Below are 115,343 nucleotides of genomic sequence, written 5' to 3'. Positions count from 1 at the left end.
CGCTCGGTCATCCGGATCACCGCGCAGAGCGCCCAGCTGGCCGGGTTCGCGGCGGGCGGGCTGCTGCTGGCCGCCGTGTCGCCGCGCACCGTCCTCGCGCTCACAGCCGCGGCGCTGTGCTGCTCGGCGCTGCTGCTCCGGTTCGGCACCCGCCACCGCCCCGCGCGCCGGGTGGCGGGTGGAGAGGGCGGGGCGCTGCTCGGGGAGTCGCTGCGCGGCGTCCGGCAGCTGTTCGCCGACCGCCGGGTCCGGGCGCTGCTGCTGCTGTCCTGGGTTCCGTCGATGTTCGTCGTGATGCCGGAGGCGCTGCTGACGCCGTACGCGGACGCCCAGGGCCTCGGCCCGGCCGGGCTGGGGCTGCTGATGTGCGGGATGCCGGTCGGCGCGGTGGTGAGCGAGGTGCTGGCGGGGACCCTGCTGGGGCCGCGCGGGCGGGCCCGGCTGACGCTGCCGGTGGGCGCGCTCGCGGCGCTGCCCGCCGTCGGGTACGCGTGGGATCCCTCGTTCGGCTGGGCGCTGACCCTCCAGGTGGTGACGGGCTTCGGGATCGCGTACAGCCTCGGCCTCGACCAGTGGTTCCTGGCGGCGGTGCCGGAGGAGCTGCGCGGCCGGGCGATGACCGTGCTGACGGCCGGGCTGATGACCGCGCAGGGCCTGGGGATGGCGGTGTCGGGGGCGGTCGCGGAGTTCGTGCCGGTGCATGCCGTGGCGGCGCTGGCGGGCGGCGTCGGCGCGCTGTGCTCGCTCCTGGCGGCGCTGGAGGTGCGGCGTACGGTACGCGGGAGCGGGCAGGGCCCCGGTTCGAGGGGTGAGACCGGGCTGACCGCGATATGACCGGCCGGTAGGGTCGGTACCGTGCCGAAGCCGCTCAGCCTTCCGTTCGACCCCATCGCCCGCGCCGACGAGCGCTGGAAGCAGCGATGGGGGTCCGTGCCGTCGATGGCCGCGATCACCTCGATCATGCGGGCCCAGCAGATCCTGCTCGGCCAGGTCGACGCGGTGGTCAAGCCCTACGGGCTGACCTTCGCGCGCTATGAGGCGCTGGTGCTGCTCACCTTCTCCAAATCCGGTGAGCTGCCCATGTCCAAGATCGGCGAGCGGCTGATGGTGCACCCGACCTCGGTCACCAACACGGTGGACCGCCTGGTCAAGTCGGGTCTGGTCGCCAAGCGCCCCAATCCGGCCGACGGCCGCGGCACGCTGGCCACCATCACCGACCAGGGCCGCGAGGTGGTCGAGTCGGCCACCCGCGATCTGATGGCGATGGACTTCGGGCTCGGGGTGTACGACGCGGAGGAGTGCGGGGAGATCTTCCGGATGCTGCGCCCGCTGCGGATCGCCGCGGAGGACTTCGAGGAGCCCGGGGAAGAGGGCGCGTAACCGTCCGGGGGCGGCGAAGATCGCCCCGGAACGGGCGGTTACGCTCAACCGCATGAAACGAAGCGTCCTGACCCGCTACCGGACCATGGCCTACATCACCGGTGTGCTGCTGATCCTGCTGACGCTCGGCGTGGTCGCCAAGTATCTGCTGGACGTGGACGGCGCGGCCGGGTTCACCAGCGTCGTCGGCATCGCGCACGGCTGGCTGTACGTCCTCTACCTGGTCTTCGCCTTCGACATGGGCTCCAAGGCGAAGTGGCCGTTCGGCAAGCTGGCCTGGGTGCTGCTCGCGGGCACCATCCCGACCGCGGCGTTCTTCGTCGAGCGCAAGGTCTCCCGCGAGCTGGAGCCGCTCGTCAGCGGCGCCGAGCCGCAGACCGCGAAGGCCTGAACCGCTCTGACCTGCTGCAACGGGCCGATCGCTCACCCGGTCGGCCCGTCCGCTGCCGTCAGCCATCGACAATTACTTGGACGTCCTAGTAAATTTGACACATGGACGCCGAAGGCATTGAGGCAGGCCGCCGTCGCTGGCAGGCCCGGTACGACGCGGCGCGCAAGCGCGACGCGGACTTCACGACCCTGTCCGGGGATCCGGTCGAGCCGGTCTACGGCCCGGCGCCGGGTGACACGGTCGAGGGATTCGAGCGCATCGGCTGGCCCGGGGAGTTTCCGTACACCCGGGGCCTCTACGCCACCGGCTACCGCGGCCGCGCCTGGACCATCCGCCAGTTCGCGGGCTTCGGCAACGCCGAGCAGACCAACGAGCGCTACAAGATGATCCTCAAGGCGGGCGGCGGCGGGCTGTCGGTCGCCTTCGACATGCCGACGCTCATGGGCCGCGACTCCGACGATCCGCGCTCGCTCGGCGAGGTCGGCCACTGCGGCGTCGCCATCGACTCCGCGGCCGACATGGAGGTCCTGTTCAAGGACATCCCGCTCGGTGACGTCACCACCTCGATGACGATCAGCGGCCCGGCCGTCCCCGTCTTCTGCATGTACCTGGTCGCCGCCGAGCGCCAGGGCGTGGACCCCGCGGTGCTCAACGGCACGCTGCAGACCGACATCTTCAAGGAGTACATCGCGCAGAAGGAGTGGCTGTTCCCGCCCGAGCCCCATCTGCGGCTGATCGGCGACCTGATGGAGCACTGCGCCAGCGGCATCCCCGCCTACAAGCCGCTCTCGGTCTCCGGCTACCACATCCGCGAGGCGGGGGCGACGGCCGCGCAGGAGCTGGCGTACACCCTCGCCGACGGCTTCGGCTACGTCGAACTGGGCCTGTCCCGCGGGCTGGACGTCAACACCTTCGCGCCGGGCCTGTCCTTCTTCTTCGACGCCCACGTCGACTTCTTCGAGGAGATCGCCAAGTTCCGGGCGGCCCGCCGCATCTGGGCCCGCTGGATGCGCGACGTCTACGGGGCGACGTCCGAGAAGGCGCAGTGGCTGCGTTTCCACACCCAGACCGCCGGGGTCTCGCTCACTGCCCAGCAGCCGTACAACAACGTCGTACGGACCGCCGTGGAGGCGCTGTCCGCCGTGCTCGGCGGCACCAACTCGCTGCACACCAACGCCCTGGACGAGACCCTGGCGCTGCCCAGTGAGCAGGCCGCCGAGATCGCCCTGCGCACCCAGCAGGTGCTGATGGAGGAGACCGGCATCCTCAACGTGGCCGACCCGCTGGGCGGTTCCTGGTACGTCGAGGCGCTCACCGACCGGATCGAGGCCGACGCCGAGAAGATCTTCGAGCAGATCAAGGAGCGCGGCCGCCGGGCCGTCCCCGACGGGCAGCACCCCATCGGGCCGATCACCTCCGGCATCCTGCGCGGCATCGAGGACGGCTGGTTCACCGGTGAGATCGCCGAGTCCGCCTTCACCTACCAGCGGGCGCTGGAGAAGGGGGACAAGAAGGTCGTCGGCGTCAACTGCCACCACGGCTCGGTCACCGGCGACCTGGAGATCCTGCGGGTCAGCCACGAGGTCGAGCGCGAGCAGGTACGGGTCCTGGGGGCCCGTAAGGCCGGGCGGGACGAGGCCGGGGTCGCCGAGGGACTGAAGGCGCTGATGGCCGCCGCCCGGGACGGCTCCAACATGATCGAGCCGATGCTGGAGGCGGTGCGCGCCGAGGCCACGCTCGGCGAGATCTGTGACGCGCTGCGCGAGGAGTGGGGGGTCTACACCGAGCCCGCCGGGTTCTGACCGCCCTCGCCGCTTTCCGGTCCGCTCCCCGGTGGTGTGCCACCGGGGAGCGCCGCCGCGGTCAGTCCGTGCAGCAGCAGCGTCGAGAAACGCTGGGCCCACTCGGCGTCCACCGGCTCCGCGCTGACCAGCAGCCGGTGCACCACCGATCCCGCGATCACGTCGAATATCAGATCCGCGTTGCGGGCCGCCGTGCCCGGATCCTCCTCACGCGGCAGTTCGCCGCGCAGCTGCGCGCGCTCCCGGCCGATCAGCACCAGCCGCTTCTGCCGGTCGACGATCGCGGACCGGACCCGGGCGCCCAGCACTTCGTCGTGGGTGGCCTCGGCGATCACGGCCATCAGCGCCGTCTTGGTCTCGGGCAGCTCCAGCAGCTCGGCGAAGCGCACCACCACGTTCTCGATGTCCGCCCGCAGGCTGCCGCAGTCGGCCGACAGCAGATGCTCGTCGAAGACCGCCGCGACCGCGTCCACGACCAGCTCGTTCTTGCCCGCCCAGCGGCGGTAGAGGGTCGTCTTGGCGACTCCGGCGCGGGCCGCGACGTCGCCCATCGTGAGCTTTCCCCAGCCCAGCTCGACCAGGGCGGCGCGCGTCGCGCCGAGGATGGCACGGTCGGCCTCCACGCTGCGGGGGCGCCCTGTGCGCCGCTTGAGCGGGCTCATGGCGCACGACCCTACTCGCAGGTAGACGCCGGTGTCCCGGCCGGTTACGCTACGGCTCGTAGCGTAAGACAGGCCTGTCCGCCGGATCGGCCGACGCGCTTTTCCATTCACCGCGTCGAGAGGGGAGGATAGGACCATGCAGCCACGGAACATGTCCATGAGTGGAGTGGTCGACCTCGCCGCGGTGAAGGCGGCCGGGGAAGCGAAGCAGAAGGCGGAGAAGGCGCGGGCCGACGCCGCCCGCACGGGCGCGCCCGCGCCCACGCGCCTGGTCTTCGACGTCGACGAGGCGGATTTTCAGCAGGAGGTCCTGCAGCGCTCCACCGAAGTACCGGTCGTCATCGACTTCTGGGCTGAGTGGTGCGAGCCGTGCAAGCAGCTCGGACCGATCCTGGAGCGACTGGCCGGGGAGTACGCGGGGAAGTTCGTCCTCGCGAAGATCGACGTCGATGCCAACCAGATGCTCTTCCAGCAGTTCGGCGTGCAGGGGATCCCCGCGGTGTTCGCGGTGGTCGCCGGGCAGCCGGTGCCGCTGTTCCAGGGCGCGGCGCCGGAGGCGCAGATCCGCCAGGTGCTGGACCAGCTGATCCAGGCCGCGGAGCAGCAGTTCGGCATCGTGGGCGCGCCGGCCGAGGCGCCGGGCGCGGAGGACGCGGAGCAGGAGGCCCCGGTCCCCGCGGGCCCGTACGACAGCGCGCTGGCCGCGGCCCATGAGGCCCTGGACGCGGGCGACCTCGGCGGTGCCGTCCGCGCGTACCAGAACGTGCTGAACGACGACCCGGCCAACGCGGAGGCGAAGCTCGGTCTGGCCCAGGCCCAGTTGCTGGAGCGGGTGCAGGGGCTGGACGCGCAGCAGGTGCGCAAGGAGGCCGCCGACAGCCCGGCGGATCCGTCGGCGCAGATCGCGGCGGCCGACCTGGACCTGGTGGGCGGTCATGTGGAGGACGCCTTCGGCCGCTTGGTCGACACGGTGCGGCGCACGGTGGGTGAGGACCGCGAGGCGGCGCGGCTCCATCTGCTCGGCCTCTTCGAGGTGATCGGCGGTGACGATCCCCGAGTGGTCACAGCTCGTAGCGCGTTGGCGCGCGTCCTGTTCTGACTTCCCGGCTCTCAAACGGAACAGCGGCCGCGCTTTACCAAAACTTGGTAAACGCGGCTGCTGTTACTGCTAGTAAGTGAGCGCCCGGGCTTTGTCCGTTCTTGGCGTCAAATCTCCCGCTCTTTCCGGCCGTCGGGCGACGACCCTGCGTGCCCGGTCTCGACCGACCTGCCGCAGATCGGTTATCCGTCCGTTACTCGCTAGTAACGAACCCCTTGTGCCCCGGCCGTGAATGGACCACGATCAGCCAAGCTCGGTCCATCCTCATCGAAGCCCGGCAACCGGTCGGCGCGGTGCTGCGGGTGGGTCCCCACCGAGCAGGCCGGCGGCAGTGGCGCCGGCCGTGGACAGGGGGGTCTCTGCCCAACGGGCAGGGCCTGTCCAGGAGGTTGCGCGAGAAGCGTGGCCAGTGGTTGTCGCTCGGGGGTGATCGCCGGTGTTTCGGCGGGTGCAGTTCGCGCCTGTGAGACGTGGGCGCTCTCCTTCCCGAGGACGTAGCACTTCTCCCATCCCAGTTCGGGGCCGCGGCCCTGGCCGGAGATGTACGTCCGAGAAGGAGGAAAGTCATGGAGTCCCTGGCTCGTGGCGGGACAAGATGGAAGCGGTTCGCCGTTGTCATGGTCCCGAGCGTTGCTGCCACAGCCGCGATCGGCGTCGCCCTGTCACAGGGTGCGCTCGCGGCCTCGTTCAACGTGTCCGGCCAGCAATTCAAGGTCGCGGTCGACCGGCTCGACGGCACGGGCTTCGCGCAGTACGGCGCCATAGACACCCAGCACGGCGGGAAGAACATCCCCGTCGCGGTGTCGGCGTTCAAGAGCGCCAAGCTCAAGGGCCTGTGCCAGTCGGTGGTCGTCCCGGTCCCGGTCTTCGGCGATGTGTCGCTGAAGCTGTCGGCCGGTAACGGCAGCAAGACGGTCGAGGCGAAAAACCTCTTCATCGACCTCGACCAGCTGGACGCCGACGCGACGTTCCGCGGCATCGACATCGGCGTGGCGGCGGGCGACGCGAACAAGGGTCCGGGAATCAACAAGGGCGACAAGGCCCTTCCCGGCTCGTTCGCTCAGCAAGCCGATTCGGCGACGCTGACCGGTGTGAAGCAGACCGCCTGGGCGACCAGCGCGGGCACGTTCAAGCTCTCCGGACTTTCGATGAAGGTCAGCAAGGGCAAGAACGAGTGCTTCTGAAGCGCTGAGCTGGAAGGGTGGGGGGCCGCGGCGCTGCCCCTCACCCGGCAACGCCCAGCAGCGCTTGAGGCGCCACGCAGTTCAGTACCGCAGTAGAACACTTGCGATCGCCTAGATCGCCAGCCCCAGGGAGCTGTTTTCAATGAGTGCCGAGTCGCCGGGGGCGCGTGACCGTACCAGCCATTGGCGGGAGACCTTCAGGGCATGGCGCTGGCAGCGCCCGTTCTGGGCGGGGCTGCTCACCACCCTGGCCGGGCTGCCGATCATGTACTTCCCGTACAACGACCTGAACGCGGGCGGGTTCACGATCAACCTGTCCACCACCGCCGGATCCGCCTCGCTCATCATCGGCGTACTGCTGGTGCTGCTGGGCATGACCATGTGGTTCCAGCCCATGGTGCGGGTCTTCGCGGGGGTCGCCTCGATCCTGCTCGGCCTGGTGTCGCTGCCCGTGTCCAACATCGGCGGCTTCCTGATCGGATTCCTGCTCGCCCTCTTCGGTGGGGGCATGGGCGTCGCCTGGGCACCGGGCGAGGCCCCCGCGGCACAGCCGGCCGAGGGCCCGGGAACCGCGCCCAAGGACGGCGCTGACGATGGCGGTGTGCCGGAGCCGGCCGGGGCCGGACCCGCACCGGACCAGGAAGCCACGAATGGGAGGCACCGTGCGGGGTGAAGAGGAGCAGGCCGCGGACGGAAGTCCGCGCCGGGCCAGAACCGGACCGCGGCATGCGGCGCCGAGGAAGTCGATGCTCACTCGCCTTCAGGTGCCCGCCGGGAAAGCGATAGCGCTGGCCGCCATGCCGACGGCCGTGCTGATGGGCATGGGGCTGACCCCGCAGCTGGCGTCGGCGACGACCCGGGCCGAGGACCGCTACAAGGCCGGGCCGTGTGTCTCCCAGCCGGATGAGGCCGACAAGGGCGACGCCCAGGGCGAGAAGGACGCGTCCGACGGCACGGACAAGGGCGGCAAGGACGGCAAGGGCCAGGACGGCAAGGACTCGGGTTCCAAGGACTCGCGTTCCAAGGACCGGGACGGTACGTCCGGTTCCGGCTCCAAGGCCCCGTCCGACGCGTCCGGCTCGTCCGGAGGCGGGGACGCCGCGCCATCGAAGCCGACCCCCACCCCGAGCCCGTCCGGCACGTCGGGTTCCGGGGACGACAAGGAGTCCGGGGAGCCCAGCGCCTCGCCGAGCCCGTCGGAGTCCGAGACCAAGAACCCGCTGGACCCGCTGGGTCTCGGGGACAAGCTGCACGACATCTTCACCCCGGACGAGGCCGACAAGGCCAAGGCCGACGAGGGCGGCGCGTCGGCCGAGCCGAGCGCCTCGCCCAGCCCGTCGGCCTCCTCCACCTCGCCCAGCCCCTCCCCGTCCACCGGCAAGACGGCCGACAACCCGGTCAAGGACACGGTGGACAAGGTCGGCGAAGGCGCCAAGGACACCGTCGACAAGGCGAAGAAGGCGGCCGAGGACGCCAAGGACAAGGCCGACAAGGCCGTGCCGAAGCCCTCCGCGTCGGCGAGCGGCGACGGCGCGGACGGCGGCAAGGAGGGCTACCCCTGCCCCGAGTTCGACGCCGACGCGTACAAGAACGCCGACGACGAGCCGACCGCGAGCCCGCTGCCCGACGACCCCTGGACCCTCCGGAGCACCCTGCTCACCCTGCACGGCCTGGACTACCAGGGCATCGTCGAGGTCCGGACGCACAACGGCCAGTCGAAGAAGGTCCTCAAGTTCACCGCCGACGGCGTGGACATCAAGGACCTGCACCAGCTGGTCAAGGGCCCGGCCGGGACCACCACCAACGTGGCGGCCCGCGAGGGGTCCACCTCGACCTTCCGCAACGGCACGGTCACGATGTACACCGAGGAGCTGAAGGGCAACCTCCTGGGCATCATCCCGATCACCTTCAGCCCGAAGAGCCCGCCGCCGGTGAACATCCCCGAGGTGTTCTTCACCGACGTGACGGTCACCCAGGCCGGTCAGTTCGGCGGCGAACTGACCATCCCGGGAATGCACGTGTACAACACCGGGGAATAACCCCCGGAAAACCACATACCTGTTCGGGAGCCGCAAGGCCCTCCTCGGAGGGCGCCGCCCGCGGGCACCGGGTTCACCGCCCGGCGCCCGCGGGCGCGTTTGTCCGTGCCGGGCCCTATCATTACCTTGAGTGTTCGCATGGACGCGCACCATGCCGCTTGGCGCGCGCCGGGGGGAAACGGGGGCAGCGGTGGAGAGCCGTATTTCGGTCGACGGCCCGGAGCCGGACGAAAGCCTGGAGCAGCTTGCCGAGTGGCTGCGCGGCGAGCCCGAACTGGCGGGCCGGGTCAAGCCGAAGGCGGCACCGCCGCGCGATGGCGAGATGGGGGCGGCCGCGGAGCTGCTCGTGGTGTCGCTGGGCGCGGGCGGCGCCCTCTCCGTCCTCGCGTCCTCGCTGCGGGCCTGGCTGGCCCAGCCGCGCCGCTCCGGCATCAAGGTCACGGTTCACCGCCCGGACGGGCAGCGGCTGGAGATCGACGCCCGGCACGTGACCAAGGAGTCCGTCGAGGAGATTCTCCGGCAGGCGTTGCGCGCAGAAGAGGAATAGCCATGCGGTTGCCCGATTCCGAGCGTTCGCGGGCGGTCCTGATCGGCACAAGTCGCTATTCCGATCCGAAGCTTCCGGACCTTCCCGTGGTGCGCGACACCATCGAGGATCTGGCCGAGGCCCTCACCGATCCCGCGTACGGGGCCGTCCCGGACCGCCATTGCACCGTGCTGCTGGACAGCGGGGACGTTCAGCGCGTGGGCCGTTCCTTACGGGCGACGGCGGCCGAGGCGGAGGATCTGCTGCTGGTCTACTACGTCGGCCATGGCCTGATCGCCCCCAGGCGGCAGGACTTGTACCTGTCACTGGCCGACAGCGAATGGGCGGAGCCCGAATTCGGCTCCCTGGAATACCGCAAACTGCGCGATGTCGTCCTGGACAGCCGCGCCACCTCCAAGGTCATCATCCTCGACTGCTGCTTCTCCGGGCGCGCGCTGAGCGGCACGATGGCCGGGCCGGAGGCGGCCGTGATGGGGCAGGTCGACGTGGCGGGCACGTATGTGATGGCGTCCTCCCAGGGCAACGAGGTCTCCCTGATCCAGGACGGCGAGAAGAACACGGCGTTCACCGGCCGGCTGATCCGGCTGCTGCGGGACGGCGTGGCCGGCGGGCCCGAACTGCTCAGCATCGACGAGGTCTACCGGCGGCTCCAGACCACCATGACCGCGGAGGGCCTGCCCGCGCCCCTGCAGCGCGGCTCGCGGAACGCCGCCCTGCTCGCCCTCGCCCGCAACCGCGCCCACCGGCTCCCCGGCCACCCTGCCCGGCACGAGGCCGCCGTGGCGCTGTGCGAGGCGGGGAAGTACGCGGAGGCGGCGGAGGCGTTCGGCGCCCTCCTGGACGAGCAGGAGAGCCTGCTGGGCGCCGACCACGCGGCGGCGCTGCGCACCCGTCAGTGGCTCGCGCACACGCGCGGCGGGGCCGGTGCGCCCGGGGAGGCGGCGGACCGGCTGCGGGAGATCCACGGCCAACAGGCCCGGCTGCTGGGCCCCGACCACCCGGACGCCCTGCGCAGCCGCCAGTTCCTCGCCGTCAACCTGGGCGAGTCGGGGCGGCGCCCGGAGGCGATACGGATGCTGCGGCTGCTGCTGCTCGACCGGCGGCGCGTCCTGGGCGACGACGATGTGGCGACGCTGCGCACCCGCCATGTGCTGGCCCACAACCTGGCCCGGACGGGCGAGCGCGACGAGGCGGCGGCACTGCTGCGCGAGCTGGTCGCCGACCGGGAGCGGGTGCTGGGCCCGGACCATCCGCACACGCTGCGGGCCCGGCGGGATCTGTCCGTACTCCAGGCTGTGGGGTGAGGGATGTTCGAGCACTTCACCGACCGGGCACGGCGGGCAGTGGTGCTGGCCCAGGAAGAGGCCAGGGAGCACAACCACCACCACATCGGCACGGAGCATGTGCTGCTCGGCCTGATCCGCGAGGAGCAGAGCCCCGGCGCCGAGTTCCTGCGAAGCTTCGGGGTGCCGGTGGCCGGGGTGCGCGAGCAGGTGGAGTCCACTCTCACCAGGGGCACGACCCCCCTGAGTGGGCACATCCCCTTCACGCCCGCAGCCAGGCAGGCGCTGAAGGACGCGCAGCTGGAATCCCTTCAGCTCGGCACGACCGACATCACCCCGGAGCACCTTCTGCTCGGCTTGATGGATGAGAAGGGCGGCATCGCCACCCGGGTCCTGGGGCCCTACGGCATCGGCCGGGCGGCCATGCGGGAGCGGGTCCGTGAGCGTGCCGCCGGGGGGCCCGCTCCCACCGCGAGCGAGTTCTTCGCGCGGTTCACCGACCGGGCGCGCCGGGCCCTCATGGAGGGCCAGGAGGCCGCGCGGAAGCTCCACCACAACCATCTGGGGACCGAGCACATCCTGCTGGGCCTGTTCCCGGCGGAGGGCGTGGCCGCGACCGCTCTGCACACCCTCGGCATCACACAGGACGCGGTCCGGGAGCGGCTGGTCAGGAGTGCCGGTTTCGGCACGAAGCCGCCGACCGGGTCCATCCCCTTCACGCCCCGGGCCAAGATGGCGCTGGAGATGGCGCTCAAGGACGCTCTGACGCTCGGCCACAACTACATCGGCACGGAGCATCTGCTGCTGGGCCTGATGCGCGAGGGCGAGGGGACCGGGGGGAAGTTGCTGCGCGGGTTCGCCACCCAGCAGCAGGTGCGGGACGAGATCATCCGCATCCTCACCGCACCGGCCCCGGAGCCGCCGCCCGTGGTCGTCGGGCGTGAGCGGGAGATCGAGCGCGTCATGCAGATCCTGATGCGCAAGTCCCGTCACCACGCCTTGCTGGTGGGGGAGCCGGGCACCGGGCGCACGTCGATCGTCTCGGGGCTGGCCCAGCGCATCGCCCAGGGCGACGTACCGGCGGGCCTGGCCGAGGTGCGGCTGCGTGCCGTCGACATCGCGACGGCCGCCCAGGAGACGGTGGAGGACCCGGACCGCACGGTGCTGTTCCTGGACGATGTCCGGGCGGGTGACGCCGACGCGCTGCGCGCGCTCGCGCGGAAGGGGCCGCGGATCATCGCCGTCACCGACCCCGCGGCCTACGGCGAACTCCGGGACATCGGCGCGTACTTCCAGACGGTCCCGGTGGGCGAGCCCACCCATGACGAGGCCGTCGGCATCCTGAAGCTGCTGCGCCGCGAGTACGAGGCCCACCACCGGGTCACCATCACCGACGACGCCCTCGACGCCGCCGTCGCCTTGTCCGCGCGGCACATCACCGACCGCGTGCTGCCGGGGAAGGCGGTGGAGGTCCTGGACGAGGCGGGGGCCAGGGTGCGGATCACGGACGGGGCCGCGCAGACCGTGGACGCGCGGCACATTGCGGAGCTGTTCGCGGACCGTACCGCGGGCGAGCCGTCCGTCGACGACCGGTACATCTGGGCCATGAGCTGAGCGGCCGGGCCCCCGAAGGGAGCCCGGCCGCTCGATCAGAGGCGCGTGGTTACCGGCTCTCGCCGCCCAGGTGGTGCACCCGGACCATGTTGGTGGTGCCGGGGACGCCGGGGGGCGAGCCCGCCGTCATGATCATGATGTCGCCCGCGGAGTAGCGGCCCAGCTTGGACAGCTCGGCGTCCACGAGGTCCACCATCGCGTCGGTGTGCTCCACGTACGGCACCACGTAGGACTCCACGCCCCAGCTCAGCGTCAGCTGGTTGCGGGTGTCCGGCTCGGTGGTGAAGGCCACGATCGGCTGCTGGGCGCGGTAGCGGGAGAGCCGCCGCGCGGTGTCGCCGGACTGGGTGAAGGCGACCAGCGACTTCGCGCCCAGGAAGTCGGCGATCTCGCACGCCGCGCGGGCCACCGAACCGCCCTGGGTGCGCGGCTTCTTGCCGGGCACCAGCGGCTGCAGGCCACGCGAGAGCAGCTCCTCCTCGGCGGCCTGGACGATGCGGGACATCACCTTGACCGTCTCGATCGGGTACGAGCCGACCGAGGACTCGGCGGAGAGCATGACCGCGTCCGCGCCGTCCAGGATCGCGTTGGCGACGTCGGACGCCTCGGCGCGGGTGGGCCGGGAGTTGGTGATCATCGACTCCATCATCTGGGTCGCCACGATCACCGGCTTGGCGTTCCGGCGGCACAGCTCGATCAGCCGCTTCTGCACCATCGGGACCTTCTCCAGCGGGTATTCCACCGCCAGGTCGCCGCGGGCCACCATGACGCCGTCGAACGCCGCGACGACGTCCGCCATGTTGGCGACCGCCTGCGGCTTCTCGACCTTGGCGATCACCGGCACCCGGCGGCCGACCTCGTCCATGATCCGGTGCACATCGCGGACGTCGGCCGCGTCCCGGACGAAGGACAGCGCGACCATGTCGCAGCCCATCGTCAGCGCGAACCGCAGGTCCTCGATGTCCTTCTCGGACAGCGCGGGCACATTGACCGCCGCGCCCGGCAGGTTGATCCCCTTGTGGTCGGAGATCACCCCGCCCTCGATGACGATCGTCCGCACCCGGGGGCCCTCGACCGCGGTGACCCGCAGCTCGACGTTGCCATCGTTGATCAGGATCTGGTCGCCCTTGGAGACGTCGCCCGGCAGCCCCTTGTAGGTGGTGCCGCAGATCGTGCGGTCGCCCTCGACGTCCTCGGTGGTGATGATGAACTCGTCCCCGCGGACCAGCTCGACGGGTCCGTCCGCGAAGGTCTCCAGCCGGATCTTGGGGCCCTGGAGGTCGGCGAGGACGCCGACCGCGCGCCCCGTCTCCTCGGACGCCTTGCGAACGCGGTGGTAGCGCTCTTCGTGCTCCGGGTGGCTTCCGTGGCTCATGTTGAAGCGGGCCACGTTCATACCGGCCTCGATCAGCGACTTGAGCTGGTCGTAGGAGTCGACGGCGGGGCCCAGTGTGCAGACGATTTTGGAACGGCGCATGAGGCTGATCCTATCGGTTTGTTTCGGAGCGGAATATTTCAGAGCGAGTCGAAGCCGATCCGAAGGCTAGTCGCTGGCCAGATCGAACGTCTGGCTCGCGATCTCCAGCTCCTCGTCGGTCGGCACCACCGCCACCGCGACCCGGCTGGTCCCGGCGGAGATCAGCCGCGCCGCGGAGCCGCGCACCGCGTTGCGCACCGCGTCCACCTCGATGCCGAACGCGGGCAGGTCGCGCAGCGCGGCCTCCCGCACCGCCGGGGAGTTCTCGCCCACGCCGGCCGTGAACGCGATCGCGTCCAGCCGCCCCAGCACCGCGGTGTACGCGCCCACGTACTTCCGCAGCCGGTGGATGTAGATGTCGAACGCGAGCTGCGCGGCCGGATCGCCCTCGCCCATGCGGCGGCCGATCTCGCGCATGTCGTTGTCCCCGCACAGCCCGAGCAGCCCGCTGCGCTTGTTGAGCAGGGTGTCGATCTCGTCGATCGACATCCCGCCCACCCGGGACAGATGGAAGATCGCCGCCGGGTCCAGGTCGCCCGCGCGGGTGCCCATGACCAGGCCCTCCAGCGGGGTCAGTCCCATGGAGGTGTCCACGCACACCCCGCCGCGCACGGCGGAGGCGCTGGCGCCGTTGCCCAGGTGCAGCACGATCGTGTTCAGCTCGGCGACGTCCTTGCCCAGCAGCTTCGCCGTCGCCCGGGACACGTACGCGTGCGAGGTGCCGTGGAAGCCGTACCGCCGCACCCCGAACCGGACGGCGGTGTCGGTGTCGATCGCGTACCGGGCCGCCGACTCCGGCATCGTGGAGTGGAACGCGGTGTCGAAGACCGCGACCTGCGGCAGGTCCGGGCGCAGCGCCCGGGCCACCTTGATGCCGGTGACGTTCGCCGGGTTGTGCAGCGGGGCCAGCGGGACCAGCTTCTCGATCTCCTCGACCACCTCGTCGGTGATCAGGGTGGGTTCGGTGAACCGGGTGCCGCCGTGCACCACGCGGTGGCCGATCGCGGCCAGCTCGGGCGAGTCCAGGCCCAGGCCCTGCTCCGTCAGCTCCTCGGCGACCTGCTTGAGCGCGGCCGTGTGGTCGGCGACGGGACCGTTCCCGATCCGCTCCACCAGACCGGAGGAGAGCCGGGCACCGTCCGCCATGTCCAGCAGCTGGTACTTGACGGACGAGGAGCCGGAGTTGAGGACGAGGACGCGGGAGCCGTTCACGCGGTCTGCACTTTCTGTGTCGGGTCGGCCGGGACGGCCGGAGGGGTCTGGGACTGGGCCTGGACGGACGTGATAGCGACGGTGTTCACGATGTCGGAGACCAGGGCCCCGCGGGACAGGTCGTTCACCGGCTTGCGCAAGCCCTGCAGCACCGGGCCGACCGCGACGGCGCCCGCCGAGCGCTGCACGGCCTTGTAGGTGTTGTTGCCGGTGTTGAGGTCAGGGAAGATCAGCACGGTGGCCTTGCCCGCCACCTCGGAGTCCGGCAGCTTGGTCGCCGCGACCGCCGCGTCCACCGCGGCGTCGTACTGGATCGGGCCCTCCACCAGCAGATCCGGGCGCCGCTCGCGCACCAGCTCGGTCGCCTTGCGCACCTTGTCGACGTCGGCGCCGGAGCCGGAGGTGCCGGTGGAGTACGACAGCATCGCGATCCGCGGCTCCACCCCGAACCGGGCGGCCGTGGTCGCCGACTGGATGGCGATGTCGGCCAGCTGCTCGGCGTCCGGGTCCGGGTTGACCGCGCAGTCGCCGTAGACCAGCACCCGGTCGGCCAGGCACATGAAGAAGACGGACGAGACGATCTGCGCGCCCGGCGCGGTCTTGATGATCTCGAAGGCGGGCCGGATGGTGGCGGCGGTGGAGTGCACCGCGCCCGACACCATGCCGTCGGCCAGGCCTTCCTGGACCATCAGGGTGCCGAAGTACGAGACCTCGGCGACCACGTCGTACGCCAGCTCGTAGCTGACGCCCTTGTGGGCGCGCAGCTTCGCGTAGCTCTCCGCGAAGCGCTCCCGCAGCGGCGAGGTCTGCGGGTCGACGATCTGCGCCTCGGCGAGCTGGATGCCCAGCTCTGCGGCGCGCTTGCGGATCGTCTCCTCGTCGCCCAGCAGCGTGAGGTCGCACACATCGCGGCGCAGCAGGACGTCGGCGGCGCGCAGCACCCGCTCCTCGGTGCCCTCGGGCAGCACCACCCGGCGGCGGCCGGACCGGGACCGCTCGATCAGCTCGTGCTCGAACATCATCGGGGTGACCCGGCCGGAGCGGGCCACCGCGATGCGGTCGGTCAGCTCGGCGGTGTCCACATGGCGCTCGAAGAGGCCGAGGGCGGTCTCGGCCTTGCGCGGCGCGCCCGCGTTCAGCTTGCCCTCGATGGCGAACAGCTCGGCCGCGGTCGGGAAGGAGCCGCCCGCCACCGCCGCCACCGGGGTGCCGGGGGCCAGCCGGGACGCCAGCGCCAGGATGTCGGGACCGGGCCGCTCGTCCAGGGTGAGCAGCACCCCGGCGATCGCCGGGGCGCCCGCGCTGTGCGCGGCGAGGGAGCCGACGATGAGGTCCGCGCGGTCGCCGGGCGTGACCACGAGACAGCCCTCGGTGAGCGCGGGCAGGAAGTTGGGCAGCATCGCGCCGCCGAAGACGAAGTTCCGCACGTCCCGGGAGAGTCCGGCGTGATCGCCGAGCAGGACGTCGGCGCCGAGGGTGCGCACGATCTGCGAGACGGTGGGCGCCGACAGCGCCCCGTCCTCGGGCAGGACGTAGCCGGGCACCGGGAGCCGGGCGGCCAGCCGCTCGGCGATCTCCGCGCGGTCGTCCGGCGCGGCCCGGTTGACGACGACGGCGACGACGTCGCAGCCCTGTGCCTCGTACGCGCGGTAGGCGTTGTGGGCCTCGGCGTTGACGGCCTCCACGCTCTGGTCCTGGCCGCCGACGACCGTGATCACCGAGGCGCCGAACTCGTTGGCGAGCCGGGCGTTCAGCCCCAGCTCGTCCGGGAGGCTGGTGCCGGCGTAGTCGCTGCCCAGGACGAGGACGTACTCGTACGCGCGGGCCACCTCGTGGAAGCGGCCGACCAGCCGCGACACCAGCTCGTCGGAGCCCTGCTCGGCCTGGAGGGCGGCCGCCTCCTCGTAGCTCATGCCGCTCGCCGAGGCGGGCGGCTGGCTGAGCCGGTAGCGGGCCCGCAGCAGGTCGAAGAGGCGGTCGGGGTCGTCGTGCACCAAGGGGCGGAAGACGCCGACCCGGTCGACATGGCGGGTCAGCAGCTCCATGACCCCCAGCTCGACGACCTGGCGGCCGTCACCCCGCTCGATCCCGGTCACGTACACGCTGCGCGTCACGCGTGCTCTCCGTTTCCTCGGTGTTTTCCTTACATGCATCCTTCGGACACAAATTGGCCGGTTTAGGTGGCCCAGTCCTCTTGACAATACCTGCGGCCGTGGTTAGGACGCTCAGCAGCATGGGGGACACAGCACTACCCCGCCCATGAAACAATCGGACTGGCTCACATCTACCCGTAGGGAGCAGGAGACACAGCACGATGCGCATCGGAGTTCTCACCGCGGGCGGCGACTGCCCCGGCCTCAACGCTGTGATCCGGTCGGTCGTGCACCGTGCGGTCGCCGGCCACGGGGACGAGGTGATCGGCTTCGAAGACGGCTTCAAGGGACTCCTCGACGGCCGTCACCGCAAGCTCGACCTCGACGACGTGAGCGGCATCCTGGCCCGCGGCGGCACCATCCTCGGCTCCTCCCGGCTGGAGCGCGCCCGGCTGCGCGAGGCCTGTGAGACCTCCAAGGACCACGCCCGGGACTACGGCATAGACGTGCTGATCCCGATCGGCGGCGAGGGCACCCTGACCGCCGCCCGCATGCTGTCGGACGCGGGGCTGCCCATCGTCGGCGTCCCCAAGACCATCGACAACGACATCTCCTCCACCGACCGCACCTTCGGCTTCGACACCGCCGTCGGCGTCGCCACCGAGGCCATGGACCGCCTCAAGACCACCGCCGAATCGCATCAGCGGGTCATGGTCGTCGAGGTCATGGGGCGGCACGCGGGCTGGATCGCCCTGGAGTCCGGCATGGCGGGCGGTGCCCACGGCATCTGCCTCCCGGAGCGGCCCTTCGAGGTCGACGGGCTGGTCAAGATGGTCGAGGAGCGCTTCGCGCGGGGCAAGAAGTTCGCCGTCATCTGCGTCGCCGAGGGCGCGCACCCCGCCGAGGGTGCGATGGACTACCAGAAGGGCGAGATCGACCAGTACGGGCACGAGCGGTTCGCCGGTATCGGCAACCGGCTCGCGGCCGAGCTGGAGCGGCGGCTCGGCAAGGAGGCCCGCCCGGTCATCCTCGGCCACGTGCAGCGCGGCGGCACGCCCACCGCGTACGACCGCGTGCTCGCCACCCGCTTCGGCTGGCACGCCGTCGAGGCCGCCCACCGCGGCGACTTCGGCATGATGACGGCGCTGCGCGGCACCGACATCACCATGGTGCCGATCGCCGAGGCGGTCACCGAGCTCAAGACCGTCCCGGACCACCGCATGGACGAGGCCGAATCCGTCTTCTGAGCCACACCTTGTACGGTCCCCGCCCGGCCCGGGGGGACGGAGTCGATCAGGGGGTGAGTGGAGTTACCGGCGGATGGGCGGGTTAACGGACCGTGCGTGGCAGCGCTACGCGATCCTCTTCGTACTGATCACGGCACTGGTCACCGGTGCCGTGATCGCGATCGGCGGCAACGGCGGCGGCCATCTCACCGCCAACCGGGACCAGTTACGGAAGGCCTGCGACGGCGCCCTGCCGTACGGCGACCTCGAACGGCTGGTGCGCGACGCCCGCCCCGGTGAGCTGGAACAGCACGGCACCATGCTCGCCCCCGGCCAGGAAAGCCGCTCCCTGCTCGACTGCTCGCTGTCCTGGGGCGGCGGCAACGAGGTCACCGTCCACGCCGAGGCGCTGGTCTCGGACGTACCCCAGGGCATGGAGACCCGCCAGATCGTCGGCCCCGGGGGCACCTTCACAGCGCCCGGCACCACCGGCCGGTACGGCGCGCGCGGCGCCTGGCTGGTCGCCGACTGCCTCGGCGGGCTGGACGGCCAGGTCCGCCCGACGACCGATCTGTACGTCACGGCCAAGGTCACCGACGGAAGCGCAGCGGAAGCGGGCGGGGCCGACGCCACGACCGCGCTCACCGGCTTCCGTACCGCCGTCCACGTCGCCAACGCCATCACCAGGGCCCAGCGCTGCGGCGGACCCCCGCTGGACCCGCCCGCCCAGGTCGTGGCCACGGCCCCGGGCCAGGGTAAGGGCAAGGGCCAAGGCGAGGGCGGCCTGACCGGCGCCGCCGCGCGGCGCTGCGACTGGATCAGCCCGTCCTCGGTCCCGGGGCTCAGGCCCGGGGCGTGGGCCACGCGCGGCGACGCCCAGGACTCGACCTCCCTGAGCGCCTGCACCGGCGACTGGGACCCGGACGCCCGGCTCAACGCGGGCGTGGCGCCGCAGGAGTGGCAGATCACCGGGGTCGAGGCGGCCAGCTGGACGGGCATCCTGGGCCGGTCCGCGTACGACTCGTACGCACGCGAGGGCCATGTGCCCGGCTGGGGCGCGGACGAGGAGAACCGGCTCGTGGACGACGCCGGGCCCGACGACGCGGGCACGGACGACGGCGCGGACGACGCGGGCACGGACGACGGCGCGGACGCGGGGGACCGGGTGGACCGTGTCCCCGCCTACCTCACCCGCCCCCAACTCGCCCTGTGGGCCCGGTCGGTGTGCGGCGGCCGGGTCACCTACCACCGCGTCTCCGTCCTGCCCCGGCTCCGCATACCCGACGGCGAGACCGTCCCGCTCGGCCCCGAGCGGCGCGCCGCGCTCTCCGAGACCGCGCACACCCTGCTGTCCCGCTATCTGGGCGCCGAGGAGGGCTGGCCGAAGACGGCGGGCTGCCGCGATACCAAGGTGCTCGGGGAGGTGGAGGAGTGGCACTGACCACCGGGCCCCGGTCGCTGCTCACCCGGCGGCAGGTGCGGGGCATCACGGCGGCCGCCCTCGCGCTGGCCCTCCTCACCGGCGCGATGGTCTGGTTCGCGGGCAGCGGCGACCGGGCGCTGGACGAGGCGTGCGGCGGGGCGCTCGCGGCGGACGAGGTCCGTGCGGTGCTCGGCGACAGCGGCGTGGAGGTGACCAGCAGCACCGAGGGCACCTTCGGCGGCGACGGCGGCACCTCGCTGGCGGTGCGCTGCGAGGTGACCGCCGAGGACAAGGGCCGCGTCGACGTCACCATCTCCGGGGCGCCGCGACCCCGCGCCGAGTACGGGACCGGCGAGCCGTACACCGCCCTACCCGCCCACGACACCCTCCCCGTCCCCCTGGGCCACGGCTGGTCCGGCCTCCTCGCCACCGACAACGCCCGCCAGGGCGACCCCGGCGACGGCAAGGCGACGGCGGCCGTGCTGCTCGACTGCGCGCGGGGCGGCCGCAGTCTGCTGATCACCGTCCGGACCGCGCTCGGCGGCGCCACCCTGGACGACCCCGCCACCCGGCCCTCCTTCGTCCGCACCGCCACTGCCACCGCTCGGCGGGCCGACGACCGCTGGGACTGCGGCGCCCGGCTGGGCAGGCCGGTCCGCAGCGTCGGCCTGCCGGTGAACAAGGACGAGTACGAGCCGCTGCTCGGCGCCACCGGCACCTGCGCGACCGTCCCCACCGCCGCCCGCTCCGCCGTCTCCACGGCCCGCGAGACCGCCCGGGCCCGCGCCCCGCGCGAGATCTGCGCCCTCGGCGCCCGCGACGGCTCGCCCCGCTACCGGCTGGACGCGTACTACGGGCCGTACGCGGAGGACGCCCGCGCCCAGTACACCCGCAACGACGGCGAGGGCGTCACCCCCGCCGAGAAGCCCTCCGGGCGGCTCGGCCGGAGCGCCTACTGGGCCGGGGCGGACTGCCCGCACGGCGCTCCGCGCGCCCTGTACCTGATCCGCGCCGACGACGCCGACGGCGACGCCCGCGCCCGCCCCGACCTCGGCTACGAACGCGCGGCGCTGAAGGCGTTCGCGGCCCGTTCGACCGAAGACCACGGCTGCGCGGCGCCCGTCACCCCTTGACCGCGCCGCCGAGCGTGAAGCCGCCGCCCAGCCGCCGGGAGATGAGCACGTACAGCAGCACCACGGGGGTGGAGTAGAGGATCGAGAACGCGGCCAGCTGCCCGTAGACGATCTGCCCGTGGTTGCCGAAGAAGGTGAAGATGGAGACCGACGCCGGGAGTTGCTCCGGGGAGAGCAGCAGCATGAAGGGGACGAAGAAGTTGCCCCACATCATGATGAAGCTGTAGATCGTCACGACCGTGATGCCCGGGCCCATCAGCGGCAGGATGACCCGCGTCAGGCTCTGCGCCCAGGACGCGCCGTCCGTCCAGGCCGCCTCCTCCAGGATGACCGGCACACCGTCCATGAAGTTCTTCATCAGCCAGATCGCGAAGGGCAGTTGGGAGGCGGCGAGGAAGAGCACGGTGCCGGACATGGTGTCGATCAGATCGACCTGTACGAAGAGCCCGTAGACCGGGACCATGATCGCGGTGATCGGCAGACACGTCGTGAACAGCACGGTCATCAGATACGGGCGCACCAGCCCCGACCGGAACCGCGACAGCGGATACGCGGCGAGCGCCGCGCACGCGACCGTCAGCGCGGTGGCGCTGCCGCACAGCACCAGGCTGTTGAGCATCGGTGTGAACGTGATCTCGTCCGTCCACACCGCCGAGAAGTTGTCCAGCGTCGGGGTGCCGGGCGCCGAGACCCGTAACGTCGCGTGGCTGTCGACCGAGGCGAGCACCAGCCAGGCCAGCGGGAGGACGAAGGCCGCCGCGACGGCCAGCAGCGCGGCGTCGGCCGCCAGCCGGCGGCGCAGCCGCGGCGACCGGAGGCGAGGGGAGCGCAGCCGGGGCGACCGGAGCCCGGGCGACCGGAGGGGACGGGACCGTGGGCGGGCGGAGAGCACGGACAACCTCGGACCTCCTCGCGCGCTGGCGAGCATCGCAGTCGATCAGCGTCCCGTCCATGAAACCGTCCGCCCGGCCGGAAGGGGAAGACGGCGGTGCCGCGCAAAACGGCACCGCCCTCCTACTGTGCCGCCGCTGCCGGGCGGCCGGGAAGCGACGACGGCACGTCCACCGGCTGGTCGTTGCGGATCTGGTCGAACAGCCGCCTCGCCTGCGCGGTGTCCCACTGCACGGCGCTGCCCTTGGAGGTCTTGAGGTTGGTGTTGGACACCGGGACGTTGAGCTGCTTGCCCGTGCCCGAGGTGACGCCCTTCATCGCCTGGAACAGGGACATGAGGGTCTGGAGGTTCATCTTCTTGTCCACGATGAGGGTGTCAAGCCCCGCGCTGACGGTCGGGAAGGCCGCGAAGGGATTGGCCAGAACGCCCGGGGTGGCGGCCTTCTTGGCGAGGGCGGCCAGGAACTTCTGCTGGTTCTGGGTGCGCCCCAGGTCGCCGTTGGCCTCCTGCTTGCGCTGCCGGACGAAGGAGAGCGCCTTGCCGCCGTCGAGGGTCTGGCAGCCCTTCTTCAGGTCCAGGCCCGACTTCTCGTCCTTGATGTCGCGGTCCACGCACATCCGTACGCCGCCGACCGCGTTGACGATGTCCACGAAGCCGCCGAAGCCGATCTCCGCGTAGTGGTTGATGTGCAGTCCGGTGTTGCGCTCGATGGTCTGTACGAGCAGATCGGGGCCGCCCCGCGAATAGGCAGCGTTGAGCTTGTTCTGCTCCTCGCCGTAGCGCTTGCCGGTCTCGGGGCGGATGTACGTCGGCACTCTCACCCACGAGTCGCGCGGGAGGCTCATCATCGTGGTGCCGTGGGCGCCGGTGTGCAGCACCATCATCGAGTCGGTGCGGCCGCCCTCGGCCGAGCCGGTGCTCAGGCTCTGCTTGGCCGAGGCGGACAGGCCCGCCCGGCTGTCGGAGCCCACGATCAGGTAGTTGGTGCCCTTGCCGAGCGGCGGGCGGTTGGGGGCCTTGTCGAGGTCGACCTGCCGGTTCATCCGGGTGTCGGCCCAGATGTAGGTGCTGCCCGTGGCGACCAGCAGCGCCGAGACCATGACGATCGCCAGGCGGGTGAGGCGGCGGCGCCGGCTGAGCGGCTCCTTGGGGGCGCGGCGCCGTACGACGGGAGGCTCGTCCTCCTTGTCCCTGAACTCGTCCCTGTACTCGTTTCTGGACTCGTCCCTGAACTGGTCCCTGAACAGGGGCCGCTGGGCCTCGTCCCCGTACCGGCCCCGCTGGGCGGGGATGTCCGCGCGCGTCGCCGCGTATCCCGGTCCGGCACCGCCCGGGGGCGGTGGCGGGGGCGGCGGCGGAGCGGGAGAGGGCGGCACGACGGGGATCGACTCGGTCTGTGCGTTGGCCGTCTCCCGGGCGGACGCCCCCGCCTCCCCGGCCTGCCGGGTCGGCTGCTGCCGGAGGTACGCCGCCGTCCCCTGCCGCTGCTGCTCGCCCTCTGCCCACCCTTCCCGCCTGTCGCTCATGAGGGCAGCCTCCCTTCGGATGGAAACGTGCGTATGCCTGCTGCTGACTACTGGTACGGCTGCGGCGGCTCGTTGTCTCGATGCGAGGCGCGGGTGTGATGTCAGGCTCTCTGGTACGCGGCCGGGTCGCCAATCGTCTGCCCGGCCGTCCCGGAGCGCTGGATGCGGTGCCACTTCAGCCGGGCGCCGAGCAGCAGGGCCACCACGGACTGGATGACCACCAGATACATCAGCTGCCGGTAGGCGAACAGCTGGAAGGGCAGCGACCACAGGGTCCGCATCCGCTCCCCGTCCAGCCGCAGCGCGTATCCGGCGCACACCGTCTGGATGCCGAGGTACGCGAGCCACACCCCGGCCGACTCCGTCGGGTCCTGGAAGAGGATCCCGTACACCGCGAACAGGTCGATCACGGGCGCGAGCAGCGGCAACACGACCTGGAAGAGCGCGAGATAGGTCAGCCCGCGGCGGCCGAAGCGCCCTTCCGGGCCCAGCGAGAAGACGGCACGGCGGTGCTTCCACATGGCCTGCAGCGTGCCGTAACCCCAGCGGTAGCGCTGCCGCCAGAGCTGGCGCAGCGAGGTGGGGACCTCGGTCCAGGCGACGGCCGTCTCCTCGTACACCACGCGCCAGCCCGCCCGCCACAGCGACATCGTGAGGTCGGTGTCCTCGGCGAGGGTGTCCTCGCTGACCCCGCCGACGGCCATCAGCGCCTCCCGCCGGAAGGCGCCGATGGCGCCGGGCACGGTCGGCATGCACTCCAGCACCTCGAACATCCGGCGGTCGAGGTTGAAGCCGAAGACGTACTCCAGGTGCTGCCATCGGCCCAGCAGGCTGCGCCGGTTGCCGACCTTGGTGTTCCCGCTCACCGCGCCGACGTCGGGCTGTGCGAGCGGCTGGATGAGCTGGCGGATGGCGTCCGGTTCGAAGACGGTGTCGGCGTCGACCATGACGATGATGTCGTGCTTGGCGTGCGCCAGCCCGGAGTTGAGCGCGGTCGGCTTGCCCGAGTTGGGCTGACGTATCACCAGCACCCGGGAGTCGTTGCTCGCGGCGGCGATCTTGGCCGTCCGGTCCGTCGACCCGTCGTCGATCACGATGACCTGGAGCTTCTGGTGGGTGGAGGCGAGCAGCGACCGGATGGTGCCCTCGATGCCGGCCTCCTCGTTGTACGCGGGGACGAGCACCGTCACCGGGTCGTTCACCACCCGGGGCGGCGCTCCGTCGGTCCCGTAGCGGGTGAGCCGCCGGACATGGGCGCGGGCGAACACGACGAGCAGCACCAGCCGCAGCACCCCCAGCGCGCCCGCGATGCCCAGCACCCCCGTCATGATGGTCACGAAGGCGCGGCCGACGGCCGCGAGCGAGATCAGGGCGGTGCCCTGCCAGCGCTCCATGGTGGAGGACCGGGTCTCCACCGGCGGCACCCCGAGCCCGCCCGTCACCGTGGTGAACCTCTGCACCCGGGGGTTCTTCAGCAGCTTCTCGGTCTGCCGGTACGCGGTGTCCGTCTGCGGGAACTGCCGGACCACCCCCTGCGACGGCCGCTTCGACGCCTTGTCGGCGGCGACCAGCGCGTAGCCCTGCGCGGCGACGCGCCGCGCCGCCTGCCACTCGACGCCGCACAGCGTCTCCACGTCGGTGGTCAGCGGCATCCGCATCAGCCGCGGCTCGGCCCCCACGGTGCCCGCGAGCGCCGACTCGGTCAGCGACAGCTCCATCGTGGAGCGGACGGGGGACGATGTGCCCATGTCGGCGCCGGTGTAGGTGTTGGAGCCGATCTCATGGCCCTCGGCTCTGATCCGCCGCACCAGCTCCGGATGCTCGGCCGCCTTGGCGCCGGAGAGGAAGAACGTCGCCCGTGCCTTGTGCCTGCGCAGCAGATCGAGGATGCGCGGTGTCCACTCGGGGTCGGGCCCGCCGTCGTAGGTGAGCGCCACCGTTCCGGCGGGCATGCTCACCGTCTTCACCTGCCCGTTGTTGATCTGCACCACCGGGCCGCCGCCGACGATGTCCTTCGGCACGGGGCTGGTGCAGGCGGGCCGCGTCTTCGCGGCGTCCACCTCGTGGGTGGTCCAGCCCTGGAACATCAGCAGGCCGAACATGACGGGGAGGATCAGCGAGAGCAGCAGCCAGTGCGCGCGCGGGTCACGGGACCGCTTGTGTCGGCCTCCTCGGATCGGGTGGCTCATCGGCTGGATCGTCCCCCAGGGTTCTGGGTCGCATGAGCCACGGTCACCGTGGCACGTCTTCGGTCGAGGGTCGGCGAATGCCGTCGCCGCGAGGGGCGGCCCCGCGCGGCTCAGACGTTCTCACCGTAGTGAGGGCGGCTCAGCGGCCCGCCCCAACCGGCGGCAACGGATAAGAATCCGCCGACGCCGCCCTCGGGGGCCGCCCGATCACGTATCGTCTGTCGGCGGCCCTGCCACACGCCCCGTTCAGCGGCGGAGGGTGTTCTCCTCCCGCATGTGCGACAGCTTCTGGGGGTTGCGCACCGCGTAGAGCCCGGTGATCAGGCCGTCGTCGATGCGCACCGCCATGACCGTGTCGATCGTGCCGTCCTGTCCTTCCTCATGGAGGATCAGCGCCGGGTGGCCGTTGACGTGCGCGGGCAGCAGCGACCCCATGGCGGCGATCCGGCCCAGCCCGGCGGCCAGCAGACGGCCCACCTTGTCGGCCCCCACGACGGGCCGGAGGACGGCCTGCTTGATGCCGCCGCCATCGCCCAGGAAGACGACATCCGGCGCGAGGATGTCGAGCAGGCTCTGCAGATCGCCCGTCTCGGCCGCCCGCTGGAACGCGTCGAGCGCGTCGCGGCTCTCGGCCGGGGACACGGCCCCGCGCGGACGGCGCGCCGCCACGTGCGCCCGTGCCCGGTGGGCGATCTGGCGGACGGCGGCCGGGCTCTTGTCGACGGCGTCGGCGATCTCCTCGTACCCGAGGTCGAACACCTCGCGCAGCACGAACACCGCCCGCTCGGTCGGCGCCAGCGTCTCCAGCACCAGCAGCATCGCCATCGACACGCTTTCGGCCAGCTCGATGTCCTCCGCCACGTCCGGGGCGGTCAGCAGCGGCTCGGGCAGCCAGGGGCCGACGTAGGACTCCTTGCGGCGGCCGAGCGTACGCAGCCGGCTCAGCGCCTGGCGCGTGGCGATCCGGACCAGATACGCGCGCTGGTCCCGTACCGCGCCGAGGTCGACCCCCGCCCACCGCAGCCAGGTCTCCTGCAGCACGTCCTCCGCGTCGGCGGCCGAGCCGAGCATTTCGTAGGCGACGGTGAACAGCAGATTGCGATGGGCGACGAACGCCTCGGTTGCGGGGTCCGTTGTGTTTCTGCTCTCCACCGGCTGCTCCTGCCTGCTCGCTCTCGACAATGCCACGCCCACAGGACGCCGGTCGCCGCGGTTCTGTGACACCTCCGAGCGGTGGCGCACGTCACATGGCCGGAGGTGTCACAGGGAGCGGGCCGTCGGCATCTCGTGTTCGTCCAGCGCCACACCCCGAGAGAAGCACGCGAGAGGACGAACCCATGGACGCCCGGTTCAACCTGTTCGAGAACGAGATCTCCGCCAAGTTCGCCAAGCGGTTCGCCAACGCCGCACTGGTGATCCACCAGTCGCCGCTGCCGAAGTCCACACAGGAGCTGGTGTCGCTGCGCGCCAGCCAGATCAACGGCTGCGGCTGGTGCGTCGACATGCACACCAAGGAGGCCGCGGCCGCCGGGGAGACCGCGGTCCGGCTGGGCCTGGTCGCCGTCTGGCGCGAGGCCACCGTGTTCACCGAGGCCGAGCAGGCCGCGCTGGCCCTCGCCGAAGAGGGCACCCGGCTCGCCGACGCTCAGCTCGGCGTGTCCGACGAGACGTGGGCCCAGGTGCGCAAGCACTACGACGACGACCAGATCGCGGCGCTGGTCTCGCTGGTCGCCCTGATCAACGCGGCCAACCGGCTCGCCGTGATCGTGCACCAGCGGGGAGGCTCGTACGAGCCCGGCATGTTCGCCGCCGCGGTCAACTGACCGCTACGACCCCGGCCCGGCCCCGGGACCACCAGCCCCGGGCCGGGCCCCCACTCCTCGTATCACTTCCGCCAGAACAGGTGGTGCGTCACCCCACTCGGGCTGGGCACGACGTCGCGGTGGAACCGGTCGAGCAGCTCGTCGGGGGACTCCCAGAGCCGTTCCCCGGCCTTCAGCTCCACCGGTGCGACCACCACGTGCAGGGTGTCGACGAGGTCGGCGTCGAGGAACTGCCGGATGGTACTCACCCCGCCGCCGAGCCGCACGTCCTTGCCCTGCGCCGCCTCCCGCGCCTGAGCGAGGACCGAGGCCGGATCGCCGCCGACGAAGTGGAACGTGGTGTCGGAGAGCGTGAACGAGGGACGCGGGTGGTGCGTCATGACGAACACCGGCGTGTGGAACGGGGGCTCGTCGCCCCACCAGCCCTGCCAGTCGTGGTCCTGCCAGGGCCCGCGCTGCGGCCCGAACTTGTTGCGGCCCATGATCTCGGCGCCGATGTTGCGGGCGTAGTCCCGCGTGAAGTAGTCGTCCAGCCCGCGGCTTCCGCCGGAATCGGTGCGCATGGGCCAGCTCGCCGTGGCCCCGGCCCAGGCCATCAGCTCCCCGGGATCGGCGTCGCCGAACGGTCTCTCCAGGCTCTGGTGCTCACCGGCACCGAATCCGTCCCGCGAGACGGCGAAGTTCTGGACTCTCAGCAGCTGCGTCATGGGGCGCTCCTCCTGTGGGGGTGTCGACGAGGGGTTGGACCGCCCGGCCCGAACAAACTCATCGCCGATCCCACGCCTTTTTGGATGTCACAGCGCCACGACGCGCTCGACGGCGGCCGCGACCAGAGCGTCCCGCTCCGCTTCCGAGAACACGTCCGGCAGTGTGAGCTGCTCGACGATCAGCCAGTTGAGCGCCAGATACAGCAGCCGGACCGCCGTGGCGTCACCGGGCAGGCCGGATTCCTCGTGATAGGCCACGTTGGCCTCCATGTCGGCGCGGACGCGCTCGGTCAGCACCGCGCGCAGCGCGGGCCGCCGGGTCGCCTCCAGGCGGAGTTCCAGGAGCGCCAGATAGCCGGTGCGGAAGGCGCTGATCCGGCCGACCAGCTCGCGCATCAGCGCCGCGTACCCCTCCCGGTCCCGGGTGCTCGCCTGCTGCCGGGCGATGGTCGCCTCGTCGGGATGGAGCCGTTCGTAGACCCGGGCACCGGCCTGGGTGAGCAGGTCGTCGCGGTTGGCGAAGTAGTTGGAGGCCGTCCCGGCGGGCACCGCGGCCTCGGTGTCCACCGCCCGGAAGGTCAGCCCCCGCGCGCCCTCCGCGGCCAGCACCTCGATGGCGGCATCGACGAGGGCCGCCCTTCGCTCGTCGTTCCTGCGCACCATTGACACCACTCCAGCTGTAGTACTACGTTCACACCACCTCGATCAGAGTACTACGACTGGAGTGATTAGGTGCGAGAGCTCGTCTACTACGTCGCCGTCAGCATCGACGGCTACATCGCCGGACCCGGCGGGGAGTTCGACTTCTACCCGGCGGGCGACGAGGCGCAGACCGCCGCCTACATGGGGGCGATGAACAAGCGCTACCCCGAGACCGTCCCCACCGCCATGCGCCCCGCCTGCGGCCTCACCGATGCGCCGAACCAGCACTTCGACACCGTCCTGATGGGCCTCGGCGCCTACCGCCCCGCACTGGACGCGGGCATCACCAGCCCGTACGCACACCTGCGCCAGTACGTCGTCTCCACCACCCTCGGCCCCAGCCCCGACCCGGACATGACGGTGATCGACGCCGACCCGCTCGCCCTGGTCCGCGACCTCAAGCGGAAGGAGGGCCAGGACATCTGGCTGTGCGGCGGCGGCCGACTCGCGGGGACGCTGCTGCCCGAGATCGACCAGTTGATCGTCAAGAGCTATCCGGTGGTCGCCGGATCCGGAATCCCCGCCTTCCACGGCGCGTTCGACCCCACTGTCTTCCGGGTGACCGACCGCGAGTCGTTCGATGGCGGCGTGATGGTCACGTGGTTCACCCGGCGCCGCTGACCCGGACACCACGACGCCCCTCCGCTTCCCGTCGTCGAACGGGAAGCGGAGGGGCGCTTCGTGCGGGCCGGGCGGCGCCGGGGTTACGCGTAGACGGTGACCCAGGAGCTGCACGATTCCCAGTCGCCCTTGACCAGGCAGATCTTCATGGAGTGCGCGGTGCCCTCGCCGAGATTGCCGGTGGCCCAGGGGCTCCAGTAGGGCGAGCCGTGGCCGCGTGTCGAGGCGATGCGGCCGGTTTCGAGACGGGCCTCGATGCCCATGCCGTCGGCGGAGCCGTCGTAGGCGATGATGGCGTCGCCCGGGTCCTCCTTGCCGTCCCCGTTGGCGTCCCCACCGGGGTCCTGGCTCCAGATCGCCGACCCGGAGTAGACGCCGTCGACGGAGATGTCCAACTGCCGGTACGGGCTCTGGGCGACCTGCGATCTGAGGGTGAAGGACACCTTGGGCTTCGCTTCGCTGGCCTGCGCGGTGGCCTGAGTGGCCGCGACGGCCCCCAATGCGAGCGTGCCGGCGACGCCGACCTTGACGATCTTTCGAATCATATGTTCCCCCATGTGTCTCGAAATGCTCCTGAGTCTCAGGCAGCGCCATCCTTCACCGGGCGCTCACCTGCAACAAGCGCGATTCCGGCCGCCGGTGACGGAGGTATAGGCCATTCCGCCGCCGACTGTGGAGGGCCTATGAGGGAGCTGTCACCAGATGTCGGGGGTCGGTATCGCCTGGTTGAAGTCACCCGCCCGTAGCGCCTCGGTGGGGATCGACCAGTGCATCCAGCCGCCGTCGCCGCCGATCCACCACTCGTCCTGGCCGGACAGCTGGAGCAGGTGGTGGTAGAGGTTCGGGTCTTCGTGGTTCGGCAGCATCGGTGAGCTTCCGGTGGGGAATTGCGGTCGGCCGAAGGCGATGTCCTCCGACGAGTCCAGCGTGCCCGGCCGCTGCGACCACTCGGTCAACAGGCCCTCCAGATGCATGGCGGGCATGGCCCGGGCCATGTCGTCGAACCCGGGGCCCAGGTCGAGGCCGTCCCAGGCGGGATCGTAGGAGTCGGGGAAGGCGAAACCGGGCGCCGCCGCCCACGGGACCGGGTCGAAGACGCTCGACCGGGCGGGTGGCTCCGCCTCGACGGCGTACGCGGAGCGAGCCGCGATCACCCGACCCAGCTGCGGGTCGAGGCAGCCGTACGTGATCGAAAGCTCCATGGCTGCCGGGTCGGCGTGCTCGGAGTCGCTGTCGAGGGAGAAGAAGTTGAGCAGGCCCGTCCCGGCGGGGACGATGCCGTCGAGCCAGGGGGCCAGGGCGTCGGTGTCGAGGACGGCGAGCAGGCTCAGCGGAAAGCCGTCGCAGGTCGGCCATTCCGTGCCCGGTTCGAGCATGGCCCGCCCACCGAAGCGGCTGTGCCCGGCCGCCTCGCGGCCCGGCCCGGCTTCGGTGAGGGCGAAGCCCGGACGGGCGAGGCGGACGAAGCGGTCCGCGAGATCCGCGCCGAGGCGTTCGGCGCAGAAGTCGCGCAGGGCGGTGAGCGTGGCGTTCGGTTCCATGCCGGGGATTCAAGCAGCCGCCTGTGACATGACGGAGGGGAACGTTCCGGAGGGTACGGCCCGTTGGCCCTGGGCCCGTACGCCGCCGCTGTCCTGGGAGCATCGTGCCCGAAACCACGCCCGCCGCCTCCGCCGTTCTCCCCGTACTCCCGGCCCTGAGCGCGCAGGCCGAGCGACTGATCGAGCTGGGGGTGCACGAGATCGCCGGGCTGCCCGCCGCCGAGCTTCGCGCCTTCGCGGCGGCCGCCGAGGCCCCCGCGGGCGGTGACGGTGCCCTGCTCACCGTTCACCCGGACCGCGCCCCCGCCTCGGCCGTCGCGCCGTTGCTCCACCGCGACGGCACACCGGGTTTCGTCGTCACCGACATGCCCGACGTCGACCTGTTCACCCCGCTCGACACGGTCGCCGTACCCGACGCCCCGCTCTACCTCGTCACCGGCCTGGACCGCGGCGACCACATGGCCAACTGGAGCCCGAACGAGGCACTGCCTGCCCTCACCGAGGAGCACCGCACGCCGCTGCTGCTCACCGAGGGCATCCACTGGGTGCTCCAGCAGCCCGCCGTCCTGGAGCGCAACCGCTGCTTCATGACCATCGGCTCCCGGCTGCGCAAGGCCAACGGCGCCCTGGACGCCCGCACCCCGGCCATCTGGATCAGCAACGGCACCGGCCGGGACGGCCGCGAGCGCCGCAACGCCTCCAAGGTCGGCTGGTGCTGGGTGGGCAACCGGCACACCTGGCTGGGCTTCGCCTCGGCGACGAAGCGCCGGGGTGGGTGAGCACAGGTGACCGTGGGCGGCCCGACGCCGAACGGGGCCTGGTGCTGCACGCGCCAGGCCCCGTGGGGCGGGGACGGATCAACCGGCGGGAGCCTTAGGTGTTGCCGCCTCGGTTGAGCCAGGCCCGGACGGATCCGCCGTCGTAGACGACGACGTAGTCGGACCTTCCGTCGCCGCTGATGTCGCGGAACGCCACCTCGTCACCGGGGAATCCGGTCTCCTTGACGAAGTTGCGGTGCTCGGTGAAGCCACCGTGACCCCGGCCGCCCTCGTTGATGTAGGCGTGGACGGCCCCGCGCCTGCCGACCATGAGGTAGTCGGCCCTGCCGTCACCGTCGACATCCGCTAGGCGCAGCCGGTCACGGGAGCCGTAGGGGACGCCAGGAGCCCAGTTACGGTGCTCCTTCCAGTGGTAGCCACCGTCCTTCGCCTTCAGGTTGTAGTAAGCGTGGACGGAGCCGTCCTTGCCGACCCTCAGGTAGTCGGCGCGACCGTCACCGTTGACGTCGGCGAACCGGACGGCCTCCTGGGGAACATTGGTGAGCTTGAAGGGAATCCTGTAGTCCCACTGGATTACTCCGTTTTTCGGGCCTTTGTTCAGCCAAAGCTCCACGTTTTGCTTCTTCGTGCTCCGGGGAGGCACCACGACGACGTCATCGCGGCCGTCACCGTTGAAATCGGCGAAGTGGTAATTCCATCCTTTACGGCTGCCGACGGTATCGAAGCTGGGGTCCGTCTCTTCCCAACGCGGTTTGCCGGGCTGGCTCTTGCGGTTGAGAGCGACACGCAACTTGCCGCGGTGGGACATGCGCACGTAGTCGTCGCGGCCGTCACCGTCGAAGTCCATGAGGTCGGTGCGGCCCGAGGGATAGTCCATGCCGGGGGCGACGACACCCAGCGCCCGCCAGCCCGGTCCCGCCTTGCTCTGGTCCTCATCCGGGTCGTCCGGATCGCATTTGGTGGCCGGCTTCTGCGGGTCGGGCTTCTTGATCCAGCCTCGGTCCGCAGCTTCCACGATGCCGCTGTGGAAGTCGTAGCCGAGTTTCGCGTAGCCGTGGTCGTTGGGGTGGGCGTCGTCCTGGAGGCCGTCGCCGACCTTGACGTCATTGGTGTCCACCAGCACCACGTGCTTGCCGTCCGCACGGAGGTCGGAGACGATGCCGGGCAGCTTGGCGTTGAACGCGTCGATGCGGGGCTGCAGACCGGCTTTCCCGGTCGGGATGACCTTCGCGACCACGACCACCGCTTTCGGTGAGTCCTCCAGCGCGTCTGTGATCAGTTTCTTCATGCGCTGGGGCGCCGTCGAGAGTTCGTACTCCTGGTTGACGTCGTTGGTCCCGGCATGCAGGGTGATCACGTTCGGCTGGTACCGGGGTACGTAGCACTTGGCGTGCCCCGCGATCTCATCGATGCGCTTACCCGGATGGCCCTCATTGTCCCGGTCGGACAACTTTCCCGCGCGCACTGAGCCGACGAAGTTGACCTGTTGCCTACCGGCCGGGTCTTCGAGAGCGTCGTAGAGCTCGTCGCGGTAGCCGGTTCCGTCGGAACTTTCCTTGCCATAGGTGATCGAGTCGCCCAGCGGCATCAAACGGACGCTCTGATCCGTTCCCTCCTCGGATACCCGTACCTTGTCAGGGCCCGTGTTGGGCGCCCCCCGGCAGTCGAAGGAGCCCTTGGAGCGGTCGTTCGTCGCCTCCAAGGTCCGGCGCAGGCAGGTGCCCAGTGCCTGCTGCCCGAACGCGTTGGGGTGCGCCGCCTCCTGCGCCTCGCCCTGAGTCCAGGGGAACCAGTCCATCAGCCCCGGAATCCACCGCACCCATTCGGCCGCGGTCGCGTCGGGCGGGTTGTCGAGGGTGTCGTCCTCGCCGGCCTGCTTCGCGCCCCGCTCGCACAGTTGGTGACCGGCGAACGCGGACTCGGTGTTGAGGAAGATGGCGTCGCGCGACTGGGCGACGGAGGAGAGGCCCCTGTTCAGGCCAGGCACGACGTCGTGGTGGAGCCAGTCCACGTCCTCGTCGAGCAGCGGGCAGCCGCCGACCAACTCCCGCTGCCACCCCGCGTTCTCATAGCGCATTTTCAGCGCCGAGGGCACGGGGTTGGGGTACCCCTGAATGACGATCTTCGTGCCGTCCTGGCCGGCGCCCGACAGAGTCTCCCGGATCTCCTTGACCGTGGTGTCCACCGCGTCCCGCACATCGCCGAGCTTGCGCTCGATTTCCTCGCGGCCGTTGTCACTGCACGGGAGGTTGCCCTCGTAGCCGGCGACACAGTCCTTGGCGATCTTGGAGAAGCCCAGGTCGTTCCCGCCGATGGAGAGCACGACATACTTGAGCCGGTACCGGCCGGCCAGCTCGGCCAGCTGCTCCACTTGTGGCTTCTCGCCCTTGAAGGTCCGGGAGGTCACATCTTCGGTGGTGGCGCCGGAACAGGCGATGTTGAAGCGGCGCTTCTGCGGGATGCCGAGCTCGTCGCCGATCGACTTGATCGGCGCGACATCCGACCGGTGGCACATCTCCTCACCCTCACCGGTGTTCCCGTACACCCGCTTCGGGTCATGCTCGCACTTCTCGTCGACCCCGCTGCCGGTGCAGTCGAACGCGGTCCGGTCGGTGCCGTACGCGGAGCCCTCCTTGGCCTTGTAGCTGTACTGGCCGTTGAAGCCATTGCCCTGCCAGCGCCCGGCCTCGCCGGAGATGTAGCTGTCGCCCATGGACACCACCGCGTCCTCGCACTGCTCGGCGCCGGCGGCGGCCGGAGTGGCCGCGGACTGTCTGCCGCCGACGCGGGTGGCGCCCGAGGTACACGCCTGGTCGGGGATCAGCAGCACAGGGGAGTGGTCGGAGAAGCGCCCCGGTTCGGCGAGCCGGACAGGGTTGGTGTGGCCCTGCTGTTGGACGTTCCCCGCGAGTGCGTAGTCGAGCTCCTTTTTGCTGGTATGGGTCTCCTTCCCCGTGTTGTGCAGGGTCAGGCCGTTGAGGTTGCCGAGCTGATCCGGCTCCCGGTTGAAGTCGCCGCCGACCATGACGCTGTACGGCGTCGGGGTCTGCGCCTGCGCCCATGTCCAGGCCCTGCGCGCCTGCGCCATCGCGTCGTTGCCGTTCGGGGAGTCGGAGTGCAGGGTGAAGTACACATCGTTGCCGAATTGCACGCCCAGCATCGGGCGCAGACCAGCGGAAACCCGCCCGACCAGGACCGTATCGTCGGCCGGCTCGCGGGTGACGATCGTGGGGTTCACGCGGTGCCCGTTGGTGTCCCACTCGACGCGGTAGATGTGGTAGGTCTGCTGCCCCGAGACCTTCCAGGTGTAGTGCTCGACCTTGTCGATGGGCTCGGACCCACCGTTGACGATCTTGGGGCTCAGTGTGCCCTGATGGTCTGCGCTCCCCGGTACGTCCATGGGCCCGGCCTCTTGGAGCAGCGCGACGTCCGCCCGGCCGGCATCCGCGTCGGACAGCAGGGGCTTCTTGAGGACCTCCCACTTGCGGGCGGGGTCGTCGCCGTCCTCACCGGCACCCTGCATGTTCCATGTGAGGACGGTGCGGTCGACGGCGGCGGCGTGGGCCGACGAGGCTCCGACCGCGGCGGTGAGCGCGGTGAGCATCCCGGCGAGGAGCGCGGTGACCAGCAGGAGAACGATCGGAATGCGAGGTCTGGCGCCACGCCCCCGAGACGGAGGGTCCCACGGCCTGGGGCCGCGGGGGGTGGGCGGGTCGTGGTCGGTTGTGGGCACTCTGTCCTCCCCGTTTCCGTTGTGGCTGGCGGGCCAGTCGGGAACAGGAGAAACCATGCCGTCGCGGCACACTCAATCCACGAGCCCTGTGAGGTGGGGCACTTGGCCGGACGCGGTCGTGTTTCGACTGTGTGCTGAGGGCATGCATTCGGCCGGGGGCGTCGGTGTGACCGTGCCGAGACCCGGCGGTGGGACGGAGTGAGAGCGTCGTGGCGTGGAGCACGCGCGAGATCGCCGAGCTCGCGGGCACCAGTCTGCGTGCGGTACGGCATTACCACGAGGTCGGTCTGCTCGCCGAGCCGGAACGCCGCGCCAACGGCTACAAGCAGTACGGGGTGGCCCACCTCGTCAAGTTGCTGCGGATCAAGCGCCTCGTGGACCTGGGGTTCTCCCTGTCCCGGATCGCCGAGATGCGCGCCGCTGACGGCCACCGCCCGGAGGAAGCGTTACGCTCCCTCGACGCCGAACTGGCGGCCACGATCGAGAGGCTGCAGCGGGCCAGGGTGGAGCTGAGTCTCATCCTGCACAAGGCGGCGCCGACCGACCTGCCACCCGAGTTCACCGCGGCGGCGGACACTGCGATGCCCGAAGCGGACCGCTCGTTCGTCACCGTCATGGGCGCGGTGCTCGGCCCGAAGGGCATGGACGCCTACACCGACTACCTGGAGAACCCCACCATCGGTCCTGTCGGTGAGGAGTTCGAGAAGTTACCCGCCGACGCCGATGAGCGGACCCGCGCCGACCTGGCCGAGCGCATGGTCCCGAGCGTGCGCTCACTGCACCGGAAGCACCCAGGGCTGAGTACGCTGCGCGCCGATGCCCCGCGTGGTGAGCGGTTCGCCAAGCGGACGATCGACAAGGCCCTCACGGACCTCTACAACCCGGCCCAGGTCGACGTCGTGCGCCGCCTGGGCATCCTGCTCGCGAAGCCGGAGCGGGACCCCTAAGCGCGTGGATGCGACTGCCCTTCGTCGGCCATGCGCGGGGTAGCCAGGTCGAGTTCGGCCCAGATCTCCTTGCCGACGGTGCGCTCCCGTACGCCCCAGCGGGTCGCGAGTGCGCGGACGATGAGCAGCCCGCGGCCGTGTTTGTCGTCCGGGGACGGCTGACGGGGTTGTCGCAGGCCTCACTGGCTCCTTCAACGTTCTGTCGTTCGCAGAGCCTGGGGCCATGGACGTGGTCTACATGGAGCTGCCGTTTTCCGAGATGTGGGTGGAAGGTGGCGATGCGGCAGCGCAGCACGCAAGACTGTTCGATGAGACTGCGAGGATTGCTCTCCCCGAAGCCGAGTCCCGCACCTTCATCGGGACGCTGATCAAGAAACCGTGAGCTTATGACGACCTTCGATTTCCGCAAGTCGACCTACAGCAACGGAACACAGGAGTGCGTCGAGGTGGCCACCAATGTGCCCGACGCCGTGGCGATACGGGACTCCAAGAACCCGGACGGCCCGATGCTCCGGTTCGCGCCAGCCGCATGGCACGCCTTCCAGGCCGTGATCGCGGGGGAGGAGTGAGCGGCGGCGGATTGGTGTACCGCAAGTCCAGCTACAGCGACCCGGAGCACGAATGCGTCGAGGTGGCGACCAACCTGCCCGGCGCCGTGGCGATACGCGACTCCAAGAACCCCGGCGGGCCGATACTCCGCCTGGCCCCCGCCGCCTGGGCGGACTTCCGGAACGCCCTCGTCGGCGGGCGGATCGGGGCGGCACCTCGGGCGTGAGGCCCAAGGCCCTTGCAGCTGACGCCGATGTCAGGGGCTACCTTGCACGGGTGCGGGGCCGATCCGGCTCCGCACCGGAACGCGAAGGTAGAAACGTTGAACATGGAGCAGACGTCCATCATCGTTGCCGGCCGGGTCTTCATCCCTGCCGACGACATCGAGACGTTCATCGCCGAGGCGCAGGCCACCTACCCGATCGCTGCGGCGAATCCGGGAAACGTACTGATCTCGTTCTGCGTGGAGGACGCGGCGGCCGGGACCGTCACGGTGCTCGAGCAGTGGGCCTCCCAGAAGGCGCTCGATCGGCACCTTGCCACACCGGAGGTCATGGCGCTCTTCGCCAAGTGGGGCCCGCGCATGCGCAATGAGGTACGCAAGTTCGACGCGCTCAACGAGCGAGACCCCCGGTCCTGAGGGGTGGGCGGCGCCGCCGCGCCGCCCACCCCTCACCGGATCACGATCAGGCCGAGGCGCGGAACGGCCCCGTGACCTCGTAGGTGATGCCGCCCGAGGAGCTGCCCGTCGTGCCGCGCTGGCTGGAGAAGTACAGCCGCTTGCCGTCGGGGGAGAAGGCCGGGCCGGTGATCTCCGAGCCCGACTGGCCGGAGATGCGCAGGAACGGCGCGACGATGTCGTCCGGGGTGATGACGCAGATCTCCATGTTGCCGCCGTCCTCGGCGACGAACAGGTCGCCGGAGGAGGAGCCGGTGACGTTGTCGACGCCGGTCAGCGGGGCCGGGCCGGGGTTGACCAGGCTGTCGTCGTAGGCGAGTTCGTAGGTGCTGTTGGCCAGGTCGAGCTGCCAGACGCGGTTGTCGCCCTTGGTGGTGAACCAGACGGTGTCGTTGGCGTAGTGGCAGCCCTCGCCGCCGTTGAAGATCTTGGCGGACGGGACCTGGTCGCGGGTGGCCGTGGGCGACCCGTCGGGGTCGGGCACGTTCGTCCAGCTGAACGACCCCGAGGTGCCGGTGCCCGCGACCAGCACCTGGAGCGTGCCGGAGGACAGGTTGCCCCAGGTGGCCGGGACGAACCGGTAGAAGCAGCCGTCCGTCTCGTCCTCGGTCAGGTAGATCGCCTTGCGCACCGGGTCGGCGGCGGCCGCCTCGTGCTTGAACTTGCCCATGGCGTCGCGGCGGACGGCTGCGTTCACGCCCCACGGGTCGGTCTCGTAGACGTAGCCGAGGGACACCTCCTCGCAGGACAGCCAGGTGTTCCACGGGGTGGCGCCGCCCGCGCAGTTCTGCCGGGTGGCGGACAGGATGCGGCGGGCACCGGTGATGGTGCCCGAGGAGTTGAACGTGACGGCGCTCGCGCCGCCACTGGGGTTGATCTCCGAGTTGGAGACGTAGATCCAGCCCGTGCCGTCGGCGAAGCATGCGCCGCCGTCGGGGGCGTTGTGCCAGGTGTACGAGGTGCCGGGCACCGACTGGCCGGACCGGGCGATCACCCGGCTGGTGAAGCCGCTGGGCAGCGCGATGCCGTTGGCGTCGGCAGCTTGCAGAGCACCGTACGGGCCGGGGCCCGTCTGCGCGGGGGCCGCGTAGGCGGCGCCGCGCATGAGGGTGCCGCCGAAGGCGGCGGCGGAGGCTCCGATGACTGCTCCGCGCAGGAAGACACGACGTTCCACAGCTACTCCTTCATCAAGAAGGTCGAATGGATGGCTGGTTGAGCGTCGCCGACTGGTCACGAGGGAAGAACGTAGGGCCGCAGCACGTGGCCGATCAGGCCCCTCTTGGCGAACTCTTTACGTCCAACTGGTGAGTCACCTCGCGCGCAAACGATCGGTGGCCGGAACTGGGGGAGCCTCGTCGGCCCGGCTGGTCACGCGTTCAGCAGGGCCTTGAGGCGGGTCGCGCCGGACGCGGTCAGCCAGGCATCGAAGGTGAGCAGGCCGGGGTGGAGGGCGCGGAGGGGCTCGATGTCGACCAGGGGGTAGAGGCCGTCGTTGAGGGACTGGATGCCGCGAGCCGCCTCCTCGCTCCGGGCGCGTACCGCTTCGAGGGGGATGTGGACGTACGGGACCTCCCGGCCCGTGGCCCGGCTGATGGCGGCGGCGGTCTCCGGTGGAGTGAGGACGTCGCCCGCCAGGTCGAAGGCGCGGGAGCGGAAGCCGGCGGGGTCGGCGAAGGCGAGGGCGGCGAAGGCCGCGATGTCGGTGAGCGCGATGAACTGCTGGCGGGTGTCCGGGTCGAAGGGGGTGGCCAGGGCGCCGCCCCGGAGGCCCCAGAGGGGGTGGAGCAGGTTTTCCATGAAGGACGTGGGGCGCAGGACGGTCGCGGGCATGCCGATCGCGCCGATGTGCTCCTCGATGCGCCGCTTGCTCTCCAGCGTCGACAGTCCGCTGTCATCGTGGGCGCCGAACGCGGAGGCGTAGACGAGGAGATGGGCTCCGGCGGCCAGCGCGGCGTCCGCCACGTTCCGGCCTCGCCGCACCTCGTCCTCCGGTCCGTACTCCTCGGGCACCCCCGACACGCCGGGGGTGGGCTGGACGCTGAAGACGCCATGGGCTCCGCGGGCCGCCGCGTCGAGCGAGGCGCGGTCGTCCAGGTCGCCTGCGACCACTTCGGCGCCCGCCGCGGCGAGGGCGCGGGCCGCGGGGCCGGCGACGTCACGGGTGAACGCGCGGACGTGCCAGCCGTCGCCGAGCAGGCGCCGCGCGGTGGCGCCGCCCTGCTGACCGGTCGCGCCGGTAACGAGGATGGTTCGTTTCGACGTCGTGGGGCTCATAGGGGAACGCTCCCGGATAGAATCGGAACGAGTGACCCGGTTAACGTACCGGAATGTCCGACCCGTTTGTCAATCAGGAGCGAGGGTGAAGGACGTGGCAGAGGGGGAGGAGGCGCTGCCCTCCCGGGCCGACGCGCGGCGGAACAGGGCGCGGGTGCTGGCCGCGGCCAGGGCGTCGTTCGCGGCAGAGGGCCGCATGGTGCCGCTCGGTGTCATCGCCGAGCGGGCCGGGGTGGGTGCCGGGACGGTGTACCGCCACTTTCCCTCCAAGGAGGACCTTTTCGCGGCGGTGATCGCCGAAGGCGTGGCGGGTTTCGTCGCGGAGGGGCGGGCGCTGGCCGCGGCCGAAGATCCGGGGGTGGCGTTCTTCGGCTTCCTGGGGCGGGTGATCAGGGAGGCGTCGTTCAACCGTGCGTTGTGCGAGGCGTTCGCGCGGGAGGCGCCCGGCCGTTCGCCCGATGAGACGGCGGTCGCTGCCAGGCGCGAGTTCGGCGAGGTGCTGGGCGTGCTGCTCCGGCGTTCCCAGGAGGCCGGGGCGGTGCGGGCGGACGTCGAAGCGGCGGACGTGCGGGCGCTGGTGGCGGGATGTGCGGCCATGGAACAGGGGCGGGGCCCCGGGCCCGGGGTGCTGACGGCGGTGATGTGCGACGGCCTGCGGCCGGAGCGGGCCGTAACGAAAACCCGTAACGTAATGAGGGAGGCGGAAAGGGAAGCCGACGGTCCGCGTGACGAAATCGGGCGGTGTGAGATGTGTGGCGGCCGACTGCCCGGCGACCGTACGGGCCGCGCGGGCCGCCCCGCACGGTTCTGTGGGGCGGCGTGCAGGCAGAAGGCCCACCGGCAGCGCGCGCGTGCGGGCAGTTGATGGCCGTGACGCCTGCCTGTAGGAAATCCAGGGCCGTCACGTCCCGTGGTAAAGCCGCGCCACGTCGATGAGCTGAATGGTCTCGTCCCGGCTCGCCATGTCCTGGAGTTCTTCGGTGAAGCCGGCGCCGCTGAAGCACAGCAGGCGGGTCTCCTGCTCTGGGGCACCGCTGCGGGCTCCCAGCAGGCTACGCAGGTGCTCCAGGCGGCGCAGATGTCCCACGCCCATGATGTCGTTCCACTTCGCTTCACCGAGGGCCAGCAGGGTCTCGCGCTCGCCGGTGTCGCGGCCGAAGACGGCGACGTCGACCTCGTGACTGGTCTTCGCGCCGGGGTCGGATACCGTGCCGCTCGCTACACGGGCGGGGTGGCCGCCGTAGGTGGTGGGGTCCGCATGCCATCGGGCCCACGTACGGCAGATGCTTTCGAAATGCGGTCCGACGACCTTGCTGCGGAATGTGGGCTGGGCACGGCTCCATACATCGGCGGCGCGGCCGGGGCGCTCCAGATCTCCCCACATCGGGCGCATGACGGCGTGGTAGAAGGTGACCATCGGTTCGGCAATCCGATAGGCGGAGCGATTCTTCCGGAACGCGTCGGTTTCATGCGTGATCATGCCGACGTCCTCGAGGACCCCGAGCGGGTGGGCGAGGTCGGTGGACTTGCGGCCGAGGTAGTCGGCGATGCCGCCGCGTGACGCGTTGCCTTGGGCGATGGCGGCCAGGACCGAGTGATAGAGAGCCGTATCGCGGAGCTCGGGCTCTTCGGCCAGCAGGTAGCGGGCTTCACGGAAGAGTGGTCGCCCGGGGTTGAGGACGGTGCGGATGACCCAGTCGTCGAAGTCTTCCGGGCCCGCGGGGGTGTCGCCCTGGGTGAACTCGCGCCGGTAAGCGGGGGTCCCGCCGACGATCGCGTTGGTCAGTACGGCGGTGGGCAGGTCGGCGATGTCCCAGAACTGGGCGGCGAGGCGGAAGTCCAGGGTGGGGACGATGAGGTCGAGTCCCGCACGGCCCCGCAAGGGTGCGTTGCCGGCCAGCAGCTTGCCCATGAAGGACAGCGCGGACCCGCACAGGAGGAGGCGCACGGGGGTGTTGGTGTGCTGGGCGCCTGGGTCGAGGGCCCGCTGGATGAGGGATGGCAGGGAAGGCGATGCCTTGGCGAGGAAGGGGAACTCGTCGATCACGACGGTGGTGGGGCCCGACGTCGCGATTGACATCAGTCGCGTGATGGCCTCGTCCCAATGGGAGAACCTGAACGGAACGGGCTCGCCGACGTGGGAGGCCAGGGCGGCACCGAACTGACGCAGCGCATCGGCCTCCGTGGTCTCGGTCGCGGTGAACATGAAGCCACCCGTGGCCCGGGTGACCGCGTCCAGGAGGAAGGTCTTGCCCTGGCGACGGCGCCCGGAGACGACGCCGAGCGTCGCCTCCGGACCGGCATAGGTCGCGAACCGGACGAGCTCGGACCACTCGAAGTCCCGGTCGAACATCTCGGGCGGCTTCTTCATGGACGCGTCCCCTCATGAATAGGTCTGCTTATTATAACTGCACCTATAGATGCCCGCCGTGTGGCGCGCCGGACTGCCGCCTTCGACTGGTCTCACCCGGTCGGTGTGGCCGCCTGTCGCAGGGCCGCCTCCAGGACGTCCGCCAGGGGCGCGGCCGGTCGTCCGAGGAGGGGGCGAGTGTCGGGTCGGCCGGGGCGAAGTCGCCCCGGCGGCTCGCCGCGAACAGGCCGACGAGCAGGTCGGCCCGCGCCTCGGGCAGGCCGTGGTCCAGCAGGTGGGCGCGGTAGTCGGTGTCGGGGACGACGACCCCGCGCTCGCGGCGATCACCACCGACGCGCCCGTCGCCCCCGAGCCCGGACCCGCCGCCGCCGTCACCCTCCGCGCCGCACTGCCGCGTACCGACGCCCTGACGGCGTCCGAAAGCGCCCTCATGCGCGAATGGCTCGACCGGATCGCCGGCCGAGCCCGCTGAATTCCCGTACGGGCGAGGGCCCTGTGACGCACGTCACCGGAACTCGCCCGCCCCCGCGGGTCAGTTGAAGACGTGACCACAGATATGCGAACCCGGGTGCGGGCCGGGGATCCCGACGCCTTCGCGGAGCTGTTCGACGAGTACGCGCGCGCGGTGTACAACCACGCCTTCCGGCTGACCGCCGACTGGTCCGTCGCCGAGGACGTCATGTCGGCGACGTATCTGGAGGCGTGTCGGCGGCATGCGTCGGTCGAGGCCGAAGGGGGTTCGCTGCGGCCCTGGTTGCTGGGGATCGCCACCAACGTCGCCCGCTCGCACTGCCGCGGCAACCGGCGCTACCGGGCCGCGGCCGCCGCTGCCGCCGAGGCCGGGCCCGAGGCGCAGCGGATTCCCGACCACGCCGAGGAGACGGCGGGCCGGGTGGACGACCGGCGGCGCATCAACGCCACGCTGACCGCGCTCGCCTCGCTGAAGCGGGCCGAGCGCGAGGTGCTGGTGCTGTGCCTGTGGGAGGGCATGGAGTACGCCGACGTCGCCCGCACCCTCGCCATCCCCATCGGAACCGTCCGCTCCAGGCTGTCCCGCGCCCGCACGAAGCTGCGCAAGCTCGCCGATGCCGAACTCATCAGGAAAAAACGGGAACTCGCCTCCCCCACCCGGCAGATAACAGGCGATCGCGGCTACGCGATCCGGTCCGCAGAGGAAGGAAACCGATGAACGCCAGCCCCTCCCAGCCGCACCCGGCTGAGTGGCCGGAGACCCGGGAGCTTCGGGACACCGAGGAGCGGGATCTGCCGGCGGGCCGCCATGCGTCGCACAAGGAGCACCTGATGGCCCAGATCCATGACGACATCCGCAACACCACCGCACCCGCCGCCCCCGCGCGGCAGCGCAGTCCGTTCCTGCGCCGGAGGATCCTGCTGCCCGCCGCGGCCTGCGCCCTCGCCGGGGCGATCGTGGGCGGTGTCGCCCTGTACGGAAACGACGGCGGGGACGGGACGACGCCCCTGGCCACCGGACCCGCGCTGACCACGCCGCTCGGCACCGCCGACGCGAAGGGCGCCGCCCGGCTGCTGGACCGCATCTCGCTGGCCGCCGCAGACGCCTCCGGGCCCACGGTGCGCGACGGCCAGTTCCTCTACATCGCCTCGAAGGTGGCCAGCACCTACCCCAAGACGGTGGACGACACGACCACGGTGGTCAGCCAGCAGCTGCACGACCGTCAGGTCTGGCAGTCCCGCGACGGGAGGGACGGCTGGCTGATCGAGGCGGGCGAGACCGGCGATCGGGGCATCACCCTGGCCAGTGAGCACCCGGTCAGTTCGGCGTACGACAACCTCGTCAAGCTGCCCACCGACGCCGACGCACTGCTGAAGAAGATCAACCAGGACTCCGACAAGGACCGGGACAAGGAGGTCCCCCGCGACCAGGCGGCCTTCGTCGCCCTCGGCGATCTGCTGACCGAGAGCTACCCGCCCGCGAAGCTCACCGCCGCCATCTACCAGGCCGCGGCGAAGATCCCTGGGGTCGTGACGGTGGACGACGCGGTCGACGCCATCGGCCGCCACGGGGTCGCGGTGGCGCGGCTGAACGAGCAGGACGGCCAGCGCACCGAGTGGATCTTCGACAAGAAGAGCCTGGAGTTCCTGGGTGAGCGTAATGTCCAGGTCAAGCCCGACACGAGCGGGGTGTTCAAGGTCGGCACCGTGACCTTCACCAGCGCCATCACCCAGCGCGCGGTCGTGGACGGCAACAAGCAGACGCCGTCGCGGGCGGGCTGACGCGATGCCGTCGAAGATCTCCACGGCGGCGGTGTGCACCCTGCTGGTCTCGGCGGCGCTGACGGGGGCCGCGCTCGCGGCCCCCGGCTCCGGCCTCGGCGCACGGCAGACGGGCACGGTCAGCGCACCGGCGGACGTCAGACCTCCTCGCGCATCAACCGCAGATACACCACCGAGAACGCCGCCCCCACCAGCAGCAGCAACAGCGCCACCGCCGTGCCGTAGCCGATCAGGGACTTGTTGAACGCCTGGTCGTACATGAACACCGGCAGCGTCTGGCTGCGGTTGCCGGGGCCGCCGCGGGTCATGGCCCAGATGAGGCCGAACACCGACAGCGTCTGCAACGTGTTCAGCATCAGATTGGTGCCGATGGAGCGGCGGATCATCGGCAGGGTGACGTGCCAGAAGCGGCGGAGGCCGCCCGCGCCGTCGACCTCCGCCGCCTCGGTGATCTCCTGGGGGATCTCCGACAGGGCGGCGGAGTAGACGAGCATCGAGAACGCCGTGCCGCGCCAGACGTTGGCGAACGACACGGCGAGGATGGGCAGGGTGTACAGCCAGTTCTGGGACGGCAGGCCCAGCCCGTCCAGGAGCGCGTTGAGCGTGCCCTCGCGGCGGAAGAACGCGTACAGCAGGAAGCCCGCGACGATCTCGGGCAGGACCCAGGCCGCGACCACGACCGACCCGATCAACGTGCGCACCGGCTTGGAGGCGCGCCGCATGAGGGTGGCCAGGGCCAGGCCCAGGGTGTTCTGGCCGAGGAGGGACGAGACGACCGTGAAGACGAGGGTGAGGACGACCGCGTTGCGGAAATCGCCGTCCCCGAAGGCGCGGCGGAAGTTGGCGAGGCCGATGAACTCCGTGGTAGAGGTGCCGGTCAGCTGCATGTCGGTGAACGCGATGTAGCAGCAGTAGGCGATCGGCCCGCCGAGGAAGAGCAGCAGCAGGACGGTGGCCGGGGCGAGCGGGAGCCAGCGCAGCGGGCGGCCCCGGCGTGCGGGGGAGACCGCCGCCGGGGCTTTGGCCGCGGTGGTCATCGGCCCACGGCGCCGTCGGTGACGGACTTCAGCTGCTCGTCGTAACGCTTCGCCGCGCCGCTCGGCGAGGCGTCACCCGTGGTCGCCGCCTCCATGGCCTCGCCGATGGCCGAGGACACCTGCGGATAGACGGGGAGCGCCGGGCGGTAGTGGGTGTTCTTCACCAGGCCGGTGAAGAAGCGGATGCCGGGCATGGAGGAGAGGTATTCGGGGTCCTTCGCGACGTCCTCGCGGACGGCGATCTGGGCGTTGACGATGTCCCACCGGACCGCGTTCTCCTTGGTCTGGAACCGCTCGATGAACTTCCAGGCCAGATCGGGGTTCTTGGACTTCGCGCTGATCGCCCAGGTCCAGCCGCCGGACATGCTGACCTTGCCGGGTGCCTGCCCGTGCTGCGTCGGCATCGGCGCCTGGCCCAGGGTCTTCGACCACTCGGGCCAGGGCTTGCCGCCGGTCTTCAGCCAGTTCTGGCCGAGCCACGAGCCGTCGAGGGCGATGGCGAGCTTGCCCTCGGGGAGCCATTCGCTGTAGACGGTGGTGCCGACGTTGGGGTCGAGGGCGTCGGAGATGTCGGGGCCGAGCTTCTCGTCGTACACGGTCTTCAGGAACGCCAGGGAGTCCCGGAAGCCCTGGCCGCCGGTGACCCACTTCTTGGTCTTCGGGTTGTAGAGCGGTTCGTCGCCCGCGCCGCCCGTCCCGTACAGCAGCATCTCGAAGCTCTGCATCACGGAGGTCTCGCCGGGGGCCTTGCCGGTGTACACGTTGAGCGGGGTGACGCCGGGGACCTTCTTCTTGATGGCGCGCGCGGCCTTGAGGATGTCGTCCCAGTTCTTCGGCGCCCAGTCGGCGGGCAGCCCGGCCTTGGCGAAGATGTCCTTGTTGAACCACAGCCCGCGGGTGTCGGTGCCGTCGGGGACGCCGTACGTCTTGCCGTCCTCGGCCCTGGCCGCCGTCTTCGCCGTGTCGACGAACTGGTCCCAGGACTTCCACTTGGCCAGATAGTCGTCCAGCGGTCGCAGATAGCCCGCCTTGATGTCCGCGTTGATCCGGAAGGTGTCCTCGTAGACCAGGTCGGGGGCGGTCTTCGGGGACCGCATCATCTGCTGGACCTTGGTGGCGTAGTCGTTGTCCTGCGCCTGGATCGGGATCAGCTTGACCTTCTTGCCGGGGTTCGCCTTCTCGAACTGCTTCTTCACCGCGGCGAGGTGGTGGTCCTTGAAGCGGATCTTGTTGTCGGTGCTGCGGTTGTACGCGACCTTGACGGTGTCCGGATCGCTGCCCGAGCCGCCACCGCAGGCGGTGAGCCCCGCGGTGGCGACGAGGGCGGCGGCGGTGAGGATCAGTGTGGCGGGTGCGGGGCGCACGGCACGACCTCCTTGCTGGCCTCTGTGGGCTGCGGGCCGACCGTAAGGTCGCCGTCAACGCAAGGTCAATCCCCGTACACGGGGATATGGTTGGCATGACGGGCGCTCGAACGCGCGGCGCAAGAAGAGGAGTTCAGCCCGTGTAGCCCGCCAGCGCCTTGGTGAAGTCGTACGTGCCCTGGTTGATGCCGCTGCACGCGTCCGCGTCCGTGCCGGAGCCGCACTTGCGGTCGCGGTTGAGGGACCAGAAGCTGACCCGGGCCAGATGGTGGCTCTGGGCGTACGAGATCATCGACTTGAAGTTGGCCAGGGTCACCGTCTCGCCCGCGACGTCCGTCTTGCCGTTCATCGAGGAGAAGCCGACCTTGCGGTAGGCGGCGTCCGAGGAGAGTCCGTAGGCGCTCGCGACGGTGTTCTTCAGGCCGTCGACCGCCGACTTGGTGGCCGCCGCCATGTCGACGGAGCCCTGCCCGAAGTCGAACGGCATGACCGTCCAGCCGTCCACGTCGACCCCGGCCTTGGCGCCGCGCTTGACCAGGTCCGTGCCGTTGGCGTCGGGCCCGGTCGTGGTGGTGCCGAAGGTGACGTAGACCTTGATGCCGCTGTTCTTCTGCTTGACGGTCTTCAGCGCGTCGATCACCCGCTGCCGGACCGTGGCGTTCTCGAACTCGGTCGACTCGATGTCGATGTCGATCGCCTTGAGCCGGTACGCGTCGATGACCTTCTGATACGCGGTGGCGAGCGCGGAGGCGGACGAGCACTTCTCGCCGAGCTTGTTGCCGCTCCAGCCGCCGAAGGAGACCGTGACCTCGCCACCGGCAGCGCGGATGGCGTTGATGGTCGACTGGTCGGTGCCGCCGGTGAGGGCGCGGGAGCCATCCCACTTGGGGGCGCAGCCGCCGTCGGAGAGCATGAACGCCATCGTGAACTGCTGGGTGCCGGTCGCCGACATCACGTCCGTGGTCTTGGGCGGACTGCCCCAGCCGAGGTAGAGGTACGGGCCGGTCTGGCCGGTGGCGGCGGCCGCCGTGTGCGGCGACGGGGGCGTGGCCTGGGCGGTGGCGGCCGCGCCCGTGGCGATCACGGCGGCCAGTCCGGTGGCCGCGGCGGCCAGGGTGCGTCTGTGGTGGCGCGGGAGTATGCGCATGTGGCGTCCTCCTGGGGGGTCGGGGAGGGGTGAGGCTGAACGCTAGCGAGCCGCCATGGCCACGACAAGATGTCGGATAGGAAACTTTCCTACTAGTGACCCAGAAGGCCACTCGGCACTCCCTCAGTGCTCGCTGAGCCAGCGGTAGACCAGTTCCGGGCGCCCTATCTGCCCGTAATGCGGCGTACGGGCGGCGCGGCCCGCGTCCACCAGGTGTTCCAGATAGCGGCGCGCGGTGATCCGGGAGATCCCCACCGCCTCCGCCGTCGCCGCCGCCGAGACGCCGTCCTCGGCGCCGCGCAGCGCCTCGGTGACCGCCTGCAGGGTGGCCTGGGTGAGCCCCTTGGGCATCGAGGCGGGCTGCGGTGCGCGCAGGGCGGCCAGCGCCCGGTCCACCTCGGCCTGCCCGCTGGCCTCGCCCGCGGTCGACCGGAACTCGGCGTACCGCTGGAGCCGGTCGCGGAGCGTGGAGAAGGTGAACGGTTTCAGTACGTACTGGACGACCCCGAGCGAGACCCCGTCCCGGACCACGGCGAGGTCCCGGGCCGAGGTGACGGCGATGACGTCCGCCGCGTGCCCGGCCGCCCGCAGCGCCCGCACCAGCTGCAGGCCGTGCCCGTCGGGCAGGTAGAGGTCGAGCAGGACGAGGTCGGCGGGTGTCCGCTCCAGCAGCCGCTGGGCGTCACCGCCCGTGCGCGCGGTGCCGACGACGGCGAATCCGGGGACGCGCTCGACGTACATCCGGTGCGCGTCCGCCGCGACGGGATCGTCCTCGACAACCAGCACCCGGATCGGCTCCGGGGTCGGGGTCGCCGAGTTCGCCTGCGGCGGGCTCATGGATCGGGATTCCTCTCGGGGGCGGACACGTCAGGGGGAGGCGGAAAGCTCGGGGCCCCAATTTACGGAGCGTAATGAAGAGTGGCCAGGGTTGGGGCCCGGTGAATCCGCCGGGCGTGGCCATCGGCGCCCGTCCCGCGTGTGCTCACCGTGCGGGGGCCGCGGTGACGAGCGGCAGCCGGATGGTGAACTCGGCGCCGGAGCCGGGCGCCCCGGCCACGTCCACGGTGCCCGCGTTGCGGCGTACGGCCTGCTGGACCAGGGCCAGTCCCAGACCGCGGCCCGCCGACTTGGTGGACCAGCCGCGGCGGAAGGCGTCCTCGGTCGCCGCCGGGTCCAGACCGGCACCGGTGTCCGCGATGCGCAGGGTCAGCTCGCCGTCGTCCGCGCGGACGGTGACCGTGACACGGGCACTGCGGGCGGCGCCGCTGCCGACGCCCTCGGTGGCGGCGTCGATCGCGTTGTCGACGAGGTTGCCGACGATGGTCACCAGGTCGCGGGCGGCCAGCCCGGGCGGCAGCAGACCGTCGTCGATGCGGCTGTCGGGGGTGAGGACCAGCTCGACGCCGCGCTCACTGGCCTGGGCCGCCTTGCCCAGCAGCAGCGCGGCCAGTACGGGTTCGGCGACGGCCGCCACCACCTGGTCGGTGAGGGCCTGGGCCAGCTCCAGCTCGGCCGTGGCGAACTCGACCGCCTCGTCCTCCCTTCCCAGCTCGATCAGCGAGACGACGGCGTGCAGCCGGTTGGCGGCCTCATGGGCCTGGGAGCGCAGCGCCTCGGCGAAGCCGCGTACGGAGTCCAGCTCACCGGAGAGCGCCTGCAGCTCGGTGTGGTCGCGCAGCGTGACGACCGTGCCGCGCTGTTCGCCGCTGCTCACCGGGGAGGTGTTGACCACCACGACCCGCTCCGCGGTGAGGTGCAGTTCGTCCACGCGCGGCTCGGTGGCCAGCAGGGCGCCGGTGAGCGGGCTGGGCAGGCCCAGCCCGGACACGTAAGCGCCGACCACGTCGTCGGGCAGCCCGAGCAGCTCCCGGCCGCCGTCGTTGATGAGCGCGATCCGCCGCTGCCCGTCCAGCATCAGCAGCCCCTCGCGCACCGCGTGCAGCGCCGCCTCGTGGTAGTCGTGCATCCGGCTCAGCTCGGTGGCGTTCATGCCGTGGGTGTGGCGGCGCAGCCGGGCGTTGATGATGTACGCGCACAGGCCCCCGACGGCGAGCGCGCCGGCCGCGACGCCGAGCAGGGCCAGCAGCTGGCGCCGCACCTGGGCGCTGATGGTCTCCACCGTGATCCCGGCGCTGACCAGCGCGGTGATCCGGCCCGCGGCCTTCTGGTCGCGCACCGGGGCGATCACCCGCACCGACGAGCCGAGGGTGCCGGTGTACGTCTCGGGGAAGATCCGGCCGCGCAGCGCGGGCTCGATGTGGCCGAGGTAGCGCTCCCCGATCCTGTCCGGATCGGGGTGTGTCCAACGGATGCCACGCGGGTTCATGATGGTCACGAAGGTGACGCCCGTGTTCCGGCGCACCTTCTCCGCGTACGGCTGGAGCCGGGCGCTGGGGTCGTCGGACCGTACGGCGTCGGCCACCGAGGGGGAGTCGGCGACGGCAGCGGCGGCGGCCGTGGCCTGACTGCGCGCGGCGACCGTGGCCTGGTCGCGGTCGGTGATGTACGCGAAGACGGCGCATCCCGCCACCAGGGCGGCAACGAGCACGACCTGCATCGCGAAGAGCTGGCCGGCCAGGCTCCGCGGGTGGGGGATGCGCATGTCCATCAGTCTGCACACGAATCTTTGTGTGAACGAAATGAACGGAAGGGTGACCCCCGTCACAGGCGTGGGGCATAGTCGCCGGAACCGTTCAAGGCGGTGTGCGAGCCGCACACGGTACAGCGCCGGGACAGTTGGACGGCCATAGAGAAGGAGGCAGCACCGTGGCTGCGGAGATCACGCCGCCCGCGTCGGGACGTACAGAGCCGGAGCGGCCGAAGGCGAAGAAGAAGGAAAAGATCCACTACCTCTACCTCGCCGTGATCGGCGCGGTGGCGCTGGGGATCCTCGTGGGCTTCGTCGCCCCCGACACGGCGGTCGAGCTGAAGCCCATCGGTGACGGCTTCGTCAACCTGATCAAGATGCTGATCTCGCCGATCATCTTCTGCACGATCGTGCTCGGCGTCGGTTCGGTACGGAAGGCCGCCAAGGTCGGCAAGGTCGGCGGTCTGGCGCTCGGCTACTTCATGGTGATGTCGACCGTCGCGCTCGGCATCGGCCTGATCGTCGGCAACCTGCTGGACCCCGGCAGCGGGCTGCACTTCAGCCAGGAAGTGGCGAAGGAGGGCCAGAGCCAGGTCGACCCCGGCGCGAGCGAGGGCCTGTCCGGGTTCCTGCTGAGCATCATCCCCACCACGCTCGTCTCCGCGTTCACCTCGGAGCAGGTGCTGCAGACCCTGTTCGTCGCCCTCCTCGTGGGCTTCGGCCTCCAGGCCATGGGCAAGTCCGGTGAGCCGGTGCTGCGCGGCATAGGCCACATACAGCAGCTCGTCTTCAAGCTGCTGTCGATGGTCATGTGGCTGGCCCCGGTGGGTGCCTTCGGCGCGATGGCCGCGGTGGTCGGCGCGACCGGTCTGGACGCGCTCAAGGCGCTCGCAGTCATCATGATCGGCTTCTACACCACCTGCGTCCTCTTCGTGTTCGTCGTGCTCGGCGCGATCCTGCGGCTGGTCACCGGCGTGAACCTGTTCCTGCTGCTGAAGTACCTGGCGCGGGAGTTCCTGCTGATCCTGTCGACGTCCTCCTCGGAGTCGGCACTGCCGCTGCTGATCGCCAAGATGGAGCACGCGGGTGTCAGCCGTCCCGTCGTCGGCATCACCGTGCCGACCGGCTACTCCTTCAACCTGGACGGCACCGCGATCTACCTGACCATGACGTCGCTCTTCATCGCCGACGCCATGGGCAAGCCGCTCGCGATCGGCGAGCAGATATCCCTGCTGGTGTTCATGATCGTCGCCTCCAAGGGCGCGGCCGGTGTCACCGGCGCCGGTATGGCGACCCTCGCGGGCGGTCTGCAGTCGCACCGTCCCGACCTGGTCGGCGGCGTCGGCCTGGTCGTCGGCGTCGACCGCTTCATGAGCGAGGCCCGCGCCCTCACCAACTTCGCGGGCAACGCGGTCGCCACCGTCCTGGTCGGCACCTGGACCAAGGAGATCGACAAGGACCGGATGAACGAGGTCCTCTCCGGACGCCTCCCGTTCGACGCCGCGGCCTTCGCGGCCAACGGCGGCGGCCACGGCCCGGCCGCCGAGGACTCCGACGGCGCCGACACCAAGGCGCTCCCCGAGCAGCGTGACGGTGACACGGCCAAGGAGCACGTGCCTGCCTGACACCCCACGCCCCTGCGGCCCTGCCCTCCTGAATCGGGGCAGGGCCGCGGTCGTGTTCCGGCACATGGGGTGCTTCGAGCAGTCGTGTCACGCGGCCGCGTCGAGCAAGTGGTGCCCCGCGTCCTCCCCCCGTGGCAGAACACGAGGCACCGGCACAGGGGGAGGAAGGGCGGTCAGCCCTCTCCGTCGGCCGCCGGGCGCAACTGTTCGGGGAGCGCGGTCCATTCGGGGCCGCCGTGCCGCGGCTTGACCCACGCGATGTTGCCACCGGTGTCGATGTACGCCACGCGGCCGACGGCCTCGTGCTCGATGTCGTAGACGAGGTCCCCTATCCGGGGCCTGCGCCGGGTGCCTTCGGCCGTGGTCATGACGCCCAGGGTCCTACGAAGCGCTGATATGCGGCTGATGCCTCGCTGACCTGGCCCTGTCGGTAGGCTGCGGAACTGTCACAGTGAATCTCTGGTACCGACGGGGGCAGCGCGTGGACGGGACCGGGTTACGCCTCTTGGGGCCCGTGGGGATATGGCGCGACGACCAGCTCCTGGGCCCCACCGCCGCGCAGCAGCGTTCCGTGCTGGCGATGCTCCTGATGGAACCGGGCCGGGTGGTCTCCGTCGACCGGCTGGTCATGGCCATATGGGGCGAGGACCCGCCGGGCTCGGCGCGCAACGCCGTACAGGTCCAGATATCCAAGCTGCGCCGCATCCTCACCGCCCTGCCCGAAACCGAACTGACCACCTCCGCCAAGGGCTACTGCCTCACCGCCCCGCGCCCGGCCGTCGATCTGCACCGCTTCCGGGACCTGGTGCGCGAGGCCCGTACCGCGCACGACGAGCGGGCCGCCGAACTGCTGCGCGCCGCACTGCGGTTGTGGCGCGGGCCCGCGCTCGCCGATGTGGCGGGCGGCTGGCTGTCCGACACGGTCGGGGCCGGTCTCGAGGAGGAGCGGCGGGCCGCGATGGAGGAGTGCGCCGCGATCGACGTACGGGCCGGGCGCCACCACGAGGCCGTCGTGCGGCTGTCCGCGCTGGTCGCCGAGCACCCGCTGCGGGAGCGCTCGGTGGCCCTGCTCATGGAGGCACTGCGCCGGTCCGGGCGGCGGGCCGACGCCCTCGCGCTGTTCCGCGCCACCCGGCAGCGGTACGCCGAGGAGTTGGGCATCGAACCGGGGGAGGAGCTGCAACGGCTGCACCGGCAGGCGCTCGACACCCGGCCCGACACCCGGCCCGACGCCCCGTCCGGCACCTCACCCGAGCCCCACCCGGCGCCCGAGGCGGCCGACGCGCCCGACGCGCCCGGGGACACCGACGACACCGCCGCCACCCCCGTCGCCGGTGCTGCCGCCGTGCCCCAGCAACTGCCCCCCGACGTCGCCCACTTCACCGGCCGCGAGCGCGAACTGGCCGGTCTGGACGCCCTGCTGCGAAACGCCGGCCGGGCGCCCACCGCCGCCGTCATCGGGGTGATCGCGGGCAGCGGCGGCCTCGGCAAGACCACCCTCGCCGTGCACTGGGCGCACCGGGTCCGCGACCGCTTCCCCGACGGGCAGCTGTACGTCAACCTGCGCGGCTTCGGCCCCACCGGTTCGGCGATGACCGTGGCCGAGGCGGTCCGCGGCTTCCTCGACGCCTTCCAGGTGCCCGCGCACCGCATCCCCGCCACCGTGGAGGCGCAGACCGCCCTCTACCGCAGCCTGCTGGCCGACCGGCGGGTGCTGATCCTGCTCGACAACGCCCGCGACGCCGAGCAGGTACGCCCGCTGCTGCCCGGCTCGCCCGGCTGCCTGGTGGTGCTGACCAGCCGTAACGAACTCACCGGCCTGGTCGTCGCGGAACAGGCCCGGCCGCTGCCGCTGGATCTGTTCGGCCGCGCCGAGGCGCGCGACCTGCTCATCGGCCGCATCGGCGCCGAGCGCGCCGCCGCCGAACCGCAGGCCGTGGAGGACGTGGTCACGGTGTGCGCGGGGCTGCCGCTGGCGGTCGCCATCGTGGCCGCCCGCGCCGCCACCCACCCCCGCTTCCAGATCGCGGCGCTCGCCGATGAGCTGCACGACGCCCGCGGCAGCCTCGACGCGTTCGAGGGCGGGGACGCCACCACCGACGTCCGGGCCGTGTTCTCGTGGTCGTACCACACCCTCGGCGACGACGCCGCCCGGCTGTTCCGGCTGCTCGGCGTGCACCCCGGCCCGTACATCGCCGCCCCCGCCGCGGCCTCCCTCACCGGGGTGGACGTCCCCCAGGCCCGCAGGCTGCTGGGCAGGCTCACCCGGGCCCATCTGATCGCCGAGCGCAGCCCGGGCCGGTACGCGTTCCACGATCTGCTGCGCGCGTACGCCACGGAGCTGACCCAGGAGTGCGACCCGGCCGACGACCGCCGGGCCGCGCTGCACCGGGTGCTGGACCACTATCTGCACTCCGCCTTCGCCGCCGGACGCGCCTTCACCCCGCACCGGGAGCCGATCGCCCTCGCCCCGGCGCGCTCCGGTGTCACCGTCGAGACGTTCACCGCACACGCCCAGGCCCTCACCTGGTTCACCCAGGAACACGCGGTGCTGATCGCGGCCCTCCAGCGGGCCGCGGACGCCGGGTTCGAGACCCACGCCTGGCAACTGGCCTGGACGCTGATGGAGTTCCTGGACCAGCTCGGCCACTGGCACGACCAGCACACCGTCCACCGCATCGCCCTGGACGCCGCCCGCCGCGTCGCCGATCCGGCCGGGCAGGCCTACGCCTGCCATGGGCTGGGCCTCGCCGATTTCCGGATGGGGCTGTACGAACGGGCCCGCGGCCATCTGCTGCGCTCGCTCGACCTGCACGGCGAGACCGCCAACCCCATCGGCCAGGCCCGCATCCATGTCGCGCTCAACATGACGGCCGAGCGCCAGGGCCGTGACGAGGAGCTGCTGTACCACGCCCGGCGGTCGTTGGAGCTGTACCAGGTGGCCGGGCACCGCAAGGGCGAGGCGTACGCCCTCAACAACCTGGGCTGGGCGTACGCCGTGCTGGGCGACTTCCAGCAGACCCTCGTGCACTGCGCCAAGGCGCTCGCCCTCCTGCAGGAGGCGGGCGACGGGCGCGGGGAGTCGGCCGCCTGGGACAGCCTCGGGTACGCCCACCACCACCTCGGCGACCACCAGCAGGCCATCACCTGCTACCGGCACGCGGTCGAGCTGCGGCGCGGCCTGGACGAGCGGGTGCGGGAGGCCGAGTCGCTGCACCGGCTGGGCGACGCCCAGCGGACCGCCGGGGACGTGGCCGGGGCGCGCGCCAGCTGGCGTGCGGCGCTGAGCCGCTTCGACGCCCTCGGCCACCCGGACGCGGACCGGGTGCGCGCCGAACTCGCCGGGCTGGGCGAGCCCCGGCCCGGCGAGTCCTGATCAGCCGAAGCGATTCGTGATCGGCCCGAAGCGATCCCCGATCAGTCGAAGGGGATGCGGACGGTGGACTGGTTGCCGGTGCCGAGGGTGCTGGTGCCGTTGCCGATGGCGTTCCACACCTCGACCCGGACCTTGCCGCCTCTCAGGTCGCCGAGCGCGCCGGTGGCGGATTTCAGGCCGCGGGCCTGCGTGTAGTGCTCGTAGCCCGGGACCGGATCGGTGGCGAAGTACTGGTAGGTCTCGGTGCGGTCCCAGGTGCCGTCGCCGGTGAGGTCGTAGGAGATCCGCGCCTGCTGCCCGTTGGCCACGGCCGTGCCCGCGTCCACGAACAGGTCGAACGCCGTCGAGCCGCCGTTGTAGGTCCGGGTGATGCCGGAGGAGGTGAAGGTCTGCGGCTGGTACGGCGTCCCGTCGTGGTTGGCGCCGCCCGCCGAGGCCACGGTCGTGGCGCTCGCGGACGTCGAGGCCCCGCCGAGGGCGCCGCCCTGGCCCGGGTAGAGGGTGGCGGAGCCGCCGGGGTCGCTGCCGCCGCCTCCGCCCCGGGTCCAGACCGCCACGTAGTCGACGAGCATGGGGTGCCCGGGGACGGTGGCCGCGGTGGGGGTCGGCGAGCCCTTGACCCCGTCGGGGAAGCCGCCGCCGATCGCCACGTTGAGGAGGATGAAGTAGCCCGCGTGGTCCGTCATGTTCGACCAGGTGGCGGCGTCGACCTGGTCCTGGCCGACGCTGTGGAACTGGGTGCCGTCGACGTACCAGCGGAGCTGGTTGGGCGTGGTCGAGCGGTCCCATTCGAAGCGGTACGTGTGGAACGCGGACTGGCAGGTGGACCCGGGGCACGCGCGGTTGGCGCCGAGGCCGGAGGTCTCCCGGCAGGGACCGTTCGGGCTGACGCCGCAGTGCAGGGTCCCCCACACCGAGTTGAGCCCGTTGACGTTCTCCATGATGTCGAACTCACCGATGCCCGGCCAGTTCTGGTAGTTGCCCCGGTACGGGCTGCCGAGCGCCCAGAAGGCGGGCCAGTAGCCGAGGGCGGCGTCGCCCGTGACGTTCGGCATCTGGATCCGGCCCTCCATGCGCAGCACGCCGCCGGCCGGGGCCTTGAAGTCAGCGCGCTTGGTCTCGATGCGGGCCGAGGTCCAGTTGCCCGAGCCGTCGCGGAGCGGGGTGATACGGAGGTTGCCGGTGCCGTCGAGGCTGAGGTTGCTGGTGGAGCCGGTGTAGCTCTGGATCTCGCCGGTGCCCCAGTTGCCGGGGCCGCCGGGGTAGTTGTGGCCGGTGTCGATCTGCCAGTTGGCGGCGGAGGGGAGGGTGTTCGCCGCGCCCTTGAAGTCATCGCTCCACTGGAGGTTCCAGCCGGTGGGCGTGGGCGGCACGTCGGCCCGGGAGGACGTGGCGCCGAGGAGGGCGACGGCGGTGGCGGCGAATGCGGCCAGGGCCGCTCTGAGGGCGGATCTGTGTCTGCGCGGGCGCATGGACGGACCTCCTGAAGGGGGTGTGAGAGCGCTCTCACACCCTCTTTAGGCGTGTCCACGTCACTCGTCAACCTTTTGAACGAACCCCGGTTCGCGCGGGTCTCAGGCCGGGCGCAGCCAGATCGTGGCCAGCGGCGGGAGGGTCGGCAGCAGGCTGGCCGGGCGGCCGTGGGCGGCGGTCGGCTCGGCCTTCAGCGGTTCCGGATTGAGGACGCCGCTTCCGCCGTACCGCTCGTCGTCGGTGTTCAGTACCTCCCGCCACAGCGGGACCGTGTCCGGCACGCCCACCCGGTACGCCTGCCGCACCACCGGCGAGAAGTTGCTGACGGCCAGCAGCGGGGAGCCGTCCGCGTCGAAGCGGAGGAAGGCGAACACGTTGTCCTCGTATCCGTCCCCCTCCACCCACGCGAACCCCTCCGGCACCGTGTCCCGCTGCCACAGCGGCGGCGTCGCCGCGTACACCTGGTTGAGGTCGCGGACCAGATCGCGCACCCCGCGGTGGTCGGGTTCGGCGGAGTACGAGGGGTCCAGCAGCCACCAGTCGGGGCCGTGCCGCTCCGACCACTCCGCGCCCTGCGCGAACTCCTGCCCCATGAAGAGGAGTTGCTTGCCCGGATGCGCCCACATGAAGCCGAGGTACGCACGGTGGGTCGCGCGCTGCTGCCACCAGTCGCCCGGCATCTTGCTCACCAGCGCCCGCTTGCCGTGCACCACCTCGTCGTGCGAGATGGGGAGGACGTAGTTCTCGCTGTACGCGTACACCATCGAGAAGGTCATCTCATGGTGGTGGTACTTCCGGTGCACCGGCTCATGCGCCAGGTAGCCCAGCGAATCGTGCATCCACCCCATGTTCCACTTCAGCCCGAAGCCGAGGCCGCCGAAGCCGCTCGCCCCCACATGGTGGGTGGCCCGGGTGACGCCGTCCCAGGCGGTGGACTCCTCGGCGATGGTCACGACGCCCGGGCAGCGGCGGTAGACCGTCGCGTTCATCTCCTGGAGGAACGCCACCGCGTCCAGGTTCTCCCGGCCGCCGTGCGCGTTGGGCGTCCACTGGCCGGGTTCGCGGGAGTAGTCGAGGTAGAGCATGGACGCGACGGCGTCGACGCGCAGACCGTCGATGTGGAACTCCTCGCACCAGTAGACCGCGTTCGCCACCAGGAAGTTACGGACCTCCGTGCGCCCGTAGTCGAACTCGAGGGTCCCCCAGTCCGGGTGCGCGGCCCGCAGCGGGTCGGACGGCTCGTACAGCGGCCGGCCGTCGAACTCCGCCAGCGCCCACGCGTCCCGGGGGAAGTGCGCGGGCACCCAGTCCACCAGCACCCCGATCCCCGCCCGGTGCAGCGCGTCGACCAGGTACTTGAAGTCGTCGGGCGTGCCGAGGCGGGCCGTGGGCGCGTAGAAGCCGGTCACCTGGTAGCCCCAGGAGCCGCCGAAGGGATGCTCGGCCACCGGCATCAGCTCGACATGGGTGAACCCGAGATCCTTCACGTACGCGGGCAGCTGCTCGGCCAGCTGCCGGTACGTCAGCCCGGGCCGCCACGACGCCAGGTGCAGCTCGTACACCGAGAACGGCAGCTCGTGCACCCGCCCGCCGTCCCGCCGCGCCATCCAGTCGCCGTCGCCCCAGCGGTGGTGCGAGGCGTGCACGACCGAGGCCGTCGCGGGCGGGCACTCGGTGCGCCGTGCCATCGGGTCCGCGCGCAGCGTGCGGCTGCCGTCGGGCCGGGTGATCTCGAACTTGTACAGCGCGCCCTCGCCGACCCCCGGCACGAACAGCTCCCATACGCCGCTGGAGCCGAGCGAGCGCATCGGGAGGCCGGTGCCGTCCCAGTGGCAGAAGTCCCCGGTGACCCGGACGCCCCGCGCGTTCGGCGCCCACACGGTGAACCGCGTCCCGGTCACCCCGTGGTGCGTCATCGGCCGCGCGCCGAGCGCCCGCCACAGCTCCTCGTGGCGGCCCTCGCCGATGAGGTGCAGATCGAGTTCGCCGAGGGCGGGCAGGAAGCGGTACGGGTCGTGGACCCGGACCTCGGCGTCGTCGTACGTCACGAGCAGCTGATAGTCGGGTACGGACGTCAGCGGCAGCACCCCCGAGAACAGCCCGTCCCCCTCCGCGCGCAGCCGCGCCCGCAGCCCGGCGGCGACGACGGTGACGGCCCGCGCGTACGGGCGCAGCGCCCGGAACAGCACCCCGCCGCGCACCGGGTGCGCGCCGAGCAGCCCGTGCGGGTCGTGATGCGAACCGGTGAGCAGCCGCTGCCGGTCCTCGCCCCCGAGCGCGGGCGCGGCCCGCACCCCGTGGTCGTCGTACGGCGCGGTCTGCGGCGCGGTCGGTCGTTGCGTGCCGGGTCCGTCCTCCGGGGCGTCCGCCGCCGCTGCCGCCCGAGGCGCCCGCGGCTCGGGCGGCGCGCCGTACGACGGCCGCGAGGTGGGCTTGATGCCCGCGGACTCCGGCGAGGCGGGGTCCCGGCGCGGGGACGCGTCCTCCCGCAGCCCGGCCTCGACGTCCGGGGCGGCGGCCGGGCGGGTCGTGGGGCCGGAGCGGAACGTGGGCGGGACCGCCGGGCCCCGGCCCGGGCCCTCGTCGGACGGGTGCTGGCTGGACGGCGGTCGTGCGGTCACGGGGTGGTCCTCCCGGGGGGTGTCGGAGGTGTGTCGGAGGTGTCCGGTCTCAGTGGACGGCGGCGGCCAGCCGGCGGATCGCGGTCATCGGGACCGGCAGCCAGTCGGGGCGGTGGCGGGCCTCGTAGAGGACCTCGTACACCGCCTTGTCGGTCTCATGGGCGCGCAGCAGCTCCGGCTCGTCGCGCGGATCCGAACCGGAGGCCTCCGCGTACCCCGCGCAGTAGGCGGCACGCATGCGCCCGGCCCAGTCCTGCGGGGTGTGAGGGCCGCCCACGGCCGCCGCGTAGTCGAAGGAGCGGAGCATTCCGGCGATGTCGCGGACCGGTGGCTGCGGGCGGCGGCGCTCGGCCAGCGGGCGGGACGGCTCGCCCTCGAAGTCGATCAGCGACCACTGCCGTTCCGCCGTCAGCAGGGCCTGCCCCAGGTGCAGATCGCCGTGGATGCGCTGGGCAGCCCAGGTGCGCCCGGCGCGGCCGAGGGCGGCGACGTCCTCGTACGCGGCGTGCAGCGCGGCCCGGTAGGGCTGGAGCGCGGGCACCGCGGCGGCGGCCGAGTCGAGGCGTTCGCTCATGGCGGCCGCCAGGTGTTCGATCTGCGGGCGGCGCAGTACGGAGGCGGGGAGCGTACGGGCCATCGCGAGGTGCACCTCGGCCGTCGCCTGGCCGAGGGCGTGCGCGGCGTCGGCGAAGTTGGCCTGTACGGACAGGGCGTCGAGGGCCAGCTGCCAGCCGTCGGTGGACCCGGCGAGGTAGGGCTGGAGGACGCCGAGGGTGAACGGCTCCGGGCGCGGGCCGGGGCCCTCCGGCGGCGGGGCCGCCTCGAACCAGGCCGCGGGGGCGGGCACCCGGGTGCAGCCGGTGCGGGCGAGGGCGAGGGGGAGTTCGAGGTCGGGGTTGGTGCCGGGGCTGACCCGCCGGAAGAGCTTGAGGATGAACGTATCGCCGTACACCACCGAGGAGTTGGACTGCTCGGCCGTCATCAGCCGGGGCGGCAGGACGGACGGGATCGAGCTGGAGGGCTCCCGTACGAAGCGCAGCGGGCCCAGGCGGCCGGGGACCCGCAGCCGCTCCAGCAGCAGCGAGGCGAGCCGGGGGTCGGCCAGCGCCTCGTACACGGTGCGGCCGTCCAGCGGCCCGCCGCTGGGGTGCCCGATGAGCGCGGGGGCGAGCGAGGGCGGCAGGGCCGAGCGGACGCCGAGCAGCATCTGGTAGCAGTCGCTGGCGGCCGCGCCACGGCGGTGGCCGCAGCCGAAGCCGTGCCGGTGGCCGGGCGGTTCCGGCTGCTGGGCGCGGATGAGCAGATGGAGTAACCCGGGGGCGGCGCCGCCCGGCGGGCAGGGCAGTATCTCGGTCGCCGAGACGAGGGTGAAGCCGGTGACGGGGCGGCCCTTGCCCGCGAACCAGCGCTGCCGGGGGAGCCACTCGGCGAGCAGCGGCGCGAGCGACCCGAGCAGCCCGGCCGGGCCCGTGGCGGCGGGTGACGGAGGGTCGGCTGACGGTGCGACGGTCGGCGGGTGGTGTGCCCCCCGGGAGAATGAAGCTTCCGGCATGGCGTCGCGTCCTTTCCCCGGGCACACGACAGATCAGGGCAAAGTGTCCCGGATTGCGGCGTTGACTGTGCGACGGTGCGGGACGTGTCGGGCGAGGATCGTCCGTACGGCGAGTACGGAGTACGCGATCGGCTCCGCCGGTGGCGGTACGTAGTCAGAGTGCCCATGAAGCCATGACGAAAACGCCCCAGCCGGACAGAGAGGGCGCCTTTTCCCCACCCCGCCCCTCCCCGAACCAGGGCCCCGCCCCGGCCCCCGGCCTTGGGGCTGCGCCCCGGCCCCCGGCCTTGGGGCTGCGCCCCGGCCCCCGGCCTTGGGGCTGCGCCCCGGCCCCCGGCCTTGGGGCTGCGCCCCGGCCCCGGCCTCGGGGCTGCGCCCCGCACCCCGCCTCGGGGCTGCGCCCCGCACCCCGCCTCGGGGCTGCGCCCCGCACCCCGCCTCGGGGCTGCGCCCCGCACCCCGCCTCGGGGCTGCGCCCCGGCCCCCTGCCCGGAGCTGCGCCCGGGCCCCGGCCTCGGGGCTGCGCCCGGGGCCCCGGCCCGGGCTTGGCCCTGGCCCCCGGCCCGGGCTTGGCCCTGGCCCTCGGGTTGAGGTTGTGCCTCGGGGCCCGGGCTTGGGGCTCCGCCCCGCCATCTCCTCGGGGCTGCGCCCGGGGCGCCGGTCCGGGACCCGGCTTCGGGGCGCCGGTCCGGGTCCCGCCTCGGGGCTGCGCCCGGGCCCCCGCCTCGGGGCCGCGCCCCGGCCCCCGGCCCGGGCTTGGCCCTGGCCCTCGGGTTGAGGTTGCGCCTCGGGGCCCGGGCTTGGGGCTCCGCCCCGCCATCCCCTCGGGGCTGCGCCCGGGGTTCCGCCCCGGCTCCGGCCTTGGGGCTGCGCCGCGGGCCCCGGCCTTGGGGTTCCGCCCGGGCCCCGGTCTCGGGGTTCCGCCCCGGGTCCCTCCATCGGGGCCGCCCCGGGGCCCGCCTCGGGGCTGCGCCCGGGGCACCGGCTTGGCCTTGGTTCCGCACCCCGGCTTGAGGCTTCGCCTCGAGGAACGGGCTGGGGCTCTGCCCGGGCCCTCGCCTCGCCCCGCTCCGGGCGCAGCCCCGGACGCTCGCCCGGTCCCGGGGATCGGTGCTGGGCCCGCGGGCGGCGGGGCCGCGGCCCGGCCGTGTTCCGAACCGGGGGCGCGGTCCGCAGAGCGGGGTCCGGGGCGGGCCCCGGGGTCGGGTAGGGGCGGGGTGGGGGACAGCGCACCGGCGCCGGTTACAGCGGGGGGCGGTGGGGGGTTGGGTCGGCTTGGCGCAGGCGGAACCAGTAGAAGCCGTGCCCCGCCATGGTGAGCAGGTACGGCAGCTCCCCGATCGCGGGGAAGCGGACGCCGCCGATCAGCTCGACCGGGTGGCGGCCCGCGAAGGACTGGAGGTCCAGTTCGGTCGGCTGGGCGAAGCGCGAGAAGTTGTGCACGCACAGCACCAGGTCGTCCTCCCCGTCCCGGGTCCGCGGGGCCTCGCGCAGGAAGGCGAGGACGGCGGGGTTGGAGGATGGCAGCTCGGTGAAGGAGCCCAGTCCGAAGGCGGGGTTCTGCTTGCGGATCTCGATCATCCGACGGGTCCAGTGGAGCAGCGACGAGGGGCTGCTCATGGACGCCTCGACGTTGGCCACCTGGTAGCCGTAGACCGGGTCCATGATCGTGGGCAGGAAGAGCCGCCCCGGGTCGCAGGAGGAGAAGCCCGCGTTGCGGTCGGGGGTCCACTGCATGGGGGTGCGCACGGCGTCGCGGTCGCCGAGCCAGATGTTGTCGCCCATGCCGATCTCGTCGCCGTAGTACAGGATCGGCGAGCCGGGCAGCGACAGCAGCAGCGCGGTGAACAGCTCGATCTGGTTGCGGTCGTTGTCCAGCAGGGGGGCGAGCCTGCGCCGGATGCCGATGTTGGCGCGCATCCGCGGATCCTTGGCGTACTCCGCGTACATGTAGTCGCGCTCTTCGTCGGTGACCATCTCCAGCGTCAGCTCGTCGTGGTTGCGCAGGAAGATGCCCCACTGGCAGCCGGACGGGATCGCGGGGGTCTTGGCGAGGATTTCCGAGACCGGGTAGCGGGATTCGCGGCGCACCGCCATGAAGATGCGCGGCATGACCGGGAAGTGGAAGGCCATGTGGCATTCGTCGCCGCCCGCCTCGTAGTCGCCGAAGTAGTCGACGACGTCCTCCGGCCACTGGTTGGCCTCGGCCAGCAGCACGGTGTCGGGGTAGTGGGCGTCGATCTCGGCGCGGACCCGCTTGAGGAGTTCATGGGTGCGGGGGAGGTTCTCGCAGTTGGTGCCCTCCTCCGCGTACAGATACGGCACGGCGTCGAGCCGGAATCCGTCGATGCCGAGGTCCAGCCAGAAGCGCAGGGCAGCTAGTACCTCTTCCTGGACGGCCGGGTTCTCGAAGTTGAGGTCCGGCTGATGCGAGAAGAAGCGGTGCCAGTAGTACTGCTTGCGTACTGGATCAAAGGTCCAGTTGGACGTCTCGGTGTCGACGAAGATGATGCGGGCGTCCTGGTACTGCTTGTCGTCGTCGGCCCAGACGTAGTAGTCGCCGTACGGTCCGTCCGGATCGCTGCGGGACTCCTGGAACCACGGATGCTGATCACTGGTGTGGTTCATGACAAAATCGATGATGACGCGCATGCCGCGCTGGTGCGCGGCGTCCACGAACTCGACGAAGTCGGCGAGATCCCCGAACTCCGGCAGCACGGCCGTGTAGTCCGAGACGTCGTAGCCGCCGTCGCGCAGCGGGGAGGCGAAGAAGGGCGGCAGCCAGAGGCAGTCGACGCCGAGCCACTGGAGGTAGTCGAGTTTGGCCGTGAGTCCCTTGAGGTCGCCGATGCCGTCGCCGTTGCTGTCCTGGAAGGAGCGCACCAGGACCTCGTAGAAGACGGCGCGTTTGAACCAGTCGGGGTCACGGTCCTTGGCCGGGGTGTCTTCGAACTTGTCCGGAACGGGCTCGTTGACGATCATGTTGTGGGTGACCCTCCGATCGGTGAGGACGGTCGCAGGGAGAGCACGTGCGCGGGAGCCATGTCACGCCCCGGCTCCAGGCGCACGTAGTTGTCCCTGCCCCAGTGATAGGTCTCGCCGGTGAGCTCGTCGCGCACCGGGACGGACTCGTGCCAGTCGAGGCCGAGTTCCGGCATGTTCAACGAGACCGTCGCCTCCTGGGTGTGGTGGGGGTCCAGGTTGACGACGGTGAGCACGCACGAGTCGCCCGTGCGCTTGGAGTAGACGATGACGGAGTCGTTGTCGGCGTGGTGGAATCGCAGGTTGCGCAGCCGGCGCAGGGCGGGGTGCCGCCGGCGCAGCCGGTTGAGCCGGGTGAGGAGCGGGGTGAGCGTCGTGTCCGAACGCTCCGCGGCCGCCCAGTCGCGCGGGCGCAGCTGGTACTTCTCCGAGTCCAGGTACTCCTCGCTGCCGGCGCGCAGCGGGGTGCTCTCGCACAGTTCGTAGCCCGCGTAGACACCCCAGGTGGGGGAGAGGGTGGCGGCGAGGACGGCCCGTACCGCGAAGGCCGGGCGGCCGCCGTCCTGGAGGTAGGCGTGGAGGATGTCGGGGGTGTTGACGAAGAAGTTGGGCCGCATCCAGGCGGCCGCGTCCCCGGACAGCTCGGTGAGGTAGTCGGTCAGCTCCTGCTTGCCGTTGCGCCAGGTGAAGTACGTGTACGACTGCTGGAAGCCGATCATGCCGAGCGTGTTCATCATCGCGGGCCGGGTGAACGCCTCGGCGAGGAAGATGACGTCGGGGTCGGTGCGGTTGATGTCCCCGATCACCTTCTCCCAGAAGACCACGGGCTTGGTGTGCGGATTGTCGACCCGGAAGATCCGTACGCCGTGGGACATCCAGAACCGCAGCAGCCGCTCGGTCTCGCGGACGAGGCCGGGGAAGTCGGCGTCGAAGGCGATGGGGTAGATGTCCTGGTACTTCTTGGGCGGGTTCTCGGCGTACGCGATCGTCCCGTCCGCGCGCCGGTGGAACCACTCGGGGTGCTCGGTGACCCAGGGGTGGTCGGGGGAGCACTGGAGCGCGAAGTCGAGCGCCACCTCCATGCGCAGCTCGCGCGCCCGGGCCACGAAGTGGTCGAAGTCGTCCAGGGTGCCGAGGTCGGGGTGGATCGCGTCGTGGCCGCCGTCCGGTGAGCCGATCGCCCAGGGGGAGCCGACGTCGAAGGGGCCCGCGGAGAGGGTGTTGTTGGGACCCTTGCGGTAGGCGGTGCCGATGGGGTGGATGGGCGGCAGATAGACGACGTCGAACCCGGCGGCGGCGACGGCGGGCAGCCGCTCGGCGGCGGTGCGCAGCGTCCCGCTGACCGGCCGCCGGCCCTCCCCCACCTTGGCGCCCTCGGAGCGCGGGAACAGCTCGTACCAGGAGCCGAACAGCGCGCGCTCCCGCTCGACCTGGAGCGGCATCGGGCGCGATGCGGTGACCAGTTCGCGCAGTGGATGGCGGTCGAGGGCGGCGGTGACGTCGGGGGCGAGGGCGGCGGCGAGCCGGTCGGCGACCGGGCGGCGCTCGTCGCGCAGCGCGTCGACGGCGCCCAGCACCGCCTCCCGGCCGTCGTTCTTGGGCACTCCGGCCGCGGCTCTCTCGTGCAGCCGGGCGCCTTCCTCCAGCACCAGATCGGTGTCGATCCCGGCCGGGATCTTGATCCGGGCGTGATGGCGCCAGGTGGCGACGGGGTCGCTCCACGCCTCGACCGTGTACGACCAGCGGCCGGGCGAGGTGGGGGTGACCTCGGCGCCCCAGCGGTCGGTGCCGGGGGCGAGTTCGCGCAGGGGGGTCCAGGGCCCCGACCGTCCGGCCGGGTCGCGGAGGACGACATTGGCGCTGACCGCGTCGTGGCCCTCCCGGAACACGGTGGCGCTGACCTCGAAGGTCTCGCCCACGACCGCCTTGGCGGGGCGGCGGCCGCAGTCGATCAGCGGACGGATATCCAGAAGGGGAATACGACCGATCATAGGATCACCTGACGGCGTTGCGGGCTGATGAGCAGAGGGCGCTTGATGGTCGGCGGCGGCTTCTGTCCTTTGTATAGGCTTTACCGCCGGGCGATGGGTTGCGGGCATGACAGCTCCTGTCCGCGTTCACTCTGGTGGGCGGATGAGGTCGGCCATGGGGGCGCGTTCGGGAAGCCTTCCCACCGGATGCCGGGAGACAATCCGGGTTCCCGTTAACTACCCGTTCGTAACGCGGGGTGCATGGTTCGGTCCCGCGCGTATCCGTGCGGGACCGATGATATGACCGCAATCTGTGGTTGTCAGATGTCCTGTCAGTCTCCGACGCGCAGCAGGCGGTTCGGCGAACCGCGCCCGGCGTTCCGTACCGCGCCCTTGGTCGACTCGGCCATGAGCGCCGCGCTCACCCGGGCCGGGGTCGCCGCGGGGTGGGCGGCGAGGTAGAGCGCCGCCGCGCCCGCGACGTGGGGCGCCGCCATCGACGTCCCCGACAGCGTCGCGGCCGCCGTATCGCTCGCGTTGGACGCCGAGACGATCCGGTCGCCGGGCGCGAACAGGTCAACGGCCGGGCCCCAGTTGGAGAACGGCGAGCGGCGGTCGGCCCGGTCCGTCGCGCCCACCGTGATCGCCTGCTCCACCCGGCCCGGCGAGAACGAGCCCGCCGGCCGGTCCGCGTTGCCCGCCGCGACCGTGAAGGTGAGACCGGCGCGTATCCCGGCCCGTACGCCCGCGTCCCACTCCGGGACCGGCCCCGCGACCGCCGCCCCCAGGCTCAGGTTGACCACCGCCGGCTTCCGGGCGTGCTTCAGCACCCAGTCCAGACCGGCCAGCACCTCGGCGCTGGTGCCCTCGCCCCGGTCGTCCAGCACCCGTACGGCGACGATGTCCGCCCGCTTCGCCACCCCGTACTGCGTGCCGGCGGCGGTCGCGGCCACATGGGTGCCGTGGCCGTCGCCGTCCTGCGCGACCGGGTCGTCGTCCACGAAGTCCCAGCCGGAGCGGGCCCGGCCGCCGAAGTCCCGGTGGCTGGTGCGCACTCCGGAGTCGATGACGTAGATCGTCGTCCCGCGCCCGCCGTCGGCCGGTGCCGTATACGACCCGTCCAGCGCCCCGGTGGGCTGGTCGACCCGGTCCAGACCCCACGACGGCGGATACGCCTGGGTGGCGGTGGTGCCGGCGGTGGTGGTGGCGCGCAGCGACACCTCGGCGTCGCGGGTGACCGAGGCGACGCCCGGGTCCGCCGCGAGCCGCCTCGCCTGCGCCCCGTCCGCCCGCACGGCGAAGCCGTTCAGCGCGCTGCTGTACGTACGGCGCACCCTCGCCCCGTACTTCTCCACGATGCCCTTGCCCCGCGCGGACGACGCCGACGGCGCCCCCGCTCCCCGTTGCAGCGTCACGATGTAGGTGTGGCGCGCCGCCGCGCCCGCGGCCTGGGCGGGCAGCGCCCCGCCCGCGCCCAGCACCACCGCGGCGGCGGCCAGCGCCCCGGCCGTCCGGCGGCGGCCTCTGCTCCTCCTGGTGCTCCTCCTGTGCGCCATGGACGATCCCTCCCCGGCCCTCCCCGATGCGGAGGCGCCAGGGTCTCGTGGGGAGGGGGCCCCGGCAAGTGCGCATCAGGGGGCGGAACCGGCGCGCCGCGCCCGCCCCCGGGGAGGGGGCGGGCGCGGCGCGCGGTGAACCGTTCGACGCCCGCGGACGCGCCTACTTGTAGGTGATGTCGGACTCCTTGTAGAGGCAGGTCTTGGCGTCCGGGCCGGAGCCGGTCTCCTCGGGCTCCTCACCGGTGTCGTTGCCCTTGAAGCGGACGCAGGGGTCGATCTTCTTCTTGGTGTCGCCGATGATCGTGATGTTGCTGAGCTTCGCGGTGTCCCCGAAGTTCTCGTTGACGCCGACGAGGGACTTGCCCGGAGCGGTCACCTCCACGCCGTCCACCACGACCGCGCGCTTCTGCTGCTTGGAGCAGTTGCCGCACGAGCGGTAGAGCTTGCCGAAGTCCTGCACGGCGAAGTCGCGGATGGTGAGCGTGCCGCCGCCGTTGTGCTGGAAGACCTTGTCGTCGGCCTTGCGCGCGCCGCCGCCCTTGACGGTGTACGTGGCGTCGGCGCCGCCCAGGAAGGTGGCGGCGTCCTCGCCGACGTCCTCCCACCAGACGTTCTGCAGGGTGCAACTGCCCTCGCAGTGGATGCCGTCGGCGGCGGGGGAGCCGATGACGACGTTCTTCAGGGTGGCGCCGTCGGCCAGCTCGAACATCGCGGGCTGGCCCTCGTCCTGGCCGCCGTCGCCGAGTTCGCCCTCGCCGACGTAGCGCAGCATCTTGCCGTCGACGACCCCGGAGATCTTCTGCGTCTCGCTGACCGGCTTGTCGTCACCGGGGGTGGGCCACTCGGCGGACGCCGAGGCGGAGGAGAGCATCGTCCCGGCCGTGATCGCGCCGATGGTGAGGGCGGCGGCGCCGAGGCCGCCGATCAGGGCGCGCTTGCGGGTGGGACGCGGTCTGTGGTGCTGCCGTGCCATGGGTATCCATTCCGTGGGGGGAGTGGGGGGATGATGTACGCCCTGAAGTCGCCGCCGGTCCGGAAGACGTTGCCGCCCGGCCCGCGAAAAAATCACGGACCGGGCGGCGGACCTCACCTGCGCGCGCTGGCTACTTGTAGGTGATGTCGGAGCTGCTGTACTTGCAGTACGTGCCGTCGGCGTTGCTGCCGTTCTTCGTCGGCTCCTTGCCGGTGTTGTTCCCGATGTACTTCTGGCACGGGACGATCTTCTTGCTGCTGTCCCCGACGATCGTGACCTTGCGCAGGGTCAGCGAGTCCCCGTAGTTGGTGTTGATCCCGCCGATGACCTTGCCCGGCGCGGTGATCTCGGTGTTGCTCACGTTGATCGTGCGCTTGTACTGGCTGGAACAGTTGCCGCAGGAGCGGACGAAGGTCGAGAAGTCCTGGCCGGCGAAGTTGGAGATGTTGAGCGTGCCGCCGCCGTTGAACTGGAAGATCTTGTCCGATGCCTTGCGGGCGCCGCCCCCGATGACGTTGTACGTCTTGCCGGTGCCGCGGAAGGTGGCGGCGTCCTCGCCGACGTCCTCCCACCAGACGTTCTGCAGCGTGCAGCTGCCCTTGCAGTGGACGCCGTCGGCGGCCGGGGAGCCGATGATGACGTTCTTGAGGGTCGCGCCGTCGGCCAGCTCGAACAGCGGGCCCTGGTCCTCGTCCTGGCCGCCCGTGCCGAGGTCGCCGGAACCGTAGTAGCGCTTCATGCCGCCGTCGGTGGTCCCGCTGACGGGGATCGTCTTGGTGACCGCCTGCGGGGTGCCGCTGGGCGAGGGCCAGGTGGCGGCCGACGCGGCCGACAGCGACAGCCCGGTGGTGATCGCGCCCGCGGTCAGGGCGATGGCGCCGAGGGCGCCGCCGATCGCCCGCCGCCTCGTGCGTGGTTCAGCCATGTCACAGCTCCTTGTGCGGAAGGGGGTTTTCCGAGGTGGTGCGAGGGATGGTGATCAGGGGGTGGCTCAGGGGGTGGTGATGGACGGCCGCGGAGGGGTGGCCATCTTGTTGCCGATGAAGAAGCTGGGGTGCGGCGGCTGGTTGTAGGCGGTGTTCTGCCAGGCCAGCGCCTCCCGGTACTGCCGGTCGTGCAGCAGCGTCGTGATCCGCCGGTCGGTCTCGTACGGCGTGGAGTAGATCCGCAGCGCCTTGTTGTCGCTGGTCGGCCAGATCACCTCCTCGCGCCAGTCGCCGAGGATGTCGCCGGACAGCGACGGGTTGGCCTTGGTGCCGTTGTTGGAGTGCACCCCGGAGCCGGTGAGCTGCCGGGTCTCGCCCGACGTGCCGTACTTGTCGATGTGCGTACCGTCCAGCAGCTCGCGCACCGGGTCGCCGTCCCACCAGGACAGGAAGTTCATGGACGACGGCTTGCGGCCCTTGGCGGCACCGGAGGCCGAGCGGATCTGGTCGTCCTTCGCGGACCACATCTCGGCGCCGTCGTTGCCCGCCCAGATGTCACCGGCCACCCCGCGCCCGTTGTCGCCGCCCGCCGGGGTCGTCCAGAGCACCTGGCCGGTCCTGGCGTCGGCCAGGTACGAGGACGGCTTGGAGGAGTCCTCGTCCACCTTGAAGTACTCCAGGCCCGGCCGGGACGGGTCGAGGTCGCCCAAGTGGGCCGCGTCGCCGTGGCCGTTCTTCGTCGTCCACAGCCCGGAGCCGTTGTCGTCCACGGCCATCGAGCCGTAGACGATCTCGTCCTTGCCGTCGCCGTCGACATCACCGATCGCCAGCGCGTGGTTGCCCTGCCCGTCGTAGCCCTTGCCGCTGTTGGTGGAGCTGTTGGTGTCGAACGTCCACTTGCGGGTCAGCTGGCCGCCCTTGAAGTCCCAGGCGGCGATGACGGTGCGGGTGTAGTAGCCGCGCGCCGCGATCAGGGAGGGCGTGGAGCCGTTCAGATACGCCGTCCCGGCCAGGAAGCGGTCCACCCGGTTGCCGTACGAGTCGCCCCATGAGGAGACCGTGCCGCGCGCCGGGACGTAGTCCACGGTGGACATCGCGGCGCCGGTGCTCCCGTTGAACATCGTCAGGAACTCGGGGCCGCTGAGCACGTAGCCGCTGGAGTTGCGGTAGTCGGCGGACGCGCTGCCGATCGTCTTGCCCGTGCCGTCGACCGTGCCGTCCGCGGTCTTCATCGCGACCTCGGCCCGGCCGTCGCCGTCGTAGTCGTACACCTGGAACTGGGTGTAGTGCGCGCCGGAGCGGATGTTACGGCCCAGGTCGATGCGCCACAGCCGCTTGCCCTGGAGGGTGTAGCCGTCCACGATCGTGTTGCCCGTGACGCCGGACTGCGAGTTGTCCTTCGCGTTCGTCGGCTGCCACTTGAGGACGAGGTCGAGGTCGCCGTCGCCGTCCAGGTCGCCCACGGAGGCGTCGTTGGCCTCGTACGTGTAGTCGGACCCGGCGGCCGGGGGCGAGATCGGGACATCGAGATAGCCCGAGCGGAACTGGAGGGCGGCGGGGGAGGCGGCCTGCTCCGCGCCGTTCACCACGGCGCGCACGGTGTACGTCTCCGTGGCCGCCGCGCCCTTGTCCAGGTAGTTGGTCGAACCCGTGATCGGGGACGCGTTGACCTTCGTGGACCCGCGGTAGACGTTGAAGGCGACGTTGGACGGGTCGGTCGCGAGCCAGCGCCAGCTGACCAGGTTGTCGCTGCCCGAGCGGACGCTGACCAGGCCCCGGTCCAGCTTCTCCAGCTGGGCGGCCGCGGCCTTCGCCCTGGCCCCCTTACCGGTCTCGTTGTCCGTCTCGGCGGCTCCCGAGACGCTCGCCAGACCGGTGACGGTCAGCGCGCCCACCGCGAGCGCCGCGGCCAGCGTCCGCGGGCGGCCGAGCGGCACGCGCGCGGCGTGTCTGGGCGGATGACCTGGCGGGGGCTGCGATCTGTCCCGGATACGCACGGGGCCTCCAAGGCATGGGGGGAAGTGAACGCCCCCTAGTCGTCGCCCTGGCCGGAAAGGTTGCCGCCTCCCGACCGAACTTCGCGGGGCTCGGGCGAAACAGCCGAAACGGGGCGCGTCGGCCGCTACCGTCGAAGGTGTGAAGGCCATCCGTCGCTTCAGCGTGCGTCCCGTGCTCCCGGAACCCCTACGACCGCTTCACCGGCTGGCGCGCAATCTGCGCTGGTCGTGGCACCCCGAGACCCGCGAGCTGTTCGAGGCCATGGACCCCGAGGGCTGGCGGGCCTGCAGCGGCGACCCGGTGCGGCTGCTGAGCGCCGTACCCGTCGCCCGGCTGGCGGAACTCGCCGCGGACCGCGGCTTCCTGCGGCGGCTCGGTGCGGCCGCCGAGGACCTGGACGACTATATGAACGCCCCCCGCTGGTACCAGGGCCGCACAGCGGCCGCCCCGGACCGGTCGGACGCCCCGCCCCCGGCGGACCGGTCGGACGCCCCGCCCCCGGCGGACCGGTCGGCCGGTGCGGCCCCGTCGGCCGGTGCGGCCCCGGCCGGGCCCACGGCCGGGGTCCGGGAGCCGGGGGGAGCCGACGTGTCCCCCCGACTGCCCGCCGCCATCGCCTACTTCTCGCCAGAGTTCGGCATCACCGCCGCGCTGCCCCAGTACTCCGGCGGGCTCGGCATCCTCGCCGGTGACCACCTCAAGGCCGCCAGCGACCTCGGCGTCCCTCTCATCGGCGTCGGACTGCTCTACCGCCACGGCTACTTCCGGCAGTCCCTCTCCCGCGAGGGCTGGCAGCAGGAGCAGTACCCCGTCCTCGACCCCAACGAGCTGCCGCTCACCCTGCTGCACGAGCCCGGCGCGGGCGTCGGCCGCCCGGCGCGGGTCACGCTCGCCCTCCCCGGCGGCCGCCCGCTGCACGCGCAGATCTGGCAGGCCCAGGTCGGCCGGGTGCCGCTGCTGCTGCTCGACTCGGACGTGGAAGGCAACGGCCCCGGTGAGCGCGATGTCACCGACCGGCTCTACGGCGGCGGCAGCGAGCACCGGCTGCTGCAGGAGATGCTGCTCGGCATCGGCGGGGTGCGCGCGGTGCGCGCGTACTGCCGTATCACCGGGCACGCCGCGCCCGAGGTCTTCCACACCAACGAGGGCCACGCCGGATTCCTCGGCCTGGAGCGCATCCGCGAACTCGTGGACACGACGGAGGCGGACTTCGCGTCCGCCCACGAGACCGTACGGGCCGGCACCGTCTTCACCACCCACACCCCGGTGCCCGCCGGGATCGACCGGTTCGACCGCGACCTCGTCGCCCGCCACTTCGGGGACGACGGCGAACTGCCCGGCATCGGCGTCGAGCGCGTCCTCGCCCTCGGCCGGGAGACCTACCCCGGCGGCGAGCCCGGCCTGTTCAACATGGCCGTCATGGGGCTGCGGCTGGCCCAGCGCGCCAACGGGGTCTCCACCCTCCACGGCGAGGTCAGCCGCGAGATGTTCGCCGGTCTGTGGCCCGGCTTCGACGCCGACGAGGTGCCCATCACCTCCGTCACCAACGGCGTCCACGCGCCCACCTGGCGCGCCCCCGAGGTCACCCGGCTCGGCGCCCGCCAGTTCGGCCACCTCCCCGCCGCCGAACTGTGGGAACTGCGCCGCACCCTGCGCAAGCAGCTCGTCGCCGAGGTACGGCAGCGGCTGTACGCCTCGTGGCGGCAGCGCGGCGCGGGCACCGCCGAACTGGGCTGGATCGACTCCGTCCTCGACCCCGACGTCCTCACCATCGGCTTCGCCCGCCGCGTCCCCTCGTACAAGCGGCTCACCCTCATGCTGCGCGACCGCGACCGGCTCACCGAGCTGCTGCTGCACCCCGAGCGGCCCCTCCAGATCGTCGTCGCGGGCAAGGCCCACCCGGCCGACGACGGCGGCAAGCGTCTCGTCCAGGAACTCGTCCGCTTCGCCGACGACCCCCGGGTGCGGCACCGCCTGGTCTTCCTCCCGGACTACGGCATGGGCATGGCCCAGAAGCTCTACCCCGGCTGCGACGTCTGGCTCAACAACCCGCTGCGCCCGCTGGAGGCCTGCGGCACCAGCGGCATGAAGGCCGCCCTCAACGGCTGCCTCAACCTCTCCGTCCTCGACGGCTGGTGGGACGAGTGGTACGAACCCGACTTCGGCTGGGCCATCCCCACCGCCGACGGCTCCGCCGTCGACGACGACCGCCGCGACGACCTGGAGGCGGCCGCCCTCTACGAGCTGCTGGAGAACCGGGTCGCACCGCAGTTCTACGACCGCGGCCCCGACGGCCTCCCCGGCCACTGGATCGACATGGTGCGCCAGACCCTCACCACCCTCGCCCCCAAGGTGCACGCGGGACGCATGGTGCGCGAGTACGTCGAGCGGCTCTACGCCCCGGCCGCCCGCGCCCACCGCGCCCTCGACCGCGCCACGGCCCGCGACCTGTCCGCCTGGAAGACCCGGGTCCGCGAGGCATGGCCCCAGGTGGCCGTGGACCACGTCGAAACCCGGCTCACCCCGCCCGCCCCCGGCGGTGCCGCCGAGCTCGGCTCCTCCCTCTCCCTCCGCGTCCAGGTCCGCCTCGGCGGCCTCGACCCCACCGACGTCGAGGTCCAGGCCGTGGCGGGCCGGGTGGACGAGGCCGACCGCCTGACCGACACCACCGCCATCCCCCTCAAGCCCACCTCCGGCCCCGACGACGAGGGCCGCCACCTCTACGAAATCCCCCTCGCCCTCGACCGCACGGGCCCCTTCGGCTACACCGTCCGCGTCCTCCCCACCCACCCCCTCCTGGCCACCCCCGCCGAACTCGGCCTCACCGCCCTCCCCTCCGAAACCACCTCCGAGGCCGCGGGAGTCCTGATGCGCTGAGCCGGTCGGCCATGGTGGTTGAACGGACGACGAACACTGCGGGATGTTTTGGCCATGGCCGCCCGATGTCCGATATGGGCTCGTACATTCACCCCCCAAGACACGCGTCTGACGGGGGAAAAGACATGGAGTGGCTGGAACAGCTGCTGGCTCCGGAGAATCTGCTGGCGCTCCTCGGCGTCGTCGTCACGGTCGGCGGGCTGTCCTATGAGCGGCTGATCCCGGGGCGGAAGCGCATCGGATACCGCGTGCAGATGGACACGCTGATAGACGACAGCGCCCAGGACGGGCAGATGCATCAGCGGCTGCGGATGCTGGAGAACACCCCGGATCTGGCCGGAGCCTCACTGGTGCTGCTGCGGATCGAGAACGACGGCTTCCGCAGCATCGACACGGACGACTACATCACCGCACCGGTGACGAACCACCGTGGGCTCACCGCGACCTTCCCGAACCGGATCGTGCGGGACGTGGCGGTGACCGAGCCCAGCCATCCGGATCTGCTGCGGCATCTGCCGCAGCACGGCAGCGCGGAGCGGCCCGGGCTGATCTGCCAGAACCACGAGATCTCCCTGCCGCGGGTGCCGCTGAACAAGGGGGACCACTTCAAACTGCTGGTGCTGCTGACGGGCGCCGGGACGGACAAGCCGCCGCATGTGGGCGGGCGCATCAGGGAAGGCCGGATCCGGAACAACGAGAAGTTCCGGCGGCCCAGCAACCGGATGCTGGGGCTCATCGGGAGCCTGCTGGCCCTGCTGATCCTGCAGCCGTTCGGCACACAGCTGTGGCAGGACCATCCGCTGCCGCGCGGATGCGCCGAGGGGACGCTGACGATCGTCGGCTCGACCGCGTTCAGCCCGGTGGCGCGGGATCTGGGCGGGGCGTACGAGAGCGACTGCGCCGGTGCCCGCGTCGAGGTGCGGGCGGAGGGCAGCGGGCGCGGCACCGGCACGCTGCGCGAGGCGGGGGAGGCGGCGAAGGGCGGGTTCCCCTCGTACCTCGCGTTCTCCGACGGCCAGGACGGGGAGGGGGACCCGAAGCTCAAGGAGCACCTGGTGGCGCTGTCCGTCTTCAGCGTGGTGCTGAACAAGGACGTCCGGCTGCCGGATCTGTCGCTCACGGATCTGCGCGGGCTGTACTCGGGCCGGATCACCAACTGGAAGCGGCTCCCCGGCGGCCCCGATCTGCCGGTGCGGCTGGTGAGCCGGGACGCGAAGTCGGGAACGCGCGGGGTGTTCGAGAAGCGGGTGCTGGGCGACAACGAGATCTCCCGCACCTCCGACAACTGCCGGACCCTGAAATTCCGCAAGGACGCCGTCATCCGCTGTGAACTCGACAGCACCGACGAGGTGTTGCGGACCGTGGCGGACACCCCCGGCGCCATCGGCTACGCCGAACTGCACTCCGCCGAAGCCGGCGCCGCCAAGGGGAGCCTGCGGCTGCCGGCCCTGGACGGGCGCAGGCCCTCCGTCGAGGCGGTGCGGGAGCGGACGTACCCCTTCTGGGAGCCGGAGTACGCGTACACCTACACGCGGCCGCCCGCGAACTCCCTGACCTCGAAGTTCCTCGACTATCTGGCGGGGGACACCGGACGGAACGTCATCGAGAAGCACGGCCATCTGCCGTGCTCGGTGCCGGAGAACCAGCGGGCCTGCCAGGCGGGTTGAGCCGGTCCGGCCGCTCCCGGACGCTTCCGGCCGGGCGGGCCACGGGGCCCGCCCGGCCGTTGTCAGCTCGGGGGCGTCACTTGACGTTGACGCCGCCCCAGGCGTTGTTGACCGCCTTGTACTCGGTGCTGTTGGCGCCGTACAGCTTCTTCGCGGCGTTGAGCGTCGCGGTGCGGGCCTTGGCGTAGTTGGTGGTCGAGGTCATGTACGTGGTCAGGGCCTTGTACCAGATCTTCTCGGCCTTGGCGCGGCCGATGCCCTTGACGACCCGGCCGTCCTTGGTCGGGCTGTTGTACGTGACACCGCCGATGACCTTGCGGCCACTGCCCTCGGCCAGCAGGTAGAAGAAGTGGTTGGCGATGCCGGAGGTGAAGTGCGGGTCGTCCTCGCCGACGCCGCTCTTCCAGTAGTCGTAGGACAGCCCGTCCTTGCTGGGCTTGTCCATGTAGCGCAGCGGGGTGCCGTCGCCGTTGATGTCGATCTTCTCGCCGATGAGGTAGTCACCGGGGTCCTTGGCGTTCTTGGAGTAGAACTCGACGGCGGTGCCGAAGATGTCCGAGGTCGCCTCGTTGAGGCCGCCGGACTCGCCGGAGTACTCCAGGTTGGCGGTGGCCGAGGTGAGGCCGTGGCTCATCTCGTGGGCCGCGACGTCGAGCGAGGTGAGCGGATTCTTGTTGCCCTCGCCGTCGCCGTAGGTCATGCAGAAGCAGGCGTCGTCCCAGAAGGCGTTCTGGTACGCGTCACCGTAGTGGACGCGGGAGTACGCGGCCTTGCCGTTGCCCTTGATGCCGTTGCGGCCGAGGACCTTCTTGTAGTAGTCCCAGGTCATGGCGGCGCCGTACTGGACGTCCACGGCGGCGGTCTGCGCGATGGTGGGCTTGCCGTTGCCCCAGACGTTGTCGGCGTCGTAGAACGCCGACCCCTTCTTGGTGTCGTCCCACGAGTGCTTGGAGTTGTACGTCTGGTGGCCGCCGCGCGCGGTGTCCTTCATCAGCCACTGGCTGCCGCTCTTGACCGAGCCGACGGCGACCTTGCCGTTGTGCTGGCCGGTGCCGGTGCCGGTCTCGATGGCCTGGTACTCGTACAGCTTCTTGCCGCTGTCGGCGTCGGTGATGACGTGCAGCCGGTTCGGCGTGCCGTCCTTCTGGAGGCCGCCGATGACGGTCTCGTACGCCAGGACGGGCTTGCCGGTGGCGGCCCAGATCACCTTGCGCGGGGCGCGCTCGGTGGTGGCGCCGGTGACGTCGGCGGCCTTCGCGGCGGCCAGGGCGGTGCGCTGGGCACCGGAGGCGGCGAAGGAGGCGCGGGTGTCGGCGACCTTGATGCGCGCGTCGGTGGCCTTGGTGACGCCCTCCTTGGCGCCGCTGGGCGCCTGGTGGACGATCAGGTCGCCGCCGAGGACCGGGAGTCCGTCGTAGGTGCGCTCGTAGCGGGTGTGGGTGGAGCCGTCGGCGTCCTTGACGACGTCACGGACGATCAGCTTCTCCTTGCCGCCGAGCCCGAGGGACGCGGCGGTGCCGGACTTCGGAGTGGCCGCGCCCGCGGGGGCCGCGGTGGCACCGGCGGCGAGCAGGGAGGCGGCCAGGGTGGCCGCTCCGGCGGCGAGGGCGGTACGCGAGCGTCTGTGACGGGATATACCGGATATGGCAGACGTCGAGCGTGAATCCACGCGTATCTCCTGTTGTCATGGGAGGTTGGCCGACGTGTCGGTCAACCGGGCAAAGATGTGTCTTTGCTGTGAAGAAAACATACCGGTGCCCGGGGACAATCCCCGGGCACCGGCTGCATGTCGTGCGTTACGCATCGGTAACGCCGTCGCGTCTACTTCACGTTGACCCCGGCCCAGGCGGCGTCGACGCCCTTGGCCTCGGGGCTGTCCTTCCCATAGAGGTCGTTCGCGGCCTTCTGGGTTGCCTCACGCGCCGCGTGATAGTCCGTGGTGGAGGTCATGTATGTGGTGAGGGCCTTGAACCAGATCTTCTCGGCCTTGTCCCGCCCGATGCCCTCGACCTTCTTGCCGTCGGAGGTCGGGCTGTCGTACTTGACGCCGCCGATCTCCTTGGCGCCGCTGCCCTCGGACAGCAGGTAGAAGAAGTGGTTGGCGACACCGGAGGAGTAGTGGACGTCGAGGTCGCCGACCTTCTCGGACCAGGCGTCCGCGGACTCGCCGTCCTTGCTGGGCTTGTCCATGTAGCGCAGCGGGGTGCCGTCGCCGTTGATGTCGATCTTCTCGCCGATGAGGTAGTCACCGGGGTCTTCGGTGTTCTTGGCGTTGAACTCGACGGCGGAGCCGAAGATGTCGGAGGTGGCCTCGTTGAGGCCGCCGGACTCGCCGCTGTACTCCAGGCCCGCGGTCTTGGAGGTGACGCCGTGGGTCATCTCGTGCGCCGCGACGTCGAGGGCGGTCAGCGGGGCCTTGTTGCCCTCCCCGTCGCCGTACGTCATGCAGAAGCAGGAGTCTTCCCAGAACGCGTTGACGTAGTTGTCGCCGTAGTGGACGCGGGACGTGGCGGCCTTGCCGTCGCCGCCGATGCCGTCGCGGCCGTGCACCTTCTTGTAGTAGTCCCAGGTGGTGGCGGCGCCGTAGTGGGCGTCCACGGCGGCGGTCTGCGGGTCGTCGCCCTTGCCGTTGCCCCAGGCGTCGTCCTCGTCGGTGAACGCCTTGCCCTCGCCGTCCTCCTTGTTCTCCAGGTTGAGGGTCTTGTGGCCGCCGCGGTCGGCGTCGGTCAGGGTGTAGCCGCTGCCCTCCTTGGAGGTGCCCAGCTCCACCTTGCCGCTGTACTCGCTCTGGCCGCTGCCGGTTTCGACGCCCTGGCGCTCGTAGAGCTTCTTGCCGGTGGCCGCGTCGGTGATGACATGCAGCTCGTTCGGGGTGCCGTCCTTCTGGACGCCGCCGACGACGGTTTCGTACGCCAGGACCGGCTTGCCGGTGGCGGCCCAGATCACCTTGTGCGGGGTCCGCGCCTTCGCCTGCGTGCTGTCGTCTGCTCGGGCAGCCTTCACGGCGGTCCGCGCGGCGGTGCTCGGGGCGGCCTCGGCCTGGGTGGTGGCGACCTTGACGGTGGCCTCGGTGGCCTTGCTGACGCCGCTCACCTTGCCGCTTCTGGCCTGGTGGACCACCAGGTCTCCGCCGAGGACGGGGAGTCCGTCGTAGGTGCGGTCGTAGCGGGTGTGGGTGGTGCCGTCGGCGTCCTTGATGACGTCCTTGACGACCAGCTTCTCCTTCGCGCCGAGGCCGAGGGTCTTCGCCGTGTCGGCCTTGGTGGCGTTCGCGTCGCGCAGCAGCTCGGCGCGGGCGGACGCGGTGAGCTTGGCGGGCTGGGCGCCCGCGCGGGCTCCCGCGTCGGCCGGTGCGGCACCGGCCGATCCGGTGGTGAGTCCGGTGGCCAGCAGCGCGGCGGTGGCGACCGCGGCACCGGCGGCGATCGCCGAACGGCGCTTTCCGCCCCCGGATATGGGCATGCTGAAGGTCTTGCTCACGCTAACTCCCTCGTTGCTGTGGGGGGTCAGTGCCGGGCAGCGGGATGCGCGGCACGGCACTGAACAAGAGGTACTGGTGCGTAATGCGTGGGCAGACTGTCATACAAGCCGCGGACATGTCACGGGTTTCCCGGCGGGTCTGGCGGAAATTGTTCATGGAATCGCGCATGGAATCGCGCATGGAGACGCCGCCAGGAGGAGTCGGGTCACTCCTGGCGGCGCCTGGTTCTGGTGGTTCACCGCCGCGAAGGGCGGGGGTTCGGATGAGGTTCCGGACGGGGTGTCAGAAGGTCAGCTTCCAGCCGTTGATGGTGCCGGAGTCCTGCGGGTAGATGTCCTGGACCTTGAGGTTCCAGGTGCCGACCGCGGTCTCGGAGGAGGCGTCCACGGTGTACGTGGCCTTCACGTCGTCCGCCGAGTCGAAGAGGCTGGAGTCCTTGAGCCGGTAGGCCGTACCGTCCGGGGCGATCAGGTCGATCACCAGGTCACCGCGGTAGCTGTGAGTGATGTCCACGGCCACCTGGAGGGCGGACGGGGCGTTCCCGGCCCGGCTCACGGTGATCGGGGAGGTGACGGCGTTCCCTCCGTCCGGAATGGCGACGTCCGTGGTGTTCTCGAAGACGTTGCCGCCGGTGGTGTTGACGGTCCAGGTGAACGACGCGGTGCCGGTCTTGCCCGCCGAGTCGGTCACCGTCACGGTCACCGCGCCGGTGCCCTCGGTGGTCGGTGTGCCGGAGATCAGGCCGGTGGCGGAGTCGAGCGAGAGGCCCGCCGGCAGCCCGGTGGCCGCGTAGCTCAGCGCGCCCGGGTTGGAGCTGGTGGCCTTGATCTGCACGCTGGTGGCCTGGCCGACGATGCTGGTCTGGTCGCCGGGCGGGGTGACGGTGACGCCGTCGGCGATACGGGTGCCGACGTTCACCCCCGCCCAGGCGTTCGCCACCGCGTTGTACTGGGGGCTGCCCTGGCCGTACAGCTCGCCCGCCGCCCACAGCGTCGCCTCGCGCGCGGCGGCGTAGTTGGTGTTGGACGTCATGCGCTGGCTGAGGGCCTTGAACCACACCTGCTCGGCGGCGTCCCGGCCGATGCCGGTGACCGGCAGCCCGTCGGAGGTCGGGCTGTTGTAGCTGACGCCGTTGATCACCTTGGCGCCGCTGCCCTCGGAGAGCAGGTAGAAGAAGTGGTTGGCGACACCGGACGAGTAGTGCACGTCCACGTTGCCGACGCCCGAGTACCAGCTGTCCTTGGAGGCGCCGTCCTTGCTGGGCTTGTCCATGTAGCGCAGCGGGGTGCCGTCGCCGTTGATGTCGATCTTCTCGCCGACGAGGTAGTCGCCCACGTCGGCCGCGTTGTCCGCGTAGAACTCGACCGCCGCGGCGAAGATGTCGGAGGTGCCCTCGTTGAGGCCGCCGGACTCGCCGCTGTAGACCAGCTTGGCGGTGGCCGCGGTGACGCCGTGGCTCATCTCGTGCGCCGCCACGTCGATCGAGGTCAGCGGCTTGGCGTTGCCGGAGCCGTCGCCGTACGTCATGCAGAAGCAGGCGTCCTGCCAGAAGGCGTTGACATAGCCGCTGCTGTAGTGGACCCGGGAGTACGCGCCCACGCCGTCGCCCCGGATACCGCTGCGGCCGTGCACGTTCTTGTAGTAGTCCCACGTCTCGGCGGCGCCGTAGTGCGCGTCGACCCCGGCGGTGGCGGCGTCGGCGGTGGTGCCGCTGCCCCAGACGTCGTCGGCGTCGGTGAACAGGGTGCCGGTGCCCGAGGTGCCGCGGTTCAGGTTGTACGTCTTGTGGCTGCCGCGCCCGGTGTCGGTCAGGCTGTACGAGCCCGCGCTGCCCGAGGTGCCGAGGTCGACCTGCCCGCTGTACTGGCTCTTGCCGGTGCCGTTCTTGACGCCCTGGTACTGGAACAGCTTGCTTCCGGTGGCCGCGTCACTGATGACGTGCAGCTCGTTGGGCGTGCCGTCCTCCTGGAGGCCGCCGACGACGGTCTCGTACGCGAGCGTCGGCCTGCCGTCCGCCGCCCAGACCACCTTGCGCGGCGCCCGCTCCGCCGCGGTCTTCCGCGAGCCCTGCGCGTCGGCGGCCTGCACGGCGGCCTTCTCGGCGGTGGCGGGCTTGACGGCCGCGGTGGTCGTCGGGACCGTCAGCCGGGCCTTGGTGGCCTTCGCGACCGTCTCCACCGCGCCGCTCTTGGCGCGGTCCACGACCAGATCGCCGCCGAGGACGGGAAGCCCGGCGTAGGTGCGCTCGTAGCGGGTGTGGGTGGTGCCGTCGGCGTCCTTGATGACGTCCTTGACGACCAGCTTCTCCTGAGACCCGAGGCCCAGCGTCTTCGCGGTGGCGGCCTTCGCGGAAGCGGTGTCGGCGGCGCGGATCAGCGCCGTGCGGGCCGCGGGGGACAGCTGCGCGGGCAGCGCGCCGGGGCGGGCCTTGGCGGCCATCGTGCCGCCCGCGGCCGTGGCGGCGTCGCCCGTGCGTGCGGTCGCGGGACCGGTCTGGACACCGACGACGATCATCGCGGCGGCGGCCACGAGGGCGCCGGCCGCGGCGCCGCGTCGGTGGGGTCTGTGAGGTCTGAGGTGCCGTTGGGGGAAGGGTCTCACGCTGACTCCTTCTGCGCTGGCCGCGCGATGGCGCGGCCGGGACGACCGGACGGCTGGTTCGCCACCCGGGCAGGGCATGGCGGAGCACGTGGTACGGGGTGTGCAGGCGTGGGGGGTGGCCCGAGGGCGGTGATGAGTTGCTGCACCTCGGTCGGGGGTAGCGTGCCATCATTGGACTCAACCTGTCAGGAGCGCGACAATAACTTGACCGGAAAGTGTCCGTTGACACGTGTGCTGTATCCGCATATCGGATAGGGGAGTTCGGTCCGAGCCACGTCCGCTGTCGGTGATCCCTCCGGGTGGACCCCGCTGGACCTGCCGCGCCACCTGACCTTCGTCGAACGGCGCTGTGCCGCGAGCGCGTCACACGAGGCTGTCCCGCCACGCCTGGTGCAGCGCCGCGAAGCGGCCCTCGCCCGCTATGAGGGTGGCGGGGGTGCCGTCCTCGACGATGCGGCCGTCGGCCATCACGAGCACCCGGTCGGCGATCTCCACCGTGGAGAGGCGGTGGGCGATGACGACGGCGGTGCGGCCGCGCAGCACCGTGTCCATGGCGCGCTGGACGGCGCGTTCGCCCGGGATGTCGAGGGAGGACGTGGCCTCGTCGAGGATGAGGACGGCGGGGTCGGCGAGGAGGGCGCGGGCGAAGGCGACCAGCTGGCGCTGGCCGGCGGAGATCCGGCCGCCGCGCTTGCGCACGTCGGTGTCGTAGCCGTCGGGCAGGGCGGTGATGAAGTCGTGCGCGCCGATGGCCTTGGCGGCCTGCTCGACCTCGGCGCGGGTGGCGTCGGGGCGGCCGATGGTGATGTTGTCCGCGACGGTGCCCGAGAACAGGAACGCCTCCTGGGTCACCATGACCACCCCGCGGCGCAGTTCGGGCGTGGCCAGGTCGCGCAGATCGACGCCGTCGAGCAGCACCCGGCCCTCGGTGGGGTCGTAGAAGCGGGCGAGCAGTTTGGCGAGCGTGGACTTGCCCGCGCCGGTCGCGCCGACCACGGCGACCGTCTGCCCGGCGGGCAGGGTGAGGTCGAAGCGGGGCAGCACCTCGCCGCCGGTGCGGTACGCGAAGCGCACCCCGTCGAAGACGACCTCGCGGCCGGGCGCCCGGGTGGGGCGCGGCGGCAGGGGGCGGGGGTCGGCCGGTTCGGGGACGGAGGGCCGCTGGGCCAGCAGGCCCGCGATCTTCTCCAGGGAGGCGGCGGCGGACTGGTAGGAGTTGAGGAACATGCCCAGGCGGTCGATCGGGTCGTACAGCCTGCGCAGATACAGCGCGGCCGCGGCCAGCACGCCCAGCTCCAGACCGCCCGCGGCGACCCGGTAGGCGCCCCACAGCACGATGGCGGCGACCGCCGTGTTGGCGATCAGCCGGGAGCCGACCACATAGCGGGCCATCTCCAGGATCGCGGTCCCGTTGATCCGCTGGTGGCGGCCGTTCAGCTCGTCGAAGCGGGCGTCGTTGGCGCGCTCGCGGCGGAAGGCCTGCACCGGGCGGATGCCGTTCATGGTCTCGGTGAAGGCGACGATGACCGCGGCGGTGGCCGTCGACCGCTTGCGGTAGACGCGCATCGACCGGCGCTGGAAGGAGCGGACGAGCAGATACAGCGGCCAGAAGGAGAGCACCGCCGCGCCGCCGAGCCCCCAGTCCAGGTACAGCAGGGTGAGGGCGATGTAGACGACGGACAGGGCGATGCCGAGCAGTTCCTCGAGGCCCTCGTTCAGCAGCTCCCGCAGTGATTCGACGTCCGTCGTGGCGCGGGAGATGAGCCGCCCGGAGGTGTACCGCTCGTGGAAGTCCACGCTGAGGACCTGGGCGTGGCGGTAGATCCGGCCCCGCAGGTCCAGCAGCACGTCCTGGCTGATGCGGGCGGAGGCGCGGATGAACGCGAACTGGAGGCCGCCGGAGGCGAGCGCGCAGCCCAGGTAGCCGGCGCCGACGGCGATGAGCGGCCCGTGGTCGCCGTCCCGGAAGGCGGGCACCGCGCGGTCGATGGCGAACGCGACGAGCAGCGGGCCCGCCTGCACAGCGGCCTGCTGCAGCAGCAGGAGGACGGCCGCGAGCCGGACGCGGGCGCGGCGCGGGGCGAGCAGCGAGCGCAGCAGCGACAGGGAGGCACCCTTGGGCGCGGGCAGCACATCGTGGTCGAAGGGGTCCTCCGACGCCGGGCGCTCCTCCGTGGCCGTGCTCTTCTCGGCGCCCTCGGTCTCCCGGGCGTCCTCGGCCGTCGTCATGGGCCGTCCTCTCCGTTTCCGCCCTCGTCGTCCTCGCCGTCCTGTCCCGACATCAGCGCCCGGTAGGCGGCGCTGTCCCGCAGCAGTTGGTGGTGGGTGCCGACGGCGGCGATACGGCCCTCCTCCAGCAGCGCCACCCGGTCGGCGAGCAGCACGGTCGACGGCCGGTGCGCGACGACCAGCGCGGTCGTGGTCGCGAGGACCTGCCGCAGCGCGGCCTCCACCCGGGCCTCGGTGTGCACGTCCAGCGCGGACAGCGGGTCGTCCAGCACCAGGAAGCGCGGTGCGCCGACGACGGCGCGGGCCAGCGCGAGCCGCTGCCGCTGCCCGCCGGACAGGCTCAGCCCCTGCTCACCCACCTCGGTGTCGGTGCCGCGCGGCAGGGCGTGCACGAACTCGGCCTGGGCCACCTTCAGGGCCCGCGCCAGCGCGGCCCGGTCGGCGCCGTCCGCGCCCATCAGCACGTTCTCACCGGCCGTCGCCGAGAACAGCGTGGGCTCCTCGAAGGCGACGGCGACCAGGGCGCGCAACTCCTCGCGGGGGAGCGCGGTGATATCCCGCCCGTCGAGCGTGATCCGCCCGCTCGTCACCTCGTGCAGCCGGGGGACGAGCGCGGTCAGCGTGGTCTTTCCGGAGCCGGTCGCGCCGACAAGCGCCATGGTCTCGCCGGGCCGGATGTGCAGGTCCACCCCGCGCAGCACGGGCGGGGTGCCCGGGGGAGCGTCGCCGTACCGGAACTCGACCGCCTCGAACCGCAGCCCGCCCTCGCCCCGCTGCCGGGGCAGCACGGACGCCGCGTTCTCCACCGGGCGGTCGCCGGCGTCCGCCGGGGTGGCGTCCATGACCTCGAAGAAGCGGTCGGTGGCCGTCGCCGAGTCCTGGCTCATCGCCAGCAGGAAGCCAAGCGACTCCACCGGCCAGCGCAGGGCCAGGGCCGTGGAGAGGAAGGCGACGAGCGTGCCCGCCGAGAGGTCGCCGTCGGCGACCTGGATGGTGCCGAGGACCAGGGCCGCGCCGATCGCCAGCTCCGGCAGGGTCATGATCAGCGCCCAGATGGTGGCCAGCAGCCCCGCCTTGCGCAGCTCGGTGGTCCGCACCCGCTCCGACAGGGCGCGGAAGGCCCGCGCCTGGCTGCGGTGGCGGCCGAAGCCCTTGACGATGCGGATGCCGAGCACGCCCTCCTCGACGACCGTCGTCAGATCACCGGTCTGGTCCTGGACGCTGCGCGCGATGGCCGAATAGCGCGTCTCGAACAGCGAGCAGAGGATCATCAGCGGCACGGCCGGGACCAGCAGCACCAGCCCCAGCGTCCACTGCTGCGCCAGCAGGATCGCGAAGCCGACCAGAATGGTGACCCCGTTGACCACCAGGAAGGTCAGCGGGAAGGCCAGGAACATGCGCAGCAGCATCAGATCGGTCGTGGCGCGCGACAGCAGCTGGCCCGAGGCCCAGCGGTCGTGGAAGGTGACCGGCAGCCGCTGGAGGTGGCGGTAGAGGGAGGCCCGCATCGAGGCCTCGACGGACGCCAGCGGCCGCGCCACCAGCCAGCGCCGCAGCCCGAACAGCCCGGCCTCGGCCACCCCGAGGGCGAACAGCAGCGCACCGCCCAGCCACACCCCGCCCGGGTCGCGGTCGGCGACCGGGCCGTCCACCATCCACTTGAGGACGAGCGGGATGACCAGGCCCAGGCAGGAGGCGACGACCGCGGCCGCGGCCGCCGTGAACAGCCGGGCCCGCACCGGGCGCACATAGGGCCACAGCCGCAGCAGGGAACGCGTGGTGGAGCGGTGCCGCGGGGCGGCTCCGCTCTCCTGGTCCCGGGGTGGTGTCGTCGTCACAGCCATCAGTGGCGAGACTACGGTCCGCCACTGACAGCGCTCACTCGGTTTTTTGGCGTAGGTCCGCGGAGGTAAGAGCGCGCAGCAGCAGAACCGAGCGCTCCGGTAGCTCGATCGACGCACCCGCCGGATACCGTGCGCCCGGTGCGGCGTCCTGCTCCTCGCGGGAGGTGTCCAGGAGGAGTTCGTAGCCCGCGGCCCACGGCGGTCCTGGCAGGTGGAAGGCCATCGGCGCGGGGCCCGCGTGGAGCAGCGTGAGGAAGGTGTCGTCGGTGACCGGCGCCCCGCCCGCGTCCCGCTGCGGCAGGTCGCGGCCGGAGAGGTAGGCGCCGAGGGCGGTGGTGGGCGCGTACCAGTCGGATTCGGTCATCTCCTCGCCGCGCGGCGTGAACCAGGCGAGGTCGCGCACCCCGTCCGGGGGCCGGGCGCGGCCGGAGAAGAAGGTGGGCCGCCGCAGCACCGGGTGGGCGCGGCGCAGCCGGATCAGCCGGGCGGTGAGGTCGGTGAGCGCCTGCCAGCCCGGGTCGTCCAGCAGCGACCAGTCGACCCAGCCGGTGGCGTTGTCCTGGCAGTACGCGTTGTTGTTGCCGCCCTGGGTGCGGCCCATCTCGTCGCCCGCGACGAGCATCGGGACGCCGGTGGACAGCAGCAGGGTGGCGAGCAGTCCGCGCAGCCTGCGGCGGCGCAGGGCGCGGATGTCCGGGTCGTCGGTCTCGCCCTCGGCGCCGCTGTTCCAGGAGCGGTTGTCGTGGGTGCCGTCGCGGTTGCCCTCGCCGTTGCCCTCGTTGTGCTTGCGCTCGTAGCTCACCAGGTCGCGCAGGGTGAAGCCGTCGTGGGCGGTGATGAAGTTGACCGAGGCGCACGGGCCGCGGCCGCCGTGCCCGTACAGGTCGCTGGAGCCGGAGAGCCGGTAGCCGAGGTCGCGCACATCGGGCAGGGCGCCGCGCCAGAAGTCCCGTACGGCGTCCCGGTAGCGGTCGTTCCACTCGGCCCACAGCGGCGGGAACGCGCCCACCTGGTAGCCGCCGGAGCCGACGTCCCAGGGCTCGGCGATCAGCTTGACGCGGCGCAGCACCGGGTCCTGGGCGATCACGGCGAGGAAGGGGGACAGCATGTCCACCCCCGTGCCGCCGCCGGGCGAGGAGCGGGCCAGCGCGCTCGCCAGGTCGAAGCGGAAGCCGTCCACGCCCATCTCGGTGACCCAGTAGCGCAGTGAGTCGGTGATCAGCCGGAGGACGTGCGGCCGGAAGGTCTGGAGGGTGTTGCCGCAGCCGGTGAAGTCCGCGTAGCGGCGCGGGTCCTGCTGGAGCCGGTAGTAGCCGCGGTTGTCGATGCCGCGCAGCGACAGGGTCGGGCCCAGCTCGCCCGCCTCGGCGGTGTGGTTGTAGACGACGTCGAGGATCACCTCGATCCCGGCGGCGTGCAGGGCGCGCACCATCCGCCGGAACTCGCCCACCTGCTGGCCGCGGGTGCCGGTGGCCGCGTACCCGGCGTGCGGCGCGAAGTAGCCGATGGAGTTGTAGCCCCAGTAGTTGCGCAAGTGCCGCCGCAGCAGATGGTCCTCGTGCGCGAACTGGTGCACCGGCAGCAGCTCCACCGCCGTCACCCCGAGCCGGGTCAGGTGCTCGACCGCGGCGGGGTGGGCGAGCCCGGCGTACGTGCCGCGCAGCTCGGGCGGGACGCCGGGGTGGCGCATGGTGAAGCCGCGCACATGGAGCTCGTAGATCACCGACTCGGCCCAGGGGGTCTTGGGGCGGCGGTCGTCGGTCCACTCGTCCGGCGGCCCGCCCCAGGTGTCGTCGTCCACGACCACGCCCTTGGGGACGTACGGGGCGGAGTCGCGCTCGTCCCGTACGGTGTCGGCGACGTGCTGCTGCGGCCAGTCCCGCACATGGCCGTAGACCTCGGGGGGCAGCGGACCGCCGGGCGGCCCGAAGTCGCCGTCCACGGCGCGCGCGTACGGGTCCAGCAGCAGCTTGGCCGGATTCCAGCGGGCGCCGGTCCACGGGTCCCAGCGGCCGTGCACGCGGTAGCCGTACCGGCGGCCGGGCAGCACGCCGGGCACGAAGCCGTGCCAGACCTCGTGGGTCCGCTCGGTCAGCGCGTGGCGGGTCTCCGCGCCGTCGTCGTCGAACAGACACAGCTCGACGGCCTCCGCGCCGCCCGCCCACAGCGCGAAGTTGGTGCCGGGCACGCCCCCGGGACCCCGGTGCACGCGCGCGCCGAGCGGCTGCGGGCTGCCCGGCCAGACGGCGGGCCCGGCCGCCGGGGTGCCGCCGCGCGGGGCGGGCAGCGGCGCGGGCTCGGCGGTGCGGCGGAGCGCCGGCCCGGCGGCGGGCGGGGCGGGTAAGCCGTCGGAGGGCTCCAGGGTGTGCTGCTCGGCTGCTTTCGACACATGCGCCTCCGGCGGCTCGCACGGGACCGGGCTCCGCACCTCCCGTCCGGAGCCCGACGGACCGGGCGGCACCGCCCCGCGGCGTCCCGACCGCGTCCGGCTGTGCCCGGTAGCCCTGTTGTGCCCGTAATCCCGCCGGCCCTCACGTGTCCGCGCCGGGTGCGCCTGTCACCGGTCATGCGGCCGGTCACGGGACCGCTCCCACCTGGGACAGAACCGTAACCCTCGCAAATGATCCCGCTGTCGGTGCGATGTGATTACCTATCGGCAGGCGCGCCTCGCGCGCGTCCGGCGTGTCGGAGCCGCCGCGGGGGACTGCGGCTCCGCAGAGGGGAGATTGCTGTGGTGAAGATGCGGCCGATATCGGGGGTGGCGACCGTGCGGGGTCGCAGGGGACTTCTCGCGCTGCTGCTCGGCGCGCTGCTGGCGCTGGTGGCCGCGTGCGGCGGAGGCGGCGGTTCCGGCGACGACGGCAAGGCCAAGGACACCGAGGCCGCCAAGCCGCGGCCGTCCACGGCCAAGGTCAAGGTCGAGCCGGGGGACGGCGCGAAGGGCGTCGGCACCAGCGGTGCGCTCAAGGTCACCGCGGCCAAGGGCAAGCTGGCGTCCGTGAAGGTCGAGGACGACAAGGGCCGTGCGGTCGCCGGGAAGACCACCGGGGCCGGCACGAGCTGGCAGCCGGACGGCCGTCTGCGCGCCGCCACGACGTACACGGTGGACGCCCTCGCGAAGGACGCGGACGGCCGCGCCGCGCGCAAGCACACCACCTTCACCACGCTCAAGCCCAAGGAGACGTTCGTCGGTGTCTACAGCCCCGAGGACGGCTCCACGGTCGGCGTCGGCATGCCTGTCTCGCTCCGCTTCAACCGGGGCATCACCCACCCGGCCGCGGTCGAGAAGAGCGTCAAGGTCAGCGCCTCCCCGTCGGTGCCGATCGCGAGCCACTGGTTCGGCAACGACCGGCTGGACTTCCGGCCTTCGACGTACTGGAAGCCCGGCACCAAGGTGACGCTGAAGCTGGACCTCGACGGCGTCGAGGGCCGCCCGGGGGTGTACGGGGAGCAGCACAAGACGGTGAAGTTCACCATCGGCCGCAGCCAGATATCCGTGGTGGACGCCAAGGCCCACACCATGAAGATCAAGCGCGACGGCAAGACCCTCAAGACGCTCCCGATCACCGCGGGCGCGCCCGGCCACGAGACGTACAACGGCACCATGGTCATCAGCGAAAAGCTCGTCGTGACCCGGATGGACGGCGCGACGGTCGGCTTCAAGGGTGAGTACGACATCAAGGACGTGCCGCACGCGATGCGGCTGTCGGACTCCGGCACCTTCCTCCACGGCAACTACTGGGCGGGCCGTCCCACCTTCGGCTCGGCCAATGTCAGCCACGGCTGCGTCGGCCTCTTCGACCAGCGCGGCGGAGGCGATCCGTCCACCCCGGCGGCCTGGTTCTTCGGCCAGTCGCTCATCGGGGACGTAGTCATCGTGAAGCATTCGGACGACGAGACGATCCAGCCGGGCAACGGGCTCAGCGACTGGAACATGTCCTGGGAGAAGTGGAAGGCGTAGGCCCGGCCGCGCCCCGGTTGTGACCAAGCGCACCGGGGCGCTCCCCGTCGGCGGCCCACTAACCTGCGGCCTATGACTGTGAATCTCCAGGTCGCCGACGGCGTGGCCACCTTCCGCCTCGACCGCCCCCCGATGAACGCGCTCGACGTCGCCACCCAGGACCGGCTGCGGGAACTCGCCGGTGAGGTGACCCGCCGGGACGACGTACGGGCCGTGGTCGTCTGGGGCGGCGAGAAGGTGTTCGCGGCGGGCGCGGACATCAAGGAGATGCGGGACATGGACCACGCCGCGATGGTGGCCCGCTCCCGCGACCTCCAGGACGCGTTCACCGCCGTCGCCCGCATCCCCAAGCCCGTGGTCGCCGCCGTCACCGGCTACGCGCTCGGCGGCGGCTGCGAGCTGGCGCTGTGCGCCGACTTCCGGATCGCCGCCGAGAACGCCAAGCTCGGCCAGCCCGAGATCCTGCTCGGGCTGATCCCGGGCGCGGGCGGCACCCAGCGCCTGGCCCGGCTGGTGGGCCCGTCCCGGGCCAAGGACCTCATCTTCACGGGCCGCCAGGTGAAGGCCGACGAGGCCGCCGCCATCGGGCTGGTCGACCGGGTCGTACCGGCCGAGGAGGTGTACGAGCAGGCCCACGCCTGGGCGGCGAAGCTGGCCAAGGGCCCGGCGATGGCGCTGCGCGCCGCCAAGGAGGCGGTGGACGCGGGTCTTGAGACGGACCTCGACACCGGGCTCGCCATCGAACGGAACTGGTTCGCCGGGCTGTTCGCCACCGAGGACCGGGAGATCGGGATGCGGAGCTTCGTCGAGGACGGCCCGGGCAAGGCCCGGTTCTCCTGACGGGGATTTCCCGGCCGCGCCGGTATGCCCCGTGCGGGCGAATTTCTTCGCTTGCCGCGGGGCCGCCCGATGGCCGGTTCCGGTACGCTGGGTGATCATCTATACGCGCGGTGACATCGCTGGTCAGGTGGGGTGTTTTGACTCACTGCGCTGCCAATGGCATAGCTGGGATCGGTTTGTGGAGCCTGGGGCTCCGGTGTTCGGAATCCCCTGGTTCCGCCCCGGACGGCCTTTCGGGCGGCCATCATGGGGGGCATGGCGGGCTTGGAGGGAATGGAGCAGCCGCAGCAGCGCACTGGTACGGCTGCGGTTCGGCGGTTTCCGTCCGCCGAGGAGGATCCGGCTCTCAGGGCGCTCGAACTGTTCGGGAATCCTGCGGACGAAGAGGTGCGGCTGCCGTCCCGGCCCGAATCCGCGGCCACCGCCCGCCGGTTGACCGAATTCGTGGTGCTGCGCGACTGGGGGCTCGCCTGCCAGCTCGCCGAATACGCGGTGCTGCTCGTCTCGGAACTGGTGGGCAATGCCGTACGCCACACCGGCGCCCGCACCTTCGGGCTGCGGATGCTGCGCCGTCGCGGCTGGATCCGGGTCGAGGTGCGCGATCCGTCGCGCGGGCTGCCGTGTCTGCTGCCGGTGGGGGCGCTCGACACCAGCGGGCGCGGCCTCATGCTGGTGGATCAGCTCTCCCAGCGCTGGGGCGTGGACCTGCTGCCGTGCGGCAAGACGACCTGGTTCGAGATGCGGGTGGCCGACGGGGCGTGAAGTGAGCCGGCGAACCGGGTGACAAAGGGCAGAGGTCCCCACCGTCGTGTGCGACGGTTCGGGGACCTCTGTCCGCCCCGCCGCGGAGCGGAAGGGGTGTGGCTCCGCGGCATTCGGGGGAACGACCTGGCCCGGGTCAATGGGGGTCGCTGCCCTGACTATTGCAGAACCGGCAGAACACCTCCAACTCAATCCAAGGTGAGCTGTGACACTTGCCTTGTTAATGGCGGGTAAAGGTGTGAGTTTCCCTTGCTGTTCATCTCTTGGTAGCGGCAGTGCGGAATTGCCAGTGGTTCAGACCGAAACGCGGATTCTTTCTTTGCCTGTCGGTTCTTGGCATGGCCCTGCCGACGCCTCACCATGGAATCCGCGCTACGCGCGTCACATCCCGTCAGATCCCTTGTACCGGCACTGCATTCGGGAGCCCCCCCATGGAAGCGCACGGCCCTGCCCCCACCCGACGCACCCTCCTCCGCACCGGCGCCGGTCTCGGCGCCGCCGCCCTCGGTCTCGCCGCGACCGCCGCCACCGCCCACGCCGGTGACAGACGCCCCCGCCGCGCCGCCGCCTATCCCCCCACCCACTGGATCCCCGCCTCCGCCTCCAACTACCGCGTCTCCAGCCGCCCCACGACCTATCCGATCGACTTCGTCGTCATCCATGTGACGCAGGAGACCTTCCCGGACGCGGTGAAGATCTTCCAGGACCCGGTCAAGCAGGTCTCCGCCCACTACATGGTCGCCTCGGCCGACGGCTACATCGGCCAGTTCGTCCGCGAGAAGGACGTCGCCTGGCACGCGGGCAACAAGGACTACAACAACCGCAGCATCGGCATCGAGCACGAGGGGTGGGTGGACGACCCGGCCTGGTTCACCGATGAGATGTACGCCTCGTCCGCCGCCCTCACCGCCGCCGTCTGCGACCGCTTCGGCATCCCGAGGAACCGCGACCACATCATCGGCCACAGCGAAGTCCCCGGCGCCGACCACACCGACCCCGGTCCGCTGTGGGACTGGGACCGCTACATGGAGCTGGTCAACCAGAGCTGACCTGTGGACGCCGGGCGGGCCGCCGGCCGGGGGCCGCTAATCTGTGCGGGTCAGACTCACGCACGAAAGGGGCGGAACAGGTGGCGGACATCGAGGCGGCGCGCAAGGCGTTCGAGCGGTACGACCTCAATGGGGACGGGCTGATCACGGCGGCCGAGTACAAGAGCGTGATGGCGCAGCTGGGGGACCCGTATGTCACGGAGCCCGTCGCCCAGGCCGTGATCAACGCCCATGACGGCAACGGTGACGGGCTGCTCAACTTCGACGAGTTCTGGGCCGCTCAGAACAAGGGCTGACCCATCGGGTCCGGCCATTGGTCTACTCATCGGTTTACCCGTTGGTTCACCCATCGGGTCCGGCCCGGGTCCGGCCCGGGTCGCACGGCGGCGCCGCCGGCGCGTCAGCGCCAGCCGCGCCGCTGTGCGCTTGCCCGCCGCCTGCGGTCGTTGCACAGCAGGCAGCGGCCGTAGCCGGGCGGCAGCGGATCCTCCGGGTCCCCGTACAGCGGGTCGACGGCCCCCTGCGGATGCTGGGCGCAGCCGGTCGCCCCCTGCTCGGTGGTCAGCGCACCGGCCGCGGCGAGCGCCCGGCGCAGGGCGTCGGTGAGCAGCTCGGTCTCCTGGCCCGAGGGCGGGTCGTCGAGGGAGAAGGCGATGTCGGACGCGGTGGTGAGCGCGCTGCGGAGTTCGCGTAGGTCTGCGTAGCTCATACCGGGAAGCGTAGGCGCCCCCACTGACAACGCCCCGGCGGCCACCCCCGCGCGCCCGCCCCTTACGCCTGGCTCTGCCCTTCCGCCTCGGGCTGCCCCTTCGCCTCGGGCTGCTGCTCCTTCGTCTCGCTCTCCTGGCGCACGTCCTCGTCGTCCCCGTCCACAAGATCCTCGATGGCGTTCGCCACCCGGGTGACCGTGGCCCAGGTCTTCAGCGAGGCCTTGCTGGAGAAGTCCGCCACGTTCTTGTCGACCGGCCGGTCGGTGTACTGGTGGATCCGCCACTTGGCCTTGATGCGCGGCTTGCCCGCCGAGACGTAGTCGGCGATCCACAGCCCGTCCCCGGCGTACGACGTGGTGTCGTGGTTGAGCCAGAAGTTCCGGTTGCAGTACAGCATCACGCGGTGCGTGGGCCGCAGCTTCTTGACCTCCCGGATGAACCGGTCCTTCTCCGCGTTGCTGGCGCGCGTCCCCGAGCCGGTGGTCTCCCAGTCCACGGCGAGCAGATCGTGCTTCTCGGAGGCACACTTCTCGACGAAATACCGGGCCTGCGCGGCGATGTTCCCGGGCCACAGGAAGTGGTAGAAGCCGACGACGCACCCTGCCTTCCGCGCCCGGGCCGCCTGTGAGGACTGCTTCGGGTTGATGTACGACCGGCCCTCGGTGGCCTTGATGAAGACGAAGGCCAGTCCGTCCGTGTCGAAGCTGGACTGGTGCGAACTCACGTCGATGCCGTGCAGCATGGTTCCTGCCTCAAGGGGAGAGGTTGAAAGAGGGACGGGCGTCTCCCTTGTCATGCCCGGTCCAGAACCCTACGCAACGCTGTCGGCGTCACGCACGGTATTTGCACAAGCGACTGATTTGGTAGGGAAATTCGTGTTTTTCCGGCGCCGCCGTGCTATGCCCCCTGTCCTGGCTCGCCCTGGATATGAGTGTGCAGCACATCGCAGGTGTACTGGAACTCCTCGGTCAACCGGTTCGCCTCGACCACCAGCACCCCGTACGGCCGTACGGGGTCGCCCAGCGGCAGGTCGTCGCTCTCCGCCTGCTCGGTGACGGCCCGCAGCTGCCGCTGCATCTCCTCGGCCAGCTCGCACAGCTGCGTGGCCTGGTCCGGCAGATGCTCCTCGTCCAGCCGGGCCAGCACCCGTACGATCTCCTCCACCGAGCCCAGGAACGTGCCGTGGCACCGGAGGAACCGCCGGTAGGAGTCGTCCCGCTCCTCCTCGCGCCACCGCTCCAGGCTCCTGGTGAGCGACGTCAGCTGATACGCGGACCGCTCCAGCGCGTCCAGGACGGCGCGGTAGTTCGCGAACGACGTGCGCCCCCGATGCTGGGGCAGCAGCCGCCGCGGATTGAACGGAACGCTCTCCTCCGCGGTCTGCAGGCCCGACCTCGCCTGGGTGACCAGCGCCTGGGCGTGGTTGGACTGCGCACGCCAGTGCCGCGCGTGCTCCTCGGCGAACTCCCCGTCCCGCATCGCCGGCCCCATGTCGGCCAGCAGCGTCTCCAGCGCCCCGGCCAGCGCCCGGATGCCGTGCTCCGCGCTGCGGTACCGCAGCGGCGGCACAAGCACGACGTTCACCAGCAGCCCGAGCGAGCAGCCGATGAGCACCAGCAGAACGATCTGCCCCAGCTGGGTGGCCCGCTCCATGTTGCCCGTCGCGGACGAGTAGGTGGAGAACGCGAAGAACGCCGCCGTCGCGACCTGGGACCGCTGCGCCCCCAGCGCCTTCCACTGCCCGATCGTCAGCGCGATCGCGGCGACCAGGACGAACGTCACCGGATCCGGACCGGCCAGAAACCCCAGCGCCGCCTGGACCGCCACTCCCGTCACCACGGCGGCGACATAGCGCAGGGACTGCGCGATCGACTGGTACACCGTCACGTTCATGATGAGCACGGCGGAGAACGGAGCGAACGCGGGGGACTGGGCGTGCAGCAGATCCTTCGCCGTGAACCAGGCGAGGGTGGCCGCGAGCGTGCTCTTGGCGATCAGCAGCAGCGTGTGCCGCTCCGGCCCACGGCTCCCTGCCACCCGCAGCCCCCACTCCCGCAACCGCCCGGGCCACCCCTCCCCGCGCCGCCCCTGCTCCGTCCGCTCCTCGTCATGTCCGCCGTCTGTGCTCGTCTGGCCGTTCATTGAGCTAGGGGTTCCCCCCTCAGCGGCGCCTCTCACCTGGTCGGCGGGGCGTCACCCCAGTTGCTCCCTCAGCCAGGACCGCTCGGCCTGGCTCGTGGCGCGGGCGATGAGAAGCATTCCGCGGCGATAGGGGTCGTCGGTGTCCTCGGCGCGTAGCGGGCGGTCGCCGTCGTGGAAGAAGCTCGCGGGCCGTTCCAGGAACTCCAGCCGTCGGCGCAGCACCGCGTGCTGGTCGGCGGTGTCGGGCAGCCGGGAGAGGAAGGCGAGGATCGTGAAGTACCGGGTGCTGTCGCTGATGTCCAGCTCGTCGGGGTCCCGGAGCCGACGCAACAGTTCGGTGCGGCCCTCGGCGGTCAGGCTCACGGTGTGCCGCTGTGCGGCCGAGGTCCCCGGCTCGGTGCGTCGGTCCAGCAGCCCGCCCTTGACCAAGCGGTTGATCGCCGGATAGAGGCTGCCGTCGCTGACCGGCCGGGTGTGGCCCGACAAGTGCGCGATGAGGCGGCGCAGTTGATATCCGTGCAGCGGCCCGTCGGCCAGGAATCCCAGGATCGCGAGTTCCAGCATGCTGCTACTCTCGCACATCGAAGCGAGGTACATCGAATCGATGTAGGGGTGAGGGATGAGCTATACCGAGGAGCGGATGACCGCACGGGCGCGTGACGCCTACCGGAACGGCCGGGCGACGTTCGGCATACGGCCCGAACGGACGGCGCTGCTGGTCATCGACATGCAGGACGAATTCGTGCGCCCCGGCTGGAGCCCCTACTGGGTACCGGCGGCGACGCGGATGGCGCCGATGCTGCGCCGACTGGCCGAGACGTGCCGGACCGCCTCCGTCCCGGTCATCTGGACCATCTTCGACGACACGCATCTCGGCCTGGACCGGCCGCACGCCCTGCGATACCTCCCGCACGCGGATACCGGCTGGCGGCGGCCGGGGCCCGCGAGGGTGTGGGACCAGATGAGCCCCCGCGCCGACGAGGTCCTGATCCGCAAACCCTCCTACGGCGCCTTCTACGACACCCCGCTCGACACGATGCTGCGCAACCTCGGTCGCGACACGGTCATCGTCACGGGAACGCTCACCAACTACTGCTGCGGCACCACGGCCCGGCAGGCGTACGAACGCGGTTACAAGGTCGTGTTCGGGGCCGACGTCACGGCCACGGACGACGAGTCCATGCAGGAACCCGAACTCGCCGTCCTGCGCAAAGGCTTCGCCCTGGTGGCGACCGCGGAGGAGATTGCGAACCAGCTGACCGGCCTCGTGCCCCGCCCATGATCAACCCCTCGCCGCCGCGGACGGCCCCGGCCTCCCGGATGAGGCGGGGGCCGCTCTGGGGCTCAGGTGCTCGCGTCACCCTGCGGGGGGAAGCGGAGAGTGGTGGCGTCGGCCGTCCACTCCACGCCACCCCGCTCCGGCCGGAGGAAGGCCACCCGGTGGGAGGTCACCTGGTGGTCGAAGAGCAATTCGTCGACGGTGTGCACCGCCTGCACCACACCGGTCCGGCCGCTGGCCGGGTCGTACGCGATCTGCCCGGGGGCGGGGCGTCGGATGCTGTTCATGCGGGTCGCTCTCCGGAGTTCGTGGGGGTCCTGGGGATGTGGACGGTGTGGGCGGGGTGGCGGCGGCGCAACACCTCGTAGTCGGTGGCCTTGCTGTAGTCCCCGGCCTGTTTGGCTTGTTCGCGCAGCGCCTCGTACTGGCGGCACAGGGGGCAGGTGTCGTTCAACGGTCGCTTCCTGGGGTTGCGCTACTGGATTCGCTGATGCGTTCGAGGGGAAACACCATGGGGGTTCTCCCTGACCTGGATATGTCTTGCGGGCTTTAATCACTCTGTGTACTCCCAGCGTTGCCCTGCGGGAGTGCGCGCAACAGGGATTGGGGCACACCAGGACGCTTGGGGTGAGGGGAGAACCACCGGTGAGTGAGCCGACGGAAGAACAGGAACCGTCCAGTGGCGCGGCGTTTTTCGGCGCCGAGGTCCGGATCTGGCGGACGCGGGCGAAGCTGAGCCAGCGGGAGTTGGGAGTGAAGGCCAACTACGGGCAGCAATATGTGGCCAAGGTGGAGGCGGGCGAGCGACTGGCCAGCCCCGAGTTCGCGGACGCGTGTGACCGGGTCTTCGGCACGCCGGGTACGTTCGCGCGGCTTCGGCGGCGGGCGAGCCAGCATGGCTATCCCGATTGGTTCATCCCGTATCTGCAATTGGAGCGGCAGGCGACGGGCATCTCGAACTTCTCGACGACGCTCATCATGGGCATGTTGCAGACGCCCGAGTACGCACGGGCGGTCTTCCGGGCCGTCCATCCCCGGGCGAGCGTGAACGACATCGACGCGAAGGTCGAGCGACGGCTGCGGAGGCGAGGGGTGATGGAGAAGGACGCGCCTCCGCTGCTCTGGTGCGTCCTGAGCGAGGCGTGCCTGCGGAACGAGGTGGGCGGCCCCGAGGTCATGGCCGCACAGCTCGCCCACCTCCTGAAGGAAGCGGAGTCCCCGCACATCACCCTTCAGGTACTACCGTTCGCGATGGGGACACTCCCAGCGGCAGAGAGCTTCACCCTTCTGACGTTCGACGAAGGGCCCAATGTCGCCTACGCGGACACGGCGATGGCAGGCCAGCTCATCGACTCACCGGAAGCGGTGGCGAACGCGACTGCCACCTATGACCGGCTGCGGGCTGCCGCTCTGCCTCCCGGCCAGTCGTTGTCCATGATCCGTAGAGTGATGGAGGAATACACCCGATGAAGACCACCCTCGACCTGTCGTGTGCTGAATGGGTCAAGTCCAGCTACAGCAACGGCAATGAAGGTGAGTGCGTGGAGTTCGCGCCCGGCATAGCCGCCACCGCCGGTGTCGTCCCGGTCCGGGACAGCAAGCGTCCGGCGGGTCCCGCCCTGGTGTTCCCCGCCGGTGCGTGGGACGCGTTCACGGCCGCCATGCGGAGCGGGGACTTCCCCACCGTCTGACGCACAGCGCCGCGCGGCCCGTCGTTCTCCCGTTGGAGAGCGGCGGGGCCGCGTCAGGTGCCCGTGCAGGACCGCTTCCGGCCTCAGCCCCGGCGTCCACCCCGGCTTCCCTTCGGTGGGTCCCCACCGCTTCGTGAGTGGCGGGTTCGGTCGGCCCGGAAATGACCTTGTCGCGCTCATGATCAACCCCTAGCCTCGCCCTCCGGATCGACCATCCGTTGGGGGCTGGGCGTGGCGTTGCTCATGGTGGCCGCGACCGTGTACGGGGTGGCGCAGCTGCTGGTGCTGTCCTCGCCGGGCCGGTCGGTGCGGGTGTCCACGGGGCTGCTGGCGATCGCGGTCGGCGTCTACGGATGCGGGGTCGCGGCGGCGCTGCTGGAGTTGGCGTACACGCGCGGGGTCGCCGAGGTCACCGGGGAGTCGCTGACCGAGGTCGTGAAGGCCGCGAGCTATACGGTCGACCCGGTCATCGAAGAGCTGGTCAAGCTCGCGCCGCTGCTGCTCATGGCGTGGAACGTCAGGATCCGGCGTCAGTGGGGGCTCACGGACCATGTCGTGCTGGGCGCGGCGCTCGGGGCCGGGTTCGGGCTGCTGGAGGCGGTGGCGCGGTACGGGCTGGACGCGGGGCGGGCCATTCCGCACCCGGCCGGTGGCTGGGCCATCCCCGACAGCCTCCGGGCGCCGTACATCCCGGGCGCCGGGCAGGTCTTCTCCGCCTGGTTCCCCGCCCCGCAGGGGGTGCTGGAACTCGGCGACCGCACCCCCGGCGCGGCCACGAGCCCCCACCTGGTCTACACGGCCCTCGCGGCGCTCGGCGTCGGGGTGCTGCTGCGCGGACGGGGCTGGACGCGTCTTCTCGGCGTCCTGCCGCCGGTCGCCGCCTCCGTGCTCCACATGCTGACCAACTACGCCGCCGCGCGCCCGGCCGACCGGGACGCGGTGTCGCGGGTCGAGGCGTTCGAGGGGGTGCTGTGGGCCGTACCGCTGGGGTGCCTGGCGGTCGCCATGGCCGCCGACCTGCGGCAGGTGCGACGCGGCAAGCCGTACGCGCCGGACGTCCTGCTGCCCGCGGAGCGGGCCGGGCGGTCGGGGCTGGGCGCGCTCGCGGCGTACGGGGCCTGGTGCGTGCCCTGGTCCACGCTGATCGTGCTGCGCTTCGCCCGGTTGCGGCGGTCGCTGCTCTACGGGCTGGCGGGCGGCCAGCCGTACCCCGGCGCCGAGTCGCTGCACCGTACGGTCGCCTGGTCCGCCGCGCAGATCGACGCCTCCGACCGCGAACACGCCTGGCGGGGCGTCGGCTTACGTACCGTGGCGCAGGCCGCGCGTGGCGTGCGCGACCCGCGGCGCGCATGGCTCGTGCTCATCTCCCTCGCCCTGACGCTCCCGGCCCTGCTCTTCCTGGCGGTCGGCTCCTTCCCCGCCGGGGCCGCCGTGCGGCGGTACTTCACCTCGGGCGACGGCCCGTACGTCCTGATCGGCTTCGGGATCGCGGGCCTGCTCTGGACCGGCTGGCGGCTCGCGCGCCTCCTGCGCGCCTGGCGGACGACCCGCGCGTTTCCCCACGGCGAGGTGCTCGCCCTCATCCGCCTCCGGATCTGGACGGCGCTGGGCGGCTGCGTCACGGGCGCGCTGCTGGTGCTGAGGCTGGCAGACGGCACGCCCCCGTCCACCCCGCTCATCCGCAACCTCCACCTTCTCGACGCGCTGCACGACTTCACCACCTACCTGGGCTTCGCCCTCCTCCTGCTCGCCCTGCTCGCCCTGCTCCCGCCCGGCGGCGGCCTCGGCCTGGCCCTGGCGGGCGGCGTCAGGGCGGGAGCATTCGCCATCACCCGCGAAGCCGCCGTCCACGCGGCGGTCTACGGCACCTTGGGCGTCGTCCTCATGGGCGCGGCCGGAGCCGGGGCAGGAGGAAACCCTGACGGCTGGAACGCCTGGCCCCGGGAAAAACGTAAGGGTAAGACGAGGCAGGAACACCGTGCCGACATCAAGGGCGACGAGGGGAAGAACGGGTCTCACACCATCGAACGCCATGTGGAGAAGACGACTCGTGATATGCGGAGTCGACTGAGGTCGCAGCCGAATATCGAAGCCGACTCCCGCTTCGTCGACGAGAAATCGGCTCAGCGATTTGTGGACGAGGTCTTGGCTCGGCAGCAGAGCAGGATCACGGATTGGCTCAACGGCTCAAAACCGAAGCTCGCACTCCCCGAGACGGCGTTCAATGAGAACACAGGGCTGACGCTCACCAGGGAGAGCTATCTGAGAGGAGATTCCCCGAGCTGGGTGAACAAGGTGAAGGTTATTCTCAAACGTGACCCATCGGCAGCCTCGGGTTATCGGGTGCTGACGTCCTACCCTGTTCCCTGAACCGCTTCCCCCGAATGGATCCCCAATGTCCCATCCTCCTGCGCCGGGCCACCGATTCCACGAGATTCAAAACCTGCTCCGCGCATACACCCACGTGGACTATGCGTTCACCGACACCCCGGCCAGGCCGGGTCCGGCCTTGGAAGGGTATCTGCGCGTCATCTCGCGGTTTCCGCAGCGCGGCGTCCGCGTACTCCAAGAGCTCGATGACCTTCTCGGTGTGGGTTTGTTCTCCCCTGAGATCGCGGATGAGGTGGACCTGATGCCACAGGTGCGCCCCACGGAGGGGAGGGGCGTCGAAGAATCTCTGAGCATCGCCCGGGATCACATCCGGGCTTCTCAGCAGAAGCCCGGTGACTATTCTGGCCAGGCTCCACAAATGGGCTGGGAGTGGGAAGAGAGTTTCCCCGAGCTCAACCAGCTCATCGGCGGCTACTTCCACCAGGACTTCTCGGACGAATACTCGTCGTATCGCGAGGCCCTGGAGGACTATCTGCGCGGAAATCCCCAGGGTGACCTGAGGCGGGCACTCGGGGAGATCCCCCAGCTTCTGGCCATGGCGGAAAGTGATCAGGAGCTCCGCCGGGCGGTCGCGGCACTGGGCATGGGTGTCAGCCCTCCGGACGGGGTGCCGCTGAGGCAGTGGCTCCTTGACGTAGCACATGTCATCGAGCGGCATCTGCGAGGCCAACCGCTCTGGGGCGAGGATCGCTGACTTCGGAATGCGGGGTGCCCGCGCCGGTAGGCTGGCCGCACTGGCACGAGGCCCGTCGCACAGGTTCAAGGGGTGAGTCATGACCGCCGAGATGGTCGCGCCCGCGTGGATGCACGAGCAGATCACGGCCGAGCAGTACGACTCCTGGTCCGAGGAGCAGTGCGCGGGTGTCGAGATCGTGGACGGGATGGTCGTGGTGAGCCCCAGCGCGTCCAAGCGGCACAACCGCCTGGCCCGGATCCTCGCGAACGCCTTGGAGGCCGCGGCGGGACCGGACTGGAACGCCGATACGGACTTCGACGTCCGGCTGCAGGACATTCCGCTTACCAATCGCCGCCCCGACGTGGTCGTGTACCGCGCGGAGACGATCGACATCACCCCCACCCGACCCGAGCATGTGCTGCTGGTCGCCGAGGTCGTATCGCCGGGTTCGGAGACCACCGACCGGATCGTCAAGGTCGATCAGTACGCCAAGGCGGGGATCGCCTTCTACTGGCGGATCGAGCAGGCCGCTACCGGCGTGCCGCTGGTGTACACCTACGTCCTCGACCCCGCGAGCAGGGCCTACCGGGAGGGAGACGTGTTCACCGGTGTGGTGAAGGCCGCGGCTCCGTTCCCGGTGGAAGTCGATCTCGGCCAGTTCTGAGCCCGGCCGAGGCCGGAAGCGAGGAATCAGCAGCCCTGCCCCGTGGATAGGGTGTTGATCATGTCCTCGCCGCGCGCGGGATGACTTCGGGGATACAGTCCGGCAGGGACCACGGCCAGGTACCAGGGGAGGGGCTGGTGTGTTCGAGATCGTGACGGTGAGTGCGCTCACCGCGTTTCTCACGGCGGTGGGCAACGGGGCCGCCGGAGAGGTCGGCAAGCAGGTGCTCGTGTCGACGGGGGCGCTGGTGCGGCGGACCCTGGGGCGGGAGACGCCGCTGCCGAGCACCCCGGAGGGCTGGGAGCTGCTGGCGCGTCAGATGCATCCACGGCTGAACGAGGACCCCCGGCGGGCCGATGAGTTCGCCGGCCTGTCGCGGAGTCTGCCCCAGGTGGCGCTGCGTCCTGGGCCCGGACTGCCGCCCGCCACACGGGACTTCACCGACCGTCAGGGCGTGCTGCGGCAGCTGAGGCGAGAGGCGACCCGGGCCGCCGCGGGGCGGCCTCGGGTCGCGCTGCTGTACGGGCCGCCGGGGATCGGCACCAGCGCGGTGGCGCTGCACTGGGGTGCCGACCGGATCGCGCGGTACCCCGACGGGCAGTTCTACGTCGACGTCCGCGACGCCCCCGGCGAGAACGGACTCGAACCGGCCGCCGTCCTCCTGCGCCTGCTGCGGCAGATGGGGGTCGAGCCCGACGGCATGCCGCCCACCGAGACGGGACGCGAAGAGCTGTATCGGCGCTTGACGGCGGGCCGCCGGGCGTTGGTGGTGATCGACCACGCCTCCTCGGTCGCGCAGGTCCGCGGCCTGGTCCCGGCCACGCCGGAGGTCTTCCTCCTGGTCGTCGCGTCCGGACCGGCCTTCCTGCTGGAGGCCGAGCGGATCGCCGTACCTCCACTGAGGGACCGGGACGCGGTGCAGATGCTGAAGAAGGTGGCGGGGCCGGAGCCGGTCGCGCGCGCCAAGCCGCACATGCCCGCGCTGCTGGACGGCTGCGCGGGCAACGCCTTCGCCCTGAAGGCCGCGGCGCTGCGGCTGCTGACCGGGGAAGCGCCGCTCCCGGACTTGTCGTCGAATCCGGTGGGCGGCACGGCGCGGGACGCCTGTCGCCGCGTCGGGCCGGAGACGGCGCGGCTCTGCCGGCTGACCGCGCTCGGCGGCTGGCCCGCGATCGACGCCCGCCTCGCCGGGGACGCCGCGGGCGTCGCCCCGGAGGGGGCCGCCCGCATGCTGGCCGGGGCGGCGGACGTGCGGTTGCTGGAGCCTGTGGGGGACGGCCGTTACCGTTTCCGGCCCGAGGTGTGCCGTCACCTGGCGGACGACGCGGGCCCGGAGCACGGCATCGCGGAGTGTTCCGCGGCGGTGTCCCGGGTGCTCGACGGCCTGCTGAACCGGGCCCTGCACGCCGCGCACGCCGCCCTGCCGCAGAGCTGGCGAACGGAGCCCGCACCGGCGAGGGGAGCCCCCTACGGCGATGAGGCCGAGGGCATGACGGTGATGATCGCCGAGGCCGGAAACCTGGTCCGGGCGGTTTCGGTGGCCGAGGAGTACCAGCACATCGACACAGCACTGCGACTGGCCCGCGCGCTGTGGCCCTTGCAACTGAAGGCCGGTCATTGGGATGGGACCCTCCCCGCCCTGCGGATCGCGGCCCGGTGCGCAGACGAGCATCACCCCGGTACCCGTCTGGCGGGCGCGCTGCACTTCCAGCTCGGCCACTGCCTGGGTGAGCTGAGGCAGTGGGAGGAGGCCGAGGGCGCGGTGCTCGCCGCCGCCACGTCCGAGCGCGCGGCGGGCCATGTGCGGGGCGAGGCGTCGTCCGTGGAGATGCTGGGCCTGCTGCGCCTGTACCAGTGGCGGTATGAGGACGCGTACGAGCGGTTCGTCGAGGCCGAGCGCGTCTACGGGCGGATCGGCCCCGGCCAGGAGGGCGCCGAGGACCTGCCCCGCGCCCTCGCCCTGATCAAGCGCCACCAGGGACGTGCCCTGCGCGGCATGGGCGACTTGACGGAGTCCCGTATCCGGCTGGAGACCGCGCGGGATTTCTTCGCGGAACGGGGAGAGGCGTACAACCAGGCCCGTACGCTCACCGACCTCGCCGAGACGCTGCATGAAGCGGGTGAGAACGCCGAGGCGCTGACGAAGATCTCCGAGGCGGAGCGCCTGCTCACCCCGGAGAAGGCGGCTCCGCACCTGGCGTATCTCGCCCGTCTGCGGGAGCGCTGCGAAGCCTAGGCCCTGTCCGGCGCCCGCCGCTCACGCGGGCGCCACGGTCACCGGGTGCACACCGCCGGCCGCGTGCACCCGCAGCGTCGCACCGTCCGGCGGCACCGTGGCACCGCCCGCCCGCCACGCGTACAGCGCCGAGGCGTACGCCGCCGGGTCGGCGTCCGCGCCCGGCTCCGCCGACAGATGGAGGACGCCGCCACCCCGCGCCCGCACGCTGCACCGGTCCGGCCCGGTCACATACGCGGCGAGCGCACAGTGCGGATACCGGCGCAGCACCTCGGCGGTCCACTCCTCCGCGCCGCCGAGACGCGGATCGTCCGGCCGCCCCTCCCGCACGATCACATCGGCCCGCGCGAGATCGCCGGGATCCCGGGTGTCCTCGTGTACGGCGAGGTGGGTGGTCTCGCCGACCGCGTCATACGGGTGTCGCGTGGTGCGCTCGATCCGGACATCGGTCCCACGGACGCGCGTACGGACGTTGAGCGGAGCCGTCCGCCGCGGAGGCTCGTACGGCGGCAGGGACAGCGGCTCCAGAAGCGCCGGAGCCGCGGGCTCCGGCAGTTCCATCAGCGCGTAGAAGTGCCGCCGCAGCAGCGTCGCCGAGGCGCCCGGGGCCGAGCTGATGAACTCCGCCGGACCCGCGGCCGGGCGGTGCCGCGTCAGCAGTTCCTCCACCTGGTCCCGCAGCGGGCCGTGCGGGTCGAGCCGTGGCGCGTCCCGGACGAACGCGGCGAGCGGCGCCTGCGGGTCGAGCCTGTCCCGCACGGCGGACGCCAGCAGTACGGGGGTGCCCAGAGCCGCCGCGTAGTACGAGACCGCACCGAAGTCCCCCACGACGGCATCCGCCGCCAGCAGGGCCTGGCGCCACGCGTGCACGGGGTCGATCAGGGTCAGCCCGGCGCGCCGGGCCCGGTCCAGCCAGGCCCGGATCTGGCCCGGCCCGTGCCCGTACCAGATGTTGGGGTGCAGCACGGCCGCCAGCCGGTAGTCGTCGGCCGGCAGCTCGGCGGCGAGGCGGGGCAGCAGGCTCGGCAGGACGTCCTGGTCACCGCCGGTGCCGAAGAAGCCCTCCGGGTTCCAGGTGGAGTTCAGTACGACCAGCCGCTGACCTCGGCGCACGCCCAGCGCACGCCGGAACCGTTCGCGGTGGGGCCGGGCGGCGAGCATGCGGTCGAAGCAGGGGTCGCCGGCCAGTACGGACGCCGCCTCGGCCTCGGGGCATGCACGCCGCAACCGCTCCAACTGCTCCGGGTGGGACAGGACGAGGCCGTCCACGAACGGCTCGCCATCCACCAGCAGCCACTCCGCCGACAGACCGAAGGTCGGCTCGGATGCACAGCCGGCGTCCGGCGTCCGGCATCCGGCATCCGGCATCCGGCATCCGGCGGCCAGTTTCTTAGTGTATCCGACTCCATGCGACAATACGGTCAATTTCCCCCGAAGCGCATGCAGTTGACCCCCGAAGCTCGCCGACACCGCCAGGTCCACCGGTGTCGCCAGCGCCTGTTCCCATGGCAGCACCGGCAGCTGCAGCTCCGCGAACAGCTCGCGTATCCCGCCCTGGAACGCGGACGACCCCGTCGAGGTGACCAGGAGCTGCACCCGGAAGTCGTCGTGGAACAGCGGCAGCACGTCCAGCAGGCGTCCGGCGGAGGTGACGTTGTGCACCACGAGCAGTACGCGCCGATGCACCGCGCGGCTCGCCCAGCGCTCCGCGTCCTCCCCGACCGGTACCCGTATCGCCACTGGATCAGCCGCCCCCACCCGTCACCTCCCCCGACGTGGCCGACACGCCTGGCGTGACGCAACGTGTCCGGGTTGCGGATGGTGCGAGCGGGGGTCGTCCATCGATGACGCTGCCGAGCATGCGGTCGGCGATGCCGAACGCATGCGTCGGTGCTGTTCGAAGGCGGGCGCGTCGATCACGTTCGCGACGGTACCTCACAGGTGTCCGGAAAGCCCTGCCTGGTCAGGCCGAAGACGCTGGTCATGCGCGCCCGCGGGTCACGATGCTCTCGCGCCGCGCGCAGCCGGCCACACCGGTGCCACACCGTTGACACGGGCCTGGGCGAGGGTGCGTGCCTCTTCCCTGGTACGGCCGTCTTCCCTGGTGCGGCCGTCGGCGGCGACGCGGGCGGGCCCACCGGTACTCGCCCGCGTGCGCATGGTTCCGCGCATGGCCTGCCGCTGCAGATAGGAAGAGGATGGACAGGACGATGGCGGCCTTCTGGCCGGCGGGCATGGCCGGGGGACGGGGCACGTGTGTTCTCCCTTGTGTCGTTCGCTTTCGTGGTGGCCCGCGGACGGCGGGCGAAAGGGACGCTGACTGCGCGGCCATCGGGAAGGGGGGTATGCGTCGGGCGCCACGCGCGGACTGCCACGCGGTGCGGGTGTGTCAGCTCGGGGCGCGGGCCCAGCCGCGCAGGGTGGACTGAGCGAGTGCCTCGTCCACTACGCGGATCACTTCGGCCCATGACGCTTCCCGGGGCGGGGCGGGGCGGGGCGGGGCGAGGGTCAGTGTCGGGGTCGTGGGCGTGCACTCCAATCGAGGGCAGGCCCACTGGGCGGGCAAGAGGGCGATCAGGCGGGCTGCCGCGAGCTCTGAGGCGGTGCCGTACGGCACATCGGCCTTGGCCAGGAGTCGCACGCGGACGGAGCGGGGGACGGCGTCGGCTCCTCGGCGGGGGCCGTGCCGACGGTGCAGAGCATGAGAAAGACCGCGCCGAACAGCGAACAAATGCGGTGCGAAGGATCGCGCCGGTCCGATGGGCGGTCGGCTTCGAACGGACGATGCGATGCATGGTCTCTCCCCGTGGCGTATCCTCCGGGGCCACCACGGACCTCACCACCGTCGCGTAGCGTCGCTGGAGCGCGTTCCCTCAGCACTCGATGACGTTGACGGCGAGGCCGCCGCGAGCCGTCTCCTTGTACTTGACCTTCATGTCGGCGCCGGTGTCCTTCATGGTCTTGATGACCTTGTCGAGGGAGACATGGTGGCGGCCGTCGCCGCGCAGCGCCATCCGCGCGGCGGTGACGGCCTTGACCGCCGCCATGCCGTTGCGCTCGATGCAGGGGATCTGGACCAGGCCGCCGACCGGGTCGCACGTCAGACCCAGGTTGTGTTCCATGCCGATCTCGGCGGCGTTCTCGACCTGTTCCGGGCTGCCGCCCAGCACCTCGGCGAGGCCGCCGGCGGCCATGGAGCAGGCGGAGCCGACCTCGCCCTGGCAGCCGACCTCGGCGCCGGAGATGGAGGCGTTCTCCTTGAAGAGCATGCCGATGGCGCCCGCGGCGAGGAGGAAGCGGATGACGCCCTCCTCGTCGGCGCCCGGCACGAAGCGGGTGTAGTAGTGCAGAACGGCCGGGATGATCCCGGCGGCGCCATTGGTGGGGGCGGTGACGACGCGGCCGCCGGCCGCGTTCTCCTCGTTGACCGCCATGGCGTACAGCGTGGTCCACTCCATCGCGCGGGCGGGAGCGTCGCCTTCGGAGCGCAGCGCGCGGGCGGCGTTGGCGGCGCGGCGGCGGACCTTGAGGCCGCCGGGCAGGATGCCCTCCTGGGTGAGGCCGCGGGAGACACAGGACTCCATGACGCGCCAGATCTCCAGCAGGCCCGCGCGGATCTCCTCCTCCGTGCGCCAGGCCTTCTCGTTCTCCAGCATCAGCGCGGAGATGGACAGGCCGGTCTCGCGGGAGATCCGCAGGAGTTCGTCGCCGGTGCGGAAGGAATGCTTCAGGACGGTGTCGTCGAGCTTGATGCGGTCCTCGCCGACCGCGTCCTCGTCCACGACGAAGCCGCCGCCGACCGAGTAGTAGGTCTTCTCCAGCAGCGGATGGCCGGTCTCGTCGTACGCGAAGAGGGTCATGCCGTTGGCGTGGTACGGCAGGGAGCGGCGCCGGTGCAGTATCAGCTCGTCGGCCTCGTCGAAGTCGATCTCGTGGCCGCCCTCGATCTCGGCGGCGAGCAGCCGCAGCCGCTTGGTGGTGCGGATCCGCTCCACCTCGCCGTCGGCGGCCTCGACGTCGACATCGCGCGGGGAGTGGCCCTCCAGGCCGAGCAGCACGGCCTTGGGCGTGCCGTGGCCGTGGCCGGTGGCGCCGAGGGAGCCGAAGAGTTCGGCGCGTACGGAGGCGGTGTGGGCCAGCAGCCCTTCGTTCTTCAGCCGGCGGACGAACATCCGGGCCGCCCGCATCGGGCCGACGGTGTGCGAGCTGGACGGGCCGATGCCGATCGAGAAGAGATCGAATACGGAGATGGCCACCGGGGACTCCTTCGTCTGCACGGGGGTGCGTGCGGGTGGTGCGGTGCGGGGGGCGCGCCGGGTGGGCGCGCCCCCCGTGGTCCGGGCCCCAGGAGGCCGGGACCGGGGTTACTTCGACAGGTGCGGGTACAGCGGGTGCTTGTCGGCGAGGGCGGTGACCCGCGCCTTCAGCGCGTCGGCGTCGTAGGCGGGCTTGAGCGCCTCGGCGATGATGTCCGCCACCTCGCGGAAGTCTTCGGCGGTGAAGCCGCGGGTGGCCAGCGCCGGGGTGCCGATCCGCAGACCCGAGGTGACCATGGGCGGCCGCGGGTCGTTCGGGATGGCGTTGCGGTTGACCGTGATGCCGACCTCGTGGAGGCGGTCCTCGGCCTGCTTGCCGTCCAGCTCGGAGTTGCGCAGGTCGACCAGGACGAGGTGGACGTCGGTGCCGCCGGAGAGGACGGAGACGCCCACCTCGGTCACGTCCGCCTGCATCAGCCGCTCGGCGAGGATCTTGGCGCCCTCGACCGTGCGCTCCTGGCGCTCCTTGAAGGCGGAGCCGGCCGCGACCTTGAAGGACACCGCCTTGGCCGCGATGACGTGCTCCAGCGGGCCGCCCTGCTGACCGGGGAAGACCGCAGAGTTGATCTTCTTGGCCAGGTCGGCGGTGGAGAGGATCACGCCACCGCGCGGACCGCCGAGGGTCTTGTGGGTGGTGGTGGTGACCACGTGGGCGTGCGGTACGGGCGAGGGGTGGAGCCCGGCCGCCACCAGGCCCGCGAAGTGGGCCATGTCGACCATCAGGTACGCGCCGACCTCGTCCGCGATGCGGCGGAAGGCGGCGAAGTCCAGCTGACGCGGGTACGCCGACCAGCCCGCGATGACCATCTTGGGGCGGTGCTCCTTGGCCAGGCGCTCGACCTCGTCCATGTCGACCAGACCGGTCTCGGCGTCCACGTGGTAGGGCACCACGTTGTAGAGCTTGCCGGAGAAGTTGATCTTCATGCCGTGGGTGAGGTGGCCGCCGTGCGCCAGGTTCAGACCCAGGATGGTGTCGCCGGGCTGGAGCAGCGCGAACATCGCGGCGGCGTTCGCCTGGGCGCCGGAGTGCGGCTGGACGTTGGCCGCCTCGGCGCCGAAGAGCTCCTTGATCCGGTCGATGGCGATCTGCTCGACCACGTCGACGTGCTCACAGCCGCCGTAGTAGCGGCGGCCGGGATAGCCCTCGGCGTACTTGTTGGTCAGGACCGAGCCCTGGGCCTCCATGACCGCGGCCGGGGCGAAGTTCTCCGAGGCGATCATTTCGAGGGTGGACTGCTGGCGGTGGAGTTCGGCGTCGACAGCAGCGGCGACGTCAGGGTCGAGCTCGTGCAGGGAGCTGTTGAGAAGCGACATCAGGGTCCCGATCGAAGTAGGAGGGTCAGTTGTCGGAGAAGGCGGCGTATTCCTCGGCGGAGAGCAGGTCGCCCGGCTCGTCCGTCACCTTCACCTTGAACAGCCAGCCGCCCTCGAAGGGGGCGGAATTCACCAGCGCCGGGTCGTTCACCACGTCCTCGTTGATGTCGGTGACCTCACCGGAGACCGGCGCGTACAGGTCGCTGACCGACTTCGTGGACTCCAGCTCACCGCAGGTTTCACCGGCGGCGACGGTGGAGCCGACATCCGGGAGCTGGACGTACACGACATCGCCGAGCGCGTTGGCCGCGTATTCGGTGATGCCGATCGTCGACACGCCGTCCTGGTCGGCGGCCGACAGCCACTCGTGCTCCTTGCTGTAGCGCAGCTGCTGGGGGTTGCTCATGGTCCGATTCTCCTGGATAGGGGGGAGTGCTTGGGAAACGGGTCTTCAGTGGTGAGACGGGGGCTTCAGCGCTCGCGGCGGTAGAAGGGGAGCGCGACGACCTCGTACGGCTCCCCGGTACCGCGGATGTCCACCGACACCCCCGGGCTGCCGGGCGCGGCGTGCTCCGCGTCCACGTACGCCATGGCGATCGGCTTCCCCAGCGTCGGGGACGGGGCGCCCGAGGTGACCCGGCCGATCTCCGAGCCGTCGGGGCCCACCACGGCGTAGCCGGCGCGCGGCACCCGGCGGCCCTCGGCGACCAGGCCGGTCAGCGTGCGCGGCGGCCGGGCCTCGGCCTCGCGCGCCGCGGCCTCCAGCGCGCCGCGGCCGACGAAGTCACCGGGCTTGCCGAACTTCACCACCCGGCCGAGCCCCGCGTCGAACGGGGTCGTGTCGGTGCTCAGCTCGTGCCCGTACAGCGGCATCCCCGCCTCCAGCCGCAGCGTGTCCCGGCAGGACAGCCCGCACGGCACCAGGCCCGCCGGGGCGCCCGCCTCGGTCAGCGCCTGCCAGACCCGCTCGGCGTCGTCCGGCGCGACGAACAGCTCGAAGCCGTCCTCGCCGGTGTAGCCGGTGCGGGCGATCAGGGCGGACACGCCCGCGACGGTCCCCGGCAGCCCCGCGTAGTACTTCAGCCCGTCCAGGTCGGCGTCGGTCAGCCCCTTCAGGATCCCCGAGGACTGCGGCCCCTGGACGGCGATCAGCGCGTACGCGTCGCGGTCGTCCCGTACGGCGGCGTCGAAGCCGGTGGCGCGCTCGGTCAGCGCGTCCAGCACCACCTGGGCGTTCGAGGCGTTCGCCACGACCAGGAACTCCTGCTCGGCGAGCCGGTAGACGATCAGGTCGTCGAGGATGCCGCCCTCGCTGTCGCAGATCATGGTGTAGCGGGCGCGGCCCACGGCGAGCGCCGAGAGATGGCCGACCAGGGCGTAATCGAGGGCGTCAGCGGCCTGCGGCCCGGTGAGAGCGATCTCACCCATGTGGGAGAGGTCGAAGAGCCCGGCGCGGGTGCGCACCGCGGTGTGCTCGTCGCGCTCGCTGCCGTACCGCAGCGGCATGTCCCAGCCCGCGAAGTCGGTCATGGTGGCGCCGAGCGCACGGTGGACCGCGTCCAGCGCGGTGCGGCGGGGCGTGGGCGGGGCGTCGGTCATGGGGCAGCTCCCAGGGTCATGATCACGGCGATGACGGGACGGGTGGGGTGGATGGGACGACAAGGACGGCACAGCGTCCTCCCCATCTGTCATCGGAACCTGAGAGGTTCGCCGTGACCAATCCCGCGCGGCGGGGCTGGCCGGCTTGCACCTTGGGTGGAGCCACTTCGAGTGGCCCGCTTTTCAGATCTGCCTCGTCCGTGCGGTATCGGGGCCTGAGAGATTCAAGGGAGGGCTTGCTCCTTCGGCGCCTTGTGAAGACCGGCGGACTGCCGGTGACCAAGGACTCTCCCGCGCGGATTCGAGCGGCCGGTATGCAGTTGGCGCGGCCATCATCGCACGTCCGCTCCGGAAGGGAACCCCCCTCTGTGAGCGGGGTCGCGCCGGGGCCTCCTTGATGGGCATTACCTTTTCTTGACACTCTCGGGGTACGCAGCCGCTTGACCGACCTTGGAGGACGATCACGGTGCACGGGCAGGGAACATTCGCGACAACCCGAGGAACCCTGCCCGCGCGGCAGGAGCGGACGCGCTCAGGGGGCACGGTCAGACCGGACCGGCGCGCCGTGCACGACCTGCGCGGCGGGGTGGGGGCGGAGCTGCGCTACCCGGCGCGTGACCTGATCATCGCCTCCGGGCTGCCCGGCAGCGGCAAGACCACCCTGATCAACCGGGTGGTCCCCGGGACCGACCCGAGCGGCACGGCCGTGGTGCGGGTCGACTCGCAGCACACCCGGGAGGCCTGGGAGAGACGCATGCCGCGCTGGCTGCCGTACGCGGTCTACCGGCCGCTGGTCCGCTGCGCCCACTATGTGGGGCTGCGCCGGGCGCTCACCTCCGGCGCGAGCGTCGTCGTCCACGACTGCGGCTCACAGCCCTGGGTGCGCCGCTGGCTGGCCCGGGACGCCCGGCGCACCGGCCGCGGGCTGCATCTGGTGCTGCTGGACGTGGACCCCGCGGTCGCCCTGGAGGGCCAGGCCGCCCGCGGCCGGGGCGTCTCCGGCTTCGCCTTCGGACGGCACCGGCGGGCGATGCGCCGGCTGGTGGCGCGGGTGGAGGGCGGGCAGCCGCCCGAGGGCTGCGCTTCGGCCGTTCTGCTCGACCGGGCAACCGCGAGCGTGCTGCGCAGCATCTCCTTCGAGTGACATACGAGTCGGGCACCAGGCCGACGGCCCGACGAAATTCGGCCATCTGGGCGTGACGGAGCGTGAGGATGCCGTCGTGAGGCTGTCCCCGGTGGTGCTTCCGGCGTGAGGAAGTGCTGTGGAGATGCCCGGGCGGCCCATGGCCTTCCGCCGCGCAGCCGTTAGGGTGCTCGTGCAGGTCGGACGAGATGGCGGTTGGACGAAGAATGAGTATCCCGGAGCACCAGGGCATAACCCCCGCTCACGGAGGATTTCCCGACGGCGCTTATCCGGCGTTCCCCGGCAATGAGCTGGAAGGGGTGCTCGCGGCCTCGATCGGCGTCCCGGGTGCCGGAGCGCGGATCGTCGAGACCCTCGCCCGCAGCTTCGTCTGGATCCCGCTGCCGAACGGCGGCGGCCCCGACAGCCGCAGCCTCGACCTGCCCACCCTGGAGATCGAGGGCCAGGCGTACGTGCCCGTCTTCAGCTCCGAGCAGCAGTTCCTGCAGATCGTCGGCGCCCATATGTCGTTCACGGTCGCCCCGGCCGTCGAGTTCGCCCGCGGGCTGCCGCCGCAGCTCGGCATCGCGGTGAACCCGGACGGGCCGGTCGGCGTCCCGCTGCCGCCGCCCGCGGTCGAGGAACTGTGCAAGTCCGGGCGCAGCGAGCTGGACGGCCCCGCGCGCGGGGGCCGGGTGCGGCTGTTCGAGCCCGACTGGCAGGAGGAGCCGGTCGACTTCCTGGCCGCCGCCGGGATCGAGTTCACGAAGGAGCCCGGGGTACGCACCGCGCGGCGCGCGCTGGCCAGCGTCGAGGGCGATCAGCCTGCGCTCTTCGTCGGGGTCCAGCTGGACGCGCCGGGCCCGGAGGGGCAGGCCCTCGCGGTGGAGGCACTGGGCCGGGCGCTCGGGGCGGTGCCGGTCCCGTGGACCGTTCAGCTCGTCGCGCTGGACGTCGCGCAGGGTGACCCCGTGGCCACGTGGATGCTGGAGCGCGTACGGCCGTTCTACGACCGTGACCTGTGACGCACTCCGGGGTCGGCCACGGGGGCCCGTAAGCTGGTTGGATGACCAGTCGGGGCGGCGCGCGTCCCGGTGAGGTGCGGGCAAGGCCGAGAGAGGGGCGGACCCAGGTGAGCGCGGGCGCGGATTGGGGGGCGGCTGCCGGTCAGGTCGAGCGAATGCTGCAGCAGGTCGCTCCCGGCCGGTACGACGCCTACGAGGCGCTGCTGCACGCCCTCGCCGAGGGCCAGGTCTGGATGCTGCTGTGGCACGGCGCGCCCGGCGACCCCGACGCCCAGTACGGCAACATGGACGTGGACGGCCACGGTTACGCACCGTGTGTGACCTCCGCCCAGGAACTCGCCGCCAGTGGCTGGAATCGTGCGCACGAGGTGGTGGACGCGCGCCGGATCGCCGACTCCCTCTACCGCGACCACTACGGACTGTGGCTCAACCCGCACGCCGTCGGCGGCGGTGTCGGCATCCCCTGGCTCGACCTGCGGCGGATCGCGGGCGGGCTGGACCGGCTGCCCGCCGGTCCGCTGCGGCTGACCGAACCCGCCATCGAAATCCCGCAGTTCTACGCCCTCTTGGGGCAGAACGCGCACCGCACCGCCGCGGTGCGCTCGTTGCGCCGGGCCTGGGTGCAGCCCGCGCTGGGCGCCCCGTATCTGGCCATCGGGCTCGACCTGTACGACAACGGCCAGCAGACTGTGGAGTCGGTGCGGCTGATGATGCAGCAGTCGGTCGGCGTGGTGCCGGAGGGGCTGCCGGTCTCCACGGTCGAGCTGTCGGACGAGCACGACCCGGTCGCGATGTGGATGCGGGCCCACGCCCGGCCGTTCTTCGACCGCGACGCCTACAACGCCGCGCCCGCGCCGCCGCCCCCGTCGTACGGGTACGGCTATCCGCCGCCGCGTCACGCGTACTGAGCCGCCGCGCCGTCCGGCGCGCTGAGCCGGCTTCCGCACCGCCCCACCGCGCATCGCCCGTGGTGGGGCGGTAGTTACTGATGCGTTCACAGGTCACAACTGTCCGTATACCGGAACCGCTTACCGCACATCACGGTTAGGCATCCATTGCCCGTGGGTACTGGCGGGTGATCACAAACGCGATGAAGACTCCCGCTCCAAGGGGCGCGGTTCCGTAAAACGACCCCTTTCGCTCACCTTGTGAACTTAAGCCGCCACAGCGGCGAGTCGTGGGCCGGTCACCACCGGTCGAGAGGGGTCCCCACCACGATGACGGCACCATTGCACGGCACGAGCGCCGACGCAGAGCCGGTCGCGACTGCCGATGTAGCGGCGAATGTGGTCACGGCGTCGGTCGAGGGAAGATCGCTGCGACAGATCGCCTGGAGACGCCTCAAACGCGACAAGTTGGCGCTTGCGGGCGGAGCCGTGGTCGTCTTCCTCGTGCTAGTGGCGATCTTCGCACCGCTGATCGTGAGTCTGCTCGGCCACCCGCCCAACGATTTCCACCAGGAAGAGATCGACCCACTCTTCGGCACCCCCAAGGGCAGCCTGGGCGGCATCAGTTCGGACTTTCT

95 protein-coding genes and 1 riboswitch (2 of these 96 only partly in view) are annotated in these 115,343 nt (G+C 71.3%); of the genes, 46 read left to right on the top strand and 49 right to left on the bottom strand.

Translation table 11 applies throughout. The annotated features are described in order from the left end of the window. From ACFZCY_RS28400 to ACFZCY_RS28385, 4 genes are all read left to right on the top strand, one after another. A protein-coding gene (locus ACFZCY_RS28400) for an MFS transporter (RefSeq protein WP_391179217.1) crosses the window boundary here: on the top strand, nucleotides 1-834 show its 3' portion. 489 nt of this gene lie to the left of the window's left edge; the window shows 834 of its 1,323 coding nt (coding positions 490-1,323); its start codon lies off the left edge, out of view; its stop codon occupies nucleotides 832-834. Nucleotides 835-855: 21 nt separating this feature from the next. Continuing rightward, the gene (locus ACFZCY_RS28395; protein WP_361476373.1) at nucleotides 856-1,380 is read left to right on the top strand and encodes a MarR family transcriptional regulator; all 525 of its coding nucleotides are present in this window, start codon (nucleotides 856-858) and stop codon (nucleotides 1,378-1,380) included. 52 nt (nucleotides 1,381-1,432) lie between these two features. Next, a complete protein-coding gene (locus tag ACFZCY_RS28390; protein ID WP_391179213.1) occupies nucleotides 1,433-1,771 on the top strand; it encodes a DUF3817 domain-containing protein in 339 nt (112 codons plus the stop codon). A gap of 101 nt (nucleotides 1,772-1,872) precedes the next feature. Then, nucleotides 1,873-3,573: a methylmalonyl-CoA mutase family protein gene (locus ACFZCY_RS28385; protein WP_391179210.1), complete on the top strand. Its 1,701-nt coding sequence runs from the start codon at nucleotides 1,873-1,875 to the stop codon at nucleotides 3,571-3,573. On the opposite strand, the gene ACFZCY_RS28380 is transcribed toward ACFZCY_RS28385, so the two are convergent. Beyond that, nucleotides 3,549-4,235, bottom strand: a complete 687-nt coding sequence (locus ACFZCY_RS28380) for a TetR/AcrR family transcriptional regulator C-terminal ligand-binding domain-containing protein (RefSeq protein WP_391179208.1) — start codon at nucleotides 4,233-4,235, stop codon at nucleotides 3,549-3,551. The two genes, ACFZCY_RS28385 and ACFZCY_RS28380, sit on opposite strands and share 25 nt — an antisense overlap. Nucleotides 4,236-4,371: 136 nt before the next feature. Between ACFZCY_RS28380 and ACFZCY_RS28375 the strand changes: the two genes are divergently transcribed. The 7 genes from ACFZCY_RS28375 (at nucleotide 4,372) to ACFZCY_RS28345 (ending at nucleotide 12,001) form a co-directional block, all read left to right on the top strand. Then, on the top strand, nucleotides 4,372-5,334 hold the full coding sequence (locus ACFZCY_RS28375) for a tetratricopeptide repeat protein (protein WP_391179206.1): 963 nt from the start codon (nucleotides 4,372-4,374) through the stop codon (nucleotides 5,332-5,334). Between the two features lie 566 nt (nucleotides 5,335-5,900). Continuing rightward, nucleotides 5,901-6,518 (top strand): DUF6230 family protein, encoded by a 618-nt coding sequence (locus tag ACFZCY_RS28370; RefSeq protein WP_009714968.1) that lies wholly within the window; start codon nucleotides 5,901-5,903, stop codon nucleotides 6,516-6,518. A 142-nt stretch (nucleotides 6,519-6,660) separates the two neighbouring features. After that, nucleotides 6,661-7,191: a DUF6114 domain-containing protein gene (locus tag ACFZCY_RS28365; RefSeq protein ID WP_391179202.1), complete on the top strand. Its 531-nt coding sequence runs from the start codon at nucleotides 6,661-6,663 to the stop codon at nucleotides 7,189-7,191. Next, on the top strand, nucleotides 7,169-8,557 hold the full coding sequence (locus ACFZCY_RS28360; protein WP_391179199.1) for a hydrogenase expression protein HypF: 1,389 nt from the start codon (nucleotides 7,169-7,171) through the stop codon (nucleotides 8,555-8,557). The genes ACFZCY_RS28365 and ACFZCY_RS28360 overlap by 23 nt, the downstream gene beginning before the upstream one ends. A gap of 190 nt (nucleotides 8,558-8,747) precedes the next feature. Beyond that, nucleotides 8,748-9,104, top strand: coding sequence for a hypothetical protein (locus ACFZCY_RS28355; protein WP_391179196.1), 357 nt, complete (start codon nucleotides 8,748-8,750; stop codon nucleotides 9,102-9,104). Between the two features lie 2 nt (nucleotides 9,105-9,106). Beyond that, nucleotides 9,107-10,408, top strand: coding sequence for a tetratricopeptide repeat protein (locus ACFZCY_RS28350; protein ID WP_391179193.1), 1,302 nt, complete (start codon nucleotides 9,107-9,109; stop codon nucleotides 10,406-10,408). A 3-nt stretch (nucleotides 10,409-10,411) separates the two neighbouring features. Further along, the gene (locus ACFZCY_RS28345) at nucleotides 10,412-12,001 is read left to right on the top strand and encodes a Clp protease N-terminal domain-containing protein (protein ID WP_391179191.1); all 1,590 of its coding nucleotides are present in this window, start codon (nucleotides 10,412-10,414) and stop codon (nucleotides 11,999-12,001) included. Nucleotides 12,002-12,050: 49 nt separating this feature from the next. Here the strand turns inward: ACFZCY_RS28345 and pyk are convergent, their stop codons facing one another. The 3 genes from pyk to pta form a co-directional block, all read right to left on the bottom strand. Next, nucleotides 12,051-13,478, bottom strand: a complete 1,428-nt coding sequence (gene pyk, locus ACFZCY_RS28340) for a pyruvate kinase (protein WP_391179187.1) — start codon at nucleotides 13,476-13,478, stop codon at nucleotides 12,051-12,053. A 66-nt stretch (nucleotides 13,479-13,544) separates the two neighbouring features. Next, nucleotides 13,545-14,690 carry an acetate/propionate family kinase gene (locus ACFZCY_RS28335; RefSeq protein WP_391179184.1) on the bottom strand — a complete coding sequence of 382 codons (1,146 nt, stop codon included), beginning with the start codon at nucleotides 14,688-14,690 and terminating at the stop codon, nucleotides 13,545-13,547. Next, a complete protein-coding gene (gene pta, locus ACFZCY_RS28330) occupies nucleotides 14,687-16,804 on the bottom strand; it encodes a phosphate acetyltransferase (RefSeq protein WP_391179181.1) in 2,118 nt (705 codons plus the stop codon). The genes ACFZCY_RS28335 and pta overlap by 4 nt, the downstream gene beginning before the upstream one ends. Before the next feature lie 200 nt (nucleotides 16,805-17,004). Between pta and ACFZCY_RS28325 the strand changes: the two genes are divergently transcribed. The 3 genes from ACFZCY_RS28325 to ACFZCY_RS28315 all read left to right on the top strand — a co-directional run bounded on the left by ACFZCY_RS28325 (nucleotide 17,005) and on the right by ACFZCY_RS28315 (nucleotide 20,565). Then, on the top strand, nucleotides 17,005-18,030 hold the full coding sequence (locus ACFZCY_RS28325) for an ATP-dependent 6-phosphofructokinase (RefSeq protein WP_361476400.1): 1,026 nt from the start codon (nucleotides 17,005-17,007) through the stop codon (nucleotides 18,028-18,030). 73 nt (nucleotides 18,031-18,103) lie between these two features. Further along, complete coding sequence (locus ACFZCY_RS28320) at nucleotides 18,104-19,450, top strand: hypothetical protein (protein WP_391179179.1); 1,347 nt, start codon at nucleotides 18,104-18,106, stop codon at nucleotides 19,448-19,450. Beyond that, on the top strand, nucleotides 19,441-20,565 hold the full coding sequence (locus ACFZCY_RS28315; RefSeq protein ID WP_391179175.1) for a hypothetical protein: 1,125 nt from the start codon (nucleotides 19,441-19,443) through the stop codon (nucleotides 20,563-20,565). Before ACFZCY_RS28320 ends, ACFZCY_RS28315 begins: the two co-directional genes overlap by 10 nt. Here the strand turns inward: ACFZCY_RS28315 and ACFZCY_RS28310 are convergent. The 4 genes from ACFZCY_RS28310 to ACFZCY_RS28295 form a co-directional block, all read right to left on the bottom strand. Further along, nucleotides 20,555-21,463 (bottom strand): ABC transporter permease subunit, encoded by a 909-nt coding sequence (locus tag ACFZCY_RS28310; RefSeq protein ID WP_391179173.1) that lies wholly within the window; start codon nucleotides 21,461-21,463, stop codon nucleotides 20,555-20,557. The two genes, ACFZCY_RS28315 and ACFZCY_RS28310, sit on opposite strands and share 11 nt — an antisense overlap. Before the next feature lie 116 nt (nucleotides 21,464-21,579). Next, entirely contained in the window at nucleotides 21,580-22,983 is a 1,404-nt protein-coding gene (locus tag ACFZCY_RS28305; RefSeq protein WP_391179171.1) for an LCP family protein, read from the bottom strand. A gap of 101 nt (nucleotides 22,984-23,084) precedes the next feature. After that, entirely contained in the window at nucleotides 23,085-25,172 is a 2,088-nt protein-coding gene (locus tag ACFZCY_RS28300) for a glycosyltransferase (RefSeq protein ID WP_391179169.1), read from the bottom strand. A 246-nt stretch (nucleotides 25,173-25,418) separates the two neighbouring features. Then, nucleotides 25,419-26,324 (bottom strand): RNA polymerase sigma-70 factor, encoded by a 906-nt coding sequence (locus tag ACFZCY_RS28295; RefSeq protein WP_391179166.1) that lies wholly within the window; start codon nucleotides 26,322-26,324, stop codon nucleotides 25,419-25,421. 185 nt (nucleotides 26,325-26,509) lie between these two features. On the opposite strand from ACFZCY_RS28295, the gene ACFZCY_RS28290 reads away from it, so the two are divergent. Continuing rightward, on the top strand, nucleotides 26,510-26,995 hold the full coding sequence (locus ACFZCY_RS28290; protein WP_391179163.1) for a carboxymuconolactone decarboxylase family protein: 486 nt from the start codon (nucleotides 26,510-26,512) through the stop codon (nucleotides 26,993-26,995). Between the two features lie 62 nt (nucleotides 26,996-27,057). Here ACFZCY_RS28290 and ACFZCY_RS28285 read toward each other — a convergent pair whose 3' ends face one another. Both ACFZCY_RS28285 and ACFZCY_RS28280 read right to left on the bottom strand, forming a co-directional pair. Beyond that, entirely contained in the window at nucleotides 27,058-27,702 is a 645-nt protein-coding gene (locus ACFZCY_RS28285; protein ID WP_391179161.1) for a dihydrofolate reductase family protein, read from the bottom strand. Between the two features lie 87 nt (nucleotides 27,703-27,789). Further along, the gene (locus ACFZCY_RS28280; RefSeq protein ID WP_391179159.1) at nucleotides 27,790-28,365 is read right to left on the bottom strand and encodes a TetR family transcriptional regulator; all 576 of its coding nucleotides are present in this window, start codon (nucleotides 28,363-28,365) and stop codon (nucleotides 27,790-27,792) included. A 69-nt stretch (nucleotides 28,366-28,434) separates the two neighbouring features. Between ACFZCY_RS28280 and ACFZCY_RS28275 the strand changes: the two genes are divergently transcribed. Next, a complete protein-coding gene (locus tag ACFZCY_RS28275; protein ID WP_391179156.1) occupies nucleotides 28,435-29,025 on the top strand; it encodes a dihydrofolate reductase family protein in 591 nt (196 codons plus the stop codon). An 83-nt stretch (nucleotides 29,026-29,108) separates the two neighbouring features. Here the strand turns inward: ACFZCY_RS28275 and ACFZCY_RS28270 are convergent, their stop codons facing one another. Next, nucleotides 29,109-29,570, bottom strand: a complete 462-nt coding sequence (locus ACFZCY_RS28270) for a hypothetical protein (RefSeq protein ID WP_391179153.1) — start codon at nucleotides 29,568-29,570, stop codon at nucleotides 29,109-29,111. A 150-nt stretch (nucleotides 29,571-29,720) separates the two neighbouring features. Beyond that, entirely contained in the window at nucleotides 29,721-30,566 is an 846-nt protein-coding gene (locus ACFZCY_RS28265; RefSeq protein WP_391179150.1) for a DUF1963 domain-containing protein, read from the bottom strand. A gap of 104 nt (nucleotides 30,567-30,670) precedes the next feature. Between ACFZCY_RS28265 and ACFZCY_RS28260 the strand changes: the two genes are divergently transcribed. Then, nucleotides 30,671-31,345, top strand: a complete 675-nt coding sequence (locus tag ACFZCY_RS28260; protein ID WP_391179148.1) for a DUF5701 family protein — start codon at nucleotides 30,671-30,673, stop codon at nucleotides 31,343-31,345. Between the two features lie 94 nt (nucleotides 31,346-31,439). On the opposite strand, the gene ACFZCY_RS28255 is transcribed toward ACFZCY_RS28260, so the two are convergent. Beyond that, the gene (locus tag ACFZCY_RS28255; protein ID WP_391179145.1) at nucleotides 31,440-35,078 is read right to left on the bottom strand and encodes an FG-GAP-like repeat-containing protein; all 3,639 of its coding nucleotides are present in this window, start codon (nucleotides 35,076-35,078) and stop codon (nucleotides 31,440-31,442) included. Nucleotides 35,079-35,287: 209 nt separating this feature from the next. Between ACFZCY_RS28255 and ACFZCY_RS28250 the strand changes: the two genes are divergently transcribed. The 5 genes from ACFZCY_RS28250 (at nucleotide 35,288) to ACFZCY_RS28230 (ending at nucleotide 37,214) form a co-directional block, all read left to right on the top strand. After that, entirely contained in the window at nucleotides 35,288-36,025 is a 738-nt protein-coding gene (locus tag ACFZCY_RS28250; protein WP_391179142.1) for a MerR family transcriptional regulator, read from the top strand. Nucleotides 36,026-36,248: 223 nt separating this feature from the next. After that, nucleotides 36,249-36,407, top strand: coding sequence for a Scr1 family TA system antitoxin-like transcriptional regulator (locus ACFZCY_RS28245; RefSeq protein ID WP_391179139.1), 159 nt, complete (start codon nucleotides 36,249-36,251; stop codon nucleotides 36,405-36,407). Nucleotides 36,408-36,411: 4 nt separating this feature from the next. After that, nucleotides 36,412-36,594 (top strand): DUF397 domain-containing protein, encoded by a 183-nt coding sequence (locus ACFZCY_RS28240; RefSeq protein ID WP_391179136.1) that lies wholly within the window; start codon nucleotides 36,412-36,414, stop codon nucleotides 36,592-36,594. Beyond that, on the top strand, nucleotides 36,591-36,800 hold the full coding sequence (locus ACFZCY_RS28235) for a DUF397 domain-containing protein (protein WP_391179133.1): 210 nt from the start codon (nucleotides 36,591-36,593) through the stop codon (nucleotides 36,798-36,800). Before ACFZCY_RS28240 ends, ACFZCY_RS28235 begins: the two co-directional genes overlap by 4 nt. Nucleotides 36,801-36,902: 102 nt before the next feature. Continuing rightward, a complete protein-coding gene (locus ACFZCY_RS28230) occupies nucleotides 36,903-37,214 on the top strand; it encodes an antibiotic biosynthesis monooxygenase (protein WP_391179129.1) in 312 nt (103 codons plus the stop codon). A gap of 46 nt (nucleotides 37,215-37,260) precedes the next feature. Here ACFZCY_RS28230 and ACFZCY_RS28225 read toward each other — a convergent pair whose 3' ends face one another. Together ACFZCY_RS28225 and ACFZCY_RS28220 are read right to left on the bottom strand one after the other, a co-directional pair. Next, entirely contained in the window at nucleotides 37,261-38,427 is a 1,167-nt protein-coding gene (locus tag ACFZCY_RS28225; protein WP_391179128.1) for an alkaline phosphatase PhoX, read from the bottom strand. 194 nt (nucleotides 38,428-38,621) lie between these two features. Further along, complete coding sequence (locus tag ACFZCY_RS28220; RefSeq protein WP_391179125.1) at nucleotides 38,622-39,527, bottom strand: NmrA family NAD(P)-binding protein; 906 nt, start codon at nucleotides 39,525-39,527, stop codon at nucleotides 38,622-38,624. 85 nt (nucleotides 39,528-39,612) lie between these two features. Between ACFZCY_RS28220 and ACFZCY_RS28215 the strand changes: the two genes are divergently transcribed. Continuing rightward, a complete protein-coding gene (locus ACFZCY_RS28215) occupies nucleotides 39,613-40,392 on the top strand; it encodes a TetR family transcriptional regulator (protein WP_391179122.1) in 780 nt (259 codons plus the stop codon). 36 nt (nucleotides 40,393-40,428) lie between these two features. Here the strand turns inward: ACFZCY_RS28215 and ACFZCY_RS28210 are convergent, their stop codons facing one another. After that, a complete protein-coding gene (locus ACFZCY_RS28210) occupies nucleotides 40,429-41,898 on the bottom strand; it encodes an ATP-binding protein (RefSeq protein WP_391179121.1) in 1,470 nt (489 codons plus the stop codon). A gap of 274 nt (nucleotides 41,899-42,172) precedes the next feature. Here ACFZCY_RS28210 and ACFZCY_RS28205 point away from each other — a divergent pair, with 274 nt between their 5' ends. The 3 genes from ACFZCY_RS28205 (at nucleotide 42,173) to ACFZCY_RS28195 (ending at nucleotide 44,151) form a co-directional block, all read left to right on the top strand. Further along, a complete protein-coding gene (locus ACFZCY_RS28205) occupies nucleotides 42,173-42,370 on the top strand; it encodes a hypothetical protein (RefSeq protein WP_391179119.1) in 198 nt (65 codons plus the stop codon). 72 nt (nucleotides 42,371-42,442) lie between these two features. Further along, nucleotides 42,443-43,087, top strand: coding sequence for a sigma-70 family RNA polymerase sigma factor (locus tag ACFZCY_RS28200; RefSeq protein WP_391179117.1), 645 nt, complete (start codon nucleotides 42,443-42,445; stop codon nucleotides 43,085-43,087). Further along, nucleotides 43,084-44,151 (top strand): CU044_5270 family protein, encoded by a 1,068-nt coding sequence (locus tag ACFZCY_RS28195; protein ID WP_391179115.1) that lies wholly within the window; start codon nucleotides 43,084-43,086, stop codon nucleotides 44,149-44,151. Before ACFZCY_RS28200 ends, ACFZCY_RS28195 begins: the two co-directional genes overlap by 4 nt. A 137-nt stretch (nucleotides 44,152-44,288) precedes the next feature. Here the strand turns inward: ACFZCY_RS28195 and ACFZCY_RS28190 are convergent, their stop codons facing one another. The 5 genes from ACFZCY_RS28190 to ACFZCY_RS28170 form a co-directional block, all read right to left on the bottom strand. Beyond that, a complete protein-coding gene (locus tag ACFZCY_RS28190) occupies nucleotides 44,289-45,188 on the bottom strand; it encodes an ABC transporter permease subunit (RefSeq protein ID WP_391179113.1) in 900 nt (299 codons plus the stop codon). Beyond that, the gene (locus ACFZCY_RS28185; RefSeq protein WP_391179110.1) at nucleotides 45,185-46,552 is read right to left on the bottom strand and encodes an extracellular solute-binding protein; all 1,368 of its coding nucleotides are present in this window, start codon (nucleotides 46,550-46,552) and stop codon (nucleotides 45,185-45,187) included. Before ACFZCY_RS28185 ends, ACFZCY_RS28190 begins: the two co-directional genes overlap by 4 nt. A 133-nt stretch (nucleotides 46,553-46,685) precedes the next feature. Continuing rightward, the gene (locus ACFZCY_RS28180; RefSeq protein WP_391179107.1) at nucleotides 46,686-47,699 is read right to left on the bottom strand and encodes a chitinase; all 1,014 of its coding nucleotides are present in this window, start codon (nucleotides 47,697-47,699) and stop codon (nucleotides 46,686-46,688) included. 123 nt (nucleotides 47,700-47,822) lie between these two features. Further along, entirely contained in the window at nucleotides 47,823-48,536 is a 714-nt protein-coding gene (locus tag ACFZCY_RS28175) for a response regulator (RefSeq protein ID WP_391179104.1), read from the bottom strand. A 145-nt stretch (nucleotides 48,537-48,681) separates the two neighbouring features. Beyond that, on the bottom strand, nucleotides 48,682-50,301 hold the full coding sequence (locus tag ACFZCY_RS28170; protein ID WP_391179102.1) for an ATP-binding protein: 1,620 nt from the start codon (nucleotides 50,299-50,301) through the stop codon (nucleotides 48,682-48,684). Nucleotides 50,302-50,465: 164 nt separating this feature from the next. On the opposite strand from ACFZCY_RS28170, the gene ACFZCY_RS28165 reads away from it, so the two are divergent. Beyond that, nucleotides 50,466-51,911 (top strand): cation:dicarboxylate symporter family transporter, encoded by a 1,446-nt coding sequence (locus ACFZCY_RS28165; RefSeq protein WP_391179099.1) that lies wholly within the window; start codon nucleotides 50,466-50,468, stop codon nucleotides 51,909-51,911. A gap of 173 nt (nucleotides 51,912-52,084) precedes the next feature. Here ACFZCY_RS28165 and ACFZCY_RS28160 read toward each other — a convergent pair whose 3' ends face one another. Further along, nucleotides 52,085-52,279, bottom strand: a complete 195-nt coding sequence (locus tag ACFZCY_RS28160) for a hypothetical protein (RefSeq protein WP_391179096.1) — start codon at nucleotides 52,277-52,279, stop codon at nucleotides 52,085-52,087. A 146-nt stretch (nucleotides 52,280-52,425) separates the two neighbouring features. On the opposite strand from ACFZCY_RS28160, the gene ACFZCY_RS28155 reads away from it, so the two are divergent. Continuing rightward, nucleotides 52,426-55,287: a BTAD domain-containing putative transcriptional regulator gene (locus ACFZCY_RS28155; RefSeq protein WP_391179094.1), complete on the top strand. Its 2,862-nt coding sequence runs from the start codon at nucleotides 52,426-52,428 to the stop codon at nucleotides 55,285-55,287. A gap of 41 nt (nucleotides 55,288-55,328) precedes the next feature. Here the strand turns inward: ACFZCY_RS28155 and ACFZCY_RS28150 are convergent, their stop codons facing one another. The 9 genes from ACFZCY_RS28150 to ACFZCY_RS28110 form a co-directional block, all read right to left on the bottom strand. Further along, nucleotides 55,329-56,759 (bottom strand): family 16 glycosylhydrolase, encoded by a 1,431-nt coding sequence (locus ACFZCY_RS28150; protein WP_391179091.1) that lies wholly within the window; start codon nucleotides 56,757-56,759, stop codon nucleotides 55,329-55,331. Nucleotides 56,760-56,861: 102 nt separating this feature from the next. After that, nucleotides 56,862-59,054, bottom strand: a complete 2,193-nt coding sequence (glgB, locus tag ACFZCY_RS28145) for a 1,4-alpha-glucan branching enzyme (protein WP_391179303.1) — start codon at nucleotides 59,052-59,054, stop codon at nucleotides 56,862-56,864. Nucleotides 59,055-59,430: 376 nt separating this feature from the next. After that, nucleotides 59,431-60,933: a maltokinase gene (locus tag ACFZCY_RS28140; protein ID WP_391179088.1), complete on the bottom strand. Its 1,503-nt coding sequence runs from the start codon at nucleotides 60,931-60,933 to the stop codon at nucleotides 59,431-59,433. Nucleotides 60,934-62,175: 1,242 nt separating this feature from the next. Then, nucleotides 62,176-63,915, bottom strand: coding sequence for a maltose alpha-D-glucosyltransferase (gene treS, locus ACFZCY_RS28135; RefSeq protein WP_391179085.1), 1,740 nt, complete (start codon nucleotides 63,913-63,915; stop codon nucleotides 62,176-62,178). Beyond that, entirely contained in the window at nucleotides 63,912-65,906 is a 1,995-nt protein-coding gene (locus ACFZCY_RS28130; protein WP_391179083.1) for a maltotransferase domain-containing protein, read from the bottom strand. Before ACFZCY_RS28130 ends, treS begins: the two co-directional genes overlap by 4 nt. Nucleotides 65,907-66,217: 311 nt before the next feature. After that, nucleotides 66,218-67,441 carry a S8 family serine peptidase gene (locus ACFZCY_RS28125; protein ID WP_391179080.1) on the bottom strand — a complete coding sequence of 408 codons (1,224 nt, stop codon included), beginning with the start codon at nucleotides 67,439-67,441 and terminating at the stop codon, nucleotides 66,218-66,220. A gap of 163 nt (nucleotides 67,442-67,604) precedes the next feature. Beyond that, nucleotides 67,605-68,417, bottom strand: a complete 813-nt coding sequence (locus ACFZCY_RS28120) for a pectate lyase (protein WP_391179077.1) — start codon at nucleotides 68,415-68,417, stop codon at nucleotides 67,605-67,607. Nucleotides 68,418-68,547: 130 nt separating this feature from the next. Then, nucleotides 68,548-69,342, bottom strand: coding sequence for a pectate lyase (locus ACFZCY_RS28115; protein WP_391179074.1), 795 nt, complete (start codon nucleotides 69,340-69,342; stop codon nucleotides 68,548-68,550). A 66-nt stretch (nucleotides 69,343-69,408) separates the two neighbouring features. Beyond that, on the bottom strand, nucleotides 69,409-71,280 hold the full coding sequence (locus ACFZCY_RS28110) for a rhamnogalacturonan lyase (protein ID WP_391179072.1): 1,872 nt from the start codon (nucleotides 71,278-71,280) through the stop codon (nucleotides 69,409-69,411). Between the two features lie 199 nt (nucleotides 71,281-71,479). On the opposite strand from ACFZCY_RS28110, the gene glgP reads away from it, so the two are divergent. Beyond that, nucleotides 71,480-74,218 (top strand): alpha-glucan family phosphorylase, encoded by a 2,739-nt coding sequence (gene glgP, locus ACFZCY_RS28105; protein ID WP_391179069.1) that lies wholly within the window; start codon nucleotides 71,480-71,482, stop codon nucleotides 74,216-74,218. Nucleotides 74,219-74,343: 125 nt separating this feature from the next. Then, a complete protein-coding gene (locus tag ACFZCY_RS28100; RefSeq protein WP_391179066.1) occupies nucleotides 74,344-75,885 on the top strand; it encodes a substrate-binding domain-containing protein in 1,542 nt (513 codons plus the stop codon). 76 nt (nucleotides 75,886-75,961) lie between these two features. Here ACFZCY_RS28100 and ACFZCY_RS28095 read toward each other — a convergent pair whose 3' ends face one another. The 6 genes from ACFZCY_RS28095 to glgX form a co-directional block, all read right to left on the bottom strand. After that, nucleotides 75,962-77,554 (bottom strand): M4 family metallopeptidase, encoded by a 1,593-nt coding sequence (locus tag ACFZCY_RS28095; RefSeq protein WP_391179064.1) that lies wholly within the window; start codon nucleotides 77,552-77,554, stop codon nucleotides 75,962-75,964. Nucleotides 77,555-77,706: 152 nt separating this feature from the next. After that, nucleotides 77,707-79,347: a M4 family metallopeptidase gene (locus ACFZCY_RS28090; RefSeq protein ID WP_391179300.1), complete on the bottom strand. Its 1,641-nt coding sequence runs from the start codon at nucleotides 79,345-79,347 to the stop codon at nucleotides 77,707-77,709. A gap of 301 nt (nucleotides 79,348-79,648) precedes the next feature. Then, nucleotides 79,649-81,880, bottom strand: a complete 2,232-nt coding sequence (locus ACFZCY_RS28085) for a M4 family metallopeptidase (protein ID WP_391179297.1) — start codon at nucleotides 81,878-81,880, stop codon at nucleotides 79,649-79,651. A gap of 450 nt (nucleotides 81,881-82,330) precedes the next feature. After that, entirely contained in the window at nucleotides 82,331-84,196 is a 1,866-nt protein-coding gene (locus ACFZCY_RS28080) for an ABC transporter transmembrane domain-containing protein (RefSeq protein ID WP_391179061.1), read from the bottom strand. Further along, entirely contained in the window at nucleotides 84,193-86,040 is a 1,848-nt protein-coding gene (locus tag ACFZCY_RS28075; RefSeq protein WP_391179048.1) for an ABC transporter transmembrane domain-containing protein, read from the bottom strand. The genes ACFZCY_RS28080 and ACFZCY_RS28075 overlap by 4 nt, the downstream gene beginning before the upstream one ends. Nucleotides 86,041-86,074: 34 nt before the next feature. Beyond that, entirely contained in the window at nucleotides 86,075-88,429 is a 2,355-nt protein-coding gene (gene glgX, locus ACFZCY_RS28070) for a glycogen debranching protein GlgX (protein ID WP_391179035.1), read from the bottom strand. Between the two features lie 351 nt (nucleotides 88,430-88,780). Here glgX and ACFZCY_RS28065 point away from each other — a divergent pair, with 351 nt between their 5' ends. The 5 genes from ACFZCY_RS28065 to ACFZCY_RS28045 all read left to right on the top strand — a co-directional run bounded on the left by ACFZCY_RS28065 (nucleotide 88,781) and on the right by ACFZCY_RS28045 (nucleotide 92,948). Beyond that, a complete protein-coding gene (locus tag ACFZCY_RS28065; RefSeq protein WP_391179295.1) occupies nucleotides 88,781-90,001 on the top strand; it encodes an Ig-like domain-containing protein in 1,221 nt (406 codons plus the stop codon). A gap of 72 nt (nucleotides 90,002-90,073) precedes the next feature. Further along, nucleotides 90,074-90,841: an enoyl-CoA hydratase-related protein gene (locus tag ACFZCY_RS28060; RefSeq protein WP_391179032.1), complete on the top strand. Its 768-nt coding sequence runs from the start codon at nucleotides 90,074-90,076 to the stop codon at nucleotides 90,839-90,841. Nucleotides 90,842-91,096: 255 nt separating this feature from the next. Continuing rightward, nucleotides 91,097-91,603, top strand: a complete 507-nt coding sequence (locus ACFZCY_RS28055) for an ATP-binding protein (protein WP_391179029.1) — start codon at nucleotides 91,097-91,099, stop codon at nucleotides 91,601-91,603. Between the two features lie 431 nt (nucleotides 91,604-92,034). Beyond that, nucleotides 92,035-92,652 carry an N-acetylmuramoyl-L-alanine amidase gene (locus tag ACFZCY_RS28050; protein WP_391179026.1) on the top strand — a complete coding sequence of 206 codons (618 nt, stop codon included), beginning with the start codon at nucleotides 92,035-92,037 and terminating at the stop codon, nucleotides 92,650-92,652. An 80-nt stretch (nucleotides 92,653-92,732) separates the two neighbouring features. After that, a complete protein-coding gene (locus ACFZCY_RS28045; RefSeq protein ID WP_179936886.1) occupies nucleotides 92,733-92,948 on the top strand; it encodes an EF-hand domain-containing protein in 216 nt (71 codons plus the stop codon). 104 nt (nucleotides 92,949-93,052) lie between these two features. Here ACFZCY_RS28045 and ACFZCY_RS28040 read toward each other — a convergent pair whose 3' ends face one another. The 4 genes from ACFZCY_RS28040 to ACFZCY_RS28025 form a co-directional block, all read right to left on the bottom strand. Beyond that, nucleotides 93,053-93,361, bottom strand: coding sequence for a hypothetical protein (locus ACFZCY_RS28040; RefSeq protein WP_391179021.1), 309 nt, complete (start codon nucleotides 93,359-93,361; stop codon nucleotides 93,053-93,055). A gap of 62 nt (nucleotides 93,362-93,423) precedes the next feature. Then, nucleotides 93,424-94,104 carry a GH25 family lysozyme gene (locus ACFZCY_RS28035; RefSeq protein WP_391179018.1) on the bottom strand — a complete coding sequence of 227 codons (681 nt, stop codon included), beginning with the start codon at nucleotides 94,102-94,104 and terminating at the stop codon, nucleotides 93,424-93,426. Nucleotides 94,105-94,259: 155 nt separating this feature from the next. Then, on the bottom strand, nucleotides 94,260-95,504 hold the full coding sequence (locus ACFZCY_RS28030; protein WP_391179015.1) for an aromatic acid exporter family protein: 1,245 nt from the start codon (nucleotides 95,502-95,504) through the stop codon (nucleotides 94,260-94,262). Between the two features lie 51 nt (nucleotides 95,505-95,555). Continuing rightward, nucleotides 95,556-96,068: a helix-turn-helix transcriptional regulator gene (locus ACFZCY_RS28025; RefSeq protein WP_391179012.1), complete on the bottom strand. Its 513-nt coding sequence runs from the start codon at nucleotides 96,066-96,068 to the stop codon at nucleotides 95,556-95,558. Nucleotides 96,069-96,123: 55 nt separating this feature from the next. Here ACFZCY_RS28025 and ACFZCY_RS28020 point away from each other — a divergent pair, with 55 nt between their 5' ends. Further along, complete coding sequence (locus ACFZCY_RS28020; RefSeq protein ID WP_391179009.1) at nucleotides 96,124-96,786, top strand: isochorismatase family protein; 663 nt, start codon at nucleotides 96,124-96,126, stop codon at nucleotides 96,784-96,786. Nucleotides 96,787-96,848: 62 nt separating this feature from the next. Here the strand turns inward: ACFZCY_RS28020 and ACFZCY_RS28015 are convergent, their stop codons facing one another. Continuing rightward, nucleotides 96,849-97,070, bottom strand: a complete 222-nt coding sequence (locus ACFZCY_RS28015; RefSeq protein ID WP_391179006.1) for a hypothetical protein — start codon at nucleotides 97,068-97,070, stop codon at nucleotides 96,849-96,851. Next, entirely contained in the window at nucleotides 97,067-97,237 is a 171-nt protein-coding gene (locus ACFZCY_RS28010; protein WP_391179003.1) for a hypothetical protein, read from the bottom strand. The genes ACFZCY_RS28015 and ACFZCY_RS28010 overlap by 4 nt, the downstream gene beginning before the upstream one ends. 191 nt (nucleotides 97,238-97,428) lie before the next feature. On the opposite strand from ACFZCY_RS28010, the gene ACFZCY_RS28005 reads away from it, so the two are divergent. From ACFZCY_RS28005 to ACFZCY_RS27980, 6 genes are all read left to right on the top strand, one after another. Further along, nucleotides 97,429-98,253, top strand: a complete 825-nt coding sequence (locus tag ACFZCY_RS28005) for a Scr1 family TA system antitoxin-like transcriptional regulator (protein WP_391179000.1) — start codon at nucleotides 97,429-97,431, stop codon at nucleotides 98,251-98,253. Continuing rightward, nucleotides 98,250-98,474, top strand: a complete 225-nt coding sequence (locus ACFZCY_RS28000) for a DUF397 domain-containing protein (RefSeq protein WP_391178997.1) — start codon at nucleotides 98,250-98,252, stop codon at nucleotides 98,472-98,474. Before ACFZCY_RS28005 ends, ACFZCY_RS28000 begins: the two co-directional genes overlap by 4 nt. A gap of 231 nt (nucleotides 98,475-98,705) precedes the next feature. Beyond that, nucleotides 98,706-100,844 (top strand): RNase A-like domain-containing protein, encoded by a 2,139-nt coding sequence (locus ACFZCY_RS27995; RefSeq protein WP_391178994.1) that lies wholly within the window; start codon nucleotides 98,706-98,708, stop codon nucleotides 100,842-100,844. Nucleotides 100,845-100,938: 94 nt separating this feature from the next. Continuing rightward, nucleotides 100,939-101,559, top strand: coding sequence for a contact-dependent growth inhibition system immunity protein (locus ACFZCY_RS27990; RefSeq protein WP_391178990.1), 621 nt, complete (start codon nucleotides 100,939-100,941; stop codon nucleotides 101,557-101,559). Nucleotides 101,560-101,638: 79 nt separating this feature from the next. After that, on the top strand, nucleotides 101,639-102,205 hold the full coding sequence (locus tag ACFZCY_RS27985) for a Uma2 family endonuclease (protein WP_391178987.1): 567 nt from the start codon (nucleotides 101,639-101,641) through the stop codon (nucleotides 102,203-102,205). 139 nt (nucleotides 102,206-102,344) lie between these two features. After that, on the top strand, nucleotides 102,345-104,441 hold the full coding sequence (locus tag ACFZCY_RS27980) for an ATP-binding protein (protein ID WP_391178984.1): 2,097 nt from the start codon (nucleotides 102,345-102,347) through the stop codon (nucleotides 104,439-104,441). A 21-nt stretch (nucleotides 104,442-104,462) separates the two neighbouring features. Here the strand turns inward: ACFZCY_RS27980 and ACFZCY_RS27975 are convergent, their stop codons facing one another. From ACFZCY_RS27975 to gcvT, 6 genes are all read right to left on the bottom strand, one after another. Further along, on the bottom strand, nucleotides 104,463-106,181 hold the full coding sequence (locus ACFZCY_RS27975) for a hypothetical protein (RefSeq protein ID WP_391178981.1): 1,719 nt from the start codon (nucleotides 106,179-106,181) through the stop codon (nucleotides 104,463-104,465). A gap of 649 nt (nucleotides 106,182-106,830) precedes the next feature. Further along, nucleotides 106,831-107,082 carry a hypothetical protein gene (locus ACFZCY_RS27970; protein ID WP_391178978.1) on the bottom strand — a complete coding sequence of 84 codons (252 nt, stop codon included), beginning with the start codon at nucleotides 107,080-107,082 and terminating at the stop codon, nucleotides 106,831-106,833. A 232-nt stretch (nucleotides 107,083-107,314) separates the two neighbouring features. Continuing rightward, the gene (locus ACFZCY_RS27965; RefSeq protein WP_391178974.1) at nucleotides 107,315-108,697 is read right to left on the bottom strand and encodes an L-serine ammonia-lyase; all 1,383 of its coding nucleotides are present in this window, start codon (nucleotides 108,695-108,697) and stop codon (nucleotides 107,315-107,317) included. Between the two features lie 108 nt (nucleotides 108,698-108,805). Beyond that, on the bottom strand, nucleotides 108,806-110,071 hold the full coding sequence (glyA, locus tag ACFZCY_RS27960; RefSeq protein ID WP_391178971.1) for a serine hydroxymethyltransferase: 1,266 nt from the start codon (nucleotides 110,069-110,071) through the stop codon (nucleotides 108,806-108,808). 25 nt (nucleotides 110,072-110,096) lie between these two features. Next, on the bottom strand, nucleotides 110,097-110,477 hold the full coding sequence (gcvH, locus tag ACFZCY_RS27955; RefSeq protein ID WP_055547469.1) for a glycine cleavage system protein GcvH: 381 nt from the start codon (nucleotides 110,475-110,477) through the stop codon (nucleotides 110,097-110,099). A 65-nt stretch (nucleotides 110,478-110,542) separates the two neighbouring features. Beyond that, nucleotides 110,543-111,670: a glycine cleavage system aminomethyltransferase GcvT gene (gcvT, locus tag ACFZCY_RS27950; RefSeq protein WP_391178967.1), complete on the bottom strand. Its 1,128-nt coding sequence runs from the start codon at nucleotides 111,668-111,670 to the stop codon at nucleotides 110,543-110,545. A gap of 193 nt (nucleotides 111,671-111,863) precedes the next feature. Next, a riboswitch (glycine riboswitch) is annotated at nucleotides 111,864-111,974 on the bottom strand. A gap of 156 nt (nucleotides 111,975-112,130) precedes the next feature. Between gcvT and ACFZCY_RS27945 the strand changes: the two genes are divergently transcribed. The 4 genes from ACFZCY_RS27945 to ACFZCY_RS27930 all read left to right on the top strand — a co-directional run. Then, nucleotides 112,131-112,814 (top strand): AAA family ATPase, encoded by a 684-nt coding sequence (locus tag ACFZCY_RS27945; protein WP_391179293.1) that lies wholly within the window; start codon nucleotides 112,131-112,133, stop codon nucleotides 112,812-112,814. A gap of 206 nt (nucleotides 112,815-113,020) precedes the next feature. Next, nucleotides 113,021-113,818, top strand: a complete 798-nt coding sequence (locus ACFZCY_RS27940) for an enhanced serine sensitivity protein SseB C-terminal domain-containing protein (protein WP_391178964.1) — start codon at nucleotides 113,021-113,023, stop codon at nucleotides 113,816-113,818. Nucleotides 113,819-113,973: 155 nt separating this feature from the next. Next, a complete protein-coding gene (locus ACFZCY_RS27935) occupies nucleotides 113,974-114,726 on the top strand; it encodes an enhanced serine sensitivity protein SseB C-terminal domain-containing protein (RefSeq protein WP_391178961.1) in 753 nt (250 codons plus the stop codon). Between the two features lie 309 nt (nucleotides 114,727-115,035). After that, nucleotides 115,036-115,343, top strand: partial view of an ABC transporter permease subunit gene (locus ACFZCY_RS27930; RefSeq protein ID WP_391178958.1) — the 5' portion only. Its footprint extends 697 nt past the window's final position; 308 of the gene's 1,005 nt are visible here — the first part of the coding sequence; it begins with the start codon at nucleotides 115,036-115,038; its stop codon lies beyond the right edge, outside the window.

Source organism: Streptomyces sp. NPDC007983 (genome assembly GCF_042958345.1).
GTDB lineage: Bacteria > Actinomycetota > Actinomycetes > Streptomycetales > Streptomycetaceae > Streptomyces.
The sequence above is the reverse complement of the archived record's forward strand: the minus strand, read 5'-3'. Positions and strand labels throughout refer to the sequence as shown.

Bases quoted from the DNA above. Each gene is read 5' to 3' on its own strand.
- ACFZCY_RS28390 (WP_391179213.1), top strand. From the start codon at position 1,433: ATGAAACGAAGCGTCCTGACCCGCTACCGGACCATGGCCTACATCACC.
- ACFZCY_RS28385 (WP_391179210.1), top strand. From the start codon at position 1,873: ATGGACGCCGAAGGCATTGAGGCAGGCCGCCGTCGCTGGCAGGCCCGG.
- ACFZCY_RS28380 (WP_391179208.1), bottom strand. From the start codon at position 4,235: ATGAGCCCGCTCAAGCGGCGCACAGGGCGCCCCCGCAGCGTGGAGGCC.
- ACFZCY_RS28375 (WP_391179206.1), top strand. From the start codon at position 4,372: ATGCAGCCACGGAACATGTCCATGAGTGGAGTGGTCGACCTCGCCGCG.
- ACFZCY_RS28370 (WP_009714968.1), top strand. From the start codon at position 5,901: ATGGAGTCCCTGGCTCGTGGCGGGACAAGATGGAAGCGGTTCGCCGTT.
- ACFZCY_RS28365 (WP_391179202.1), top strand. From the start codon at position 6,661: ATGAGTGCCGAGTCGCCGGGGGCGCGTGACCGTACCAGCCATTGGCGG.
- ACFZCY_RS28360 (WP_391179199.1), top strand. From the start codon at position 7,169: ATGGGAGGCACCGTGCGGGGTGAAGAGGAGCAGGCCGCGGACGGAAGT.
- ACFZCY_RS28350 (WP_391179193.1), top strand. From the start codon at position 9,107: ATGCGGTTGCCCGATTCCGAGCGTTCGCGGGCGGTCCTGATCGGCACA.
- ACFZCY_RS28345 (WP_391179191.1), top strand. From the start codon at position 10,412: ATGTTCGAGCACTTCACCGACCGGGCACGGCGGGCAGTGGTGCTGGCC.
- pyk (WP_391179187.1), bottom strand. From the start codon at position 13,478: ATGCGCCGTTCCAAAATCGTCTGCACACTGGGCCCCGCCGTCGACTCC.
- ACFZCY_RS28325 (WP_361476400.1), top strand. From the start codon at position 17,005: ATGCGCATCGGAGTTCTCACCGCGGGCGGCGACTGCCCCGGCCTCAAC.
- ACFZCY_RS28320 (WP_391179179.1), top strand. From the start codon at position 18,104: ATGGGCGGGTTAACGGACCGTGCGTGGCAGCGCTACGCGATCCTCTTC.
- ACFZCY_RS28305 (WP_391179171.1), bottom strand. From the start codon at position 22,983: ATGAGCGACAGGCGGGAAGGGTGGGCAGAGGGCGAGCAGCAGCGGCAG.
- ACFZCY_RS28300 (WP_391179169.1), bottom strand. From the start codon at position 25,172: ATGAGCCACCCGATCCGAGGAGGCCGACACAAGCGGTCCCGTGACCCG.
- ACFZCY_RS28290 (WP_391179163.1), top strand. From the start codon at position 26,510: ATGGACGCCCGGTTCAACCTGTTCGAGAACGAGATCTCCGCCAAGTTC.
- ACFZCY_RS28285 (WP_391179161.1), bottom strand. From the start codon at position 27,702: ATGACGCAGCTGCTGAGAGTCCAGAACTTCGCCGTCTCGCGGGACGGA.
- ACFZCY_RS28280 (WP_391179159.1), bottom strand. From the start codon at position 28,365: ATGGTGCGCAGGAACGACGAGCGAAGGGCGGCCCTCGTCGATGCCGCC.
- ACFZCY_RS28270 (WP_391179153.1), bottom strand. From the start codon at position 29,570: ATGATTCGAAAGATCGTCAAGGTCGGCGTCGCCGGCACGCTCGCATTG.
- ACFZCY_RS28265 (WP_391179150.1), bottom strand. From the start codon at position 30,566: ATGGAACCGAACGCCACGCTCACCGCCCTGCGCGACTTCTGCGCCGAA.
- ACFZCY_RS28245 (WP_391179139.1), top strand. From the start codon at position 36,249: ATGGACGTGGTCTACATGGAGCTGCCGTTTTCCGAGATGTGGGTGGAA.
- ACFZCY_RS28240 (WP_391179136.1), top strand. From the start codon at position 36,412: ATGACGACCTTCGATTTCCGCAAGTCGACCTACAGCAACGGAACACAG.
- ACFZCY_RS28230 (WP_391179129.1), top strand. From the start codon at position 36,903: ATGGAGCAGACGTCCATCATCGTTGCCGGCCGGGTCTTCATCCCTGCC.
- ACFZCY_RS28220 (WP_391179125.1), bottom strand. From the start codon at position 39,527: ATGAGCCCCACGACGTCGAAACGAACCATCCTCGTTACCGGCGCGACC.
- ACFZCY_RS28210 (WP_391179121.1), bottom strand. From the start codon at position 41,898: ATGAAGAAGCCGCCCGAGATGTTCGACCGGGACTTCGAGTGGTCCGAG.
- ACFZCY_RS28195 (WP_391179115.1), top strand. From the start codon at position 43,084: ATGAACGCCAGCCCCTCCCAGCCGCACCCGGCTGAGTGGCCGGAGACC.
- ACFZCY_RS28190 (WP_391179113.1), bottom strand. From the start codon at position 45,188: ATGACCACCGCGGCCAAAGCCCCGGCGGCGGTCTCCCCCGCACGCCGG.
- ACFZCY_RS28180 (WP_391179107.1), bottom strand. From the start codon at position 47,699: ATGCGCATACTCCCGCGCCACCACAGACGCACCCTGGCCGCCGCGGCC.
- ACFZCY_RS28175 (WP_391179104.1), bottom strand. From the start codon at position 48,536: ATGAGCCCGCCGCAGGCGAACTCGGCGACCCCGACCCCGGAGCCGATC.
- ACFZCY_RS28170 (WP_391179102.1), bottom strand. From the start codon at position 50,301: ATGCGCATCCCCCACCCGCGGAGCCTGGCCGGCCAGCTCTTCGCGATG.
- ACFZCY_RS28160 (WP_391179096.1), bottom strand. From the start codon at position 52,279: ATGACCACGGCCGAAGGCACCCGGCGCAGGCCCCGGATAGGGGACCTC.
- ACFZCY_RS28150 (WP_391179091.1), bottom strand. From the start codon at position 56,759: ATGCGCCCGCGCAGACACAGATCCGCCCTCAGAGCGGCCCTGGCCGCA.
- ACFZCY_RS28140 (WP_391179088.1), bottom strand. From the start codon at position 60,933: ATGCCGGAAGCTTCATTCTCCCGGGGGGCACACCACCCGCCGACCGTC.
- treS (WP_391179085.1), bottom strand. From the start codon at position 63,915: ATGATCGTCAACGAGCCCGTTCCGGACAAGTTCGAAGACACCCCGGCC.
- ACFZCY_RS28130 (WP_391179083.1), bottom strand. From the start codon at position 65,906: ATGATCGGTCGTATTCCCCTTCTGGATATCCGTCCGCTGATCGACTGC.
- ACFZCY_RS28125 (WP_391179080.1), bottom strand. From the start codon at position 67,441: ATGGCGCACAGGAGGAGCACCAGGAGGAGCAGAGGCCGCCGCCGGACG.
- ACFZCY_RS28120 (WP_391179077.1), bottom strand. From the start codon at position 68,417: ATGGCACGGCAGCACCACAGACCGCGTCCCACCCGCAAGCGCGCCCTG.
- ACFZCY_RS28115 (WP_391179074.1), bottom strand. From the start codon at position 69,342: ATGGCTGAACCACGCACGAGGCGGCGGGCGATCGGCGGCGCCCTCGGC.
- ACFZCY_RS28100 (WP_391179066.1), top strand. From the start codon at position 74,344: ATGGAGTGGCTGGAACAGCTGCTGGCTCCGGAGAATCTGCTGGCGCTC.
- ACFZCY_RS28090 (WP_391179300.1), bottom strand. From the start codon at position 79,347: ATGCCCATATCCGGGGGCGGAAAGCGCCGTTCGGCGATCGCCGCCGGT.
- ACFZCY_RS28085 (WP_391179297.1), bottom strand. From the start codon at position 81,880: ATGATCGTCGTCGGTGTCCAGACCGGTCCCGCGACCGCACGCACGGGC.
- ACFZCY_RS28080 (WP_391179061.1), bottom strand. From the start codon at position 84,196: ATGACGACGGCCGAGGACGCCCGGGAGACCGAGGGCGCCGAGAAGAGC.
- ACFZCY_RS28075 (WP_391179048.1), bottom strand. From the start codon at position 86,040: ATGGCTGTGACGACGACACCACCCCGGGACCAGGAGAGCGGAGCCGCC.
- ACFZCY_RS28065 (WP_391179295.1), top strand. From the start codon at position 88,781: ATGCGGCCGATATCGGGGGTGGCGACCGTGCGGGGTCGCAGGGGACTT.
- ACFZCY_RS28060 (WP_391179032.1), top strand. From the start codon at position 90,074: ATGACTGTGAATCTCCAGGTCGCCGACGGCGTGGCCACCTTCCGCCTC.
- ACFZCY_RS28055 (WP_391179029.1), top strand. From the start codon at position 91,097: ATGGCGGGCTTGGAGGGAATGGAGCAGCCGCAGCAGCGCACTGGTACG.
- ACFZCY_RS28050 (WP_391179026.1), top strand. From the start codon at position 92,035: ATGGAAGCGCACGGCCCTGCCCCCACCCGACGCACCCTCCTCCGCACC.
- ACFZCY_RS28040 (WP_391179021.1), bottom strand. From the start codon at position 93,361: ATGAGCTACGCAGACCTACGCGAACTCCGCAGCGCGCTCACCACCGCG.
- ACFZCY_RS28035 (WP_391179018.1), bottom strand. From the start codon at position 94,104: ATGCTGCACGGCATCGACGTGAGTTCGCACCAGTCCAGCTTCGACACG.
- ACFZCY_RS28030 (WP_391179015.1), bottom strand. From the start codon at position 95,504: ATGAACGGCCAGACGAGCACAGACGGCGGACATGACGAGGAGCGGACG.
- ACFZCY_RS28025 (WP_391179012.1), bottom strand. From the start codon at position 96,068: ATGCTGGAACTCGCGATCCTGGGATTCCTGGCCGACGGGCCGCTGCAC.
- ACFZCY_RS28020 (WP_391179009.1), top strand. From the start codon at position 96,124: ATGAGCTATACCGAGGAGCGGATGACCGCACGGGCGCGTGACGCCTAC.
- ACFZCY_RS28015 (WP_391179006.1), bottom strand. From the start codon at position 97,070: ATGAACAGCATCCGACGCCCCGCCCCCGGGCAGATCGCGTACGACCCG.
- ACFZCY_RS28000 (WP_391178997.1), top strand. From the start codon at position 98,250: ATGAAGACCACCCTCGACCTGTCGTGTGCTGAATGGGTCAAGTCCAGC.
- ACFZCY_RS27985 (WP_391178987.1), top strand. From the start codon at position 101,639: ATGACCGCCGAGATGGTCGCGCCCGCGTGGATGCACGAGCAGATCACG.
- glyA (WP_391178971.1), bottom strand. From the start codon at position 110,071: ATGTCGCTTCTCAACAGCTCCCTGCACGAGCTCGACCCTGACGTCGCC.
- gcvH (WP_055547469.1), bottom strand. From the start codon at position 110,477: ATGAGCAACCCCCAGCAGCTGCGCTACAGCAAGGAGCACGAGTGGCTG.
- gcvT (WP_391178967.1), bottom strand. From the start codon at position 111,670: ATGACCGACGCCCCGCCCACGCCCCGCCGCACCGCGCTGGACGCGGTC.
- ACFZCY_RS27940 (WP_391178964.1), top strand. From the start codon at position 113,021: ATGAGTATCCCGGAGCACCAGGGCATAACCCCCGCTCACGGAGGATTT.
- ACFZCY_RS27935 (WP_391178961.1), top strand. From the start codon at position 113,974: ATGCTGCAGCAGGTCGCTCCCGGCCGGTACGACGCCTACGAGGCGCTG.